Source organism: uncultured Thiohalocapsa sp. (assembly GCF_913063425.1).
Classification (GTDB): domain Bacteria; phylum Pseudomonadota; class Gammaproteobacteria; order Chromatiales; family Chromatiaceae; genus Thiohalocapsa.
This window is the reverse complement of the sequence record NZ_CAJXYK010000023.1, coordinates 1-88,532: the sequence shown is the minus strand read 5'-3', so window position 1 is coordinate 88,532 and position 88,532 is coordinate 1. Positions and strand designations below refer to the sequence as shown.

The 88,532-nt window shown below is 66.3% G+C and carries 68 protein-coding genes and 2 pseudogenes; 33 read left to right on the top strand and 37 right to left on the bottom strand.

Annotated features, from left to right (window positions below):
* Positions 1-508: 508 nt before the first annotated feature.
* The 8 genes from QZ607_RS13980 to QZ607_RS13945 all read right to left on the bottom strand — a co-directional run bounded on the left by QZ607_RS13980 (position 509) and on the right by QZ607_RS13945 (position 10,494).
* Complete coding sequence (locus QZ607_RS13980; RefSeq protein WP_295883693.1) at positions 509-1,441, bottom strand: primase-helicase family protein; 933 nt, start codon at positions 1,439-1,441, stop codon at positions 509-511.
* Positions 1,390-2,280, bottom strand: a complete 891-nt coding sequence (locus QZ607_RS13975; RefSeq protein WP_295883691.1) for a hypothetical protein — start codon at positions 2,278-2,280, stop codon at positions 1,390-1,392. Before QZ607_RS13975 ends, QZ607_RS13980 begins: the two co-directional genes overlap by 52 nt.
* A gap of 288 nt (positions 2,281-2,568) precedes the next feature.
* The gene (locus tag QZ607_RS13970; protein ID WP_295883689.1) at positions 2,569-2,880 is read right to left on the bottom strand and encodes a hypothetical protein; all 312 of its coding nucleotides are present in this window, start codon (positions 2,878-2,880) and stop codon (positions 2,569-2,571) included.
* Between the two features lie 19 nt (positions 2,881-2,899).
* Entirely contained in the window at positions 2,900-3,871 is a 972-nt protein-coding gene (locus tag QZ607_RS13965; RefSeq protein ID WP_295883688.1) for an Rpn family recombination-promoting nuclease/putative transposase, read from the bottom strand.
* Between the two features lie 244 nt (positions 3,872-4,115).
* The gene (locus QZ607_RS13960) at positions 4,116-7,178 is read right to left on the bottom strand and encodes an efflux RND transporter permease subunit (RefSeq protein ID WP_295883685.1); all 3,063 of its coding nucleotides are present in this window, start codon (positions 7,176-7,178) and stop codon (positions 4,116-4,118) included.
* Positions 7,175-8,383: an efflux RND transporter periplasmic adaptor subunit gene (locus QZ607_RS13955; RefSeq protein WP_295883683.1), complete on the bottom strand. Its 1,209-nt coding sequence runs from the start codon at positions 8,381-8,383 to the stop codon at positions 7,175-7,177. The genes QZ607_RS13960 and QZ607_RS13955 overlap by 4 nt, the downstream gene beginning before the upstream one ends.
* 184 nt (positions 8,384-8,567) lie before the next feature.
* Entirely contained in the window at positions 8,568-9,767 is a 1,200-nt protein-coding gene (locus QZ607_RS13950; RefSeq protein WP_295883681.1) for a glycerophosphodiester phosphodiesterase family protein, read from the bottom strand.
* A 235-nt stretch (positions 9,768-10,002) separates the two neighbouring features.
* Positions 10,003-10,494 carry a hypothetical protein gene (locus tag QZ607_RS13945; RefSeq protein ID WP_295883679.1) on the bottom strand — a complete coding sequence of 164 codons (492 nt, stop codon included), beginning with the start codon at positions 10,492-10,494 and terminating at the stop codon, positions 10,003-10,005.
* 243 nt (positions 10,495-10,737) lie between these two features.
* On the opposite strand from QZ607_RS13945, the gene QZ607_RS13940 reads away from it, so the two are divergent.
* Positions 10,738-11,847: a toxic anion resistance protein gene (locus tag QZ607_RS13940; protein ID WP_295883677.1), complete on the top strand. Its 1,110-nt coding sequence runs from the start codon at positions 10,738-10,740 to the stop codon at positions 11,845-11,847.
* A 119-nt stretch (positions 11,848-11,966) separates the two neighbouring features.
* Here the strand turns inward: QZ607_RS13940 and QZ607_RS13935 are convergent, their stop codons facing one another.
* The 12 genes from QZ607_RS13935 to QZ607_RS13880 all read right to left on the bottom strand — a co-directional run bounded on the left by QZ607_RS13935 (position 11,967) and on the right by QZ607_RS13880 (position 24,730).
* Positions 11,967-12,539 (bottom strand): Uma2 family endonuclease, encoded by a 573-nt coding sequence (locus tag QZ607_RS13935; RefSeq protein ID WP_295883676.1) that lies wholly within the window; start codon positions 12,537-12,539, stop codon positions 11,967-11,969.
* A 258-nt stretch (positions 12,540-12,797) separates the two neighbouring features.
* The gene (gene lpdA, locus QZ607_RS13930; protein ID WP_295883674.1) at positions 12,798-14,231 is read right to left on the bottom strand and encodes a dihydrolipoyl dehydrogenase; all 1,434 of its coding nucleotides are present in this window, start codon (positions 14,229-14,231) and stop codon (positions 12,798-12,800) included.
* A gap of 103 nt (positions 14,232-14,334) precedes the next feature.
* Positions 14,335-14,772 carry a type II toxin-antitoxin system VapC family toxin gene (locus tag QZ607_RS13925; protein WP_295883672.1) on the bottom strand — a complete coding sequence of 146 codons (438 nt, stop codon included), beginning with the start codon at positions 14,770-14,772 and terminating at the stop codon, positions 14,335-14,337.
* Positions 14,769-15,122, bottom strand: a complete 354-nt coding sequence (locus QZ607_RS13920; protein WP_295883670.1) for a CopG family transcriptional regulator — start codon at positions 15,120-15,122, stop codon at positions 14,769-14,771. The genes QZ607_RS13925 and QZ607_RS13920 overlap by 4 nt, the downstream gene beginning before the upstream one ends.
* Positions 15,123-15,228: 106 nt before the next feature.
* Entirely contained in the window at positions 15,229-15,828 is a 600-nt protein-coding gene (locus QZ607_RS13915; protein ID WP_295883668.1) for a hypothetical protein, read from the bottom strand.
* A 313-nt stretch (positions 15,829-16,141) separates the two neighbouring features.
* Positions 16,142-16,630 (bottom strand): DUF29 domain-containing protein, encoded by a 489-nt coding sequence (locus tag QZ607_RS13910; RefSeq protein WP_295883666.1) that lies wholly within the window; start codon positions 16,628-16,630, stop codon positions 16,142-16,144.
* A gap of 84 nt (positions 16,631-16,714) precedes the next feature.
* Positions 16,715-18,442 (bottom strand): dihydrolipoyllysine-residue acetyltransferase, encoded by a 1,728-nt coding sequence (aceF, locus tag QZ607_RS13905; RefSeq protein ID WP_295883664.1) that lies wholly within the window; start codon positions 18,440-18,442, stop codon positions 16,715-16,717.
* Positions 18,443-18,506: 64 nt separating this feature from the next.
* Positions 18,507-21,161, bottom strand: coding sequence for a pyruvate dehydrogenase (acetyl-transferring), homodimeric type (gene aceE, locus QZ607_RS13900; protein ID WP_295883662.1), 2,655 nt, complete (start codon positions 21,159-21,161; stop codon positions 18,507-18,509).
* Between the two features lie 440 nt (positions 21,162-21,601).
* The gene (locus tag QZ607_RS13895) at positions 21,602-22,426 is read right to left on the bottom strand and encodes a hypothetical protein (RefSeq protein ID WP_295883659.1); all 825 of its coding nucleotides are present in this window, start codon (positions 22,424-22,426) and stop codon (positions 21,602-21,604) included.
* Between the two features lie 443 nt (positions 22,427-22,869).
* A complete protein-coding gene (locus QZ607_RS13890) occupies positions 22,870-23,460 on the bottom strand; it encodes a CDP-alcohol phosphatidyltransferase family protein (protein ID WP_295883658.1) in 591 nt (196 codons plus the stop codon).
* Positions 23,457-24,209 carry an endonuclease/exonuclease/phosphatase family protein gene (locus tag QZ607_RS13885; RefSeq protein WP_295883656.1) on the bottom strand — a complete coding sequence of 251 codons (753 nt, stop codon included), beginning with the start codon at positions 24,207-24,209 and terminating at the stop codon, positions 23,457-23,459. The genes QZ607_RS13890 and QZ607_RS13885 overlap by 4 nt, the downstream gene beginning before the upstream one ends.
* 47 nt (positions 24,210-24,256) lie before the next feature.
* Complete coding sequence (locus tag QZ607_RS13880; protein ID WP_295883654.1) at positions 24,257-24,730, bottom strand: CDP-archaeol synthase; 474 nt, start codon at positions 24,728-24,730, stop codon at positions 24,257-24,259.
* 472 nt (positions 24,731-25,202) lie between these two features.
* Here QZ607_RS13880 and crcB point away from each other — a divergent pair, with 472 nt between their 5' ends.
* The 3 genes from crcB (at position 25,203) to serS (ending at position 27,516) form a co-directional block, all read left to right on the top strand.
* Positions 25,203-25,577, top strand: coding sequence for a fluoride efflux transporter CrcB (crcB, locus tag QZ607_RS13875; RefSeq protein ID WP_295883651.1), 375 nt, complete (start codon positions 25,203-25,205; stop codon positions 25,575-25,577).
* Positions 25,574-25,981 (top strand): DUF190 domain-containing protein, encoded by a 408-nt coding sequence (locus QZ607_RS13870; RefSeq protein WP_295883648.1) that lies wholly within the window; start codon positions 25,574-25,576, stop codon positions 25,979-25,981. The genes crcB and QZ607_RS13870 overlap by 4 nt, the downstream gene beginning before the upstream one ends.
* A 233-nt stretch (positions 25,982-26,214) precedes the next feature.
* Entirely contained in the window at positions 26,215-27,516 is a 1,302-nt protein-coding gene (gene serS / locus QZ607_RS13865) for a serine--tRNA ligase (protein WP_295883646.1), read from the top strand.
* 114 nt (positions 27,517-27,630) lie between these two features.
* On the opposite strand, the gene QZ607_RS13860 is transcribed toward serS, so the two are convergent.
* From QZ607_RS13860 to QZ607_RS13845, 4 genes are all read right to left on the bottom strand, one after another.
* Positions 27,631-27,795, bottom strand: coding sequence for a hypothetical protein (locus tag QZ607_RS13860; RefSeq protein ID WP_295883643.1), 165 nt, complete (start codon positions 27,793-27,795; stop codon positions 27,631-27,633).
* A gap of 118 nt (positions 27,796-27,913) precedes the next feature.
* Complete coding sequence (locus tag QZ607_RS13855) at positions 27,914-28,546, bottom strand: V-type ATP synthase subunit D (protein ID WP_295883642.1); 633 nt, start codon at positions 28,544-28,546, stop codon at positions 27,914-27,916.
* A 188-nt stretch (positions 28,547-28,734) separates the two neighbouring features.
* On the bottom strand, positions 28,735-30,192 hold the full coding sequence (locus QZ607_RS13850) for a deoxyribodipyrimidine photo-lyase (protein WP_295883640.1): 1,458 nt from the start codon (positions 30,190-30,192) through the stop codon (positions 28,735-28,737).
* 229 nt (positions 30,193-30,421) lie between these two features.
* Positions 30,422-31,282, bottom strand: coding sequence for a hypothetical protein (locus QZ607_RS13845; RefSeq protein WP_295883638.1), 861 nt, complete (start codon positions 31,280-31,282; stop codon positions 30,422-30,424).
* 283 nt (positions 31,283-31,565) lie between these two features.
* Between QZ607_RS13845 and QZ607_RS13840 the strand changes: the two genes are divergently transcribed.
* Positions 31,566-32,066 carry an N-acetyltransferase gene (locus QZ607_RS13840; RefSeq protein ID WP_295883637.1) on the top strand — a complete coding sequence of 167 codons (501 nt, stop codon included), beginning with the start codon at positions 31,566-31,568 and terminating at the stop codon, positions 32,064-32,066.
* An 80-nt stretch (positions 32,067-32,146) separates the two neighbouring features.
* Here QZ607_RS13840 and QZ607_RS13835 read toward each other — a convergent pair whose 3' ends face one another.
* On the bottom strand, positions 32,147-33,079 hold the full coding sequence (locus QZ607_RS13835; protein WP_295883636.1) for a histone deacetylase family protein: 933 nt from the start codon (positions 33,077-33,079) through the stop codon (positions 32,147-32,149).
* A gap of 242 nt (positions 33,080-33,321) precedes the next feature.
* Between QZ607_RS13835 and QZ607_RS13830 the strand changes: the two genes are divergently transcribed.
* Positions 33,322-36,003 (top strand): GNAT family N-acetyltransferase, encoded by a 2,682-nt coding sequence (locus QZ607_RS13830; protein ID WP_295883635.1) that lies wholly within the window; start codon positions 33,322-33,324, stop codon positions 36,001-36,003.
* A 95-nt stretch (positions 36,004-36,098) separates the two neighbouring features.
* On the opposite strand, the gene QZ607_RS13825 is transcribed toward QZ607_RS13830, so the two are convergent.
* Genes QZ607_RS13825 through QZ607_RS13810 form a run of 4 tightly spaced genes read right to left on the bottom strand, consistent with a single transcriptional unit; the run spans position 36,099 to position 41,604 of the window.
* Entirely contained in the window at positions 36,099-37,388 is a 1,290-nt protein-coding gene (locus QZ607_RS13825) for a hypothetical protein (RefSeq protein ID WP_295883633.1), read from the bottom strand.
* 6 nt (positions 37,389-37,394) lie between these two features.
* A complete protein-coding gene (locus QZ607_RS13820) occupies positions 37,395-38,570 on the bottom strand; it encodes a DnaJ domain-containing protein (protein WP_295883631.1) in 1,176 nt (391 codons plus the stop codon).
* Positions 38,571-38,594: 24 nt separating this feature from the next.
* Positions 38,595-40,958: a polysaccharide biosynthesis tyrosine autokinase gene (locus QZ607_RS13815; RefSeq protein ID WP_295883629.1), complete on the bottom strand. Its 2,364-nt coding sequence runs from the start codon at positions 40,956-40,958 to the stop codon at positions 38,595-38,597.
* A 4-nt stretch (positions 40,959-40,962) separates the two neighbouring features.
* A complete protein-coding gene (locus QZ607_RS13810; protein WP_295883627.1) occupies positions 40,963-41,604 on the bottom strand; it encodes a polysaccharide biosynthesis/export family protein in 642 nt (213 codons plus the stop codon).
* Between the two features lie 686 nt (positions 41,605-42,290).
* Between QZ607_RS13810 and QZ607_RS13805 the strand changes: the two genes are divergently transcribed.
* Together QZ607_RS13805 and QZ607_RS13800 are read left to right on the top strand one after the other, a co-directional pair.
* The gene (locus tag QZ607_RS13805) at positions 42,291-43,115 is read left to right on the top strand and encodes a CpsB/CapC family capsule biosynthesis tyrosine phosphatase (protein ID WP_295883624.1); all 825 of its coding nucleotides are present in this window, start codon (positions 42,291-42,293) and stop codon (positions 43,113-43,115) included.
* A gap of 305 nt (positions 43,116-43,420) precedes the next feature.
* Positions 43,421-44,947, top strand: coding sequence for an O-antigen ligase (locus tag QZ607_RS13800; protein WP_295883622.1), 1,527 nt, complete (start codon positions 43,421-43,423; stop codon positions 44,945-44,947).
* 533 nt (positions 44,948-45,480) lie between these two features.
* Here the strand turns inward: QZ607_RS13800 and QZ607_RS13795 are convergent.
* Positions 45,481-46,383 carry a polysaccharide biosynthesis C-terminal domain-containing protein gene (locus QZ607_RS13795; RefSeq protein ID WP_295883620.1) on the bottom strand — a complete coding sequence of 301 codons (903 nt, stop codon included), beginning with the start codon at positions 46,381-46,383 and terminating at the stop codon, positions 45,481-45,483.
* A gap of 176 nt (positions 46,384-46,559) precedes the next feature.
* A pseudogene (locus tag QZ607_RS13790) lies at positions 46,560-46,943 on the bottom strand (oligosaccharide flippase family protein); the annotation flags it as partial.
* A 548-nt stretch (positions 46,944-47,491) separates the two neighbouring features.
* Between QZ607_RS13790 and QZ607_RS13785 the strand changes: the two are divergent.
* From QZ607_RS13785 to xrtD, 20 genes are all read left to right on the top strand, one after another.
* The gene (locus QZ607_RS13785) at positions 47,492-48,025 is read left to right on the top strand and encodes an NUDIX hydrolase (protein ID WP_295883618.1); all 534 of its coding nucleotides are present in this window, start codon (positions 47,492-47,494) and stop codon (positions 48,023-48,025) included.
* 8 nt (positions 48,026-48,033) lie between these two features.
* Positions 48,034-48,660 carry a phosphoadenosine phosphosulfate reductase family protein gene (locus tag QZ607_RS13780; RefSeq protein WP_295883616.1) on the top strand — a complete coding sequence of 209 codons (627 nt, stop codon included), beginning with the start codon at positions 48,034-48,036 and terminating at the stop codon, positions 48,658-48,660.
* 111 nt (positions 48,661-48,771) lie between these two features.
* A complete protein-coding gene (locus tag QZ607_RS13775) occupies positions 48,772-50,025 on the top strand; it encodes an NAD-dependent epimerase/dehydratase family protein (RefSeq protein ID WP_295883614.1) in 1,254 nt (417 codons plus the stop codon).
* Positions 50,026-50,384: 359 nt separating this feature from the next.
* Positions 50,385-50,630: a coiled-coil domain-containing protein gene (locus QZ607_RS13770; RefSeq protein WP_295883612.1), complete on the top strand. Its 246-nt coding sequence runs from the start codon at positions 50,385-50,387 to the stop codon at positions 50,628-50,630.
* Between the two features lie 451 nt (positions 50,631-51,081).
* The gene (locus QZ607_RS13765) at positions 51,082-52,101 is read left to right on the top strand and encodes an NAD-dependent epimerase/dehydratase family protein (protein ID WP_295883610.1); all 1,020 of its coding nucleotides are present in this window, start codon (positions 51,082-51,084) and stop codon (positions 52,099-52,101) included.
* A gap of 389 nt (positions 52,102-52,490) precedes the next feature.
* Positions 52,491-53,741, top strand: a complete 1,251-nt coding sequence (locus tag QZ607_RS13760) for a hypothetical protein (protein ID WP_295883609.1) — start codon at positions 52,491-52,493, stop codon at positions 53,739-53,741.
* Positions 53,742-53,751: 10 nt separating this feature from the next.
* Positions 53,752-54,648 carry a sulfotransferase gene (locus QZ607_RS13755; RefSeq protein WP_295883606.1) on the top strand — a complete coding sequence of 299 codons (897 nt, stop codon included), beginning with the start codon at positions 53,752-53,754 and terminating at the stop codon, positions 54,646-54,648.
* Positions 54,649-54,787: 139 nt separating this feature from the next.
* Positions 54,788-56,209: a hypothetical protein gene (locus QZ607_RS13750; protein WP_295883604.1), complete on the top strand. Its 1,422-nt coding sequence runs from the start codon at positions 54,788-54,790 to the stop codon at positions 56,207-56,209.
* A 283-nt stretch (positions 56,210-56,492) separates the two neighbouring features.
* Positions 56,493-57,605: a glycosyltransferase family 4 protein gene (locus tag QZ607_RS13745; protein ID WP_295883601.1), complete on the top strand. Its 1,113-nt coding sequence runs from the start codon at positions 56,493-56,495 to the stop codon at positions 57,603-57,605.
* A 73-nt stretch (positions 57,606-57,678) separates the two neighbouring features.
* The gene (locus QZ607_RS13740) at positions 57,679-58,797 is read left to right on the top strand and encodes a glycosyltransferase family 4 protein (protein ID WP_295883599.1); all 1,119 of its coding nucleotides are present in this window, start codon (positions 57,679-57,681) and stop codon (positions 58,795-58,797) included.
* A 20-nt stretch (positions 58,798-58,817) separates the two neighbouring features.
* Positions 58,818-59,687 (top strand): FkbM family methyltransferase, encoded by an 870-nt coding sequence (locus QZ607_RS13735; protein WP_295883597.1) that lies wholly within the window; start codon positions 58,818-58,820, stop codon positions 59,685-59,687.
* Positions 59,688-59,725: 38 nt separating this feature from the next.
* Complete coding sequence (locus QZ607_RS13730) at positions 59,726-60,922, top strand: glycosyltransferase (RefSeq protein ID WP_295883596.1); 1,197 nt, start codon at positions 59,726-59,728, stop codon at positions 60,920-60,922.
* 726 nt (positions 60,923-61,648) lie between these two features.
* The gene (locus QZ607_RS13725) at positions 61,649-62,032 is read left to right on the top strand and encodes a transposase (RefSeq protein ID WP_295883594.1); all 384 of its coding nucleotides are present in this window, start codon (positions 61,649-61,651) and stop codon (positions 62,030-62,032) included.
* Entirely contained in the window at positions 62,029-62,451 is a 423-nt protein-coding gene (locus QZ607_RS13720) for a hypothetical protein (RefSeq protein WP_295883592.1), read from the top strand. The genes QZ607_RS13725 and QZ607_RS13720 overlap by 4 nt, the downstream gene beginning before the upstream one ends.
* Positions 62,452-63,093: a transposase gene (locus tag QZ607_RS13715; RefSeq protein ID WP_367268195.1), complete on the top strand. Its 642-nt coding sequence runs from the start codon at positions 62,452-62,454 to the stop codon at positions 63,091-63,093.
* Positions 63,094-63,622: 529 nt separating this feature from the next.
* Entirely contained in the window at positions 63,623-64,225 is a 603-nt protein-coding gene (locus tag QZ607_RS13710) for a transposase (protein ID WP_367268194.1), read from the top strand.
* A gap of 337 nt (positions 64,226-64,562) precedes the next feature.
* Positions 64,563-66,059, top strand: coding sequence for an alginate lyase family protein (locus QZ607_RS13705; protein WP_295883590.1), 1,497 nt, complete (start codon positions 64,563-64,565; stop codon positions 66,057-66,059).
* Between the two features lie 60 nt (positions 66,060-66,119).
* Positions 66,120-67,382, top strand: a complete 1,263-nt coding sequence (locus tag QZ607_RS13700) for a glycosyltransferase family 4 protein (RefSeq protein ID WP_295883587.1) — start codon at positions 66,120-66,122, stop codon at positions 67,380-67,382.
* Positions 67,383-67,688: 306 nt separating this feature from the next.
* On the top strand, positions 67,689-69,236 hold the full coding sequence (locus QZ607_RS13695; RefSeq protein WP_295883696.1) for an ATP-binding protein: 1,548 nt from the start codon (positions 67,689-67,691) through the stop codon (positions 69,234-69,236).
* 242 nt (positions 69,237-69,478) lie between these two features.
* Complete coding sequence (gene xrtD / locus QZ607_RS13690; RefSeq protein ID WP_295883585.1) at positions 69,479-71,047, top strand: VPLPA-CTERM-specific exosortase XrtD; 1,569 nt, start codon at positions 69,479-69,481, stop codon at positions 71,045-71,047.
* A 561-nt stretch (positions 71,048-71,608) separates the two neighbouring features.
* Here xrtD and QZ607_RS13685 read toward each other — a convergent pair.
* The 5 genes from QZ607_RS13685 to QZ607_RS13665 form a co-directional block, all read right to left on the bottom strand.
* The gene (locus tag QZ607_RS13685) at positions 71,609-73,468 is read right to left on the bottom strand and encodes a PKD domain-containing protein (RefSeq protein WP_295883582.1); all 1,860 of its coding nucleotides are present in this window, start codon (positions 73,466-73,468) and stop codon (positions 71,609-71,611) included.
* Positions 73,469-73,965: 497 nt separating this feature from the next.
* Positions 73,966-75,900, bottom strand: coding sequence for a PKD domain-containing protein (locus QZ607_RS13680; protein ID WP_295883579.1), 1,935 nt, complete (start codon positions 75,898-75,900; stop codon positions 73,966-73,968).
* A 767-nt stretch (positions 75,901-76,667) separates the two neighbouring features.
* On the bottom strand, positions 76,668-78,797 hold the full coding sequence (locus tag QZ607_RS13675) for a PhoX family phosphatase (RefSeq protein WP_295883578.1): 2,130 nt from the start codon (positions 78,795-78,797) through the stop codon (positions 76,668-76,670).
* Positions 78,798-79,087: 290 nt separating this feature from the next.
* On the bottom strand, positions 79,088-81,028 hold the full coding sequence (locus QZ607_RS13670; RefSeq protein ID WP_295883577.1) for a glycine betaine ABC transporter substrate-binding protein: 1,941 nt from the start codon (positions 81,026-81,028) through the stop codon (positions 79,088-79,090).
* Positions 81,025-82,566 carry a BCCT family transporter gene (locus tag QZ607_RS13665; RefSeq protein ID WP_295883575.1) on the bottom strand — a complete coding sequence of 514 codons (1,542 nt, stop codon included), beginning with the start codon at positions 82,564-82,566 and terminating at the stop codon, positions 81,025-81,027. Before QZ607_RS13665 ends, QZ607_RS13670 begins: the two co-directional genes overlap by 4 nt.
* Before the next feature lie 325 nt (positions 82,567-82,891).
* Between QZ607_RS13665 and ndk the strand changes: the two genes are divergently transcribed.
* Together ndk and QZ607_RS13655 are read left to right on the top strand one after the other, a co-directional pair.
* On the top strand, positions 82,892-83,341 hold the full coding sequence (gene ndk / locus QZ607_RS13660; RefSeq protein WP_295883573.1) for a nucleoside-diphosphate kinase: 450 nt from the start codon (positions 82,892-82,894) through the stop codon (positions 83,339-83,341).
* A gap of 198 nt (positions 83,342-83,539) precedes the next feature.
* Positions 83,540-84,529 (top strand): DUF2333 family protein, encoded by a 990-nt coding sequence (locus QZ607_RS13655; RefSeq protein WP_295883571.1) that lies wholly within the window; start codon positions 83,540-83,542, stop codon positions 84,527-84,529.
* Positions 84,530-85,053: 524 nt separating this feature from the next.
* Here QZ607_RS13655 and QZ607_RS13650 read toward each other — a convergent pair.
* Positions 85,054-85,635, bottom strand: coding sequence for a MarR family winged helix-turn-helix transcriptional regulator (locus QZ607_RS13650; protein ID WP_295883568.1), 582 nt, complete (start codon positions 85,633-85,635; stop codon positions 85,054-85,056).
* A 421-nt stretch (positions 85,636-86,056) separates the two neighbouring features.
* Here QZ607_RS13650 and QZ607_RS13645 point away from each other — a divergent pair, with 421 nt between their 5' ends.
* From QZ607_RS13645 to QZ607_RS13635, 3 genes and pseudogenes are all read left to right on the top strand, one after another.
* Positions 86,057-86,881 carry a class I SAM-dependent methyltransferase gene (locus QZ607_RS13645; RefSeq protein WP_295883566.1) on the top strand — a complete coding sequence of 275 codons (825 nt, stop codon included), beginning with the start codon at positions 86,057-86,059 and terminating at the stop codon, positions 86,879-86,881.
* A 1-nt stretch (position 86,882) separates the two neighbouring features.
* A complete protein-coding gene (locus QZ607_RS13640; protein ID WP_295883565.1) occupies positions 86,883-87,746 on the top strand; it encodes a cyclopropane-fatty-acyl-phospholipid synthase family protein in 864 nt (287 codons plus the stop codon).
* Between the two features lie 485 nt (positions 87,747-88,231).
* Positions 88,232-88,532: pseudogene (locus QZ607_RS13635) on the top strand (hypothetical protein); the annotation flags it as partial.

Here is an 88,532-nt window from a genome sequence, read left to right as displayed (position 1 = left end):
GTCTCGGACATGCGTCGATAACATGCGCCCGTGGCCCGGGTACTCGGCGAGCAGCACCAGCGACGCATCGGCAAGATTCATTGGGAGACTGGACATGGGTTCAGCTCCGATCAGTGAGACGGTGCCTGATAGGGCGTTCGCGCCCCTCCCACGCGATTCCAGGCACTTGCGGCTTAGACAGACGGCGCGTTCGTGATGCTGGCAGAGGAACGCGCTGCTTCGGAGGGTGGGGTCCCTGTCGACCAGATGGGACCCAGCAGAACCAACCCACCCCCTTCTCCGCTCCAGCCACCCAGCCTGGATGCGCGCGAAAGGAGACGAAAAATCAGCCAAGCGCAGCCGCCATCATCCGCTTGAGACCGGGAACAGCCCCGGCTCCAGAATGACGACGGCAGCGCTCAGCCAAACAGCCCCGCCACAGGCCGGCAGGCTCGGGCGGGGCTGAGCCGCGGCTTAGGCCGCATCCTCCGGCTCGCTGGTCAGCAGCGGGCGACGCACCGCCGGCGGCTCATCGGGCAATGGGCCTTGCGTGAACCCCGGCTGCGCCTCCGCTTCCAGCAGCGCGCGCCATGCGGCGATCTGCTCCGGCTCCGCGTGCCACTGGCCACCGAAGCCGCGCTGGGACGGTGCGCGGCATGGCGTCGGCACCGAGCGGGCGTTGCTCGACGAAGTACGCTAGGTCGCCATAACGGAAGGCATGGGCAACCTCTTCGATGGCGGTCTGCGTGATCGCCTGCAACAGCCGTTTCGCCGGTGTGTCCAGCGCACTGCCGGCCAGGCTGCGGTCCGCCGGGCGCGAGCGCAGGTAGTCCGCGAACGCGGGCAATTCCTTCGCGATACGCTGCGCCAGCTCGGCACCGTCCTCACCGGGGTCCAGCAGCTTGGCCTCCTGCCGCGGACAGACGGTGCAGCGCCGGTCGTTGGCCTCGATGCGCATCGAGTTGGGCTGGTTGGACGCCAGGATCAGGTTCAAGTGGTTGTCCAGGTTGCGCAGGTCCTGCCGCATGGCGCGCAGCTCGATGCGCGGCTCGGTGATCCAGCGCTTGAGCCGGGCGATGAGCTTGAGCATCTGCCGCACCTGGTCGGTGTCCACCTCGTCCACGAACAGCACGATGGTCTCCGCGGCAAAGCCGTTGAACTGCTCCTCCAGGTTGCCGAGGCCGACCGCGCGACAGTACGCATCCCCGATCAGGGGCCGGATGATGTCGTTGAACAGCATGCCCTTGCCCGTGCCGGTGGTGCCTTGCAGTATCCACGCGCTGCCGGCTGGTAAGGCCGGTGACGAGGCAGGCGAGGCGCAGCGAGACGGGCTGCCGCGGCTGCCCGAGTGCTTCTTGGGCGATGTGCAGGGTCCGGATCGATACTGGCATGCTAAGCGGGTGGTGGCGGTTACCGGAACACGTCTTCGATGCTCTCGGCCCTGAGCACCCGCCGGGACCACCGCAGCAGGGATTCCGGGTTGGCTGCTTCGACCTGTGCGCGGACTTGCTCGGGAACCGGGCCGAACTTGTCTTCCAGTAGAAGCAGCAACATCGCTGCTTCGCCAAGCTGGATGCCTCTCCGCTCACCGATGCGTTCGCCTTCTTCTCGCATGCGGGTGGTCAATGACTGCATGGTCTTGGTCTCCTCGGGATAGTCGCGTTCGTACTGCTCGCGCTCGGCGTCGGTCAGGTTGGCGTAGATGTCGACGAAGTCGGCATACTTCAGCCGTTTCTCGGGATCGGGCTCCAACTGCACGAGCCCGCGCAGCGCCAAGGCGTAGACGGCGACGCGCTCGCTGGGAGCGTAGCGCATGTTGGGGAGGTTGACGCGGGCGACGATGTTGTCGCTGTCGCGCCACGCCTCCCAGGGCAGGTCGGGGAGGGCGCAGGCGAGGTAGCGGAAGGTAAGGAAGTCGTAGCGGTCCCCGCCCAAGGTCAGCGACGCCGCCGGGTCTCCGTCGCGCAGGAAGATGGCCACCGGCACCACGCGGTCGGTCTCGAACAGCTCGGCGAGGTCCAAGCAGTAGTGCGCCAGGCGGTGGATCGAGAACTTGGACGTGTCCGTCTCCTCCTCCAGCACGAACAGCAAGGCCGTGCGGCGGCCGTCCGGCCACTCGACCAGCAACGGCGTGTCAAGCTCGCGGAAGCGGTCGCCGAGCCGGTCTTTGAGCTGCTCCTCGCGGATGGGGATGATGCGGACGCTCTGGTCCACATGCGCGGCCTCGTCGGCGGCGAAGAACTGCACCGCTTGGTGCGGGTAGTCGACGATCAGGTTCTTGAAGTTCTGGTCGTGGCTCATCGGTGTCCTTGCGTCTCGGCGCGGCTTGGGGGGCGAGTATACGAAGGAGCCATGAGCGGGGACAGGGCATCCGCCGCCGCCCTGCAAGCCTGGGCGCGTGCTCGCCCGATCGCCCGCGGCAGAGCGCCGGCACAGGTTGACACCGCCGGAGCAGTGTCGCCGGCAGGGAGGGGTTACGGCCCGCCGAGCGGCGGATGCGCTGCGCTTATCCGTCCTACGCCAGAGACCTGCGTCGGGGCTGGAGCTCGCACCCACGGGGAGCTGGCCCCACCGGCGGCTGGCAGAGGCTCACGCCCGTGCCGCCGCGCTCGCCGCCAGCTCATGCCGCGTCTGCCGGGGGGCCAGCAGCACGTAAATGCCGGGCACGATGAACAGCGTGATGGGTGATTCCGGGTTGGCTGCTTCGACCCGTGCGCGGACTTGCTCGGCAACCGGGCCGCGCCAATTTTCCAGGAGCACCGAGAGCCTGCGCGCCTCGCTGGGCTGAATGCCTCTGCGCGCGCCGATCTGCTTGCCTTCTTCGCGGATTCGTAAAGACCAAGATCGCATGGTTTTAGGCGCTTCGGGCTCAGCGCGCTTGCGGCCAACGCCGCCCCGCAACCCAAGTGCCTCGTCGCCGTCAGTGCAGCAGCGCGTCCAGGGACTCGGCGACGAGGATGCGATCAAGCCACTCCAACAGGGTGTCACTGTCGGCGGCGAGCACGCGCTCGCGCACGCTGTCGCTGGGCGGGCCGAACTTGCGCTCGATCAGACGCAGCAGCGCGGTTGCTTCGCCGAGGCGTTGGCCTTGATCGAGACCCTGACTGATGCCCTGGTTGATGCCCTGCTCGATGTAGCGGTCGATGAAGGTCTGCATGATCGGCTCTCCGGTAGAGGTCTGTTGCAGCAGTGTTCGGACGGTGGGCTCGTCGACACGTTGCGTGCCCTGGACAAAATAGCGCAGCAGGGATTCCAGCACTTGGACCGCGGTGTCGCGGTCTTCGATCTGCTCGATGAGCGCCAGCAGCTCGCGCAGCCGCTCGACGGGTTGGGCGTCGAAGACCCAGCGCATGGCAAGCTGCACCAGCCGCGTCAGCACCCGGCCTTTGATCTCGGCATCAGTGGGGCCGGACAAATCCACCAGCCGGTAGCCGAAGCTCGGCACGAAGGGCGCCAGGCTGTCCGGCAACGGCTTGACCAGGTCTTGGAATGCCGCGGGCGCCCGCCAGGGCCGGTCGCCGTGGTAAATCACCAGCGGGAAGACCGGCGGCAGGTGCCGGGCCTTGGGATGCTGTTCTCGGTACTGCTCGCCCTCGGCGGCGATGTAGCGCAGGAGCTGGAGCGCCGTCCAGTGCTCGGCCCAGCTTTTATGCTCGAACAACAGATAAACGTTCAGGGCTTCGCCGCGATAGCCGACCCGGTAGACCAGGTCCGAGTAGGCCGTGCGCAGGTCGCTTGCGACGTAGGTGTCCTTGCTGATCATCAGCGTCGTCAGGTCCAGCTGCGCAAGCAACGCCGCCAGGAGCTGGCAGCGCAGGAAGTCGCGGGCGACCTCTGGGCGGGTGAAGCTCTCGCGGAAGAAGGTGTCGTGGGGCGAGGCGATGCTATCCATGGCGGGGGAGCATAGCGCGGGGTTGAATCGTTGGCGATACCCGGGCTGGCCGGTCCGATTTCCAGTCCCGCGGACCGACACGCGCTCGCCGGGGGGCGGGCGAGTCGGCGCGCTCAGATCGGTGTCTCGTGGACTGCGGGCCTGAACCGGGCATCCACCGCATCAGTCCGTCGATCAGTGTCATCAGCCTTGTTGGCCGGCAGTGGGTGGACCTGGCCCCGAGGCGGACCGCCGGCTCCGCCGCTCAGGCCCGCGCCGCCGCCGCGGCCTCGGTCTGCTGCTGCGTCTGCTTGGACGCCACCAGCACGTACATGCCGGGCACGATGAACAGCGTGAAGAGCGTGCCGATGCCGAGCCCCGTGGTGATGACCAGGCCGATGTCGAAGCGGCTGACGGCGCCTGGGCCGCTGGCCGTCAGCAGCGGGATCATGGCCACCAGCATGGAGACCGTCGTCATCAGGATGGGCCGCAGGCGAATCATCGCCGCCTTGACCACGGCGTCGCGCTTGTCGAGGCCCTCGCGCTCGCGCAGCTGGTTGGAGAACTCGACAATGAGGATGCCGTTCTTGGCAATGAGGCCGATGAGGGTGATCAGGCCGACCTGGGTGTAGATGTTCACGGTCGCAAAGCCAAGGAACAGAAACGCCATGGCGCCGGCGATGCTGAGCGGCACGGACATCAGGATCACGAACGGGTCCCGCCAGCTCTCGAACTGGGCCGCCAGCACGAGATAGATCACCAGGATGGACAGGAAGAAGGTGATCTCCAGCGCCGCGCCTTCCTGTTTGAACTGGCGCGACTCGCCCTTGTAGTCGAAGCGCACGTTGCGTGGGGCCACCTCCTGCGCGGTGGTCTCCAGGTAGTCGAGGGCCTCGCCCAGCGACGTCAGCATGACGCCGGAGAGGGTGACGGCGTTCAGCTGCTGGAACTGCACCCGCTTGGACGGCACGACCTCTTTGCGCACGCTCACCAGCGTGGACAGTGGCACCAGCTCGCCGGAAGCCGTGGCGATCTGGTAGTCCTGGATCTTCTCCAGGTCATTGCGGGCGGCGTCCGGCACCTGCGGGATCACCTGGTAGCTGCGCCCGGCCAGGCTGAACCAGTTGACATAGTCCTGGTTCAGCATCGACGCCAGCGACTGCCCCAGCTGACGCATGCTGATGCCGAGGTCGCCGGCCAGGTCCCGGTCCACCTCGATGATGGTGCGCGGGCGGGTCAGCTTGATGTCCTTGCTCAGGAACATGAATTTGCCGCTCTGCATGGCGCGGCCGACGATGGCGTCCGCATAGTCGGCCAGCTCCTCCACCGGCGCGTCGGAGACCAGCACGAACTCCACCGGGATGCCCTGGCCGGGGGAGGGCAGGCTCGGGCGCGGGAAGGCCACGGCGTCGAAGCCGGCGATGCCGCCCAGCATACCCTGGAGCTGCGGCTGCACATCCATCTGGGAGCGCTCGCGCTGTGAGGGCTGCGGCATCTTGAAGCCGCCGAAGGTGGTGCTGGTGTCGCCCATGAAGCCCGCGATGATGAAGCTCTCCTGGTACTCCGGCACCTGCTCGAAGGTGCGCTGGAGCTGCTCCACGTAGCGCTTGTTGTAGTCCACGGTGGCAGTCTGCGGCGCCGTGGCCATGAAGAACAGGATGCTCTGGTCCTCCGTCGGCGCCAGCTCCTTCTCCGAGAAGCTGTACATGGCCCAGATGCTCGCGATGACCACCAGGGCCACCAGCACAGTGCTGCTCGGATACCTGATCCACCAGCGCAGCGTGCGTGCATACAGCCTGGCGAGCCCGTCGAAGAAGTGCTCGACGTTCTGCTCGAAGTGCCCCTGCTGACCCGCCGGGCGCAGCACCCGGGCGGAGATCATGGGCGAGAGGGTCAGCGCCACGACACCCGAAATCAGCACCGCCGCCGCCAGGGTGAAGGCGAACTCCACGAACAGCGAGCCCACCAGCCCGCCCATGAAGCCGATGGGTGCATAGACGGCCACCAGGGTCGTGGTCATGGCGACGATGGGCAGCGCCAGCTCCCGGGCGGCGTCCATGGCCGCCTGCATACGGGGCTTGCCCATCTCGATGTGCCGGTGGACGTTCTCCACCACCACGATGGCGTCGTCCACCACCAGCCCGATGGCCAGCACCAGCGCCAGCAGCGTCAGCAGGTTGATGGAGAAGCCCATCAGCAGCATCAGGAAGGCCGCACCGACGATGGCGAGCGGCACCGTCACCGAGGGCACGATGGCCGCGCGCACGGACCCGAGCGACAGGAAGATCACGAACAGCACGATGAGCACCGCCTCGGCGAGGGTCTTGAACACCTCGTCGATGGACTCCTCGATGAACTCGCTGGCGTCGTAGGGGATGTGCGCCTGAAGCCCTTCCGGGAACTGGGCCTTGAGCTCCGGCAGGGCCTCGTGCACGCGCTCGGCGACGTCGAGCGGGTTGGCGCCCGGGGTCGGCTCGATGCCGATGAAGATGGCCGGAATGCCCTTGTAGAGCGTCGCCGAGTCATAGTCCTGGGAGCCGAGCTCCACCTCCGCGATGTCGCGCAGGCGCACCAGGGCGCTTGCGTCGGCGCGGATCACCAGGTCGCGGAAGTCCTCGACGTCACTGACATCCGTGTTGGTGGCCAGGTCCACCTGCACCATGTCGCCGCGCAGGTTGCCGACGCCGGCGAGATAATTGTTGGCGGACAGCACCTCGGCGACATCGGCGCCGCTGATGCCGAGCGCGGCCATGCGGTCCGGGTCCAGCCAGACGCGCATGGCATAGGTCTGGTTGCCGAAGATCTCCGCCTTGGCCACGCCCTCCAGCGCCTGAAGCTGCGGCTGCACCACGCGCAGCAGGTAGTCCGTGATCTGCGGCAGCCCCAGCTCCTCGCTGTAGAAGGCGAGGTACATGAGCGCGGTGGCATCGCCGGTGGTGGAGGTGATCACCGGGTTCTGGGCCGCCTCCGGCAGTACATTGAGGCGGCTTGCGACTTTGGCCTGGATCTCCGCGATGGCGGCATTCGGGTCATAGTTGAGGCGCAGGGTCGCCTCGATGGTGGACATGCCCTGGGTGCTGGTGGAGGTCAGGTAATCGATGCCGTCCGCCTCGGCCACCGCCTGCTGCAGGGGCGTCGTGATGAAGCCCTGCACCAGATCGCTGCCGGCGCCGGGATAGGCGGTGGAGACGGTCACCACGGTGTTGCGGGTCTCGGGGTACTGGCGCACCTCAAGCCCCAGGAACGACCTGAGCCCCAGGATGAAGATCAACAGGCTCACGACGCTCGCCAGCACCGGCCGGCGGACGAAGATGTCGGTGAAGCTCATGAGCCGTCGCCAGCCTCTGCGGGAGACTGCGCCGGCGCCAGCGCGGCCTGATCCAGCTCGCCCGGTGCCATCCCGGCGTCCTGCACGATCTGCACCTCGGCGCCGTTGCGCAGCTTCTGGTGCCCCGCCAGCACCACGCGGTCGCCCGCGGCGAGGCCGTCGGTGACCTCCACCAGGTCATCGCGCACGGCACCGGTGGTGATCTGCTTGCGGGTCACCACGAGCTTGGGCGCGGTGTCGGACGCCGCCGGGCTTGTGTCTGCCCCCGGCTCCGCCGTGGTCTCGCTGTCCGCCGGCTGCTCCTGGATCAGGAACACCGAGTCGCCGTAGGTGTTGAAGGACACGGCCCGACGCGGAATCGCCAGCACCCGCTCGCGCACCGGCAGCAGGGTGGCCACCTTGGCGAACATGCCGGGCCGCAGCCGCCCCTCGGGGTTCGGCAGCTGCGCGCGCACCTGCACGTTGCGGGTACCCTGGTCCACGGTGGGGCTGATGGCCTGGATGCGGCCGGTGAAGACCTGGTCCGGGTAGGCCGCCACGCGCACTTCCACCGCCTGGTCTTCGGTGAGCTTGGCCAGGTGGCGCTCCGGCAGCTTGTAGTCCACGAATACGGGGTCCAGCGCCTCCAGCGCCACGATGCCGGAGCCCTCCGGCAGATACTGGCCGATGTCGATCCGGCGGATGCCGAGCACGCCGTCGAAGGGTGCGCGGATGGTCTTCTTGTCGATGAGCGCCCGCTTGGCGGCCACCGCGGCCCGGGCCCGGGACAGCTCGGCCTGGATCTGATCCACGTCACCCTGGGAGACCGCGCGGTCGCGCAGCAGCTTGGTGTTGCGCTCGATCTGCAGCTGCGCCAGCTCCAGCGACGCCTGAAGCCCCTTCAGGTCCGCCTCGTCCACGGTGGTGTCCAGCTGCACCAGCGGCTGGCCGGCGCGCACCCGGTCGCCGGACTCGAAGCGGATGGTCTCCACCTGCCCCGGCACCTCATTGTTGACCATGACGCCCTGCACCGCGCGTACGTTACCGACGGCATCCAGCTGCGGCTGCCAGCGCTGCGTCTCCACGCGCACCTCGGATACGGACGACGGCGGCATGGGCGCCGAGAACTGGGCGATCTGGGCCGTCACCTGCTCGTATTTCATATAGGCGAGGCCGCCCACGAGCGCGGCGAGAATCACAAAAACCAGCAGGAGGCGGAGGAACATGGAGACCCCGTGGACGATCGGCGGCGATGCGGTCGGCAGAAGATGCGGCTGCCCGCCGCCAAGACCGAGTTAAACGCGTGTTTGTTTGCAAAGGGTGCAGTATAGCGGGTCGGGGCGGCACCCGCGCTGGGCTCGCGCAATGTCGGGCACGTCCGGGCGCGGTATTCGCGGCGGCAGGCGTTGCTTACGGTGCTGTGGCCTGGTGCGCCCGAACGGCCGCCCTGGCCGCCGCCGGGTCGTCGCTGAAGAGGCCGTCCACGCCCGCGGCCAGCAGTTGCGTCAGCTCGTCGCGGAAGGACTGGGGGGCACCCGCCGCGCTGAGCGCCAGAAACGGCTCTTCCGGGCGCAGCGTGTAGGGGTGCACCGCCAGACCCGCGGCATGGGCCATGCGCACCAGCGGGGTCTGCTCGCCGGTGAGCTGCTGGGTGATCTCGGCGCGACCGTCGTCATCGCCGTCCGCGGGGTCGGGGAGCTGCCGGCGCGGAAAGATCAGGAGCTTCCAGGGGCCGATGGCGTCTGCGTAGCCGGCGATGGCCGCCGCGCCCTCGGCGCTGGCGAGTGCGCCATAGCCGGCCTCCCAGCCGCCACCCCGGCGGATGACGCTCGCGAGCTGCATGCCGTAGATCGCGTCCAGGTCGTCGCCGTTGCGGGCGTGGTACACCAGGTCGAAGGGCCGGGAGAAGCCCCCGCCGCCGGCGTTGACGAAGCGGTTGGTGACATCGCCGATGAGCTGCACCAGCGGGATCGCCAGCCCGTGCTGGGGCAGGGTCTCGCGCTTCAGTGCCAGCAGCGACGCGGGCTCGAAGGACTGGATGTAGACCCGTGCGGGGTCGGTGAAGTCCAGCCGCCTGAGCTCCGCCACCAGCATGGCGCCCAGGTCCATGCCGATGGGACGGCCGTCCAGGTGGCGTCCGGTGTGCCGGAAATAGGTGGGGTGCTTGATCTCCGGATAGATGCCGACCCGGCGGCCCGTGTCCCGCTCGGCGTCGCGCACCAGCTGGATGATCTCTGCCAGGGTCGGGATGCCGAAGTGCCCGTCGAAGGCGCTGTTGGCGGGCCGGATGTCGGGGATGCGCTCGCGGGTGCGGAGGGCGGCAAGCTCTGCGAGGGTGAAATCCTCGGTGAACCAGTCGGTGACCGGCTCGCCGTCGATGGTCTTGGTGGTGCGCCGATCCGCGAAGTCCTTGCGCGCCGCCACGTCCGTGGTGTCGGAGAGGGCGTTTTCGTGGCGGGCGACAAGCACGCCGTCGCGGGTCGGCACCAGATCCGGCTCAATGAAGTCCGCCCCCTGCTCGATGGCGAGCTGGTAGGCGGCAAGGGTGTGCTCGGGGCGGTAGGCGCTGGCGCCGCGGTGGGCGATGACGATGGGTGGGCGGCTCGGCATGGCGGGCGGCTGTGCTTGGGCGCCGGGAAGGGGTTGATCGGCTGTCGGTGCGGGGCCGGCGGCGGTCGCCAGGGCCGAGGTCAGGGCCAGGATCAAGGCCAGGATCAGGGCCAAGATCGGGGCCGGGGTTGGGGCCGAGCTTGGCGCCGAGCTGGGGGCCGAGCTTGAGGCCGAGCTGGGGGCCGAGCTGGGGGCCGAGCTGGGGGCAAGGGCGCGCCGCTGCAGCACCTCAAGCTCACTGCGTGACGGCCTTGCGCGCCATGTCGCCGGCCTGCTCGACGAGGTGCCGGCCCTGCTTCAGCATGGCCTGCTTCACGGCCTCCGCCAGCGCCGGGCGGCTCAGTGTCTCGCCGGTAATGACCACCCGCTCCGGGGAGGTGGCATAGGCGTTGAGCGGATTCGCGAGCTGATCGGCGGTGTCCTCCACCGCATCGTGCGCATAGAAGCAGGTGGCGCGGCCGGGGCTCTCGCCGACCTGATAGGCGAGCCGGACTTCGGCGCCCTGATAGCCGCGGGTGCGCACGTCCGCGGGCTCGAACACCGGCTCTGCACCGGTGCGCACCGCCACGATGTCCTTGCAGAGCGTCACCCGCACGTCCTCGCCCGCACCGGAGCAGCCCAGGGCCAGCAGCGTCGCCAGCAAAATTGCGACGGTGATCGCGGGCCGCAGGCAGCGTCCAGCGCCTGTGCTGGGCTTGGCGGTGCGCAGACGGGATTGGGTGGACATGGTCGAGGTTGCTCCGGCGTCGTTGGACGGTGGCGCAGTATCGCACGCCGGCAAGAGCGACGGCGCCTGCGCGCTCCGGCGCGGCTGTCGGCGCCGGGGCCGCGCAGCCGCCTGCCCACGGGCGCGCCACACCGCGCCCGTGTGGGAGAATTCGCAGGGTATCGAACAGACCCACTGCGGAGAAAAGCCACCATGAGCGAGCCGTCTTCAGACCCTAAGGCGTCGCAAGCGACTCCGACCGCCGTGCATGAGACCGCGGCGTTGCCGGCCAACGAGATCGTCGCGCTGGATGCCGCGCCGCCGGCGGAGCAGCAGCAGATCAAGGGCCTGCTGGCGGAGCTGGACCTCACGGACGCAAGCTCCGTCATGCACTTCGGCGCCAAGGCCCAGCAGCAGCTCACCGAGGTGTCGGACCAGATGCTGGAGGGTGTGCGCAGCAAGGACACTGGCGCCGCCGGCGCCACGCTGAGCCAGATGGTGGGCACGCTGCGCGGCTTCGACGTGGAGGCCCTGGACCCGAACGCGAAGAAGGGCTTCTTCGCCCGCCTCTTCGGTGCCGGCAAGCCCATCATGAAGTTCCTTCAGGAGTACGAGGAGGTGCGCGATCACATCGAGCGCATCACCATCGATCTTGAGCGGCACAAGACCCGGCTGCTCACGGACGTCACCAGCCTGGACCGGCTCTACGATGCCAACCTGAATTACTTCCGCGAGCTGGAGCACTACATCGCCGCCGGCGACGCCAAGCTGAAGGAGCTGGACCAGGAGACCATCCCCAGGCTTGCCGCAGAGGTGGAGCAGGCCAACGACATGGTGCAGGCCCAGAACCTGCGCGACCTGCGCGGCGCCCGGGACGATCTGGAGCGCCGCGTGCACGACCTGCGCCTCACCCGCCAGGTGGCCATGCAGGCACTGCCCAGCATCCGCCTGGTGCAGGAGAACGACAAGGGGCTCATCAACAAGATCAACTCGACACTGGTGAACACCGTGCCCCTGTGGCGCCAGCAGCTGGCCCAGGCCATCACCATCTACCGCTCCGGGCGCGCCGCCGAGACCGTCCGGGCTGCGACGGACCTCACCAACGAGCTGCTGCGCGCCAACGCCGAGAACCTGAAGACCGCCAACGCCGAGGCGCGCAGGCAGATCGAGCGCGGCGTGTTCGACATCGAGACCGTCAAGCAGGCCAACCAGGCGCTCATCGAGACCATCGAGGAGAGCCTGGCCATCGCCGACGAGGGCAAGCGGGCCCGCGCCGCGGCCGCCGCGGAGCTGGTGCAGATGGAAACTGACCTGCGCAAATCGCTGGCGGCGGCGAGCGCGGCGACGGCGGGGGAGGGGCGAGCTGGGCGTTGATGCTCGACACTCGGGCGTCTGGGGTGGTCTTGCGCGCTGACGCCGCTGGCGTGGCGTCGAGCCGTGCCGGCGGCGGGCCGAGTGGAGCTCGGCGGCCCCAGGTCGGTGGTGCCCGCGACTCAGCCGAAGAGGCCGCGGAGGTCGAGCGCGCAGTCGGGGAGCGCCGCCGGCGCCACGCCGTTGAGATCGGTCGCCTCGACAGCCGTGCGATAGCCGTCCGCCGCAGGCTCGCGGTACAGGGTGAGCTTGCCGGCAGGGATGTCCACGAGCCAGGACTCGAGGATGCCGGCGGCGGCGTACAACGGCAGCTTCTTCTCGCGGTCGTAGCGGACTGAGGATTCTGCCACTTCCACCAGCAGCAGGATGTCGTCGGGGGCGGGGTAGGCAGTGCTGTAGAAGTCCTCGCGCGGGCGCAGCAGTGCGATGTCCGGCTGGGGCAGGGAGAAATCGCCGATCTTGACGGGATTCTGGATAGACAGAATTACCCGTTCGCCGAGTCGACGGCTGAACAGGTTGGCGACGCGGTTTACCGCACCGGAGTGGGGCAGTCCGATCGGCGGCATATCCACAATCTCCCCATCGATCAGCTCCACCCGGTCGTCCTCGGTGAGGATGCCGGTCTCACCCATGCGCAGGTATTCATCCACGCTGAAGCGGTAGCGGTGATAGAGGTCTTCGGCGGTGGTGGACATGCGAAGTCTCCATGCGTCGGGCATGCGCCGCCGGGCGCGGCAATCACCAACAGTCTAGCGTGCTGAAGCCGCGGGCGCGGCGTCGAGCCGCGTCGGCGGTGGGCCGAGTGAAACTCGGCGCCCCCAGGGGAGCGCCCGCTGGGCCGCGCGGCGCGCGAAGTGGTGCGGGACAGCGGGCTTCCTATAGGCTGATCCTCAGTCCTCAGTCCTCAGTCCTCAGTCCCCAGTCCTCAGTCCTCAGTCCTCAGTCCTCAGTCCTCAGGCCCTCTTTTTGGGCGGCAGCAGGTCCGTAATGGACCCGTGCGCCATCTCGGCGGCGAGCCCGATGGTCTCGTTCAGCGTCGGATGCGGGTGGATGCTCATGCCGATGTCTTCCATGTCCGCGCCCATTTCCAGTGCCAGCACGGTCTCGCCGATGAGCTCGCCGGCGTTGGGGCCGACGATGCCGGCGCCGACGATGCGCTTGGTCTCCGGGTCGAACAGGAGCTTGGTGAGGCCCTCGTCGCGGTGGATGCCGAGCGCCCGGCCGCTGGCGGCCCAGGGGAAGACGCCTTTCTCCACCTCGATGCCCTGGGCCTTGGCCTCGTGCTCGGTGAGGCCCATCCAGGCCACTTCCGGGTCCGTGTAGGCCACGGACGGGATGGTGAGCGGGTCGAACAGCGCCGGCTCGCCGGCGATGACCTCCGCCGCCACCTTGGCCTCGTGCGTTGCCTTGTGCGCGAGCATGGGGCCGCCGACGACGTCGCCGATGGCGAAGATGTTCGGCACATTGGTGCGCATGTGCTGGTCGGTCTTGATGAAGCCGTGCTCGTCCACCCTGACGCCGGCGGCCTCGGCGTTGATGAGCTTGCCGTTGGGGCGCCGGCCGATGGCCACCAGCACCTTGTCGTAGGTGTCCTCGCCCGGCGACTTGCCCTCGAATTCCACCTTGATGCCCTCCCCGGTGGCTTCCATGCGCGAGACCTTGGTCTCGAGGAAGATCTTGTTGTAGCGCTTCTTGATGACCTTCTGGAAGGCGCGGACCAGATCCAGGTCGGCGCCGGGCATCAGCTGGTCCTTGAGCTCCACCACGTCGATCCTGCTGCCGAGGGCCGCGTAGACGCTCGCCATTTCCAGGCCGATGATGCCGCCGCCGACCACGAGCATCCGCTCGGGAATGCCGTCGATCTCAAGCGCATCGGTGGAGTCCATGACCCGCGGGTCGTCGTGCGGGAAGCCCGGAATGCGGATGGGCGCGGAGCCCGCGGCGATGATGCAGTTGTCGAAGGTCACCGTCACCTTGCCCTCCCGGCTGTCCACGCCGATGCGGTTCGGCCCCTCGAAGCGCCCGGTGCCCGTGACCACCTCCACGCCACGCTGCTTGGCCATGCCGGACAGGCCCGTGGTGAGCTTCTTGACTACCTTGTCCTTGCCCGCGCGCATCCTGTCCAGGTCGATCTCGGGCGGCGCGAAGGTCACGCCCATGGCGCCCATGCCCTTGGTCTCTTCGATGATGGCGGCCGTGTGCAGCAGCGCCTTGGACGGGATGCAGCCGACGTTCAGGCACACGCCGCCCAGGGTCGGAAAGCGCTCGATGAGCACCACCCGCAGGCCCAGGTCTGCGGCGCGGAAGGCCGCCGTGTAGCCGCCGGGGCCGGCGCCGAGCACGGCGACCTGGGCGGTGAGCTCTTTGACGGAGGGGGAGTCGGTCATGGACTTGCCTCTGGCGTGCGGGGGTTGTCTGGTGCTTGTCTGCCGTCGTCGAGTCAGCAGGATGGCGGCAGGCAGCTTTCACATAAGAAGAGGTCTAATCGGCTCAGGAGTTGTTGGCGATTGGATTGCGCCAGCGAAGGCCGGGGAACCGCGCGAAATCGCGGTCAGTGGAGTGCAGCTCGGCCTGGTGCTCGATGGCGAGGGCCGCCAGATGCGCATCCGTGATCAGGTCTGCACCGGCAGAGCCGGCTCTGAGCAGGTCGGCGAGCACATCGAGGTGCCCCGGCCCGGGCAGGATGATGCGCGCATTCGGGCGGGCGAGCCAGGCTTTGCAGTGCTGGACCGCCTCAGCGGCGGGCATGGGGACCTCAACCACGCGACGGTTCGACATCAGCCGCACGAAGCCCAGCAAGACCACCCATGGGAGCCCCACGGGTCGCGTCGCCGACAGGCTGGCCTCCCACCAACGCTTGGCGCCCGCATGGCCGGGAGCGTCTTCGTTGTAGGCATAAATCAGCAGGTTGAGGTCCGGGATGATCATCCGCGGCCGCTCCCGCCATCGCTCCCGGCTGCGTCGACGCCCCCAATGGTGTCGCCGTCCGAGTCCCCGTTGGTAAGCCCGGCGGCGACTCGATGGTCTGTGCCGATGAATCGCTCGGTTTCGAGCTCGTCGGCGAGCTGGTTTAGCTTCATGGGGTCAATGCCCGGTCGAAAGCCGCGCGGTGCGGAGATCACCCGAAAGGGCTCGGCGGCCGCGCGCGGCTGCTCGCCGGCGCTGAGTCCGCGCCGCAGCGTTTCGTTGACCAGTACCTTGAAGCTGATGCCGCGCTGATGTGCCAGGTCCTTCAGCGCCTGGATGAGATCGTCGTCGATGGTGAGCGTCGTGCGCATGACGGGCATCCTAGTGCTCACTCAAGCAAGCATCAAGATGCCGCGCCCCCGGCAATGTTTGCCGGGGCGCACGCACGCGCTCGCGGATCGCGGCGCCCGCGGGCGACTAAACCCGAACCCCGCAGCTCCCGAGCTGCCGGCGCACGATGGGGTCCGTGCGGTTCTTCGACGTCGCCGCCTTCATGAACACCACCACCCGGTCGATGTCCCGGATGACGCCGAGGAGCGTCTGCGGGTCCGGCCAGCGGTCTTTCAACGACTCGAAGGCCATGTCCATCAGTGCCTCGTCGGCGCGGGAGATGCCGACGGCATAGGCGGTCGCGCAGGCGAGGCCCGGATGGCGGTGGTGGATGCGCCCGGCGAAGCGCCGCCAGGACGCCACCCAGCCGTCCCATTCGGGCTCAGACAGGCTCGCCTTGCTGCTGCGCAGGAAAAGAACGGTCTTCACCAGCTCGTCCTGCCAGTGCCATTCGGGCAGCCCCGCCTTCGCCCGCAGCCGGTCGATGACCTTGCCGTGGTACACCCGGCAGTGCCCGCACTGGTAGTAGAGCGCCAGCGCATAGGCGATGTACTCCCGCTCCAGCTCGCCGAGCGTGAAGGGGTCTGACTCCCCGGGGGAGCCCGAGAAGGTGTGTGCATGCAGCTCGTTCAGCACATCATTGAACGGCTGCCCCTGGATGGACTCGCGTACGGCTCGCCCGGTCATTTTTCGCACCTCGTACAGCGCCGGTGGAAATTCAGTATCAGGCGATATTCTGGAGCTTCGCCGACGCCTGGGCTATGTCCCGGGTCAGGTAAGGCCACAGTGGCCGGGAGCGTCGACCCGGCAGCGCGCGGGAGCGCCGACATCCCGTCGACCGCGTCCGCGCCGGGCTCGGCGCCCTGCGCGGGCGCTTGGGGCAGCGCACACCCCCGGCATGATCGGTTAGACCCAGGCTTCTGCCCGCACGCCGCCTGCGCGGCATCGAGCCGCGCGGGCAGCGAGCCGGCTGAAAGCCGGTGCTCCCGGAAGGGCCGTTTCAGCCGCCCGACTGACTCGACTCGGCCTGCGGGAAGAAATCGGGATCCAGGATCTGCGGTTGCGTGTACGGGCAGGCCGCGGGAAAGGTCTCCGCGGACAGCTGCGACTCCCGCGCCGCGAGCTCCAGGGCTTGGGGGTACGCCTTGGCGACGGCTGTCGGTAGATGACGCTTCAGACCCGGGTGATCTTCGAGCAGGTAGCGGAGGGCAAGCCGGTGTTCGATCAGGGTGTTGCGCCAACTTTTGCCCTCGAATTCGGCCCAGCGCGCCGAGAGCCGCCGGTACTGGAACTGCCATTTCAGGAGATGGGCGAGGAGGATGCGCAGCCGGTTCACCAGCTCCTGGCGTTGACTCTTGCCCATGTCGCCCAGCTCCTCCACCAAGTGCTCGACGTCGAGCTCCGAGAAGCGCCCCTGACGGAGCAGCTCAGCGGTCTTCTCGGCCCAGGCCGAATAATCCCGGTCATAGAGATCGCTCAGTGCGCTCATTTGGACGCCTCCGCGGATTTGCGGCCGGAAGATTGATGCATGACACCTCCCTCGCTGACCCAAAGTGCAGGAGGGGGCAGCCCCCTACAACAACAACCGCCGAATATCCCCAAGCAGGCTCGCCAGCAGCGTGGTGAAGCGCACGCCGTCGGCACCGTCGACGACGCGGTGGTCGTAGGACAGCGACAGCGGCAGCATCAGCCGCGGCGCGAACTCGGCCCCGTTCCAGACGGGCTTCATCTCGGAGCGTGAGACGCCGAGGATGGCCACCTCCGGGGCGTTGATGATGGGCGTGAAGGCGGTGCCGCCGATGCCGCCGAGGCTGGAGATGGTGAAGGTGCCGCCCTGCATGTCGCCGGGCAGCAGCTTGCCGTCACGGGCCTTGCCGCTCAGGTCCATGAGCTCGCGGGCGATGTCGAGCAGACCCTTCTTGTCCACGTCCCGCAGCACCGGCACCACCAGGCCGTTCGGCGTGTCCACGGCGACGCCGATGTGGGTGTAGTGCTTCATCACCAGGCGCTCGCCGTCGGCGCTGAGCGATGCCTTGACGATGGGCATCTGCGACAGCGCGCCGGCGACGGCCTTGAGTAGGAAGGGCATGAAGGTGAGCTTGACGCCGGCCTGCTCCGCCGCCGCCTTCTGCTCCTTGCGGAAGGTCTCCAGCTCCGTGATGTCCGCTTCGTCGAACTGGGTGACATGGGGGACCGACAGCCAGGCCCGGTGCAGGTGCGGACCGCTGATCTTCTTGATCCGCGGCAACGGCTGGGTCTCCACCGGGCCGAACTTGCCGAAGTCCACCTCCGGCGCCGTCGGCAGCTGGAAGGGCAGGGCGCCTGCGGGAGTCGGCGGTGCGCCGGCGGACAACGCCTGTTTGACGAAGGCCTGGACGTCCTCCTTCAGGATGCGGTTCTTGCGCCCGCTGCCCTTCACGCGCGTCAGGTCCACGCCGAGCTCGCGGGCGAAGCGGCGCACTGCGGGGCTTGCGTGGGGCGTGCGGCCGGGGGCGTAAGCCTGCATGTCCGACGGGCGCGGCAGCACCGGGGCCTTGCGGCGCTCGGACTCGCCGGGCAGCGGGCCGGCGGCGGGCGGGGCTGCCGATGCCTCCGGCTTCGGCGCTGCCGCCGGTGCCTGGGCGACTTCGGCCTCCTCGGCGGAGCTGTCCGGCTCACTGTCGCCCGGCACCCGCTCGGCGCTGCCCTGGAGCGTCAGCAGCAGGTCGCCCTGGTTGATCTGGTCGCCCACCTTGACGCTCACGGACGCCACTTCGCCCGCGGCGGGCGAGGGGATCTCCATGGTGGCCTTGTCGGACTCCAGGGTCAGGATGGACTGGTCCACGGCCACCTGGTCGCCTGGGGCCACCAGCACCTCGATGACGGGGATGTCGGTGAAGTCGCCGATATCCGGCAGGTGCACGGGGATGGATTCGGCGGCAGCCGGCGCCGGCGCTGGCGCGGCTGCGGCGGGGCCTGCGGGCGGCGGGGCGTCCGGCTGCGGGGATTGCGCCTGCGGCGCCGCGGGCTCCGCCGGTGTCTCCGCCTGGGCCGGCGCTGCCGGGGCAGGGGCCGCGCCGCTGCCGGTCTCCACCGTCATCAGCAGGGCATCCTTGCTCACCTTGTCCCCGACACTGACCTTGACCTCCTTGACGGTGCCGCCGACGGGCGCCGGGATCTCCATGGTCGCCTTGTCGCTTTCCAGCGTCAGGATCGACTGCTCGGGCTCGACGGTATCGCCCGGCGCCACCAGCACCTCGATGACCTCCACCTCGGCAAAGTCGCCGATGTCCGGCAGCAGGACGTTCTCTAGGCTTGCCACGGTGTTCTCTCCTGGATGCGGTTCGTGCTCTGGCGAGTCGCGTTGATCGCAAACAACACCGTGGTCATACGGTCACCGGGTTCGGCTTCTCGGGGTCGATGCGGTACTTCTCGATGGCCTCGCGCACGCGCCCGGGGGTGATCTCGCCCTCGTCCGCCAGGGCCTTGAGCGCGGCGACGGCGATGTACCAGCGGTTCACCTCGAAGAACTTGCGCAGCTGGCTGCGCATGTCGCTGCGCCCATAGCCGTCTGTGCCCAAGGTGAAATACCGGCGCGGCAGGTAGGGCCGGATCTGGTCCGCATAGGTGCGCATGTAGTCGGTGGCGGCGACGATGGGGCCTTCGGTCTCGCCCAGCTGCTCGGCCACATAGGGCAGCCGCGGCGACTCGTCCGGGTGGAGCATGTTCCAGCGCTCGGCGTCGATACCGTCGCGGCGCAGCTCGTTGAAGCTGGTGGCGGACCAGACGTCGGCGGCGACGTCGAAGTCCCGCTGCAGCAGCTCCGCGGCGGCGATGACCTCGCGCAGGATGGTGCCGCTGCCCAAAAGCTGCACCCGGTGCTTGCCGTTCGCCGCCTGGCTGAAGCGGTACAGCCCGCGGCGGATGCCGTCCGCGGCACCCTCCGGCATGGCCGGCATCGGGTAGTTCTCGTTCATGACGGTGATGTAGTAGAAGCAGTTCTCCCGCTCCTGGTACATCCGCCGCATGCCGTCCTGCACGATGACGGCCAGCTCGTAGGCGAAGGCCGGGTCGTAGCTGACGCAGTTGGGAATGGTGGAGGCGACGATCTGGCTGTGGCCGTCCTGGTGCTGGAGGCCCTCGCCCGCGAGCGTGGTGCGCCCGGCGGTGCCGCCGAGCAGAAAGCCCCGTGCCTGCATGTCGCCGGCGGCCCAGATGAGATCCCCCACGCGCTGAAAGCCGAACATGGAGTAGTAGATGTAGAAGGGGATCATCGCCTGGCCATGGTTGGCGTAGGCCGTGGCGGCGGCGATCCAGGACGACATGGCGCCGGCCTCGTTGATGCCCTCCTGCAGGACCTGGCCGTTCTTCTCCTCGCGGTAGTACATCACCTGGTCGGAGTCCACCGGCTCGTACAGCTGGCCCACGTGGGAGTAGATGCCGAGCTGGCGGAACATGCCCTCCATGCCGAAGGTGCGCGCCTCGTCCGGCACGATGGGCACCACGAATCTGCCGATGGATTTGTCGCGGATGATCATGGTGAGCAGGCGCACCATGGCCATGGTGGTGGACATCTCCCGCTCGCCGCTCGCCTCCAGCAGCTGCCTGAAGGCGTCGAGATCCGGGATGGGCAGCGGTTGGAAGTCCGCCTTGCGCGCCGGCAGCGGCCCGCCCAGGGCCTCGCGGCGCGCGTGCAGGTACTGCATCTCCGGGCTGTCCGCCGGTGGCTTGTAGAAGGGTGCGGCGCCGATCTGGTCGTCCGAGATCGGGATGTTGAAGCGGTCGCGGAAGGCCTTGAGTGCCGCCTCGCCCATCTTCTTCTGCGAGTGGGTGATGTTCATGCCCTCGCCGGCGATGCCCATGCCGTAGCCCTTGACCGTTTTGGCCAGGATCACCGTCGGCTGGCCCTGGTGACGCATGGCGGCGGCGTAGGCGGCGAAGACCTTGGCCGGGTCGTGGCCACCGCGGTTCAGGCGCCAGATGTCCTCGTCGGTCATGTTGGCGACCATCTCGGCGAGCTCCGGGTATTTACCGAAGAAGTGCTCGCGGGTGTATGCGCCGCCCTTGGCCTTGTAGGCCTGGTAGTCGCCGTCCACGCACTCTTCCATGCGCTTGAGCAGCAGGCCCTTGTTGTCGCGGGCCAGCAGGGGGTCCCAGTAGCTGCCCCAGATGACCTTGATGACGTTCCAGCCGGCGCCGCGGAACACGGCCTCCAGCTCCTGGATGATCTTGCCGTTGCCGCGCACGGGGCCGTCCAGGCGCTGCAGGTTGCAGTTGACCACGAACACCAGGTTATCCAGCCGCTCCCGCGCCGCGAGCGAGATGGCGCCCAGGGACTCGGGCTCGTCCATCTCGCCGTCGCCGAGGAAGGCCCAGACCTTGCGGCCCTCGGTGTTCACCACGCCGCGGTCGGCGAGATAGCGCATGAAGCGCGCCTGGTAGATGGCCATGATGGGGCCTAAGCCCATGGACACCGTCGGGAACTGCCAGAAGCCCGGCATCAGCCAGGGATGTGGATAGGAGGACAGCCCAGGCCCGTCCACCTCCTGGCGGAAGCCGTACAGCTCCTCTTCGCTGAGCCGGCCCTCAAGGTAGGCGCGGGCATAGATACCGGGCGCGGAGTGGCCCTGGATGAACACCAGGTCGCCGCCGAAGTCTTTGTTCGCGGCGCGGAAGAAGTGGTTCAGCCCGACATCGTAGAGCGTGGCGCTGGATGCGAAAGACGAGATGTGCCCGCCGAGCTCTGTCGACAGCCGGTTCGCCTGCACCACCATGGCCATGGCGTTCCAGCGAATGAAGGACCTGATCCGCCGCTCCATGGCGCGGTCCCCGGGGAAGCGCTCCTGCTTCTGCACCGGGATGGTGTTGAGGTAGGCCGTGTTGGCGCTGAAGGGCAGGTAGGCCCCGGAGCGGCGCGCCTTGTCGATGAGGCGCTCCAGCAGGTAGTGGGCGCGCTCGGTGCCCTCGTGCTCCAGCACGGCCTCGAGGGCGTCGAGCCATTCCTGGGTCTCTTGGGGGTCGATGTCGGGCTTGTTGGCCATGGACCTTCCTGTGCGGTGGGAAGCGGTGCTGGCGCGGGCTCGGCGCAGATGCTCCGGCGCCGTGCGGTCCGCTGCGGCGGCCGGCGCCGTTGCACCTGAGGGAGCGCTTGCGCCAAGCGCGCACGCTAACCCAGGGCTGGAATATTGGCAAATACTGATCATTGGCGGGGCGAATGATCGCCCGGCGCCGGACGGCCCGCCGCAGCGGCTGCCCGCCCGCATTGTGCCGAAAGCGGCGGGCGCCGGACACAAAAAACCCCCGGCCAGCGGCAGCCGACCGGGGGTTTCGGGTGCGTGCTTTGTGGCACGCCCCGCAGCGGCGGGGCGGCTTGGTGCACGCTTGCTGCACCCATCGCACAGGTGGGCGCACAGGTGGGCGCGCGCGGCGGCGGGCTCCGGGCCGCGGGCGCCTGTAGCGGGTCCGAGCCCGCAGGCGGTACTCAGCTGGCCGGCGCCTCAGCAGGCGTGTCGGCAGCCGGCTGCTCGGCGGGCGCGCGCTCGGCGCCGGCCGGCATGGGCACCGGCGCGAAGCCCGCGGGCCGCGGTGCGCTGCGATAGGCCGCCGCGGCCGCCCGGCGCTGCTCGGCGAGGGCCTCCATGGCGGCGCGGCGCTCGGCGGCGCGCTGCTGCATCTGCGCGCGGTAGGCCGCAAGCTCGGCCTGGCGGGTCTCACGCTCCGCCGTGGCGGCCTCAGCCGACGGGGCGGCGGCGCTCGGGGCGGGCATCGGCGGCAGCTCCGGCAGCTCGACGCTCGGCAGCTCAGGCGCCGCCGGCATCTCCGGCATGCCCAGGTGCTCAGGCATGCGCGGCATCTGCGGCATGGCCGGCGGCTGCGGGCGCTCACCGAAGGCAGGCAGCTCCGGCATGGCGGGCGGCTCGGGGCGCTCGAAGCCCGCGATCTCCGGCAGCTCGGGGCGCTCGCCGAAGGCCGGCAGCTCGGGCATGGTGGGCGGCTCGGGGCGCTCGAAGGCCGGCATCTCGGGCGGCTGCGGGCGCGCACCGAAGGTCGCGGGCGGCGCGAACCGCTCGAAGTAGGCCCGCTGCCGCTCCATCATGGCCTCAAGAGCCTTGCCCTGCCGCTCCGCGAGCGCGCGCTGGCGCTCGGCCATCGCCTCGAACTGTTCTGGTGTCATCGGTGCGTGCAGGGGCGCGGCGGGGCCATGGGCGCCGTAGGGGGCATAGCCGGGGGCCATCCACTGGGCGGCGGCGGTGGCGGTGGCCGCGGCGAAGGCGACGGCGGAGATGGAGAGGGCAAGCGTCTTCATGGTTCACACCTTAAGCGTCTCGCAGCCGCAGCGCCCCGGCGCGGTGAGTGCGCCATCGTGCCGCGGGCTGTCTGGGGTTTTCCGGGTCGGCAAGGGTCGATCTGATCTATCGCTGGTCCGCGTGACACCGACAGGCGTCATGCGATGCGGACAGGCGGCATTATATAAGCAAATGCTGAAATAGCAATTGAATCAGTGCGACGGCTCTCATCGGCCGATAGGGATTGGCTATGCAGGGGGCCGAGGCTGAGGGCTGAGGGCTGAGGGCTGAGGGCTGAGGGCTGAGGGCTGAGGGCTGAGGGCTGAGGATGCACTGGTGCTCCAATGCAGTCGTGTCGAGGCCGCACCGGGTACGCCGACTTCAGTCGGCAGCCTGGGGCAGGCGAACTTCAGTCCGCGACTGGCAAGCGATCGCGAGGCATCGGATTTTTCCCAGCGCTGGACTAGTCGTGCGCGTCGTCCTGATGACGGCGCGTGCGCAGTACCTCCAGCAGGCTGCTGACGTTGGAGCGCTCCTCGGCGAGCAGCAGCGTGATGACGACCTCCTCCAGTGCCGCCAGCACCGCGAGCACGGCGGCGATGCGAAACGGCCAGGCGGCCAGGTCCAGCAGCAGCAGGAACAGCCCCGCCGCCGTCGCCGCCACGGCCAGCTTCACCAGCCGGGTGTGATAGCTGGTGAAGCGGCGGAAGCGCACCAGGCCCACCAGCGCGGGGACGACGAAGCTCGCCACCACGGCACCGAAGGCCAGGCCCTCCCGGCGCACCAGCTCCGGCCAGAGCAGGAGCATGGACACGGCCACGGCGGCATAGACCGCCACATCGGCCCAGGAATCCAGCATGGCCCCGAAGCGGCTGGCCTGTCCCGTCAGACGGGCCAGGGTGCCGTCGATGGCGTCCGTGAAGAAGGCGACGGCGAGCAGCCACAGGAAGGCCTCACGGTGCCCCTGGAGCGCCAGCAGCAGCAGCACCGGCGCCGCCACCAGCCGGGAGGCGCTGAGCAGGTTCGGCAGCCGCCAGCGGTGCAGGTCTCTCACAGCCGGAACCAGGCCTGCAGGGGCGTGTGGTCGGACAATCGGTGCCAGGGGGCCAGCCCCAGGCGCTCCGCCCGCAGCGGCGTGACGCCGCGGCTGTAGATGCGGTCCATGGGCAGTACCGGCGCCACTGCGGGCCAGGTGCGGGCGTGGCGGCCATGCAGTCGGCGAAAGACCTCGCTGAGGCCGAGCTCGGCGTTGAAGTCGCGCTCGGCGCGCCCCGACCAATCATTGAAGTCGCCGGCGACGATCAGCGGCTCGTCGTGGGGCACATGCGCCTCGATGCGTGCGCACAGACGCTGGATCTGCGGCCGCCGCTCGGCGCCGAAGAAGCCGAAGTGCACGCAGACCACATGCAGGCGCTCGTGCGCACCCGGCACCTGGATCACGCCGTGCAGCAGGCTGCGGCTGGCGGCGAAGGGATAGGGCGAGACACCGATGTTCTCCCAGACCCGGAACGGATAGCGGCTCAGGATGGCGTTGCCGTGGTGGCCCTGGTCGTAGATGGCATTGCGGCCATAGGCGTGGTGTGGCCAGACGGTGTCGGCGAGGAACTCGAACTGCGGATACTCCGGCCACTCGTGCAGGCGCCGGGCATGGGCGGCGTGCTCGCCCAGCGCCTCCTGCAGGAACACCAGGTCCGCGCCCGTGCCCGCCAGGGCGTCACGCATGCGGTGCAGCACGAACTGCCGCCCGCTCATGCTGAAGCCCTTGTGGATGTTGTAGGTCAGGATGCTGAATGCGCGGGTCATGGGTATCGTCGGCCCCGTCCGGGGGCTGCGCCGGCTGTGCGGGCCATCTACCAGGGCCGGCGCCGGAGACGCAGGCGATAGAGCAGCCGCGAGGCAAGGCTGTGCACCAGGGTGAACAGCATAACCAACAGCAGCACGTCCATGCCGGTGAGATTCAGCGGGGCCATAAGCGCCAGCGCAGGCAGCAGCGCCTCGGGCAGCGTGTCCAGCAGGCGGGCGCGACTGCCGGGGCTGAGTCCCAGGCGGCGCTTGGCGAAGCTGCTCAGCAGGTCGCCGGCCATGGCCAGGCCGCCGGCGGCGAGGCCGAGCAGCGGCGGAAGCCCGAGCAGCGGTGCCAGGGCCATGCCGGCGACGAGCGCGACGCCGATGCCGCGCCAGGTCTTGGTGGCGCCGAAGAGCCGCCGGCCGTCCGCCAGCCGCAGGCCCAGATCCACGGGCGCCGCCCAGCGGTTACGGCAGAGCTGCCGCAGCAGCAGCGGTGCGCCGTTGGCGGCGAGAATCAGCAGCAGCAGCGGCCACACGGCGCCGGATGGCGCCGTGAGGCGCTGGGCTTGGGTTGTGAGGTCGGTTCGGGGCGCAACTGGGGGTTCTGCGGTCGGCGGCTGTGCCGGGCTGTCGGGGATGCCCTGTGGTTTTTCGGGTGACGGCATCAAGCTTCATTGGGCGGCCCGCGACAATCCCGGACAGCCTGATCCGCGCATGGGTCTGCGCCCCAGCACAGCTGCGCCGAAGGGACGCCAGCGCGTCCTGCGCACTGCGAAGCCCGCCTCCGCGTCGGAATGGGCGTCGGAATCAGCGTCGGAATCGGTATCGGTGTCGGTATCGGGATCGGAATCGATCCCGATTGTTCGCCACACTTCGGCGCCGCTGTTCTGGGAACCGATGCAACGCGGCAGCCGGGTGCAGGCCGAGCCGCCTGGGTCCTGTCGGCTTGTTGTGCTCCCGCCCGGCTGGCTTACAATCCGCCCCTGATCCAACACCGGGGGTGCACCCTTGCTGCAGGTCCTGGCCATCGCGGGCGGTGGCGCGCTCGGTGCGCTGGCGCGGTTCTTCGTCTCCACCGGCGTGTACCGCCTGCTGGGGCGGGACTTCCCCTGGGGCACGCTGAGCGTCAATGTGCTCGGGTCCTTCGCCATGGGGCTGTTGTTCGTGCTGCTGCTGGAGCGCAGTCTGCTCGCGGCGGAGCTGCGGGCGGCGATTCTCATCGGCTTTCTCGGCTCCTTCACCACCTTCTCCACCTTCTCGCTGGAGACCTTGACGCTGGTGGAGCAGGGGGAGATGCTGCGGGCCCTGCTCAACATTGCCGCGAGCGTGCTGGTCTGCATCGCCGCCTGCTGGGCCGGCATCCTCGCCGCGAGGGCCCTATGACCGAGCCGCAATCCGACACCGCCGCCGACGCCGCTGCAGACGACGAGGCGCCGTACGCCGCCACCCCGTCTTCCGCCAAGCCGTTTTCGGCCACCATGGTACGGGTGTATCTCAGCGAGTCGGATCACGAGCTGAAGCCGCTGCTCAAGTGCCTGCACGATGAGCTTCGGGTGTGCGGTGCCACGGTGACGCGCGGCGTGGCCGGCTTCGGCGCCTCCGGGGTGGTGCACGGCACCGGCCTGGTGGACCTGTCGTCGGACCTGCCGCTGGTGCTGGAGTTCTTTGACCGCCCCGAGCGTGCACGCGCCGCCATCGAGCGCATCAAGGACTTCGTCGAGCCGGGGCACGTGGTGTCCTGGGGGGTCGAGGTCGAGGGCAACCATCGCCGGCGCCGGCGCTCATGATGCGCGGGCCGCGCCGTGGCCTGGATGGCATCAGATCCGCTGCCCCCGGCAGACTTTGGTGCCAAGCGTCGCGTCGCGCTGAGGCCGGCCCCGAGCAATCGACACGGCGCGGCGCGCTGACAACGGGCCACTGACAGGCGCCCTCGCCGGGGCGGTGGCACAGACGCCGGCACCCTGAGCCGAGCGGCGGTCGCCGCGGCGTGGCGAGCCGACACACACAACGAGACCGAACCATGCTGGACCCGAAACTGCTGCGCTCCGACCTGGAGCACGTCGCCGCTCAGCTCGCCCGCCGCGGTATGACCGTTGACACCGCACGCATCCAGGCGCTGGAGGCCCGCCGCAAGGACGTGCAGACCGAGGTACAGGAGCTCCAGAGCCTGCGCAACACCCGCTCCAAGGCCATCGGCAAGGCCAAGGCGGCGGGGGAGGACATCGAGCCGCTCAAGGCGGAGGTGGCCGGACTCGGCGACCGGCTGAAGGCGCTGGACGCGGAGCTCGGCGAGCTGCAGGCCGAGCTGCGGGACATGGCCCTCGGCCTGCCCAACATCCCGGACCCGAGCGTACCCGACGGCGCCGATGAGGACGCCAACCGCGAGGAGCGCCGCTGGGGCGAGCCGCCGGCGCTCGACTTCACGCCCAAAGATCACGTGGACCTCGGCGTGCCCGCCGGCTGGATGGACTTCGACGCCGCCGCCAAGCTCACCTCGGCCCGTTTCGTGGTGCTGAGCGGGCCGCTCGCCAGGCTGCACCGGGCGCTGATCCAGCTCATGCTGGATGTCCACACCACCGAGCACGGGTACACGGAGACCTATGTGCCCTATCTGGTCAATGCCGACAGCCTGACCGGCACGGGGCAGCTGCCCAAGTTCGCTGCCGACCTGTTCCGCATCCCCGCCGCGACCGCCGAAGAGGACGCCGGGGGCCGGGATTTCTACCTCATCCCCACCGCCGAGGTGCCGGTGACCAATCTGGTGCGGGACGTCATCGTCGACGCCAAGGACATGCCCCGGAAATGGGTGGCCCACACGCCCTGCTTCCGCAGCGAGGCGGGCTCCTACGGCAAGGACACCCGCGGCATGATCCGCCAGCACCAGTTCGAGAAGGTGGAGCTGGTGCAGGCGGTGCGCCCGGGTGAATCTTTTCAGGCACTGGAGGCCCTCACCGGCCACGCCGAGACCATCCTCCAGCGCCTGGGGCTGCCCTACCGGGTGGTGACCCTCTGCACGGGCGATCTCGGCTTCTCCGCCGTCAAGACCTACGACCTGGAGGTCTGGCTGCCGGGGCAGCAGCGCTACCGGGAGATCTCCTCCTGCTCAAACTTCGGCGACTTTCAGGCGCGGCGGCTTCAGGCCCGCTGGCGCAACCCCGAGACCAACAAGCCCGAGCTGGTGCACACGCTGAACGGCTCGGGCCTCGCCGTAGGCCGTACCCTGGTGGCGGTGCTGGAGAATTATCAATACGCCGACGGCAGCATCCGCGTGCCGGAAGCGCTGGTGCCCTACATGGGCGGGCTGGAGGTGCTGCAGCCCTGACGCCCGTGGGAGCGGCATTCCTGCCGCGACGCCGTTGTGGCAGCGGCATCCTTGCCGCGACTCACTCAGCCGGGCTGTCGCGGCCAGAGGGGCGCTCCCACAGGGCCAATCTCTTCAGTCGTCGCCGGCCTTGGTCTCTGCCTTCGGGGCGGCCTGCTCTGTCTTGGCTTCCCGCTCCGCCTTGAGCCGCTTCAGCTTGTTCTGCTGGGAGACGTAGAACCAGACGACGGCGCCGATGATGACGAGGAATTCGAGGCCCTTCAGGGAGCTTGAGTCCATGGTCTTGATCCTCCGGGTGGTTGGTCGGGTGGCGACGGTGGCGTTGCCGCACGCACCGCGCAATGACGGCGGCGCGCCGCCGCATCAACCCGTTGGGGCATTGTCGGCCGCCCCGGGCTCAGCCGGCCGCCGCCTGCTGGCGCTCGCGCAGTACCTTGACCTGGAACAGGGTATTGCGCTCTTCTTCTTCCAGGGCCGACTGGATGAAGTGGATGGTGCGCCGGTAGAGCGGAATGATGTTGTACTTGAGCGCGTTGACGCGCTTCTGCGCCTTGCGCTGCTCTTCCATGAGCCGGTGCAGGGCGATCTCCACTTCGCCCAGGCGCGCCAGCACCACGGCGGCGTCGGCGAGACGCTCACGGGTGTTGTCGAAGCTCGCGTCGCTGCCGAGCAGCCCCACCGGCTCGATGGGGCGGCGCTCGGCCGTGACCGCCGGGTATTCGACGCCCAGGGAGCGCCGCGGCAGGATCTCCACACTGAGCGCCGCCGGGGCCCCCAGGGCGGCCTGATGCAGGCCCCGGCTGCCCATGCGCAGGTGGGTGATGCCGAGGCAGCGGTAGGCCTCGTCCAGTGCCTGGCGGCTCTCTTCGCGCAGGCGGCGGTATTCGCCGATGCGCTCGTAGACGAGGCGCGTCAGGAGCTCGCGCTTGCGCTCCAGCAGGTCGTGGCCCTCTTCGAGGAACTTGACCTGTTTCTTGAGCGTCAGCAGCGTGTTCTTGGTGGGCGGGACCTTGAGGACTTGCTGGGCCATGGGCGTACGGCGGCGGATTGGTCGGCTGAAGGGCCAGTCCTTATGTAAGGACGGGCAGGGCAACGGGTGCAGGGTACCGCGCCTTGCGCCCGCCGGCGATGGCCGCCGTCAACGCGACGCCGGGTTCGGGCGGCGCCGGCAGATTGCTGAGCTGCCGGACAGGCATCCGTGAGCGGCGGCGGCCCGGCTCAGGCGGGGCGCTTGATCTGCTCGAAGGCCGCCAGCGCCTCCTCACGCGAGGTCTTCAGGTCCACCACCGGCGCCGGGTAGTCGTCGCCGAGCCGCACACCGAGGGCGTCCAGCTCCGCGGGCCTGGCGGCCCAGGGCTGGTGGACCAGCTTGTTCGGCAGGGCCTCAAGCTCCGGACACCAGCGGCGCACATAGGCGCCGTCGGCATCGAAGCGCTCGCCCTGGCGCACCGGATTGAAGATGCGGAAGTAGGGCGCCGCGTCGGCACCGCTGCCGGCCGCCCACTGCCAGCCCTGGGTGTTGCTGCCGAGGTCGGCGTCCACCAGCGTGTCCCAGAACCAGCGGGCGCCGTGCTGCCAGGGCAGGCGCAGGTTCTTGGTGAGGAAGGAAGCCACCACCATCCGCACCCGGTTGTGCATCCAGCCGCTGTGCCAGAGCTGGCGCATGCCGGCATCGACGATGGGGATACCGGTGCGCCCCTGCTGCCAGGCGGTGAGCAGGGCGTCGTCGTCATCGCGGCGCCAGGGGAAATCCGCGAACTTGGGGTCCAGCGGCTGCATTGGGGTCTCGGGAAAGTGATACAGCATCTGCATGCTGAACTCCCGCCAGCCGAGCTCGCGCACGAAATGGCCGGCACCGCCGGCGGTGATGTCCGCAACCGCATCGCGCACCGCCGCCAGCACCTGCCGCGGGCCGAGCTCGCCCCAGTGCAGGTGCGGCGACAGGCCGGAGGTGCCGGCCTCGGCGGGGAGCTCGCGGCCTTGCGTGTACTGCTGCATGGCGCCGTCGAGAAAGCTGCGCAGGCGTGTGTCGGCGCCGGCGCTGCCGGGCCGCCAGGTGTCGGCGAGGCCCTGATCCCAGCGGATGCGGGGCAGGAGCTCCAGGGCATCGATGGGCAGGCTCTCCAGCGCCGTCGGCGGTGCCGGCAGGCTCGCAGGTGCCGGGCAGGGGGGCGGCACCTGCGCGAGTCGTGGCTCGCAGCGCCGCCAGTAGGGGCTGAACACGCGGTAGGGCTCCCCGGCACCGGTCTTGAGTGTCCAGGGCTCGAAGAGCATGGCAGCGTTGTGGCTCTCGCAGTGGATCCCTTCGGCGCGCAGGGCCGTCTTGACGGCGGTGTCCCGGGCGATGGTGGCGGGCTCGTAGAGCCGGTTCCAATGGCATTCGCCGGCACCGGTGGCCTCGATGAGTCGGCGCAGGGTGGACAATGACTCGCCCTGCGCCACGATGAGCCGGGAGCCGGTGGCGGCGAGCTCCGCGGCCAGCGCCGTCAGGCTGTGGTGCAGCCACCAGCGCGCGGCGCCGCCCGGCTGCCAGGGGGCCTCCTCGTCGGGTGCGTGGATGTACACGGGGAGCACCCGCTCACAGCGTTCCAGGGCGGTGGTGAGGGCGGGGTTGTCGGCGAGGCGGAGATCACGGCGAAGCCAGACGATGGCCGTGCTGGGCACAGATGGCGGCATGGGCTTGGTGGTGGAGCGTGGCTGGTGGCGGCCGGCGCACTGCCGGCGGCTTGGACTCGCGGCGGCTCGGACTCGAACAGGCCGGGGCGTCCGCCTGCTGGGATGCGGCAGACGGATTGCGCCGCCGCTCAGGTGGGGTAGGTCGGGGCGCGCGGCCCCGAGCCAAGCCGCGCCGAGCGCCAAGCGGCGCCGAGCGCACAGCCGCGGCGCCGGCCGACCCGGATCGCTCCTAGGTGCAGGCGGCTCGGTGCGCTCGATCGCGCAGGGAGCGTCGCCGCAGTCGCGCGACGAGCGGCATCCCCAGCAGGCCTGCGAGCAGCAGTGCAGCAGTCGCCGGACTCGGCGTGGTGGTGAAGAGCCTGGGTGCCAGCAGAACGTCACCCATTGCGTAGCTGGACGCCGCATCGGTGGAGGCGTCGCCGAGGTAGATGATGCTCGGGGTCCCATGCAGGCCGGGCAGCAGCGCATCGGCGTCGAATCGGCGCAGCGGCCCGCCCATGAGACGTGTGCCGTCGGCCCAGAGGTCGTAACCGTCAGCGGTGACGCTGAGCTCGTAGAGGATGCTGCCTGCGATGGTGGCGAACGACGCGAGCTCTGCGGGTCCATCGTGGTCGGCGCCCTGGGCCCAGATGGCGTCATCCCAGAAGTTGAGCTCGACGCCCAAGGCGCGCCGGTCCAGCAGCAACAGCGTGAAGCCGGCGCGGTCGTCGCGCAGGCGCGCTTCGTCCAGCAGTGCCAGCTCGAAGGCCAGGCCGATGTTTTCCCGCGCATCCAGCGCCGGCAGACTCGGATGCTTGGGCTGCCAGGCGGAGGTCGGGTGTGTGGGCGCGAAGCTGTGGGTGGAGAAGCCGGCGAAGGCGCCAGGATCGTCGCGGGTGTCCACCGCTGTCCCGCTGCCGGTGAGTGTTGGCGTGACACCCGGCGATGCGGCATAGTCGAGCCAGGGCTGTGCCTGGGGCAGCGTCGACTGAGTGCTGTCGTAGAGGACGATCAGCGACGCCTGCGCGGCACCCTGGCCGAAAAGCAGCAGCAAGAGCAGCAAGCGCACAGGGCGCGTCCGGGCGATGAATGCTGCCCACAGGAAATTCATGACAGCAGTCTGCGCGTCGCCGGTGCCGAGTGGATATACGTGTTTCGCCCATCTGTGGATGGGGCAGCGATCCTGCAGTTGATCGGGGATGGGCTGGCAACTGGTGCGGCGCCGTAAACGGTGCGGGCGCTGTCGGCGCCCGCGCGGGCCGGTGTGCGGCGGCAGCCCGCGGCGGTCGCCTGCGGCCAGCGCTGGGTGGAGCACTGGGTGCGGCACTGGGTGGGGCACTGTGTGAGGCCCGCTGCCGGCCGGTTCCGATAAACCCTCGTAAGGACTCTCGCCAGTGACCCAGCAATTTGTCGACATCCGCCGCGCGGACTTGGGCGATCCCGGCGATGCCGCCGCTGTCGTGAGCCTGCTCGACAGCTACGCCGCGGACCCCATGGGCGGCGGCACGCCGTTGCCGGCCGCCACGCGGGCGAGCCTGGCGCCGGCGCTGCGGGATTTCCCAGGGGCCACGGTACTGCTTGCTTGGGTTGCGGCGGTGCCGGTGGGGGTGGCCGTGTGCTTTACGGGCTTCTCCACCTTCCGGGCCCGAGCGCTCACCAATGTGCATGACCTGGCCGTGGACCCGGCCTGGCGTGGGCGCGGCATCGGCACACGGCTGCTGGAGGCGGTGGTCGCTCTGGCCCGTGAGCGCGGCCACTGCAAGGTGACGCTGGAGGTGCGTGAGGACAACGCGGGTGCGATGACCCTCTACCGTCGGCTCGGGTTCGGCCCCGGTGAGAGCGCCGGGCAGCGGGTGCAGTATCTGTTTTTGGAACAGCGCCTCGCCGTCGATTGACCCGCACACTGCGGGGCGCTGCCGGGCCGCTGGGCGGGCCGCGCAGCGATCCTGGGCGCCGGTGTCGGCGGCGGCCGCCGTCAGCCGTGGCCGATCAGCTCATCCAGGTGCACGGCGACGCTGCGCCCGAGGGCGGAGAGGTTGTAGCCGCCTTCCAGACAGGAGACGACGCGCCCGCCGGCATGGCGCTCGGCGAGGTCGTGCAGCTGCTTGGTGACCCAGGCGTAGTCCGGCTCGCGCAGATTGAAGTGCGCCATGTCGTCCTCGGCATGGCCGTCGAAGCCGGCGGAGATCATCACCAGCTGCGGGGCGAAGGCCTCCAGCCGCGGCAGCCAGTGCATCTCGACGGCGCTGCGGAAGGCCGCGCCGTCGGTGCGGGCGGGCAGCGGGATGTTGAGCACATTCGGCGCCCGGCTGTCGGCGCCGGTGCCCGGGTAGAAGGGGTGCTGGAAGCTGGAGCAGAACAGCACCCGCTCGTCGCCGGCGAAGATGTCCTCGGTACCATTGCCGTGGTGGACGTCGAAGTCCACGATGGCAACGCGCTCGATGCCGTGCTCCGCCATGGCATGGGCGGCGCCCACGGCGACGTTGTTGAAAAAACAGAAGCCCATGGCGGCCTTGCGCTCGGCGTGGTGGCCCGGCGGTCGCACGGCGCAGAAGGCGGCGTGATGGCGCTCGCCCATCACCAGGTCCACGGCGTGTGCGGCCGCTCCGGCGGCGCGCAGGGCGGCGTCCAGGGTGCCGTGGTTCATGGCCGTGTCGCCGTCGAGCCACACCAGCACGTCCTCGGCACTGGGGGCGGCGCCGACGACGGCGTCCACGTAGCCCTGGTGGTGCACCCGCAGCAACTGCTCCCGGGTGGCCTTGGGCGCGTCATAATGCGAGACCAGCATCTCCAGTCCCGCGGCAATGAGCCGGTCCGTGATGGCGTGCAGGCGCTCGGGCACCTCCACGTGGTGCGCACCCATCTGGTGCAGCCGGCAGTCTTCGTGGGAGATGAAGGCGAGGTTCATGGTGGCGGCCCCGTGGTGATGCACTCTTGACCCGGACTGCGCACGCGCCCAAAGCCCGGGTCGCGGCTGCCGACGCGCGGCGCCTGTGAGAGGATGTCGGGCGATGCGCGGCGCCCCGGTCCGGCGGTGCTGCGCTGGGCAGGTCGCAGACCGCTGGCTGCTCGGCAGCCGGGAGGCGCCGCGCTCGCCGTCCGTCTGTCACCAAAGCTTAATCCCTTTTGCACCCGGGAGGCCAAGCGTCCATGCGGCTGTCCGATGTCGATCAGTTGTTCCTGCCCGATGCGGTGGCCGTCTTCGGCGCCAGCGAGCGTGAGGGCGCGCTCGGCACCACGGTGTTCCGCAACCTCCTCGCCACGGGCTTCAAAGGCCCCTGTTACGCGATCAATCCCAAGCATGAGCAGGTGCAGGGGCATCCCTGCTGGCCGAATCTGGCGGCCCTGGACAAGCACATTGACCTGGCGCTCATCGCCACGCCCGCCGAGACGGTGCCGAGCATCCTGGACCAGTGCGGCGGCTATGGCGTGCGGGCAGCCGTGGTGCACTCGGCGGGCTTCGCCGAGAAGGACGAGCGCGGCGGGGTGCTGCAGGAGCGCATGGTGGAGGCGGCGCGACGCAACCGCATCCGCGTGCTGGGACCGAATTGCCTGGGCGTGATGCGCCCGTCCAACGGGCTGAATGCGGCCTTCGGCCCGACGCTGGTGCGCGATGGGCGCGTGGCGCTGGTGTCTCAGTCCGGGGCCGTGTGCAGCGCCATGGTGGATTGGGCCGGGCCGCGCCGGTTGGGCTACTCGGCTGTGGTCTCCCTGGGGGCGGGCGCGGACGTGGACTTCGGCGACGTGCTGGATTACCTCGCGCTGGATCCCAAGACCCAGAGCATTCTGCTCTACGTGGAGGGCATTCGCGATGCCCGCCGCTTCATGAGCGCTCTGCGCGCGGCGGCGCGCCTGAAGCCGGTGGTGGTGGTGAAGAGCGGGCGGCACCCGGCCGGCTCCCGTGCGGCCCTGTCGCATACCGGGGCCTGGGTCGGCTCGTCCCAGGTCTTCTCTGCGGCCATGGAGCGCAGCGGTGCGGTACAGGTGGAGCGTCTGTGGCAGCTCTTCGCCGCGGCACAGGTGTTCGGTACCGGGCGCAGGCTCGCCGGCAACCGCATCGCCATCATCACCAACGGCGGCGGCCCGGGCGTGCTGGCGGCGGATCGGGCGGTGGAGCGTGGGCTCAGGCTCGCCACCTTCGGCGACGCCACCCGGGCAGCCCTGGAGCAGGCGCTGCCCAGGCATTGGTCCCACAACAATCCGGTGGACGTCATCGGCGATGCCGGCGAGGGCCGCTACCGCGCGGCGCTGGACGCCTGCCTGAAGGACGAGAACGTCGATGGCGTGCTGGTGCTGCTGGCGCCGCTGGCGGACTGCGGTGATCCCACCGCGAGTGCGGAGGAGGTCATTGCCGCGGCCAAGCAGACGCGCAAGCCGGTGCTGACCTGCTGGATGGGGCAGTCGAGCGTCGCGGACGCGCACGGCCTGTTCTCGGAGGCGGGGGTGCCGCACTTCGAGTCGCCGGAGGTGGCGGTGGACGCCATGTCCTACCTCGCCGAGCAGACCCGCAACCAGAAGCTGCTGGTGCAGTCGCCCGGCCCGCTGTCGCAGCAGAGCGCACCGGACGTGGAGGGTGCGCGGCTCATCATCGAGGGCGTCATGGCCGAAGGGCGCAAGACGCTGGGCGCCATCGAGGCCAAAGCGGTGCTCTCGGCCTTTCGCATCCCCACCACCCAGGCGGTGATGACCCGCAGCCCGAACGAGGCGCTGATGGCGGCGGAGGCCCTGGGATTCCCGGTGGTCCTGAAGATCAACTCGCCGGACCTCGAGCACAAATCCGACGTGGATGGCGTGCGCCTGAACCTGAGCGATGCTCAAACCATTCGCCGCGCCTACTCGGAGCTCACCGAGCGTGCCGCCAAGCTGCGCCCGGATGCGCACATCGAGGGTGTCACCGTGGAGCACATGGTGCCGGCGCGTGCCGCCCGGGAGCTGATGGTGGGTGTGTCGCGGGACCCGGTGTTCGGGCCTGTCATCAGCTTCGGCGCCGGCGGTACGGACATGGAGCTGATGCTGGACCGTGCGCTGGGGCTGCCGCCGCTGAATACGTTCATCATTCAGACCATGATCGCCCACACCCGGGTGGCGCGCCTGATGGAGGCCTACAGCAACAAGCCGCCCATGAATCGCCAGGCCCTGGCGCGCATTCTGCAACGCGTGTCCGAGATGGTCTGTGAGGTGCCGGAGATCATGTCCATGGAGATCAATCCGCTCATCGGCAACGATCTCGAAGTCATCGCCGTGGATGCCCGCATCCGGGTCGAGTACCGCCCGCCGCAGCAGTCGCTGTACGGACACATGGCCATCCACCCCTATCCGCAGCATCTGATCGAGCGGGTGCCGCTGCCGGACGGCACGGACCTGACCATCCGCCCCATCCGGCCCGAGGACGCCGAGATGGAGCAGGCCTTCGTCCGCGGGCTGTCGGAGCAGACCAAGTACTTCCGCTTCATGCAGGCCATCAAGGAGCTCTCGCCCGAGATGCTGGTGCGCTTCACCCAGATCGACTATGACCGGGAGATGGCGCTCATCGGCGTCGTGCAGGAGAACGGGCGGGAGCTGCAGGTGGGTGTCGCCCGCTACATGACCCGCCCCGGCGGCGAAAGCTGTGAGTTCGCCATCGTGGTCGCCGACGGTGTGCGCAGTCGCGGCATCGGTGCCCGGCTGATGAGCTCGCTGATGAGCAATGCCAGGGCCCGGGGCCTGCGCATCATGGAGGGGGAAGTCCTCTCCGCCAACACGCGCATGCTGGCGCTGGTGAAGTCACTCGGCTTTCGCATCGAGACGGACCCGCACGACACCAGCATCAAGCTGGTGACCAAGGTGCTTTGAGACGACAACCAGCCTGACACAGGGGCCGAGGACCATCCGGCAGAAGCGTGCCCGGCGCGGCAGGGATGCCGCTCCCACAGCCGAGCCGGGCGGGCTCAGGGCTCGCGCAGCGCCTCGGCGCGGGCGGCGGCATCGAGCCCCTCGGTGCGCTCGATGCGCAGATTGTCGAACCAGAGCAGTCCGTCGAAATCGAGCTCGAAGGCGTGTCGGCCCGCAGACACCAGGCGCAGGTCCTGGGTCTCGCAGCCGCTGTCGGGGACGGCGAAGTCGAAGGAGAAGTCCTCCCACTCGGAGCGGCCGAGAAAGATCTTGCTCTGCCCGAGCACCTCGCGGCTGTCGCCAAGACAGGCAAGGCGCCAGCGGACACCGCCCTCGGTCTTGAGTCCATCCACCCGGGCCACGCCCATGAGGCGATAGGTGCCGGGCTGAAGGAACAAGCGCTGCGCGAGGTGGTGGAAGCGCCCCTCGTAGTTGTTGAACCGCACCATCAGGGACTGGGAGCCCTTGCTGCCCAATGTGCGTAGAGGGCGAATGTTGAGCTGCTGGTGCGTTCTTGTTCGCCAGCCGAAGCCCGAGTTGCGCAACGGCAGCTCGAAACCGCCGTTGAACAGCAGCCCCAGCTCTTCGCGGGCCTCCCGCTCCAGGGTGTTCAGCCAGGACAGGTAGGCCTCGGCCGGGTAGTTGTCCCGCAGCAGGCGGTTCTGGTATGCGACGCGCTCTGCTTCACTGACGGTGGCACCATCCGTTTCCCGCCGCAGCGCCATGAGACCGCGTACGACCTCGGTGCTGTCGGCGCGTGCTGCGGCGTAGCTGAAGAAGCCCGGCCACCACGGGGGAGCCTGCGCCACAATGGGCTGCAGCAGAGCCCGGCTGGCTGGATTTTCCGCGAGCTGCAGAATGACGGGAAAGCTTTGCCTTCTGATGCGGCGATCCGCGGTCATGGCCTTGCTGAGATGCTGCAACGCGGTGGGCGTATCGCCGCGTTGGTCCCAGTACAGCGCGATGCGCTGCTGAATGCTTGGGTTGGCCGGTTGTAGGCGGTCTGCGCTGCGTATCAGTGCGTCGGCATTTTCACTGCGGTTGGCTTCCGCGTCCAGCGCGGCGATGGCGAGCAGGGGACGGGCATCGGTGGGATTGGCGGCATAGGCACGCACGAACAGCGCGCGAGCGCTGTCGCTGTCGTCCTCCAGAATGTCAACGCCTTTTGTATACAGCGCCAGAGGGTGATCTGGCGCCCAAGTCATTACCTGCTCCAGCGCATTCGGATCCCCCGGCATGCGATCAGCGTAGTGACCGGCCAGGCCTGCTGTGAGGATGCGCCATGCGACCAACGCCGCGAACAGGAGCAGCAGCGCCCGCCACAGGGTCAAGATCATACGGGACACGGTTTGTCAGTCTTCCTGGATGCGAAAACGGCGGACCCGGTAATCAGCGTCCGTCGGCACCAGCTCCAAGTCCACAGAGCCATGAACCTCCCGCGTTGCTCCGTTGGGGCCTTCTCTGGCGACAATGATGCGGCCGCTGCCGTTGATGCGCCCGTCGGGGCTGCTTCGCCAAGCCATGTCTTGGAACGTGAGCCAAAGCTTGCGTCGGCTTTGGGCTGGACGGTCGGCTTCCTTTGAACTCAGGTCGTCGGAATGGCGGAGAGCCGTCCATGATGCCTCCACGAAGAGCGCCGCCAACTGCGCCCTGTCTCCACGGCGGAAAGCGATCTGCAGCTCGTTTGCAATGCGTCGCCCGATCAGGGCGGCCCTGCGGTCGATATCGGCATTGTTCGTGGGAGCGTGGGAGGATGCAGGCGCGTCTGCTGCAACGGGGCGCTGTACTGCGGCCTGGCTTTGCGTCGTACGGGTGGTGCCGGTGCCCTGTAGGTAGTAGGGGCGCGGCGGCGCGGCGGTCATGGCCAGCGGGCCGTTTGCCCGCAGCGATCGCGGCCCTTCGGCCTGCCAGAGCAGGATGACGATCCCGCCCAGCAGCAGACCGAGGACGCCGATGCTGCCGCTCCAGAGCCAGGGATTTGCGGCGAAACCGGTCCGCGCGGGTGCTTCGCCCATCTCCAGAGGGACCCAGTGGTGTCCGTAGAAATCGCGCGGATCGCTGGAACGTATGCGACGCTTGCGCCCTGGATGCGTGCGGTCGTAGCACGCCCGCTGCTCAGGGGCGGCCAAGACGTGATAAGCCGCATTGAGCCGCCTTGAGCAGGCGATATCGGCCGCCGTCGCCTCGGGCAACCGATCGGGATGGAAGAGCTTGATCAGGCACAGGTAGTGCCCTCGGATGAGCGAGGGTGTTGCCCGCGGCGACACGCCGAGCGCGCGGTAGTGGTCGGCGCCTGGATCGAGCAGCACATGGCGGGCGAAGAACCTGACTGCGGCCTCAAGCTCGCTCGGTGAGCAGTCGAGCGCCCGGGCCGTCGCGTCGATGTGCAACGGCGCAAGCGCCGAGCACAGCGCCGAGAACTGCTCGCCAAAGCCCCGTGGCAGTGGAAAGGAGATGTCCGCGAGGTGTCTGTAGGCGAGAGGGGTACGATAATAGTCGAGCGCCAGCTCGACCAACGGCGGGATCATGGCGGCGAAGGGTCACGTCAGGGCTCAGGCATCGACCTGCTCAGGCGATTGTGCATCACGGCCTTTGCCACCGTAGCTGTACAGATAGTTGTAACTGTAGCCGTACCCGTAGCCATAGCCATAGCCGTAACCATAGCCTTTTCCGGACCGGCCGACTTTGGTGAGCACGGCTCCAATGATGCGCGCGTTCGCCTGCTGGAGCCGGCGCACGGCGCCGTCGATGTCGTGCTTGCGGGTCGTTCCCGGCTCGGCGACGAAGATCGACGCGCGGGAGAGGTTGGCCAACACCAGTGCGTCTGCAAGGCCGATCACCGGCGGGCCATCGATGATGACGTGGTCGAAGCGCTCCACCGCCAGGCTCAGCAGGTCCGCCATCTTGGGGGTGGACAGCAGCTCCACCGGGTTGGGAGGCAGTGGACCGCTGGTGATGACGAAGAGATTCTTCACCATGCTCGCCTGCGCGATCTCTGCCGGATCAGCATTGCCGGCCAAGTGATTGGTCAGGCCCTGCGCATTCGGCAGCGAAAACGAACGGTGCAGGGATGGGTTGCGCAGATCGCAGTCGACCAACAGCACCTTGCCGCCGGCTTGAGCAAAGGCGATGGCGGTGCTCACCGCAGTGGTCGTCTTGCCCTCGGTGGGGCTTGCGCTGGTGAAGTGGAGGATCTTCGGCGCCCCTTCTGAAGTGGAGAACAGGAGCGAAGTGCGCAGCGAGCGCACAGCCTCCGCCACCGCGCTCTTGGGATCGCGGAACGCAATCAAAGGCACTTCTGCGTCGCTCAGGCCATGTTGGCGCGCCGACGCATAGGGCACCAAGCTCAACACGGGTGCGCCGACACGTCGCTCAACGTCGTCGGTCGCCTTGATGCTGTCGTCCAGCATTTCCAGCAGGAAGGCCAGGCCCACGCCGGCGAAGAGGCCCAGGGCGATGGCAATGGCGAGGTTCTTGGTGAGGCTCGGCTTGTAGGGCGCCAGCGGAGTCTGCGCCGCATCGACCACCGATACATTGTTCTCGCCCACACCGGCGGCGACGCCGACCTCCTTCATGCGTTGAAGCAGCCCGTCGTAGAGCTCGCGGTTGGTCTCCACCTCCCGGCGCAGGGTCTCGTAGTCGGTGCTGCGATCCTGAAGTGCCAACGCCTCGTCCTTCAGCTCACGCAGGCGCTGCCGGACGGACTGCTCCTTACGCAGGTCTGCCTCGTATTCGGCCTTGACCGAGGCTGCGATGGCAGCGGTCTCCCGGGCGACTTCCTCGCGCAGCTCGTCGATCTGGCGCTGGAGGCGCTGCATCTTGGGATACCCGGGCTTGTAGACTTGGAGGTTCTGCTCATACTCGGCTTGCAGGTTGCTGAGGCGGGTCTTCAGGGACTGAATGACCTCGCTGTCCAGCACGCCCGGTGCACCGCCATCGCTCGCTTCCTGGAACTCCAGCCATGCCGCCTCCGCCGCGAACCGCTCCGCCTCGGCCTTGACGAGGGTCTCGTTCATGGTTCGCAGCTTGTTCAGAACGATTTCGAGGCGGTCATCGAGGTTGACGATTTCTCTTTCCCTTGCATAGGCGACGAAGCGCTGCTCCGACTCCTCCAATGTCACTCGCATCTGTTCCAGCTGGTCCTGAAGGAACTCCTTTGCATAGGAAGAGGCGTCATAACGCCGCTCCAGGTTCATGCTGATGAAGTTCGCCGCGATGGCGTTGGCGACCGCTGCCGCTTCCTCCGGACTGGGGCTCTCAAAGGACACGCGCACCAGCCGAGAGTCAGGCACCGGGGAAATGGTCAAACTGTTGAGAAAGAGGTTCTCTTCCGCAATGCGCTCAGCAGCCGCGGGGTCCACCGGCTCGGCGGACGCCTGGGACTGCGTGCCCCCGGTCAGGTTTACGACGACGCCCTTAATGGCGGCCTTGACCCCGCTGGCGAACGACGGCTCTTCAGGTTGCTCGTTCTCGCTGGGCCCGAGACCCACCTGATCGATGACGCGCCGGGCGAGGGTGCGGCTGCGCAGCAGCTCGTACTGCGTGGAATAGAACTCCTGGTCGCCGAACCAGCTCCGCTCTTCTGAGGATACGCTGCCGTACTCGACGACCTTGTTTGCGGTGCGGTCGATCTGCAGGAGCGCGGTGCTCCTGTAGATGGGCGTTGCGTTGAATGTCGCGACGAGCGCGAGCACCGTTGCGAGGACCACCACCAGCAGGATCGTCGCCCGCCGGCGCATGAGCAGGCGCCAGTATTCGCGCAGATCGATGATGTCTGCATCGGGCTGGTCCGTTGCGGACCCGGTGGGATAGCCCAAATCCGGCGGTCTGGCACCGTCCCAGTACGCAAGTTGGTTGCCCGCCGCGTTCGGGGGCGCCGCTGTTGGGACGGGCGGGCGATCGTTCATCGCAGACATGCTGTCAGTAGAGAAGCGGATTGAAGTTTACGAAACCGCGCAGCGTGTCTCTGACATCCTCCAGGAAGACGCGGGAGCCCGACTTCGGCACCACGATCTTGTCGTTTGCGGCGAGCAGGGGGTCCCGCAGCTCGCCTCGCTGAACCTTCTTCAGATCGACGACGTAGGCGCTGACGCCGGAATTCGATGGCTTCGCCCTGAACACAATGACCTGCTCGTCTTTGGCGCGTCTGGTGGTGCCGCCCGCCAAGGCAATCCCTTCGAGAAGGGTGGTCCGGCCGCGGATTGGGAACACCCCGGGCTTGTTGACTTCGCCGCCGATGGCGACCTCCAGGTCCGCATACTCCGAGACGAAGACGTTGACCTGCGGGTCCTGTAAGTAGTCCTTCGCCAGCGCTGCTGCGATACGCTGCTCTGCCTCGGCGGCGGTAAGACCGGCAACAGACACCGCACCCACCAGCGGCAGTGCGATGGCGCCGCCGTCGCCCACGCGCTCTGTGCTGCCAAGCTCCTCCGCTTGGAAGACCTGAATTTCGAGGACATCCCCGGCGGTGATGCGGTGATTGGTGTCCACAGTCGGGTCGCTCGGAACGCCGACCATCGCTGGCACCAGTTGCTGCGCCGACGCCTGGGCGGTTGCCTCCACCGTTCTTGGTCCGCTCCCCGGCAATGGCTGGGCGTTAGGGATCGCCGGGTCTCCCGCACAGCCGGAGAGGAGAACAGCGCCGACTGCGAGCCAAGCGACGGAGTGCACTGTGTACGTCATCGGTCAGTTCCAAGCCCAACGAAAACCTGGGGATGATGCCGGACGGCCGCTGTACTGGCAACATGCGCAGCCGGCCTGCAAGCGGGAGCCGGAGAGAGACCCGACGACCGGTCGTTCAAGCCGCGGAAGGGTTGATCGCAACCGGTGCGCGGCTCAACGGTCGGAGCGGCAGATGGGGCAACAACGGCCATCATCGCTCGAAATCGCGGCTTTGCAGTCCCATCTCGGGCCCAGGCGAGGACGCGCCGACGCCGCTTCGTTCCTGCTGTGCCACGCGCGCAGGTCAGGCCCATGTGCCAGGCGGAACAAGCCCAGCGAGGCCAAGTTTCGCCGCCGGTGCAGGCTTCTGGATGACAGTACTGCCATGATCCGGCCGGATGCCCCAAGCGTGCGACCGTTCGCCACTGGCGATGTTCAGACTGTGTCCAGGCATGGATCTCGAGCCTGCATCCAGCCACCGCGTCGCTTGCCGCAGAAGTCAGCGGATCGGCGCTTGGGCGTATGACTTGGGATTTGGGCCTGTGTGCGGACTCCGTTGACCACCCTAAGCTCTGGGAGACTGTCCCGTGATCGACCTGCACTGCCACATGCTGCCCGGCATCGACGACGGTGCGCATGACCTCGCGACCGCGCTGGCGATGGCCCGTGTCGCGGCGGATGACGGCATCGAAGTGACCGCATGTACGCCGCACATCTATCCGGGCCTGTACGAGAACGCCACAGACAACATCAGCGCCGCGGTCGACGCCTTCCGCAGCGCGGTGGCGGAGGCCGGCATCCCCTTGGAGCTGACGTTCGGAGCAGACATTCAGATCGTCCCCGAGCTCCTTGCCGGTCTGCGCCGCGGAACGCACCCGACGCTGCACGGCTCCAGGTACTTCCTGTTCGAGCCGCCCCACCATACGGTTCCTGTGCGCTTCGCCGAGACCCTGTTCGACACCATGGCTGCCGGCTACACCCCGGTCATCACCCATCCCGAGCGGCTCACGTGGCTGGACGATGACCACTACGGCTGGTTCGTGGACGCGGTCGCGGATGGTGCCTGGATTCAACTCACAGCGGGCGCCGTGACCGGCGACTTCGGTCGCCGGGCGCGCTACTGGAGCGAGCGGATGTTGGACGACGGCATTGTGCACATCCTGGCCACGGACTCGCATGATCCCGCACATCGCCCGCCCATCCTCTCCGCAGGCCGCGATGCTGCCGCGCATTGGGTTGGCCCTGAGGAGGCTAAGCGCATGGTGGATGAACGGCCGCGGGCTGTGCTCGCAGATCAGCCCGCCAACAGCATCGTCCCGCCGCCGGCAGGGCGCGCAGGAGCCCCGATCGGTCGGCCGCAGCGGCGCCGAGGCTGGCTCAGCCGCCTGTTCGCCGGTGAGGACGAGGCGTGAACTGCCCCGAGCGAGGCGACCGCCGCCCGCGCACCTGCGGCAGCCACCAAGCGCCTTCGCCCCGGCGACCCATAAGCCGTGGGCGCCACAATTCCGCCGGAAACCGCTGCAACCATTGAGCGCTCGCGGATACAATCACCCACCGAACATGAGCCCCCGCAAGGAAGCAGCGGCGCGTCAGCACCGTGAGCCCGAGCCTCCGGGGCTGAAGCCATACAGGCGCCATCGGCCGAGAGCGCGCGTAAGCTGAGATGTCCCGCAGCCCGCTCGCGCCCGCGCGCAGTGATTCTTGGAGATCGCCGACCGTGCCAGCCAGCCCTCCCTCAAGCGGGCAGGACAGCGCAGCCCAGGCGGGCATTGCGTTTACCCTGCTGTTGGCCATCATGGCGTTCACGCCCCTTTTTCGGGCGGGCGCGACGCCGCTCGCCGCGCTCGTCAGCCAACTGTTGGGGCTGGCGCTTGTGAGCGCCACGCTGTGGTCGCCGCACCGCATCAAGATCGACCGGCTGCAGGCGGCGACGCTCGTGATGCTGGTCGTACTGCCCGCCCTGTACCTGCTGCCGCTTCCGGCGGTGGTCGCAGATTGGCTCCCCGGGCGAGATCTCTACCGGGAGGCGAGCGGCTACCTGCCGACGCTCCCGGACGCGCACAGCGCCACATTGGCCGTGATCCCCAGCGCGGCGACCAGCGCCGTGCTTTCCCTGGTCCTGCCCGTCAGCGTCTTCCTCGGCGTGCGCGTCCTCCGGCACCAACAACTGGAGGCCCTGGTCGGCTTACTCATCGTCGTCGCTTCGCTGCAGGCGCTGCTGGGTCTCCTGCAGTACGGCACAGGCCAGGGCGGCGGCACGCCGCTTGCCGTGGAGGGGTCGCACCGCCTGTCCGCTGTCGGCACCTACGCCAACCGCAACCACTTGGCTGGTCTCATCGAGATGGTCTTGCCCATCACGCTGGCCCTCCTGTTCTACGCGCTGAGCCGCCTACAGTCGCGCGAGCACAAGGGCAACGCCATCAAGCGCAGCGTCATCAAGCTCGGCTCGCGATCCGGCACCAGCGTCATCCTGTATGCCGCCATTGCACTGCTTCTGATCGTCGGCGTTGTTTTTACCCGGTCGCGCACCGGTATCGCGCTGACCATCCTCGGCATTCTGCTCACGACCGGGGTATTTGCCCGGCAGATCGGCCGCAAGAGCGCACTGGGTCCTGCCGGGGTCATCCTTGTTCTCGCGTTGGCGGCGGGGGTCAGCATTGGACTGGCGCCGGTGCTGGATCGGTTCTCGGCCACCGGGCTGGAAAGCGATGCCCGGTGGCAGATCTTCAACGACACCATGATCGGCATCGGCGCGATGTTTCCGGTCGGCGCCGGCCCAGGTGCCTTTCCCTTCGCGTTTCCGGCGTATCAGTCGCTCGATTTGGGTTGGGCCTTCATCAACCGTGCTCACAATGACTACCTTGAGTGGATGTTCGACCTGGGTGCCGCCGGCTTGCTGCTCACAGCCCTGGTCCTGCTGATCTACCTGTGGCAATGGGGCCGCATCCTGCGTACCGGGGGTGAGACCAGACTTCGCTCTATTCAGATCGGCTGCGGCATCGGCGTGCTTCTCCTCGGGATTCATGAGCTTGTGGACTACAACCTCTACACGCCGGCCAACCAGCTTGTGTTCGCCTTTGCGCTCTCGGTCTTCCTGTACCCGCCTGAGCGTTTGCTGGCCACGGCCGCGCGTTCGCATCGCCGAACGCGTCGGACACCGGACCTGCTCCCCCGAGCGCAACCCGAGCCAATGTCGTCTGGGCCACCGTCTGACCAGATCGAGAACCCGTTCCTGAGCCGGTGAGTGTAAGAATGACAGGCGGATGCGGCCCTGCACTGCTTCGGGCTCAATCATTCCGGTACCTCGGTTCACAAGGGCAGGGTCGAAAGCACTGTCTAACCGGTCGCGAGGCGCCAGCTTCGATACGAGGGTCCACGTACGGATTGAGATGCGGCGCTGTGCCCTGGGCGCGAAGCTCCAGCTTCGCGAGCCCAGTGCGGAATCTCTCCTTCGCGAGTCCGAAAGAACGCTGTCACGACACGCGCAACCAGAAACCAAGACGCGTTGCCCAGCAGTGCCAAAGCGGCGCACACCGCTCAGCGGCAAGGGCAGGGCGCTTGAGGTACCTCCACGCTCGTGAAGCAAAGCTGCGCAAAACGCTCCGCAGGAAAGCCTCCGCTTTTGCGGATGCAGCAAGGCCTGCGCATTGCCCATGACACTGTGACCGTCCGCGGTGCTTGCAGAAACCTGTCAACGTGCGCAGGGTAAGGCTTGGCGACAGACTTCGATTTGCGCTGGCGGCGTCCGCGTGACTGGGGCGGGCGATTGGTCAGGACCTATGCGGTGCGGATTGGAAAGGCCATGGTCTCGATCTGAATGCGCTGCCACACGGCGCGCCGCAGCAGCAGATTCCAGATGATGAAGGTGCAGGCGGTGGCGGCGGCAGCGCCCACCAGGCTAAACGGCGGGATGAGCACAAAGTTCAGGACGAGGTTGGCCAGGGCGGCGATGGCAACGCCCCGCAGGGTGTCGCGCTCGTGGCCGGTCATATTGAGCAGGACGCCGACCGAGCCCATACCGGCCTTGACCAGCTGGCCCAGCGACAGCAGCATCAGCGCCGTCTGGCCGCGCGTGTACCCCGGCCCAAAGGCCAAGCCAAGGATCGCTTCCCCGAAGAAGACGAAGACGAGCACCAGGGGCAGGGCCAGCGCAAGTATGGCGCGTGCGCTCTGCGTGACCAGGCGCTGCAGTCGGCGATGATCACCCTCGACGTGGAGCCGGGCGACGTAAGGCATGATCACCACATTGACGGCCTGCAGTCCGAAGGGGATCAGCATCGCCGCCTGCACGGCGACCTTGTAGACGCCGACGTCGTCGGACGGGCGGAACAGGCCAAGGACCAGGATGTCCGCTTGCGCATTGATCACCTGCAGGCCGGCAGTGAGCGCCAGCGGGATAATCGAGCCCAGCCAGGCCCGCGTTTCATATGCTGGCTGCGGCAGCTGAGTCCGCGGGCGGGAGCGCATCAAGTAAAGCACCCCGGCGCCCGCCGCGAAGGTCAGGATATGCAGGGCGGTCACCACCGGCGTCAGCGGTTGGATGGGATAGAGGGCCAGCGCGAAGAAGACCAGCGCATACTCCAACCGCGGGCGCCGGGCGAGCGGGCGCGGCCGCAGCAGCCCCAGCATCGCGGCGCCGACCGCGAAGGCCAGTGCGGCGGCCAGGGCGTGCAGGGCCATCGCCATCGCCGGCGTGAACGGCTGGGTCGGGAACAGCGCCAACGCCGCAAAGACCAGCAGCACGAGCAGCCCGGGCGCAGGATCTGCTCCGGCAGCGGCGCGGCAACGACGTGGCGCAGGCCGCGCAGCGCGGCACTGCGCAGGTTGCCGAGGGCGATGAGGGGGATCAGCGCGAAGCCGGCGATGAGCGTGTGAATGATCGGCTGGCTGATGTGCTCGTAAAAGGTCCAAACCACCGCGAGGCCGAGCAGAGCGATGCCGCCCGAGGACGCCCAGACCAGGAGGTTGCTCCACCGCCAGAGCCCGCGCATCCGGCCCCAGTGCTCGCCGACCTGGGCGCGCGCCGTCTCACGAGTGACCAATGGCGGCAGGCCGAGCTGGGTCGGCACGGCGAGGATGGTGACGATGGCGAGCACCAGTGCGTACACTCCGTAGCCGTCAGGGCCGAGCACGCGCGCCAGCTGCACCGCCACCGCGAACTGCAGGCCGACGCTGCCCAACTTGATCGCCAAGCTGCCGGCGCCGCCGCGAAGCAGCCGGGCGCGGAGGCTGACTGTCATGATGGTGTCTTGCTCGGCTGCGAGCGGGATAACATTCGCGTTGAGGCGTCTGCGCTGGTGAAAGCAGCCGGGTGGCGGGGGGGCACGGGTAGAGGTCTCGCTTGATCGACGCCCCGGCCGTCGCCTGGAACGGCTGGGCTTAGCGCGTTAACATTATAAACGCCGTTAGTGGCGGACTGCGAGGGAAAGGAGCACCTTCAACTCGATCCACTAGCGGCCCCCGGTTGTCAACGCTGGGGTTTGACTGGTTGCGAAGCGCCAGCTTCGCGACCCCAACGCTGAAGCGCTGCTTCGTGAACCTGAAAGAATGCCGCCACGACAAACGCGGTCAGACACCCCAACACGCCGCCCGCCCGTGCCACATCCCCATAACGCCGCAGGACCCGGTAAACTTGGGACCCTTGAAATCGCTGTGCCCCCGCGATTAAAAACTCGAGTAGACTACGGCGCTTCGGAGAACGCCGACTGTGCGCTACAGGCGCGCATGCAGCGGAAATCCCAAGCCCCTGAGGCTCTACCCCTCGCCTCCAAAACCAGCCCGCGCCGCCATGACTGACTGGAAACGCCTGTCGGAATGCGTCCGTGTCACCTCGCAATGGGTCACGCTCATCGGCGAGCGCTGGCTCTGCGACAAGGGCAAAGAACTCGAATACTGGCGTGTCGAGAAGGCCGACTCGGTGATCGTCCTGCCGCTGCAGGCCGGACACATCTTCTGCGTCGCACCGACCTTTCGGCCCGGCATCGGCCGTGCCACGCTCGACCTCCCCGGCGGGCGGCTGCCGGCCGACAAGGCCCCGCACGAGGTCGTCCCTTTCCTGCTGCAGCGGGAGCTCGGCATCGCCCCCGAGGCCATCCGCCGCACCGAGCCGCTGAACGACGCCAAATGGATCGTCAACAGCGCATTCTCCAACCAAGGCCTCTGGGCCTTTGTCGCCGAGATCGACCCGGCCTTCGCGATACCCCAAGCCATGGTCGGCGCCAAAGCAGCGGCCGATGTCGCCGGCATCGCCGCCTTGCTCGCGCAGCTCGACTGCCTGCAATGCCGCGCCGTGCTGCACGAGTGGCAGCAGCGCGCGCTCTAGGCCAGCCGATGGTCGATCATCAGTCACTCACGCCCGTCGAGCGTATCCGCAACGCCTACGCGCGCTTCGGCGGCCAGGTGATCCTGACCACGTCCGGCGGCGAAACCTCCGCCGCCATGCCGCATCTGGTCGCCGCCGCCCTCGGCAGCCGGGACTTCCCGCTGGTGTTTGTCGATCATGGCTTCTACACCTCCGCCACCTATCGGATGATCGACTACTTTCGCGACGCCGGCTACCGCCTCAAGGTCTACCGCAGCGAGCTGACCCCGGGCGAGATCGAGCGCGACTACTCCGGCTGGTGCGACCCGCGCAGCCCGCTCTTCTCCGCCGTGGTGCGCAAAATCAAGCACGCTCCCTTGAACCGCGCCTTCGCGGAGCTGCAACCTAAGGCCTGGATTCGCGGTATCATGCGCCACGAGACTCCGGAACGGCAGGCGGCCCAGCTGGTGCAGTACAAAAACGGCATTTACCAGGTGCACCCCATCCTGGACTGGTCCCGCGACACCATGCTGGGCTATCTTAGCGTGCACGCCTTGCCGATCAACGAGGATCACTGGGATCCCACCAAGGGTCGCGATCAGCGCGGCGAATGCCTCATCGGCGACAATTGCGGCGTCAAGGCCGCAGACCAATGACCAGCAGGGCGACAGCAACCCCCAACCTCCACCCAGTTCTGCAGTGCCGCGCGGCCCGGCAACACTGCGCGCCGCATGCCCAGCCCAAAGGCCACAACGCGTAAAGGTCCCATGTCTGATTCCAAAAAGATCATTGTCCTCGGTGGCGACGGCTTCTGCGGCTGGCCCACCTCGTTGCACCTCTCTGCGCTCGGGCACGACGTCGTCATCGTCGACAACCTGTCCCGCCGCAACATCGACAACGAGCTGGAGGCAGAAAGCCTCACGCCGATCAAGCCCATGGGTGTGCGCACCCAGGCCTGGAAGGAGCTTACCGGCCGCAACATCGAGTTCTACAACTTCGACGTCAGCCGCAACTACGTCCGCCTGCTGGATCTGTTGATGGACTATCAGCCGGACGCCGTCATCCACTTCGCCGAGCAGCGCGCCGCGCCGTACTCGATGAAGAGCTCATTCCACAAGCGCTACACCGTCGACAACAACCTCAACGCCACGCACAACCTGCTCGCCGCCATCGTCGAGGCCGGGCTCGATACCCACGTGGTGCACCTCGGCACCATGGGCGTTTACGGGTACGGCACCGCCGGCATGAAGATCCCGGAGGGCTACCTCAAGGTTCACCTCAAGACCGACGACGGCGAGATGGTCGAAAAAGAGGTGCTCTATCCGGTCAACCCGGGCAGCGTCTACCACATGACCAAGACGCAGGATCAGCTCTTTTTCGCGTACTACAACAAGAACGATAAGGTGCGCGTAACCGACCTGCACCAGGGCATCGTCTGGGGCACCCAGACCGCCGAGACCAAGCAGGACGAGCGCCTGATCAACCGCTTCGACTACGACGGCGACTACGGCACCGTGCTCAACCGCTTCCTGATGCAAGCCGCCGTGGATTTTCCGCTCACCGTGCACGGCACCGGCGGTCAGACCCGCGCTTTCATCCACATCCAGGACATGGTCCGCTGTATCCAGATTGCCGTGGAGCACCCACCCGAAAAGGGCGACAAGGTGCAGATCTTCAACCAGATGACCGAGACGCACCGCGTGCGCGACCTCGCCAAACTGGTTGCCGACATGACCGGCGCCGACATCAGCTTCGTCTCCAACCCGCGCCAAGAGGACGACGAGAACGACCTCTTTGTCGCCAACGACAAATTCCTGAGTCACGGCCTCAAGCCCATTACCCTTGAGGGCGGCCTAATGGAAGAGGTGACCGACATCGCCCGCAAATACGCCGGGCGCTGCGACCGCACCAAGATCCCCTGTGAGTCCTACTGGAACACGAACCGTCGCGAGAGTGCCCACGCTGCCGATGCCGCCGAGCAGCACGACCCGGTGCAGATCCGTGAGGCGAAGCATAAGTAACGCCAACGTTTCGCCCCGTCTGCCGCCGACGAGGGGGCCAGCGTAAGAGGCAGAGCCAGAAGGCGCATCGCCGCGGGCGGAAGGGGTTGGCGAGAAGGCGGACTTTTCGGGGTCATGAGCCCTCGCAGAAACTTGTTTTGGGGCTAGCGTCGCGGCATCATGTGGGTTGAGGGCGCCCGTTTAGCAAACTGCCTCGATCACAACTCCGACCACTCGGGCAGGCGCAGGGCGTAGGGTGGACAAGCGAAGCGTAGTCCACCAGCTTACCGACGGTCTAGCGTCGCGGCATCTTGTGTGCTGAGGGCGGCCGTTTAGCAAACATTTAGCAAACGGGGGAGAACTATAAGATCGCCTCCAATATGGCCAGTGTCACGTTCCATACTCACAAGGTCGTCCGCCGACTCCGCGAAGCCGGTTTCCAAGAGAATCAGGCGGAGGCTCTCATTGAGGCCCTTCGCTTCGCTCTTGAATATTCGGAGCTCGTTACCCGCAAGGATTTGCAGATCGAGCTCGCGCCGATCAAAAGCGACCTGACGGTAGTCAAGTGGATGCTGGGCCTCCTGCTTGGAGGCGTTGCCGCCCTAGTGCTGAAGAGCTTTTTTTGACATGACCAACCGCCGGAAGTATGGCAACGGCATCCCCGCCACGAGTTCCAGACCGTCAAGCAGCACCAGTCGCGGCAAGAATGCCGCCACCACACAGGCAGCCGCCGGTTGCGGCGTGGCACCGGCCAGTGCGATTCGCATCAACGCTGCGCATTCTAGCCGGAGTAGGGCGCTTGACAGCACTTCACCCTCGAACGAAAAGTTCTGTAAAGTCCGGGGGGTTTATACGCCGGCGGACCTGCGTCCCAAGGGGCAATGCCGCGAGCGATCTGGAGCACGGGACACCGCAAATGCCAAGCCGTATACTCTCCCGTGTCAGGCTGACCAGCACAGCTCCTGCCGGGATGCATGCACGTAACCGCGCAACGGACACGCTGCCCGGTAGTTGCTGGGGCGACTGGTGACAGTGACAAAAGGAGGCGAAGTCATCCAGAGAGACTAACACCCACATTTGAAGAAGACGACCGACGCGACAGCGCGCCGAATCCCACGTGGCCCCATCATGATGACCGATACGCCCTCTGCAAAACACATCCTCGTCACCGGCGGCTGCGGCTTCATCGGTGCCAACCTGGTGCCGATGCTGGAGTCCTCCGGCTACGCCGTTCGCGTGCTCGACAATCTCTCCAAGGGCAGCACCGATTACCTTGAGGGCTCCACCGCAGACATCCGCATTGGCGATATCCGCGACCGAGCTGCCGTTGCCGCAGCCCTCGAGGGCATTGACGCCGTGATCCACCTCGCCGCATACGGCTCCGTGGTCGAATCCGTTGCGGACCCGGAAGACAACTTCGACGTCAACGCCCGCGGCACCTTCGTGATGCTGGACGAAACCCGCAAGGCAGGGATCTCGCAGTTCATCTTCGCATCCACCGGCGGCGCCCTGATCGGCAACGCCGAGCCACCGGTCGACGAAACATCCCTGCCCCGCCCCATCTCGCCCTACGGGTCGAGTAAGCTCTGCGGCGAGGCCTACTGCAGCTCCTTCGCCGCTGCTTACGGTATGAGCATCACCGCCCTACGATTCGCGAACGTCATCGGCCTCTGGAGCTGGCACAAAAAGGGCGCCGTCACTACTTTCGCAAAGGCCATCCTTGAAGACCGCCCGATCATCATCTACGGCGATGGCTCGGCCACCCGGGACTTCCTCATGGCGGACGACCTCTGCGACGGAATCCGACGCGGTCTGACAGCGAACCTACCCGGCTTCAACGTCTTCCACTTGGCGTCCGGGCGCGAGGTCTCCGTCGCCGAGCTGGCCCGTATTATGTGCGAAACGGCCGGCAAACCGGACCACCTGATAGAGCGCAAAGACAAGCGCGCCGGCGAGGTGGAGCGGAACTTCGCGTCCTTCGAATCCGCGCGCACGTCGTTGGGGTTCTCGCCTGCTTATCGGCTTGAAGAGGCCTTGGCAGAAACATGGCGGTGGATGGCGAACGAGGGTGCCGCCGACCCATCCGGCAAAGCCTAACCAGCCTTCGTCTCACCACCGTCAACCCAACGCGCAACCGACGCGACCTCGCTCGCAAATTGTTGTTCTCTCGCCAGCCGGACAGGGGTTTCCTTGGACCCCAGCCAAAACAGGCACAAGCTGTGTCCTAGCCGAGTGAACCCGAAACCACAACCACCGAGCCGATTCAGAAAGCCGTAACGTATGCCTGTGAATCCCTGCGGGAAGACTGCCGGCTCGCTCCGAAGCGAAATCCTGCTATGTCTTGCCAGATAAGCGCGTTAAAGAGCCGGCTGGCGAGGGGCCTCGGGGCGCAGGGTTTCGGCCAGTTGGTCCAGATAGTTGTGCGCTTGGGCGAAGTGCCGCTCTTGCTCGGGGCCTGGGGACCGCAGGGTTATGGTGAGTGGCTCATGGTCTCGACAATCCCAGCCTACCTGCTCCTGGCTGATGGCGGATTTGCAGGCGCCGCACGCCGCAAGATGAGCATGTTGGCGGGCGCGGAAGACAAGACCGGTGTAAGGCGTGTCTTCCAGAGCGCCTGGATGCTTCTCCTGTTCGTCTCTCTCGCCCTTATTGCCCTCGTGCCGGCCGCTGTCTACAGTGTAAACTTGAGTGAACTTCTCTCATTCAAGGAGATTGGGAACGATTCATTTCGTATCGTAGCGGTCTTTCTGCTGCTGTACGTCCTGGTGGGCTTCCAGATCGGGTTGCTCACGGCGAACTTCTGGATCGTTTCTCGCTATCCGACCGCCCTCTTTCTAACGGGACTGACCGCCCTTATCGAGTTCCTACTCCTGCTGTTCATCGTGCTGAACGGGGGCGGCTATGTCGCGGCTGCCGCGGCAATGCTCATCGGAAGGTGTTTCGGTTTCCTGTGCTTACTCACTGTCCTGCTCCTGCATGGTATCAGGCCGCGGTACGGCATCCGATACGCAGAAATCGCCGAAATCCGCCGGTTGTTCAAGCCATCTGTCTCCAGCATGGCGTTCCCCCTGGGAAATGCCCTGAACGTCCAGGGCACCCGAATAGTGGTGGGCCTGGTGCTTGGTCCGCCGATCCTTGCGCTTGTGGCTGCGGTTACCACCCTTTCGCGCCTAATCTCTAAGGTGCGGGTAGCTGTAAACCAAGTCCTCTTGCCCGAACTGAGCCGCATCTACGGCAGTACAGACGCGGCCCTCTTTCGGCGTCTGTTGTTGCGGGCCAGCCAGGTCGTACTCTGGATGTCGTTGTTCGCGGCCCTGCTCATACTCTTCGCCGGTGAAGCAATTTTTCACGTTTGGACCAACGCGCAGTTAGATCTAGATGCTCCGTTGTTCTATTTGCTGCTCATTGCTTCGGTCATCAACGCCACCTGGTTTACCTCTTTGGCGCCTCTGATCGCGACGAACCAGCACATGACCGCGGCGGCATACTATGTAACGATCTACGGTTTCGGCTCGCTCGGCTTGACGTACATTCTCGCGACCACCATCGGAATTTCCGGTGTGGGTTGGTCGGCCGTTCTCACGGAACTGATCGCGGGGTCGGTCATCTTGACCCTATCCCTACGTTTTTCTGGCCTGAATCTCGTCACTTGGGCACGGTCGGTCGGCCAACCGCCCTTTTTCTTGGTCTCCGAGGTGCGACGCTTTCTTCACGTTCGTCCGGCCGGTGTCAGGTAGACCGTAAGGAATGAGCAGAAAACCAGACTTCTTCATCGTCGGGGGGCCAAAGTGTGGCACCACCGCCCTCGCGAGGTACTTATCGGAACATTGGGACATCAGGTTCTCGAGCGACAAAGAACCGAATTACTTCTGCAAGGATATCGCCCCCGTTCGTTCGTCAAGAATAGACTCGGATCAGGCATATCTGAATCGGTTTTTTCCTGGAATCGAAGATGCAAGGGAAAAGGCCATCGGTGAGGCGTCCGTCTGGAATCTCTATTCGACCCATGCGGCGAAGAGAATTCTCCGCTTCAACCCGGATGCACGCTTTATCGTCATGATTCGCAATCCCGCGGATATGGCCTTCTCGCTCTATTCCATGTTGAGCTTTCAAGGACAAGAGGACCAGCCGACCTTCAGAAACGCTTGGGAACTGCAGGACATCCGGAGGCGGAGCGGCATCAATCCGCCCGGTAACTGGTCCGACATCAGTGTGTTGTTGTACAAGGACGTGTGCAGTCTCGGCAGTCAACTTGAACGGCTCTACGACACGGTTCCACCGGACCGGGTTCTGGTCCTGTCGCAGGACGACATGAGGGAGAACACAAAGCGAGTTTATCAGCGAGCCCTTGGTTTTCTAGGGGTGTCGGACGATCTGCGAGCGACCTTCCCGAGAACTAATGAAGGACGAAAGCTCAAGAACTCCTTCATCGTGAAAATCGCGCGTACACGGACTGCGATAGCGGCCGCGAAATCCCTGAAGCAGACCCTTGGTATTAAGACACTAAGCTTCGGACGACCTGACCTGGTGATGTCGAGTGAGACACGAGCATTTCTGAGCCGAGAGTTCGCGCATGAGATATCCAAGTTGGAGAACCTTCTCGGCTGGAACTTGAGCGCGTGGAAACCGACAGCGCCAAGTTGATCGACTGCGCGCTCAACTTGCCATGCTGCAAGGCTTGCGCGGTGTGCAGAGAGATCGGCGCTCGAATGGAGCGGGGCGTACACGGAAGGCTTTCGCATCTTCGAAAGGGTAGTAAATGAGAACGGGTAGTAAATGACGCATGTCCACGGTCTTCGGCACTTTTCCGATCACACAGGAACTCGCGCGCCGCGACGTCAGGCGTCGGCGCCTGGTCGCGCTGGTGTTCGTGATCTACGGCTTGCTGATTTTCGAGGGCGCAATCCGCAAGTGGGTGCTGCCGGAGGCGGGGCAGGCGCTGTTTTTCATCCGCGTCCCGTTTACGCTGCTTTTGTATTGGCTTGCGTTCTACTACCGGCGCTGGCCGCGCACGGTACCGCCGCTTTTTTTTGTTTACATCGTCATGGCTGCTTCGATCTTCCTGCTACCCGTTCAGTTTTTTGTGGGGGAGTACAGCGAGCGCCACATCATGCTCGCCGCGTACGGCTGGATCATGTACTTCTTTTACATCCCGCTCGCCTTCCTCATAGGTGAACAGTTTCGGCGCGAGGACCTGGATCAGATAATACGCTTTACACTTTGGCTGGCAGTAGCCGCTGCGCCGCTGGTCCTCCTTCAGTTCTTCGCACCGAAAGACAGTGTCTTAAACCTGGGCTCAGGCCTGTCCGAGGATACGCAGTTCAAGAACCTCGGCGCCGCTTTAGGATACGTGCGACCAACCGGTTTCTTTACTGCCACGAAGGGACAGGTGCTGTTCGTCGCGAGCGCCGCAGCCTTCGTCGTCGTTTCCTTGATACAGTCTTGGCGGTTGCGGGCTACCGGCCCGCGGCTAGTCTGGACCAGTGCCATCGCTGTTTTCGCGATGCTTGCTGTTAGCGGCAGCCGGGGGATGTTTGCGAGCGTCGCGGTCATTCTGGGCGCAACCGCCTTCGCCGGACTCCTGACTGGGCAGCGCAGCATCGCCTTCAAGGCCGGTGTTATTCCTTTTCTGCTCGTGGTTGCCGCGGCGATTCTTTGGCCGATTTTTTTGCCGGAGGGGTTCGAGGTCTTCATGGCTCGGTGGCAAGGAGCCTGGGAAAGCGAAACCCACGTATTCGAGTACGGGTTTTTTGGCAGGGTGCTCTGGGGGTTTTACGCGTTTGTGTTCCATCTATCCGACACGCCGATACAGGGTTACCTCCTCGGCATTGGCGGCAACGCTGCACAGCAGCTTTCCTGGGTTCAGTTACCACCTGCGTTCTACGCTTGGCAAGGATACGGTGGGTGGTCTGAGGACTCTTGGAGCCGGCACATCATCGACTTAGGCATTTTGATGGGCATTGTGACAATCCTCGGCCGTATCGCGCTTTCCGCCTGGCTCGCGCTCACGACCCTGCGCGCCACGCTCCAAACGGGAGACGTGCTGCCCTTCGCCCTGTGCGGATTCATTTTCCTTCAGATTCTCTATGGGCAGATCCAGGGCCAGGGGACACTCAACGGATATGTCTGGATCTTTCTCGGATTCTGCCTCGCGGCCGCCAAAACCGCTACCGGTCGCACAGGCCCGGGCGCGCCCAGCGGTTGATTGCTGGCGCAGCAATTCAATAGCATGACCCATCATCCCCCCCCGGCGCAAACTGCACACGCGCGCGGCAGGAATGCCATGCCCTGAGCGAGCCTATTTTATGATTCTTGCGGTGAACACGTCCTCCAATGCGATGAACCACATAGCCGCCGGTTTGGCCAGAGCGGGGCTGTTATCCAAGTATGTGCGTCCTTACGCGAACATGGACAGAGTCTGGGAGCGACGAGTTTCCCAGCTCCCCGTTCTGGGCCGAACGTATAAGCGTACGGTCGGAAGACGTACCATGCCCGAACCATTGACCCTCGTGAATATCCGCGAGTCGGGCCGGATCCCGGACTTCCTGATGGCAGCGCATCAGCGATTCCCCGCCAGGCTTGGCGCACACAAGTCAATACGCCAATCGCTGATGCATGCCCGCACGGCGTCCGTCGCACATGCCGCCGTGAAAGCATTTACCGGCGAGCGCGCGGTGGTCTCCAGCTGGGGCACAGCCGAGCCAGTGTTCCGCCTTGCCCAGGCGCGCGGCGCACTCTGTGTCCTCAGCTATCCGCTCGCACATCATCGATTCACACGCCGAGTGCTGGCGGAGGAGTCTGAGCTACATCCGGAGTTGGCCGACACGTTGACCGGCCACGACCGTCCTCCTTGGCTGCAAGAACGCTTCGATGCGGAAATCGATATGGCAGATTACATCCTTGTCGGTTCCACCTTCGTCCAAGAATCCTTTATTTCGGAGGGAATACCGAGCGAGAAGCTTGTCGTGATTCCCTATGGCGCCGATACAGGTCTATTCTCTCCCGCGGAACCGAGCACCAGGAAGACAAGCGACTTTCGACTTTTGTTCGTTGGCCAAATCGGCCAGCGTAAGGGAATCTCGTATCTGTTCGAGGCGGTAGATAAGATCGCGGGCCCGGGCATATCGCTCACGCTTGTCGGTGAGATCCAGGGAGATGGAACGGCTTTCGAGCCCTACCGCCACTTGTTCCGCCACGTGCGGCAATTGCCCCGACCGGAACTCCGGGTGATTTATCAACAGTCGGATGTCTTTGTCTTTCCAACGATCGTTGAAGGGATGCCATTGGTCGTACTCGAAGCAATGGCAAGCGGACTCCCCGTCGTCACGACCCCGAACGGTCCCGGAGATATTGTGCGGGATGGCATAGACGGCTTTCTTGTTCCGCCGCGAGACGCGGACGCAATTGCGACCCGAGTGAATTGGCTCAGGCAGGATACCGAGATGAGGTATGAAATGGGTCGCAACGCCCGCAATCGAGCGCAATCCTTTACCTGGAACTCCTATGGTCAACGTGTCGTAGCGCATCTAAAGACCTGGCTCCGCGACCTTGAACAGGAAGATTGCAACAGCGCTGGGACCAGTCGTGGCCATGCCAGCTAGGAATAGGGGCTGTGGACCGAAACGAAGGAGTGATTCGGAGCATGGTAGATCGACTGTTACCAGGAAGCCTTTCGTGGTCTATTGGAACAATATTCCGTCTCCCTATATGGTTGAGCGATTCAATGCCGTCGAGGCTCGTGGCGCTTTCGAATTCGAAGCGTGGTTCAACGACCGCACAGAAACAGACCGAAGCTGGGAGGTCAAAGAATCCGACTGGCGGTTTCGGTACCGCTACTTGCCAAGGACAATGCTTCTTGGACGAATACAACACTGGCCATGGCTCTTGTTCGGCCGTAGGCCCGATGTCCTTTTCAGTCTACACGCCCAACCGGCATTCGTAGTCGGTTGGGCTATCGCAAAGCTCCGCGGTGCCAAAACCGGCTTTCGGGTACTTAAAACTTTTGATCGTTGGGTTCCCAGGCATCCAGGCAAAGAGTGGCTCAAGAGATTCCTGTTCCATCACGTGGATGCAGTGGAGACACCTGGTCCGGACGGTAGGCAGTATGCGATGTCTTATGGCACGCCGCCGGAGCGTGTGTTTTTCGCAACCCATACCGTCTGTCGCCCATTTTTCGAGTCCGGTGATTTCCGCCTCCAAGCGAAACGTGAGCAGGTCAGATCCGCGCTTGGTCTCTTCGGGCCGACATTCATTTACGTCGGACGGCTCTGGTGGGGTAAAGGTGTTCGGGTTCTGCTGGAGGCCTTCGAGCGCGTGCAGCGGGAAGCGACGCATGAGGTGAGTCTCCTCTTGGTTGGCGATGGCGCCGAAGAAGGTTACCTCAAGCGCGTTTGCAAAGAACGCGGCATACGCAACGTCGTATTCGCTGGTTACAAGCAAAAGCGCGAACTACCGAGGTACTATGCCGTGTCCGACGTGTTTGTCTTTCCGACGCTAGGCGATCCTTACGGCTTAGTCGTAGACGAGGCCATGGCGTTTTCACTTCCTGTCATCAGCACCAGCGCAGCCGGTGAGATCCGAGTGCGCATTCAAGACGGTGTGAATGGCTACATCGTGCCGCCGGAGGACAGCGCGGCTTTGGCGACCCGGATGCTCGAACTTGGGGAGAATCTTGATCTGCGCCTGCGAATGGGCAAAGTTTCCTCAGAAAGAATACGCGATCACACCCCAGAACAATGGGCGGAGGATTTCGAGGAAATCGTGAACACCCTACTTGAGCGAGAAAGTCAATGAGATTGGGTGCCCCCTGGCACATGCTGCTCCACTACCTCAACCATCCGATGGGTCGTTTGGACCGTGCCGGAACGATGGCGCGAATCCTTCGCTGGCAGCTCGGAAGTCGGATGCTCAAGGCGCCGGCCATCATGCCCTATGTGGATGACCTGCGCCTGGTTGTCGAAACCGGCATGCACGGCGCAACCGGCAATGCCTATGTGGGCTTGATGGAGTTCAACGATATGGCCTTTGTGGCGCACCTTCTGCGTGAGGATGACGTTTTTCTGGATATCGGTGCCAACGTTGGGACCTACAGTCTGCTTGCCGCGAGCAGGGGAGCGCGGGTCATCGCAATGGAGCCGGTACCGGGAAGCTATGAGGCTCTGCTCGACAATGTGAACCTCAACCGCCTTCAAGCGCGGATAGACGCCAGGAATCTCGGCGTCGGCGGCAAGCGCGGCAAACTTGAGTTCTCCACATCCGGCGGGCCAACCAACCATGTGGTTCCCGCTGGAGCACCCGTTGAGGGCACGATCGCTGCTGCAGTCGACACGCTTGATCGGATAGCGGAGTACACGCCGCCCACGATGATCAAGATCGACGTCGAGGGATTCGAAGCCGCGGTCATAGAAGGCGCGACCGCAACCCTCTCCCAAGCCTCCCTCCTGGCGCTCTTGATCGAACTCAACGGCCTTGGTGCTCGCTACGGATACAATGATTCGGAGATCCACTTGAATCTTGTGTCACGGGGATTTCATCCCGTAAGTTACGATCCTTTCCAGCGACGCACAACGCGTCTTGACCACCACAATCCAAAGGTAAACACGCTTTACCTCCGGCGATCATCCGAAGTCGACATCAGACTGAAGGAAGCGCATCCCATTCTTTGGCGAAACGTTTCAATCTGAGTCCGGGACGCTGGAGCATTCTTGCGGCGACGTCTACGGTGAAGATCTTGCACGTCATTTCCACAATGGCGGATCGCTATGGGGGTCCTGTCACTGTTTTGCGCTCGCTTGCGCAAGAGCAGGTAAGGAGAGGACACGAGGTTACGATCTGCGCGACCAATCTGGACTACCCGAAGGGCATCCTAGATGTCGCGACGCACGAGGCAGTGTGTGAGAACGGAGTCGCTATCTGGCACCACAAACTGCATTTTCGGCCGCTACATTTGTCCGTAGCGTTAGGAAAATGGCTACTGACCTACGTCGCCGAGTACGATGTAATGCATGTGCATGGATTGTATCGCTTTCCCCCGACGTTCGCTGCCGCTGTTGCGCGGCAGAAGGGGGTGCCGTATTTGATCAAGCCGCATGGATCGCTTGATCCGTACATGTACAAGCAGAGCGGCTGCAGTGTACCGCTCAAGCGGCTTTATGAGCGCCTTTTCGACTTCCGAAACCTCAATCACGCCGGGGCGATACACTACACAACAGACGAGGAGGCGGCGCGGGCAGCATTTCTGGGGTTACGTGCTCCAAAGGTTGTGGTTCGCTCCGGTGTCGACTGGGAGGAGTATGTGTCGTTGCCGCGGCGAGGTCTCTTCCGTGACCAACTGGGCCTGCGGCCAGATCAACCGCTGATCCTGTTCCTCGGCCGACTCAACTTCAAGAAAGGGCTGGACTTGTTGATTCCGGCGTTTGGGCAAGTACTCCGCTCACTGCCCGATGCGTGCTTGGCGATCGTCGGGCCGGACAACGAGGGCTTTGGCGCCAAGGTGCGGCAATGGTGCATCGACAATGGCGTTGAGCAGCAAGTTGCCTTCGTCGACCACATCCCGCCGAAAAAGACACGCCAGGCGTACGCGGACGCGGACGTCTTTGCCCTGACTTCATACACAGAAAACACCGGGATGACGGTGGTCGAGGCCATGGCCTGCGGGTGTCCCGTGGTAATCTCGGATCAGGTGAACATTTGGCCGGTGGTCGACGAAGCGGGTGCTGGTGTCGTGATTCCTCTGGAACTCAATAAGATCAGTGACGCCTTGCTGCGCGTTCTAAGGGATCGGCAAGCCGCTGCCCGAATGGGCGCTGCTGGCCGCGCAGCGGCGAAGGAACAGTTTTCTTGGGAGAACATCGTCGACGAGCTCGATCGGGTCTACGAAGCGCTGGCGCGGGGCGAGCCTCCGGTGGATGCGGCGTAAGCGCAGCCGTTCTGAGCGCTGGGATGAAAATGAGCAGCGCCTCCATAGGATGATCGCTATTGCCTAGCGGCGTTTGAAGATCCTCGATTGAAGCGTCGCGATGAAGCAAGCCTGCCGTTGGTGACCGTGGATAAGGCTGGAAAGTCAGTTTACGGGGGTTCTCGGTTTCCCCGTCGTGACGCTTGGCCTGCTCAGGGCGCGATAAGAGAGCGCCCCAACGGTCGGGCTGGATGTCAGCCTCAAAGGAAAGATCGTTCACGATTGCCGTTGCCGTATTCGACCAGTGCATGCGGAGCATGTTTGTTGCCCCCGCGGCGTCCGAGTAGACGACCCCGAAGTCGCCCGGGTAGGTTGTGCCCGGTTTGGGCGTCCAACCATCCAGCGCGGCAAGAGGCACGGCGGCCCTTAACACGTAGTGGGCTCTGCCGCGCCGGATGGCGATCGTTGCGTCTTCGATAACTCTTACGCGGTCGATACGCGTGGTCTTGACCGAAGTGAACTCCACGGAGTCGGAGAGGCCTGGACGTCGGTAGTCGTAAAGGACGGCGACGGGGTTGCCGCGGTATATGCTGAAGAGGAGCCGGATGTCGCCTGGGGCGGGTCGGTTGTGTTCACTTTTTTCACGCTGGGTCTCTCGCCCCTCCCTACGTGTCAACCTCAAGGCCGACAGTCGCCTTCCGGATTCTTGTATAAAGAATCCCAGGGCCAGCCGAGGAGGCACCAAGCGTGAGCGAGTCCACCGAAGTCCTGACCGAGCCGAAGCTGGAGCGACGCACCCGGCGACGGTTCTCCGCTGCCGAGAAGCAACGCCTGCTGGCCGAGGCCGATGCCTTACCGCATGGCGAGCAAGGCGCCTGGCTGCGGCGCAACGGCCTGTATGCCGCACAGCTCAGCCAGTGGCGCAAGGCGCTCGCCGAGCAGGGCACGCAGGGCCTGGAGCCCAAGCGCGGCGGGCGCCAACCGGCCGACCCGCGGGATCGCGAGATCGAGCGCTTGCGTCGCGAGAACGCCCGCCTGGAGCGTCGCGCGCAGGTGGCCGAGGATCTGGTCGCGCTCCAAAAAAAACTCTCGGACCTGCTCGAACAGGTCCGCAGCGAGCCCGCGCCATGAGCGCGCTCGCCGAACGCCCGGCGCATGTGCCGCGCAGTCGCGCCTGCGCGGCGCTGGGGCTCTCGCGCACCGGCACCTATCCGCGCGCGCGTCGGCGCCGCAGCGAGCCTCAGACGGCGGCGGTGCAGCCGCGTGCGCTGAGTGAGCCGGAGCGCCAACAGATCCGCGATCTGGCCCACAGTGATGAGTACCGCGACGCGAGCCTGCCCGTCATCCACGCCACGGAGCTCAACGCCGGGTGGATCATCGCCTCCCTGTCCACGTTCTACCGCGTCCTGCGCGCCGACGGCGAGGCCCGCGAGCGCCGTGCGCAACGCGCGCCCGGCAAGCATGCGGTGCCGCACCTCCTCGCCGACCGACCGCATGCCTGCTGGAGCTGGGACATCTCCAAGCTGCCGACGCTCGAGCCACGCCGCTGACTGAACCTGTACCTGATCCTCGATCTGTACAGCCGCTACGTCATCGCCTGGATGATCAGCGCCAAGGAGAACGGCGCGCTGGCCCAGCACCTGTTCCAGCACGCCCTGACCCACTACGACATCCGCGGCGGCCAGCTCACGGTGCATCAGGACCGCGGGGCGCCGATGATCGCCGAGACCTACCGCGACCTGCTCGCCGCCTTCGGCGTCGAGCCCAGCTATTCGCGCCCGCGCGTGAGCAACGACAACGCTGTCAGCGAGTCGATGTTCAAGACGCTGAAGTACAGCCCCGGCTATCCGGGCCGCTTCGCCGACCTCGACGACGCCCGCAGGTGGATGACCGGATTCATCGAGCACTACCAACGACGCCCGCACGAGGGCATTGCCTTCTACACCCCGGCCGACGTCTTCCACGGCCGCATCGAGCCGATCTACGACCGCCGCCAGGGCGCACTCGACGCCCACTTCGCCGCCCACCCCGAGCGCTACCCCAACGGCGTGCCCAAGGCAAAGCGACCGCCCGCGGTCATGGCGATCAACCCCCAGGACGGCCTCGCAGCCCTCGGCGAGATCGGCGCCACAGCCCCACCTGAACCCATCAGCGCCACGCCCGTCAGCCTGCCGAGCGGTGAGCCGACTTGAACACGATGTACGCCAACGCGTTCCGGCGGTCCTGTGACTTGCGCCACCCCGGCCATCCTTGGGAGGGAGGGAGCGAGCACCCTCTTGCCACCTGGGTGCTGTTCCCAGCACAGACCTTGGCCCGGTGGCCATCCTCGGTCGGTCGGTCGCTTCGCACGCAGCCCATCGCCCGGAGCCGCGGGCCGTGTCAAGGCGCAGCGCCCGCAGCGCAGCGCGGGCGCTGCGCCTTGACACGGGTCGCGGCGGAGGGAGACTGGGCGGAGTGCGAAGTGGCCGAGCGACCGCGCTGCCGCGCGTCTCGCCCGTCATCGACTCCGCCCCCCACCAGCAGCGAGCACGCGCCATATCGAACTAGCAATCACACCGGCGAGTGTCGGAAACAGGTTGACATGTTCCGCACCGCACCCGCGGCTGGATCAACACGCCGCGCGATGACCAGTTCGACGAGAAGTGCCAGGATGTCTGCGAGACGTACCGGCTGGCGCCGGAACGCGCCGCCGCCGGCATCGAGACACGCAGCATTGACGAGATGACCGGCGTGCAGGCGCTCGAGCGCAGCGCGGCGAGCTTGCCCATGCGCCCCGGCCTGATCGAGCGGCGCGAGTTCGAGTACATCCGCCATGGCACCCTGACCCTGATCGCCGCCTTCGATGTCGTCACCGGCAAGGTCAGCTACCACCTCGGCCCGACCCGCACCGAGCAGGACTTCGCGCAGTGGTTGGCCGACATGCTGGCACAGCGCAGTGCCGACACACCGTGGCACCTGATCATGGACAACCTCAACATCCACTGCTCGGAAGCGGTGGTGCGCCTCGTCGCCGACGCCTGCGGGCTCGACATCGACCTCGGCATCAAGGGCAAGCGCGGCATCCTCAAATCCATGGCCACGCGCGAGCGCTTCCTGCGCGATCCCAGCCACCGCATCGTCTGCCACTTCACGCCCAAGCATGCGTCCTGGCTCAACCAGATCGAGATGTGGTTCTCCATCCTCGCGCGCAAAGTCATCCGCCGCGGGAATTTCCGCTCCCTCGACGACCTGCATCAGAAGCTCACCTCGTTCATCGATACCTTCAACGAGACGTTGGCCAAGCCGTTTCGCTGGACCTACACAGGCAAGCCGCTGGCGGCGTGAATTGTTACATGGCCTCGGCATTTTCACAGCGCGGCACTAGGCATCCTGCGGCCGAGTCGATGAGGACTGTGGCTTCTACGCACGTGGAGGCGACGGAGCTTCTGTGGTCAAGGGCCGGATAGGCGCGCGATCGGTTTACGATGTCTTTGATGTGAAAGCGCTCCGAGGGTTTTATACGGCATTTCATACGATCCGGTACATGCGGCCCGGGCAGATTGCGTGGTACGTGCTGCGGCGGGGGCTCGGGGTTGGGGGAGGCGCTATCCGGCGGGGGCCGCTTTGGGTGCGGGGCATCGCGAGCCGTACAGCGTTCATCGAGCCAGAGACTGGGCAAGACTTGGTTGAGGGCGTTGCGTTTCTGAATCGGTTTCGCGCCTTTGGCGCCGGCCCGATGGACTGGCGGGCGGCGGCGATGCCAAAGCTTTGGCGCTACAACCTGCATTACTTCGACTACCTGCATTGGCCGGGGGTGAGCGAGGGCCGCAAGGCGGAGCTGATCGCGAGTTGGATCGCTGAGAACCCGCCCGGGACGCCGGATGCGTGGGAGCCTTATACAGTGTCGCTGCGCATCGCGAACTGGGTAAGACTCTTCATGCAGCCCAAGTGGCGAGAGCAGGTCGCCCAGGGCTGGCTTGACAGCCTGGCGGATCAGGCGGCCTGGCTGGCGCGGAATCTGGAGTACCACATCCTCGCCAATCACTACTTGAAGAACGGCAAGGCACTCCTGTTCGCCGGACTCTTCTTCCGGGGGCGTGACGCGGATGGATGGCTCCAGTTGGGCAGCCGGATCCTTCGGGAGCAGATCCGCGAGCAGTTCCTGCCCGATGGGGGGCACTATGAGTTGAGCCCCATGTATCACGCTCTCTGCCTGGAGGACTTGCTCGATGTCTGGAACCTGGCCCAGGGCTCTGAGCCGGGGCTGGACCAGGAGCTGCGTAGGGAGATCGAGGGCACAGCGTGGCGGGCGCTGGATTTTTTGGCTGCGATCCTGATGCCCAATGGGGACATTCCGTTGTTCAACGACTCTGCCGTTGGGATCGCCCCTACGCCCGCGGCGCTGTTCGGCTATGCCGAGCGGCTCTTCCGCTATGAGCGGCCTGACGACCTGCCACGCGCATTGATCGACTCCGGCTATTTCCGGTTGGGCGACGGGCCCGATCGGATGATCATCGATTGCGGGCCGGTGAGCCCGTCCTACCAGCCGGGCCACACCCACTGCGACGTGTTGAGCTACGAGCTGGCGCTCGATGGCCGACCGATCGTCGTCGACACCGGTGTCTACGACTATGAGCCAAGCGCCGAGCGCGCCTTGAGCCGCAGCACCCGGGCGCACAACACGGTGGGCGTCGACGGTGCAGAACAGTCGGAGATTTGGGGGGTGTTCCGCGTGGCGCGGCGGGCGCGGCCCTGTCTCGCCGAACTCGCGCCGCATACTGGCCAGGGTGTCCGGTTCGTCGGAGAGCTGGAGGGCTTTCCGTTGGTCACCGGATGTATCCGCCACCGGCGCGAGGTGATTTATGAGCCGCCGGCGGCCTGGCGCGTTGAGGATCGCGTCTCGGGCTCCGGGCGCCACGACGTGGACTCCTGGATACACCTACACCCCGATTGGTCGGCCGAGATCAAAGGCGGGTCGATAGTGGTTGCGGACCGTGCGGGCACGGTGATTGCGGTGATTGACCCGCAGCCCGGCGTCGCTGTTTGTATAGAGGCGGGACAGTACTTTCCGTACTTCGGGACGAAGTTGCTCAAACAGGTCGTTCGTTTGAGTGTGCGCGGCCCGCTGCCCATAGCGCTTGGCTACGCGATCCGAAAGGCCGGCGCGGCGGCGGTCTGAGAGCCTTGCTGGGTCAATAATCAATCAGGGAGGTCAGTAGGTACGATGCGGATCTTGTTCTTGTCCCATTACTTTCCGCCCGAGGTCAATGCCCCGGCGTCGCGTACCTATGAGCATTGCGTCGAATGGGTACGCTCCGGTCATGAGGTGACGGTGGTGACCTGTGCGCCGAATCATCCTCGCGGGGTGCTTTACGAGGGGTACCGGAACCGATGGTTTCAGACCGAGGAGATGGACGGCATTCACGTCATTCGCCTGTGGACCTACCTCTCGGCCAACGAGGGCTTCTTGCGGCGGACGCTGAATTATGTCTCCTATATGTTCGCCGCGATTGTGGCGACGCCGCGACTCCCCAAGCCGGACATCGTGATCTCGACCTCGCCGCAGTTCTTCAATGGCCTCGCCGGCTGGTTCGTCAGTCGCCTCAAGCGCGTGCCCTGGGCGCTGGAGATCCGCGATCTTTGGCCGGAATCCATCGTCACCGTCGGGGCGATCAAGAATCCGCTGATCATCCGGGCATTGGAGCGGCTGGAGCTGTTCGCCTATCACAACGCGGATGTGATCGTCCCGGTGACCGATGCCTTCAAGCGGTACATGATTGGCAAGGGGATCGACGCGCGCAAGATGTCGGTGCTGAAGAACGGCGTGAATCTGCGGCTGTTCCAGGAGCGCGACCCGGCGACACCGGAGGCGCAGGCGTTGGCGCGGCAGTTGGGTGCAGAAGGTCGGTTTATCGCGGCCTATGTCGGCACGCACGGGATGGCGCACCACTTGGAGACGATCCTGGAAGCGGCCGCCCTCATGGACAACGACGACATCCTGTTCGTCATGGTCGGCGATGGCGCCGAGCGGGACAGGCTGGCGGCCAAGCGCTCCGAGATGGGACTCAACAACGTCGTGATGCTGGACCAGCTGCCGAAGGCAAGCATGCCGGCGCTGTGGTCTCTGACCGACGTGAGCCTTGTGCTGCTGAAGAAGTCGGACCTGTTCAAGACCGTGATCCCGTCCAAGATCTTCGAGAGCATGGCGATGCGGGTGCCGATCATCCTGGGTGTCGAGGGTGAGGCACAGACGATTATCGAACAGGCGGGGGCGGGCATCTGCATCGAACCGGAGAACGCGGAACGGCTCGCCGAGAGTGTTCGAATGCTCTACGAGGATGGCGCCCTCGCCCAACGGCTGGGCGGGAGCGGCCGGAGGTACGTGCAGCAGCATTTCGACCGGGCAGTGCTGGCCGACCGCTATCAGAGGGTGCTTTTGGACACGATCGCGCTTGCAAGAACCCGGACCCAGTCGGGGGGAGTCGGGACTGCCGGCCATTGAACACCGGCGGTGCTCTATGCCCTGGTGGCGGGGAGTCTCTGACTGGTCGGTCCACGAGGTTAGTCAGGCAATGTCTCTCGGTCGCCCTCTCAGCGAGACTGAATCCTGACCGGCCAGTGCTGGCTGTCATGGGCGCTCACGGCGGGCGCCAAAGACCGGGGGTCGGAGTCCGCTCACCGTCTGGATGAAGCGCCCCTGTCCCGTGGTGCCGCTGGAGGAGACGATCTCCGTGGACGCGGTCGTGGCAGCGGTTCCGCTACACTTGCCTGAACCACTGAGAACCACTGAAGTGCAGCACCGAGTACAATCATGCCCCGCCGCCTGCCCATCGGCATCCAGACCTTCCGCGAGATCCGCGAGGGGGAGTACTACTATGTCGACAAGACCGGCTTTGCGCTGCGTCTGATTGAGGAGGGCAAGTACTACTTTCTCTCCCGCCCCCGGCGCTTCGGCAAGTCGCTGTTCCTGGACACCCTCGCGGAGCTCTTTGCCGGCAACGAGGCCTTGTTCCGAGGGCTTGCGGCGCACGGGCGGTGGGACTGGGGGCGGCGCTTCCCGGTAGTCCGGCTGAGTTTTGCCGAGGGGGTGCTGCGCTCGCGTGCCGATCTCGACCAGCGGATCGGGGAGGTGCTGGCGGACAACGAGGCCAGGCTCAACGTGGCGAGCCCACACCGCAGCCTGCCGGGACGCTTCCAAGGGCTCATTGCCGCTGCCCACGCCGCCCATGGCGAGCGGGTGGTCGTGCTGGTGGACGAATACGACAAACCGATCCTCGATAACCTCACAGATCCCGACACGGCGCGAGCGCTGCGCGACGGGCTGCGGAACCTCTACTCGGTGATCAAGGGTGCCGATGCCCACATCCGCTTTGCCTTCCTCACCGGCGTGAGCAAGTTCAGCAAGGTCAGCCTGTTCTCGGGGCTGAACAATCTCCGAGACATCACCGTCTCGCGTGAGTATTCCGTGCTCTGTGGCTACACCGAGGCGGACCTGGACACCGTCTTTGCCCCAGAGCTCGAGGGGCTTGATCGCGAGCAGATCCGCGCCTGGTACAACGGCTACAACTGGACCGGCGAGGCGGTCTACAACCCGTTCGATGTCCTGCTGCTGTTTCAGGAGCGGCAGTTTCGCGCCTGGTGGTTCGAGACGGCGACGCCGACCTTCGTGGTCGATATGCTCACGCAGCGGCGGGTGTGGCTGCCCCAGCTCGGGCAGTTGCGTGCCGACGCCGAGCTGCTGTCGGCGTTTGACGTCGGGCGCATCAGCACCGAGGCACTGCTGTGGCAGACCGGCTACCTCACCATCGCCGAAGAGGAGGAGTGCTTCGGCGAGTACCGCTACCGCCTGCGCTTCCCCAACCGGGAGGTCTACCAGAGCCTCAGCAACAGCCTGCTGAAGGCCTGGACACCCAACGGTCAGGAGACGCTCGGCCATAAGGCGCGGCTTGGCGAGCTGCTGCTGGCCAACGACTTTGCCGGCCTGGAGCAGCTGTTCACCGCCTTCTTCGCCAGTATCCCGACCGACTGGTACCGCAATAATCCCATCGCCGAGTACGAGGGCTACTATGCGAGCGTCTTCTATGCCTACTTCGCGAGCCTGGGTCTGGACCTGACGCCGGAGGAGAGCAGCAACGCCGGACGGCTCGACCTGGCGCTGCGGTTCAACGGGCATGTGTATCTGTTCGAGTTCAAGGTGGTGGAGCTCGCCCCCGAGGGACGGGCGCTGGAGCAGATCAAGGCGCGCGGCTACGCCGAGCGCTACCGTGCCGGCGGGGAGCCGATCCACCTGATCGGCGTGGAGTTCAGCCGCGAGCGGCGCAGTGTGGTGGGGTTTGAAGTGGAGACTCAGGGGTGACGTGGGCTCCGGGCTGGGTTAGGAACAGCTTGTCAATCCCCGGCGCAACGCCGTTTCGTCTCAGCCCTCTGGCTTCGCCGTCCTTGCGGCCTGCTCAACGACCCATACCCTCAATGCTGCTGTGGTAAGCGTCTTGGGTTGGTCGTCAAAGGCGCGTACGCCTTTGTTTGTGCGCTCATCCGTGTTCAAGGCGAGCTTTATTTCATCAGTGTGCGTGCAACGCGCAGCGAGGCCTGAAGAATATGTCCCAGCAAACGGTCGTATGGAAGCATGAATATTGGCAACTGATGCTCGTCCCCGTTTTGGCGGTCCTGGCCTACCTGACGTTTCGTGACGGCCTCCAGCATATGGCTACATCATGGAACGCTGACGAGTACAGCCATGGCTTTATGCTGCCGTTTGTCGCGCTCTTTCTGGTATGGCAACGAGCTGCGACGCTGCGTCAGATGCCGTTCACTGGATCATGGTGGGGGGTTGCGCTGGCGGCATTCGGTCTCTTCGCTTTCTTGGCAGGGGAGCTTGGAACAATTTATACGGTGGTGCAGTATGGGTTCTTGGTTACCTTAGGGGGACTGTTGCTCGCATTTCTAGGGTGGCGCGCTTTCACTGTCATATTGCCGGCCTATCTGTTGCTGTTCTTTATGGTGCCATTGCCGGATTTTCTGTACCACAATCTATCGGCACAACTCCAGTTGATTTCCTCGGAGCTGGGTGTATGGCTCATCCGGCTGTTCGGGATCAGTGTGTTCCTCGAGGGAAATGTGATCGACCTTGGGAACTATCAGCTTCAGGTGGTGGACGCTTGCAGCGGGCTGCGCTATCTGTTTCCGTTGACTGCGCTGGGCTTTATTGCCGCGGTGATTTTCAAGGGCGCGCTTTGGAAGAAGGTGGTGCTGTTCCTTTCGACCATCCCCATCACAATCCTGATGAACAGCTTTCGGATCGGGGTGATCGGGGTGCTGGTCGAATACTGGGGCATCGAGATGGCTGAGGGATTTTTGCACGACTTCGAGGGTTGGATCATCTTCATGGCCTGCGGTGCGCTGCTTGTGCTGGAGATGTGGGGGTTGTCCCGTGTTGGAAAGGATCGCCGGTCACTGATGGATGCATTTTCGCTCGAAGGTCCCGGTCCGCTGCCTGCAGGGGCGGAGCGCCGATATAGAAACATTCCGCGCTCGTTTGTTGCAGCGTCCTTGCTGCTGTGCTCCGGTGCGGTCGTGGCGTCTGTGCTGCCGAGTCGTGCCGAGGTGATTCCAGACCGGCGGGACTTTCTGTTCTTTCCCACCGAGGTAGGGGGCTGGACAGGTACGAAGACGCATATGGGGCAGAAGTATCTTGATGCCCTCAAGCTGGACGACTATCTGCTTGCGGATTTCCGGGATCCCCTCGCTGGATCGGTGAACCTGTATGTGGCGTACTACGCGACGCAACGCAAAGGCGCATCCGTGCACTCGCCGAAGACGTGCCTCCCGGGGGGTGGCTGGCGGCTGCAGGAGTTCTCGCAGCGCAGGCTGGAAGGCGTGTCTATCGCAGGTCAGCCGTTAAGAGTCAATCGTGCGCTGATCCAGCTCGGCGAAGAGCGACAACTTGTCTATTACTGGTTTCAGCAGCGGGGACGGTTGATGACGAACGAGTATGCGGTGAAATGGTTCCTGTTCTGGGACGCCTTGCTCAAGAACCGGACAGACGGGGCGTTGGTGCGACTTACAACATCAGTCGGCATCGGTGAGGATGCGGTCGCGGCTGATGCTGTGTTGGAGTTGTTTGCACGGTCCACCGCCGGGTCGTTGGAACCGTACATTCCTCGGTGAGGTCGTCCGCTGCGTTAACAGGCTGGACGAGTGACGAGTGCACGGCGGCGAGAAAGATAGCTCGCGCAGAGACGCAAAGTCGCAGAGAAGAAGGGAGATCACGCAGGTAGAGCGGAAGCCGCCAAGCCTTGCCGGGCTCGGCGTTGACTATCGTCCCGGCGGCGTTCGCTCACATCGACCATGGTCGAGCCCGCCAGCACCCGTCAGCATGCGCCCGTGATCTGCCGCGGGGGCGGGACACAATCACCCGTGCCACAGAGCCACGGAGAGCGTCCGGAAGCAGTCCCGGTCTCCGTGGGTCACTGCCTCTGTGTGAGCCCGTTCGACGGCGACGCGGTGCAGGCCGCTTGGCCGGGAGGATGATCAGTGCCTCGGGTGCATTCTCGCTTCTGCCCTTTGCTCCTCTGCTTCTGTGCGCGCGCCTTATCCTGCGGCGGAAGAGGTTTGTCCTCGCCTTGGCGTGCGCCTGCTCTCACGCGGCGTCTACGGGAGCGAGCACATGATTGCGGGGCCGCAGCTTGCGGCAAGCAGATGACCTCAAGCGCTTACTCCCCAGACGTATTAGGGGTCAGCAGTGTCGGTGTGACCAATGGCGAGGTAGCCCACCGCTTCCGTGGTGTGGCGGGTCTCGGAATCGCGTGACTGTTCCTCGTCCACCCAGATGGAGACGGAGTCCCGGGTTTTGTGGTTCCATCGGAGGTTAGCGGTGTCTCCTCCGTCCCTCGTCTGCATGTCCGCGAGCAGGACAGGGAGCTCAGCGAACTGGCTTTGTCCGTCTGCACATGTGGTAGAGAAGTCGATTGCAGACGGCGTGTGGGTCCTGTCGTCGGCGGTCGCCCCGACTGCGTAGGGCATGCCGTCGATCTTGCCGCAGCCGGGTTCCCAGGCCAGGTAGGTCACCGTCTCAGAGGGATGGGCGCCTTTGTTGGCTTCTTCCCGCTGCAATTGGGCTTCGAAGCCGGCGACATCGATACCCCGGAGGCGCGTTGTGATGGGGGCCGGATCGTTGACGGTCGTCACGCTGCTCAGTACCACTGGTGGTGTGGAAAACTCAGCTTCGAACAGCACCAGCTCGGCCGTGCTGTCGTTGTCAACCTCGGTTCGTCCCGCCTCGAGCAGGGTCCCGCCAGGCAACTGATGAACGCCGCGTTCCAATACGACATAGCCAACAGTCTCGTTCGCGTGCCAGCCATCGAGATAGTCCCATTCCTGTAGCCAGACCCAAAAGCCATCGTCGTCGAGGGACTCGATTCTTGCAGTGACAGGCTGTCCGCCGTTGGTGCTGGCGGGGCCAAGAATGATGATCGGGTCCTGGAACGTCCTGGTGAAGTCGACACGCTGCGGCCTGTGGTTCAGGGTGAGCTGGCCAGCCTCGATTCGGAGCTCGGACGGGAGTATTTCAACGTAGTCCGGGCGCGTCAGTGTGTCGTTTCCACCGGGGCCTGTGACTGTGAGCTCGACGTCGAAGGTCCCGGGATCGTTATAGGTGTGGACCGGGTCCCGCGCGGCGCTCGTCGCGCCGTCGCCGAAGTTCCAATGATAGGTGGTGATGTCTCCGGTGGAGGCGTCCGAGAAGTGAACCGCAAACGGGGCTGGGCCGAATGTCGTGCCGGCGGTGAAGTCGGCGGTGGGCGGAGACGGCAATACGCTGACGAGGTCCGGCTTGGTCTCGTTGGAGCTGCCTCCCGGGCCTGTCACTGTGAGATCGACGGTGTAGACACCTGCGTCACGGTAGGCATGCACCGCGGTTTGACCCGTGCTGGTGTTGCCGTCGCCGAAATCCCAGCCGTAGGTGTCTACCGCGCCGGCCGAGCTGTCCTTGAAGGTCACAATGAGCGGGGCTGGGCCAGTGCTGCTGCTTGCCGTGAAGTCGGCGATCGGCGGTGCATGGGAGACGACGATCGCAGCAGGCCTGGTTGCTCTGGAGGTACCCCCGGGGCCGGTGACATCGAGGCTGATCGTGTACGTCCCAGGAGACGCATAAGTATGGGAGGGCGATCGTTGCGAGCTGCTGCCGCCGTCGCCAAAGTCCCAGGCGTATGCCTCGATCACCCCGGTGGAGGCATCAGTGAATGCCACGTCCAGGGGCGCAACGCCGGTGGCTCCAGCGATTGTGAACGCTGCGCTGGGCGTTGCGTATGTGATGGTCGTCGCTATTTCCTCGGAAAATTCACTGCAAAGCGTCTCGTCCAGGTTGCAGGCCTTGACCGCGAAGTGGTAAGTGGCGCCTTCGTCCAGTCCGTCGACAGTAAGTCTTGTGGAGGGGGATTGTCTCGCCTCGTCGTAGACGCCAGCCTCCTTCCCGATGTATACCGAATAGGAGGCAACGCGTGGGTCATTGACCGCGTCCCATTCGAGGGTGACTTCGGCACTCGGCGCGAGTTTCGGAAACAGGATACACGCGGCGAGGGCCAGAGCCACTGTCGAGGGTTTCGTGCACACCACCACAGGCTTCGAAGTGTTGCAGAAGTCGCACCACGCAGAGAGTCCAGGGGTCATGTCTCTTGCTGTCCCGCGAATTTCCGTCCCGCATGGCGAGCTGTGCGCCGCCAGGAAGATCAGAAACCGCTTTCAGTCAACTAAGGGAAACGCTTAGTGAAGGGCAGGGTAATGCATTGACTCTGAATATGTGTGACCCTTGTTGCATCTTCGGATCAACAGTTCGAAGCCGCGCCGCGTCAGGCGGCCAGGGACGCCTGGCCAGTGAAGGCGTGTCAGACGCTGAGGGGCAAGCACGCTACGAGGACGAAGCGCCTCATGCGAGCCTTCGGCTGTGTTTCGCGAGCGTGGTGAAGATGGCGTCTGCGCTGCAGCCGATGCTTCGATCATCGGCAAGCCGCGCCGCGCAGTCGTGACGAGTTGCTACGCCAGAACAGCGCTGGCGGGCGAGTGGGCAGGGTCGTGACAGGTGGTCGCGGTCAGGGACCAGCGGCAGTGGTGGGTTCAATCACGAGATACCCTAAGCCTTCCGTTGTGTGGGATATCTCCGAGTCGGCAGATGTCTCTTCGTCGATCCAAACGGAGACGGATGCGGGGGTCTTGTGCAGCCATCGCACATTCGCAGTGTCCGGACCGTCGGTGGTTTGCATGTCGGTGAGTAGGGTGGGCGGCTCAGCGAACTGCCCGTGCGCGGCAGGACAGGCATCGGAAAACACGAGCGTAGATGGGGAGTGTGTCCTGTCGTCAGCGGTGGTGCCGACCTTGAACAGCAGGCCGTTGACCTCGCCGCAGGATGGCTCCCATGCAAGGTAATTCACCGCTTCCGCGGGGGGCGATACGGTGCTGGCCTCCTCTGCCTGTAAACGCGCTTGAAAGCCGGCGATATCGATGTCTCGGAGACGGGTCGTGACGGCGTTTGTGCCGTTCACTGTTGCGACGCTGGCGAGCACGACAGGTGAAGACGAGAACGGCGCGTCGAAGAGGCCCAGTTCCCAACTTTCATCACCGTCGGCGACGGTCTGGCCGGCTTCTATCCAGGTGCCGTCAGGCAGCTGGTGGACGCCGCGCTCGAGGACAACGTACCCGACGAGCTCGGCGGTGTGGGTGCCGTTCAAATAGTCCCATTCCTGCAGGTGGACCCAAAAACCGTCAACGTCCACGCTGTCGAGCCGCACTGTCACAGGGTCCCCACCGGTCCCTTCGGCAGGACCGAGAATGACAATCGGATCGGCGAACTGCTGAGCGAAGTCGACATGCTGCAGCTCGTGGGTCAGGGTGAGCTCACCGGCCTCGATCTTGAGCTCCGGCTGCAGGACTTCGACGAGCCCTGGCTGCACGAGGGTGTCGCTGCCGCCTGGACCCGTTACGGTCAGCGCGACGTCAAAGATGCCGGGATCTTCGTAGGTGTACGTTGGACTCGACTCGGCGCTGCTTGAGCCATCTCCAAAATGCCAGACGTAGCTCGTGATCAGGCCCTGCGACGCGTCGGAGAATTGGACAGTGAGTGGTGCCGCGCCGGTGGTGGACGCAGCCGCGAACGCCGCAGCAGGGGCGGGCGGTGCTACGCTCAGCAGATCGGACTTGGTCTTGGTCGCGATGCCGCCGGGGCCTGTCACTTCCAGCACGACGGTATAGAGACCTGGCTGGTTATAGGTGTGCACTGCGGTTTGGCCGCTGCTGGTGCCGCCGTCGCCGAAGTCCCAGCGATAGCTGTCCACCACGCCTATCGATCGGTCCTGGAACGTGACGAGCAGCGGGGCGACGCCATTGGCTGTGCTTTCTGTGAAGTCGGCTGTGGGCGGAGCATGGGAGACGACGACCGCATCCTGCTTGATGGTGGATGAGGCTCCCCCCGGGCCGGTCACGGCCAGTGTCACGGTGTAGGTGCCCGGAGTGGGATAGGTGTGCACGGGGGAGCGTTGCGTGCTGGTATTGCCGTCGCCGAAATCCCAGGCGTAGGTGTCGACGGCACCGGTGGAGGCGTCAGAGAAGGTGACCGTCAGGGGCGCGATACCACTCTGTGCGCCAGCGGTGAAGTCTGCCTCCGGCGGTCGGTAGGCGATGGTGGTGGAGATCTCCTCGGAGAATGCACTGCAGAGCGTGCCGTCCTGATTGCAGGCCTTGGCCGCGAAGTAATAGGTGACGCCTTCATCCAGCGCGGAGACGGTTGCAGTGGTCGAGGTGGACGCTTGCACCTGGTCGTACTCGGTGCTGGTCTTGCCGTAGTGCAGCTCGTAGTAAGCGACGCGGTCGTCAGCCACTGGATCCCATGCCAGGGTGAGCTCGGCGCTTGTCGCGAGGGCGGGAACCAGGGTGGCCACCGCCAGTGCGACATACCTCGCCTGTTCGCAGCGACGCGACGTGGCGTGCTCAGCGACATAGACGCGCTTTGGACGCGGCGGTCTGTAAGACATGGCTTCGATTTGTGGCTGAATGAGCGAGCGCACCGCCGGGGCCGTCGTGGGAGACGTTGGCGGCTATGGGGCAGTATCCACAATAGATACTGCGAGCCCGCAAGGTGGGAAGGATTTCACGGATATGGAGTTGGCGGTGTCGCGGCGGGAGGGCTGGTCAGCCAAGCCGAGGCTATGGCAGATCACGGCTCCGGGCCGTAGTAAACGTGCTTTGATGGGGCAGTGCAACCGCAACCAGCTGGTCAGAGCCGCTCGGCCGCCATTGCGGTGGCTGCTGACCAAAGGTTGCCGGGGCGCGGGCTCAGCGGTTGTTGAAGACAGGGCGCACAATGTACGCGGCGATGGCCACCAGGCTGACGATTGCGGCCGGGTTGGTTGGGGGAATTGGGGTGCGGCATGGGCTGCACACGGCGTCGACGCTGATGGTCCCGAACAGCCGGGGCAGGAGCGCGATCTCGCCGTCGTTGGGGCGTCGATGCGGGCGAAGTCCATTGGGCTTGATCGGATCATCTTCCGGTCGCCCGATGTATAGCCGGGGCCGCCATGGAAGTTTCCGGAGTCCTGCTGCGTCAATTTTCTCAGGATTCAGGTCGTGCCGACTTTGCGGTCGTTGTGGCGTTGCGTGAAGTCTGCGCGCTCGGCAGACGTTGCAGCTCGGCAGGGTGATTTCCCCGGCGAGGCTCGGCTCGGGGTGGATGCCGTGACGCCGTGTGCCCGGCGTTGAGCCGGGCACGCGGCGGGCGGGCTGAAAGCCGGTGGCCCCGGGGTCAGCCGCCGATGACGCCGCCGTCGTTGCGGGTGATGGCGAGCACGCTCGGGCGCGGTGGGATGCCGTCTGCGAAGTCCGGCCAGCGCGTGGCGGGGTCCTCGAAGGTGGATTTGCGCTCGAAGCCCGGGTAGGCCTCGGTGCCGTCGGCGCCTGGGTGCTGCACGGCGACGAACAGCGTGCGCCCGTCCGGCGTGAAGCGGGGGCCGCACATCTCGGCGCCCACCGGCACACGGAAGAAGCAGCGGGCGGTGCCGCGGCCGGGGCCTTCGGTCTCCAGTGCATAGATGCCGTCGGCGCCGCCGGAGGTGACGGGCCAGCCACCGCCCTGGTCGGTGGCGACCCAGAGCCGCCCGGACGGATCCACGGCGCAGTTGTCCGGGCAGGCGAACCAGCCGTCCGCGCTGGTGGCCGGGTTCCAGTGCGCGGCGACGGCTGGGTCGGTGGGGTCGCCGGCGCGCACCAGCAGATCCCAGGTGGCGGTATCGGCGGCGTGGTCGCCGTCCTGCGGGGTGATCTCCAGCACCTGACCCCAGAGATTGCCGGTGCGCGGGTTGGCGGGGTCCGTATCCGGATAGCCGTCCTTGCCCCGGTTCTTGTTGTTCGTGAGGCTGACGTAGACCTTGCCGGTGAGCGGATTGGGCTCGACGTCCTCGGGGCGGTCCATGGGCGTGGCCCCAAGCAGGGTGGCGGCGCGGCGGGTCTCGATGAGCACGTCGGCCTGGGAGTCGAAGCCGTTGGCCGCCGTGAGCGGGCCGTGCCCATGCACCAGCGGCAGCCATTGCAGGCCGCCGTCGTCCCCAAGCCTGGCGACGAAGAGGGTGCCCTGATCCAGCAGGTCGCGGTTGGCGGCGCGGGCCGCGGCGATGCGCCGGCGCATGTCCTGTTTGCGAAAGTGCACCTGTCCACCCGCGTCGATGCGTCCGACATAGGACGCCTCGGCGGGGGCTGACGCGGGGTTGGGGAGGGGCGTGACGGTGCCGGCGGTGACGAATTTGTACAGGAACTCGAAGCGCTGGTCGTCGCCGGAGTAGATCACGAGCCGGCCGTCGCCGTTGACGATGCACTCGGCGCCCTCGTGCTTGAAGCGCCCCAGCGCCGTGCGCTTAACGGGCATGGCCTGCGGGTCGAAGGGGTCCACCTCCACCACCCAGCCGAAGCGGTTGGCCTCGTTGGGCTCGGCGTTCAGGTCGAAGCGCCGGTGGTGCCTGGCCCAGGCGTAGCGGGCGGCGGGCATGCCGCAGCGGGCGTAGTTGCGCTGCTCCGGGTGGCCGTCCAGGCTGCCCGCGAAGTACAGGTGGAAGTTCTCCTCCGCCATCAGATAGGTGCCCCAGGGCGTGATGCCGCCGGCGCAGTTGTTGAGCGTGCCGATGACGCGGGTGCCGGTGGGGTCCGCTCGGGTGCGCAGCCGTGGGTGGCCGGCGGCGGGGCCGCTCAGGCGAATGGGCGTGGTGAGGGCCTCGATGCGCCGGTTGAAGCGGCTGCCCGGCACCAGATGCCATTGGCCGCCGGCCTTGTGGATCTCGACGATGGAGCCGCCGTGGGCGGCGAGCTCCGTGTCCACCATGGCGCCGGTCAGGGCGGCGGCGGGGTCCTCGGCGTCGGCGAGGCCGGGGAACATGAGCCCGGTGTTGGTGTATTCGTGGTTGACGCACAGCAGCCCGTGCTCGCTGTTGCTGGAGCCGAGCGGCAGCGGGATGTAGCCGATGAAGTCGTTGTTGTAGCCGAATTGGCGGCGCTGGGCGGCGGCGTTCGGGCGCTGCGGGTCGAAGGGCGGGGCGCCGGGCAGCAGCGGGTCGCCCCAGCGGATCAGCACTTGTGCACTGTAGCCGGGGGCCACGTGGTGGGTGGCGTCGACGCCGCGGGGGATCTCCGGGAAATCGAAGCGGGTGGGGTCGTCCGGCGACGACGATGCAGGCCCCAGCGGTTCGGCGGTGGCGGCGGCAGCAGTGCCCGCGGCGAGTCCTGCCAGCGGACCGGCGGCCAGGGCGCCGAGCGCTCCGCGCAGCAGGTCGCGGCGGCCGAAGCGGCGCTGGATCAGGTCGTCCAGGCTCGGCTCAGTGGCCGGATTGACGGGGATGTCATCCGGATCAGCGACTGGATCGAGCTTGGCGTGGTCGAGGGTGGACACGGTAAGGGCCTCCGGGAGCCGGCGCCCATGCGGCGGCGGCTGGCTGCTCAGCATAGACGCCGCAGTCTAACCAACCCGCCGGCTGCGACGGTTGCAGAACAATGACAGCTCGCCGGGCGCTGTGGGAGCGGCATCCTTGCCGCGACGAACTGCTGCCGATGCGCTGGAAGACGTCGCGGCCAGAGGCCGCTCCCACGGGCGGCACTGGGCTGTGGGAGCGGCATCCTTGCCGCGACGGATGCTGCCGATGCGCTGGAAGTCATCGCGGCCGGAGGCCGCTCCCACGGGGCTCAGTCGTCCGCCGGTTGCTCGCCGCCGCGCAGCTCCGGATTGGCCGGCAGCGGGCGCAGGTAGAGGAGCACCATCACCACCAGAAAGGCCAGGGCCACCCCGTTCAGCAGCGCCGAGAAGACGTCTGCCGTGAAGCGCTGCTTGGTGGGCGGTGTGTCCGGCGTCAGCCCGGGGGAGGCCGGCAGCAGCGGGTCCACGGTCTCCGGCGTGTCCAGGGCCAGGGACAGGCGCAGCGCCGTGTCGAAGGGCAGGCGTTGGGGCAGCCGGGTGAAGACGCCGGGTACGAAGGCGGGACCGGACTCGCGCAGCGCGTCGTCCTCGCGCTTCGGTATGCGGGTGGCCAGGACCGCTTGGCTGGAGACGGTATTCAGGGTTTCCTCCACCGTCGGATAGCTCCCCGCGGGGATGCGCGCCGGGCGCAGGAAGGGGTAGCGCAGCGCCAGGTTGGCCCCGGCGAGGCGCGTCATATCCACCAGCGTGAAGCGCGGGTCTTCCAGGAGCTTGGCGATGCCGGCATGCCCCTCCTCGACCATGCCCACCAGGGCGTCCAGCTCGCCCTCGGCGAGTCGTTCACCGGCTTGGGCGGGGTTGCGGATCTGCACCACCTCCACCTGCTCCAGCAGGCCGGCGGCGTCGAGCAGCATCCAAGCCGTCTTCCAGCTGCCGCTGCCCTTGGTGCCGGTGCCGACACGCTCCCAAGCAAGGGGGTCGGTCGCGTCGTCACGGGCGATGATATGGGCGAGCCGGCTGCCCGCCGCCCCCACGGCCTCGATGTCCTGTATCCGCGTGATGCTGCCTTCGGGGCCGATGTCGAAGAGCTCCTCGGCGCCGAGCAGGCCGAAGCGGGCGCTGCCGTCGCGCACCGCGTCCGCCGGCACGGGCTGCTCGGTCACCTGAAGCCGCCGGGCGGGCATGACCTCGTGGATGGCCTCGGCGGCGCGGATGGGCAGGTAGCCCATGTCCGACAGTGGCGATACCGCCAGTGTGACCGTGCCGCGGGGCTCGCGGGCGACGGGCGCCTCCGGCAGCAGACCCAGCTCTTCGAGGTGGCGCTTGGCGACGTCGCGATAGTCCTCGCCGTTGCGCTCCACGCGGGCGTTCAGGCTGCGCATGTCGTCGCTGCTGATGCGCCCGGCGAGCTTATTCCAGGCGGCTTCGAGCTGTGGATGCCGTTGCAGGATTGCTTCGCGGACCAGGGGCGCCGGCCGATAGATGGAGTAGAACCCCAGATCGTCCTCCAGCGCCACGATGCCGTAGTCGTCGAGCCGGGCATCGGTCATGAAGACCTCGGCGGCGTTCACCTGCTGTTCGGCCAGTGCGTTGTAGATGGCGTTGCGGTCGCCCACCGGGAAGAGCGCCACCTGGCCCAGCCTGAGCCCATAGCGCCGGGCCAGCGCGTAGAGACCGTCCACCGGTCGGGCGAGGTAGCCCTCATCCGCTGCGAAGCTGATGGCGCCGGGAAGGGCCGCGAGGTCGGAGATGGTGGTGACATCATCGCGGAGCGCCAGGTCCCGGCGGATGGCCACAGCGAAGCCGTCCTCGACACCGAAGGGCTCCAGCCAGCGCAGCCCCAGCGGCGTCACCAGCTCGCGCACCGCCGTCGTCGCCGTGCGCGGGTCGCGGATGCGCGGCACGCCGCTGAGGCTGAGCAGGCTGCCGTCGTACTCCGGATAGGCGTCCAGCACGCCGCGCTGGATGGCCTGCAGGCTCTTGCGGTTGTCGCCGTAGGGGATCGCGCGCTCCACGCGCACGCCGGCGTCTTCGGCGAGCAGGGCCATCATTTCGGCGAGGAGCTTTTGCTCGGTGAAGTCCTGGGAGCCGATGCGCACGGGCTTGAGGTGCTCGCCGCAGCCGCCGAGCAGCAGGGCGAGCGTCAGCAGCGCAAGCAGTGCCGGTGTTTTGAGCAAGATGCCGATGCGTCCGTTGCCAAGCGCGCTCATGCCGGCTGCTCCTGTGCGCGCTTGCCCACGGGCTCCTCCCGCAGCGCGCGCAGGAAGGACACGATCTGCAGGACCAGGATCACGGTGAAGGGCACGGCGCCGAAGGCCGCCATGGCCTTGGCCACCTCGACGCTGCCCGACAGCAGGATGGCCAGCGTCAGCAGGGAGATGGTTGCACCCCAGGCGAGCTTGAGCGCCGTCTTGGGGTTCAGCGTGCCTTCGGACGTCATCATGCTGATGACGAAGGTGCCGGAGTCCGCGCTGGTGACGAGGAACAGAAAGATCAGCACGATGGCCATGCTCGCGAGCAGGATGCCCGCGGGCATGTAGTCCAGGAAGGCGAACAGCGCCTTGGCCACGTCCTCCGTCACGAGTGCCGCAAGGCCGCCGCTGCCGTTCAGCTCCACCCAGATGCCGGTGCTGCCGAGCGCGGCGAACCAGAACAGGGAGAAGATGCTCGGCACCACGATGACGCCGAGGCAGAACTCGCGGATGGTGCGCCCGCGGCTGATGCGGGCGATGAAGATGCCGACGAAGGGTCCCCAGGCCACCCACCAGATGAGATACGTCAGGGTCCAGTTGTTGGTCCAGTCCATTTGGTTCTCGTAGGAGAGCAGCCGGAAGGCGTAGGCCGGCAGGGCCGAGAAGTAGTCGCCGATGCCGTTGACGAAGGCCTCCATGATGTACGCCGTCGGGCCGAACACCAGCACCACCGCCAGCAGGACCATCACCAGCAGCATGTTCAGGTTGCTCAGCAGTTTCATGCCTTTGTCCAGCCCCGACGAGGTGGAGATCATGAAGGCCGCCGCCATCAGCGCCAGGATGAAGACACTGAGCGCCGTGGTGGGCTGAAGGCCGAAGACCTCGGTGACGCCGGCGCGCACCTGCAGCACCCCCATCACCAGTGAGCCGGCCAGGCCGAAGACCACCGCGAACACTGCAATCACATCGGAGACGATGCCGAGGTTGCGCGTGGCCGCAGACGGCGGCAGCGTGGCGCGCATGGGTGTGGAGATCATGCCCGGCATGCCGCGGCGGAAGATGAAGTAGGCCAGCACCAGGGCGCAGACGCCGTAGATGGACCAGGCGTGCAGGCCCCAGTGCAGGTTGGTGAGCACCATGGCCAGGCGCGCCGAGGCGGCTGTCTGCCCCTGCGCATCGCCGGGCGGGTGGGCGAAGTGGGTCACGGGCTCGGCGACGCCCCAGAACACCAGCCCCGCACCCATGCCGCCGGCGAAGAGCATGGCGATCCATGACGAAGTGGTGAAATCCGGGCGCGCGTCGTCGGGCCCGAGGCGGATCTTGCCGTAGGGGCTGAGCGCGAGCGCGGCGGCGAGCACGATGAAGCCGCTGCACAGCGCCAGGTAGAACCAGCCGACGCTCTCCAGCACGAAGTTCATGAGTCCGACGGAGACGGACGTCATGCTGTCCGGCGAGACCAGCCCCCAGACGCCGAAGGCGAGCACCAAGATGAAGGAAATGACCACGACGGTGCGTGGGTTGCGGGGCTTTGCCGCCGCAGCTGGGTTGGAAGACAAGCCGACTCCTGACTGGGGTTGGGACACTGGTACTGAAACCTGCCCCCATTGCAACAGCTTCCAACGCGGCGCGGCAGTCCCGGTTTGAGCAATCAGTCAGCGCGCGTGCAGCAGAGCCCGCGTTGGTCGACGGCACGGGGCGGCGCGCAGCCGCTCGCCACGGCGACAGGGCCTTGTGTGGATTTGCCGGAGACCGCGCTTGCCGCGACAGGCGCTTCCGCGACGGCTATCATCCGGGCCGCCCGCGGATACATCCGCGCAGCACACCATTCGCGTCCCTGCCTGTCCGCCCGACAGGCCCACCCTTATCAATCAGGAGCAGCCCATGGAACAGACCTTCGTCATGGTGAAGCCCGACGGCGTCCAGCGCGGCCTCGTCGGCGAGATCGTCGCACGCCTGGAACGCCGCGGCCTGAAGCTCGTCGGCGCCAAGTTCATGCAGGTGTCGCAGGAGCACGCCGCCGAGCACTACGCCGAGCTCAAGGACAAGCCCTTCTACCCCGGCCTCATCGACTACATCACCAGCGCCCCGGTGCTGGCCATGGCCTGGGAGGGCAGGAACGCCGTCGCCGCCGTGCGTCAGACACTCGGCGCCACCAAACCGTCCGAGGCCGCCCCCGGCAGCATCCGCCACGACTATGGCATGGACGTGGGCCGCAACCTCGCGCACGGCTCCGACTCACCCGAGAACGGCGCCCGCGAGGTCGCGCTCTGGTTCAAGCCCGAGGAGCTGGTGAGCTGGGAGCGCGCCACGGACGCCTGGATCTTCGAGTGATCCGCCGCCCCAGGTCCGAAAAAAATCCGGCCCAAGAACTCGGGGACAAAACTGGGGACAAAACTCGGGGACGGTGTATTTAACTTGCCCCGAGCGCCGCCACTGTGTCGGGCCGCAGCGACCGTGGCGCGGCTCCGGCAGCGCGAAGCCGGGCGACGCAGACCCCGATGTCACCGAAACACCCATGGAGATCATGTCATGGCAGAAGCAAACAAGAGTCCGATCAAGCGGATACTCACGTGGCTCACCAAGCAGACCGTACTCTGGTCGGGCCTCATCATCGGCATCCCCGTGCTCATCGCAGCACTCTGGATCGGCATTCTGTTTTGGATCTGGGACACCCCCGAGATCAACCAGGACTTCCAGGACCCGGCCAACGCAGAGCTTGATCGCGCCAAGAAGGGTGCACTGCTGGCGGAGGCCATCACTTACCAGTTCCGGCGTCGCCTGAACGACCAGGGCAGCTGGGTCCCGAACGACCTGATCATCTTCTTCGACCGCAACGCCGCCTGTGCCGCCGGCATCAAGGGCGAGCCCGGCGGCATCTGGTACGTCACCACGGAGATCTTCGAGGTCTTCGCCGACCGCACCGCGCGCATCGGCGGCTCCTCGCAAGACGACCCGCGGCTCACCAACGCCGCCAAGAAGTTCAACTATGACCCGCGGCGCTGGGGCATCTCCTGGCTCGGTGGTGCCGACTCCGGGCACGAGTATGACCTCGGCTTCAGGGATTTCGACGCCTATGTCAGCGACCTGCGCGCCGGTGACGCCGTGAGCAACGTGCGCCCGGACGATCTTGCAGCCCTGCTCACCGAGCTCGGCGGTCAGAACGGGGCCATGGACAAGATCTACTCGCGCCTGAACGACGCCGACAAGGTGCCGGCCAAGGAGCGCCGCCAGCGGGTGTACTCGGCCATCTGCGCGTCGGCGGTGTCGGCGGATACCCTCGCGGTCATCCGCTCCGCCTACGGCACCGACTTCGAAGAGGATGCGCTGGTGGCGCTGGACGAGGCCATCGACGAGCTGTATCGGGTCTCGCAGCTGTATCCGCCCATCGTCCTGAACGGCGCCGACGACAGCCTCTGGCTGGTCAACCACGCCCGCAACATCGCGGCCATGATGTCGCAGACCTTCGACCCGATCCTCGACGCGGCCCGCTCGCTGCCCGGTGGTGAGGTCGCCCGCTGACGCCTCGGCACGCTCTCCACCGCCTGATCGTCACGGCGCTCCCGCGCCGTGACATAGCCCAAACCGCGTCAGCGGCGCGCCGCCGGCGGCGCAAAGGTCGCAGGATGAGCCACGCTCGCAAGCGCTGGTGCGGCGCCGCTGCAAACCCGAGCCCCGGCGATGATTTGCCGGCGGCGGACTCAAGTCCGTGTGCCCAGGGCCGGCGGCCAAAAAATGGGGACGGTATACTTAATCGTTCAACCCTGCGCGACGGTGCGCAGGCCTGGCCCTGGGCACTGAGTGCGGATTCGAGCACAAGGGGTACGACCTTTTTCAGCGACGAAAGACGCGAAACGCGCGAAACGGCGGCCCAGCAGCGCCTAGGGCCGGCCTTTTTCGCGCTTTTCGCGTGTTTCCTAGTTCCTCTGCGGCACGACGCGGAGTCGGCGAGGACGACATAACGGGTTTGGTTGTTCTTGAACCCTTCCTTGTCTCCCTACACGCAGCTTCCACCCCACGCAGCCGGCCCGGGCATCGAGGCCCGGCTACGCCGCATCCCCTTCATCGCCGGCGCCGTCCGCCGGCGCTTCCGCCGCATCCTCCACGGTACCGGCCGCGAGCACGGGCGCCGCGTCGATCCGCTCGGCGTCCATGAGTGCGGCGATGCGCTGAAGCGAGGCCAGGAGCAGCGTCTGCTCCCAATCCGCCAGCTTGGCGAAGCGCGCGGCGAAGGCGTCCTGCAGCAGCGGTGGGGCGCGGCGCAGCGTCTGCGCGGCCTCGGGTGTGGCGCGCACCAGCACCCGGCGGCGGTCGGTCTCGCTGCGGGTGCGTGCCACCAGGCCGCGCCGCTCCAGGCGGTTCACGATATCCGTGATGGTGGCGTGGCTCAGGTTGACCCGCTGCGCGACGCCGCCCACCGGCAGCTCGCCGGCGGCGACGATCTCCTTCAGCACCAGGGCTTGGGGGGCCGTGAGGCCGTGGCTGCGCACCAGCGCCCGCGAGTGTAGGTCCACGGCACGGATCACCCGGCGCAGGGCCACCAGCACCTCATCGGTGCGGTCGGTGTCGCGTCGCCCGCCGCCGCCCTCGGGCAGCGGGTCCTGCTGGGGCTGTAATATTTCGCTCACAAAATAATCCCGGTCATTGTGCGTGATAGCCGAAAAGCAGCAAGTGCCTGTAAAGCTTGACGAAGAATAGCGGAAACAGGCGAGGTTACGGGTGTTGTGGGCCACATGGGGCTTGCACTCATTAGGGTACTAAGTAGTATGCTGTGCAATCTCAACCCGGCGGCGGCCGTGTGTTCCATGCGCTGTACGCCGCACATCCCCGGGCATTGCCCGGCCCGCACCGCACGGCCTGCGCGTCGACCCCGGTGTGAGCCGTGGCCCGCCGCGAACGGCCGGACGCTTCCGCCGCGTCCCAGGCCATCGGATATTCAAGCCCGCCGGCGCCAAGGCCTGTGTCGGCAAACGGCGCCGGCATGAGGCGCCGGCATACGAGGGCGCGGCGCCCGGCCATCCGCCAATCGACACCGAGAGGACGAGCCACATGCAACCGCCGCTTCGGACCGAGATCCCCAAACACCAGGACTACGGCGATGATCCACTCGCCGTGCGCGAATCGGAAAAATATCAGGAAGAGTATGTCGAGTCCTTCGTCGACAAGTGGGACGAGCTCATCGACTGGGACGGCCGCGCCGCCGCCGAGGGCCAGTTCTTCATCCAGCAGCTGCGCGAGCGCGGCGCGCAGAAGGTATTGGACGTCGCCACCGGCACCGGCTACCACTCGGTGCAGCTGCTCAAGGCCGGCTTCGAGGTCACCAGCGCCGACGGCAGCCCGGTGATGCTCGCCAAGGCCTTCGAGAACGCCCGCCGCCAGGGTCACATCCTGCGCACCATCCACGCCGACTGGCGCTGGCTGAACCGCAGCGTGCACGACCTCTACGACGCCGTGATCTGCCTCGGCAACTCCTTCACGCACCTGCATGACGACAATGATCGGCGCAAGGCGCTGGCGGAGTTCTATGCCACGCTGAAGCACGACGGCATCCTGATCCTGGACCAGCGTAACTACGACGCCCTGCTGGACCACCAGGTGCAGCCCACCCACAACTACTACTACTGCGGCGACAACGTCCGCGCCGAGCCGGAGCACGTGGACGAGAGCCTGGCGCGGTTCAAGTACAGCTTCCAGGACGGCTCTGAGTTCCACCTCAACATGTTCCCGCTGCGCAAGCGCTATGTGCAGGGGCTGATGCGCGAGGTGGGCTTCCAGCGCGTGGATACCTATGGCGACTTCCAGGAGACCTACCGCGAAGCGGAGCCGGACTTCTTCATCCACGTCGCCGAGAAAGAATACCGGGAGGTGTCCTGACATGAGTGCCCAAACGAGCCCAGCCCAGAGCTACTCGGACGTCGTCCAGACCGCCCGCGATTACTACAACAGCGAGGACGCCGATAATTTCTACTTCCACGTCTGGGGCGGCGAGGACATCCACATCGGCTTGTATGAAGGCCCTGAGGACGCCATCAAGGACGCCTCCGAGCGCACCGTCGCCTTCATGGCCGATCGCATCAAGGACAAGCTCACCGGTCCCGATGCGCGGCTGGTGGACCTGGGCGCCGGCTACGGCGGCGCCGCCCGCTGGCTCGCCAAGCGCTTCGGCTGCCGGGTGCTGGCGCTGAACCTGAGCGAGGCCGAGAACGAGCGCGACCGCCAGATGAACCGCGAGCAGGGCGTGGATCAGCTCATCGAGGTCGTGGACGGCAGCTTCGAGCAGGTGCCGGCCGAGAACGGCAGCTTCGACGCCGCCTGGTCCCAGGATGCGATTCTGCATTCCGGCCATCGGGACAAGGTGATGGGCGAGGTGGACCGGGTGCTGAAGCCCGGCGGCGAATTCGTCTTCACCGACCCCATGCAGGCCGACGACTGCCCCGAGGGTGTGCTGCAGCCGGTGCTGGACCGCATCCATCTCTCCAGCCTGGGCTCCTTTGCGTTCTATCGCGAGCAGGCCCGGCGCCTTGGCTGGGAGGAAGTCGAGATCGTCGACATGACCCACCAGCTGGTGAATCACTACGGCCGTGTCGCCGCCGTGCTCCGGGCCGAGCGCGAGTCCCTCGCCGGCAAGGTCTCGGATGCCTACATCGACCGCATGCTCCAGGGCCTGCAGCACTGGGTGGATGCCGGCAGCAACGGCTATCTCGCCTGGGGCGTGATGCACTTCCGCAAGCCGGCCTGACGCATCCGTCGGGCGCTTCGTCTTACCAGAGCCGGCTGAGCCGGCGCCCAGTCGGTCGCCCAGCCGGGCGCCGCGCCGGCTGGGGCGCCGGGCCGGGGCCGCAATGGCTCCGGCGTCGCGCCCGGTTGCAGTCCCCACCCCGATCCAGATCGCCATCTCGAGCCTCAGTCCTCTTGTCGTGAGTGCACGGCCCGGGGTGGCTGGCACCCCGTCCGTTTGAAAGCGGTGCGGGCACACTGAGGCATGTCGCCGGCCGGGGCCGAGCACAGTGGCGTCGTCCAGGGCGCCCGCGGGTGGTGCTGCACAGCGCGGCAGCCGTATACATCCGGCTCCATCCGGGCGGCGGCTGCGCGGCAGCATCGTCACCCCGGGGCTGCACGCCACCGCACGTCCACCAAGCCGGCGTTTCGGCTGGAAAGCCTTTGCGCAGCGCGAAGTGCGCCGTCCAATGTCCGTTTTGCGCATCGGACTTTGGAGTGTGTGCCATGGGCTGGCTCGGATGGCTGCTGGAGGCCCTCCTGATCTGCGGGCTCGTGCTGTTGGCGCTGTTGTCTCTGCACCTTGCCACCCTCACCGCCCTGCGGCTGCTGCTGCCGCCGCGGGCCCGGCCCACCTCCCTGCCGGCCGACACCGACCTGCCCACCGTGCTGGTCCAGCTGCCCCTTTACAACGAGGGCGCGCTGGTGGCGTCGGCGCTGGCCGGCATCACCCTAAAAAGAGCAGTTGAACCCCTCGGCCGGCGAATTTCGCAGGCCGATGCAGCGCACAGGGCGTGCTCGCGCAGCC

Excerpts from the sequence above, each read along its gene's own strand:
- QZ607_RS13975 (WP_295883691.1), bottom strand. The coding sequence starts at position 2,280 with ATGAGCCACGACCAGAACTTCAAGAACCTGATCGTCGACTACCCGCAC.
- QZ607_RS13965 (WP_295883688.1), bottom strand. The coding sequence starts at position 3,871 with ATGGATAGCATCGCCTCGCCCCACGACACCTTCTTCCGCGAGAGCTTC.
- QZ607_RS13960 (WP_295883685.1), bottom strand. The coding sequence starts at position 7,178 with ATGAGCTTCACCGACATCTTCGTCCGCCGGCCGGTGCTGGCGAGCGTC.
- QZ607_RS13955 (WP_295883683.1), bottom strand. The coding sequence starts at position 8,383 with ATGTTCCTCCGCCTCCTGCTGGTTTTTGTGATTCTCGCCGCGCTCGTG.
- QZ607_RS13950 (WP_295883681.1), bottom strand. The coding sequence starts at position 9,767 with ATGCCGAGCCGCCCACCCATCGTCATCGCCCACCGCGGCGCCAGCGCC.
- QZ607_RS13945 (WP_295883679.1), bottom strand. The coding sequence starts at position 10,494 with ATGTCCACCCAATCCCGTCTGCGCACCGCCAAGCCCAGCACAGGCGCT.
- QZ607_RS13935 (WP_295883676.1), bottom strand. The coding sequence starts at position 12,539 with ATGTCCACCACCGCCGAAGACCTCTATCACCGCTACCGCTTCAGCGTG.
- lpdA (WP_295883674.1), bottom strand. The coding sequence starts at position 14,231 with ATGACCGACTCCCCCTCCGTCAAAGAGCTCACCGCCCAGGTCGCCGTG.
- QZ607_RS13925 (WP_295883672.1), bottom strand. The coding sequence starts at position 14,772 with ATGATCATCCCGGACCTCAACCTGCTGATTTATGCCTACAACGAAGAC.
- QZ607_RS13920 (WP_295883670.1), bottom strand. The coding sequence starts at position 15,122 with ATGCGCACGACGCTCACCATCGACGACGATCTCATCCAGGCGCTGAAG.
- QZ607_RS13915 (WP_295883668.1), bottom strand. The coding sequence starts at position 15,828 with ATGACCGGGCGAGCCGTACGCGAGTCCATCCAGGGGCAGCCGTTCAAT.
- QZ607_RS13910 (WP_295883666.1), bottom strand. The coding sequence starts at position 16,630 with ATGAGCGCACTGAGCGATCTCTATGACCGGGATTATTCGGCCTGGGCC.
- aceE (WP_295883662.1), bottom strand. The coding sequence starts at position 21,161 with ATGGCCAACAAGCCCGACATCGACCCCCAAGAGACCCAGGAATGGCTC.
- QZ607_RS13895 (WP_295883659.1), bottom strand. The coding sequence starts at position 22,426 with ATGAAGACGCTTGCCCTCTCCATCTCCGCCGTCGCCTTCGCCGCGGCC.
- QZ607_RS13885 (WP_295883656.1), bottom strand. The coding sequence starts at position 24,209 with ATGACCCGCGCATTCAGCATCCTGACCTACAACATCCACAAGGGCTTC.
- QZ607_RS13870 (WP_295883648.1), top strand. The coding sequence starts at position 25,574 with ATGACCGAGCCGCAATCCGACACCGCCGCCGACGCCGCTGCAGACGAC.
- serS (WP_295883646.1), top strand. The coding sequence starts at position 26,215 with ATGCTGGACCCGAAACTGCTGCGCTCCGACCTGGAGCACGTCGCCGCT.
- QZ607_RS13860 (WP_295883643.1), bottom strand. The coding sequence starts at position 27,795 with ATGGACTCAAGCTCCCTGAAGGGCCTCGAATTCCTCGTCATCATCGGC.
- QZ607_RS13855 (WP_295883642.1), bottom strand. The coding sequence starts at position 28,546 with ATGGCCCAGCAAGTCCTCAAGGTCCCGCCCACCAAGAACACGCTGCTG.
- QZ607_RS13850 (WP_295883640.1), bottom strand. The coding sequence starts at position 30,192 with ATGCCGCCATCTGTGCCCAGCACGGCCATCGTCTGGCTTCGCCGTGAT.
- QZ607_RS13845 (WP_295883638.1), bottom strand. The coding sequence starts at position 31,282 with ATGAATTTCCTGTGGGCAGCATTCATCGCCCGGACGCGCCCTGTGCGC.
- QZ607_RS13835 (WP_295883636.1), bottom strand. The coding sequence starts at position 33,079 with ATGAACCTCGCCTTCATCTCCCACGAAGACTGCCGGCTGCACCAGATG.
- QZ607_RS13830 (WP_295883635.1), top strand. The coding sequence starts at position 33,322 with ATGCGGCTGTCCGATGTCGATCAGTTGTTCCTGCCCGATGCGGTGGCC.
- QZ607_RS13820 (WP_295883631.1), bottom strand. The coding sequence starts at position 38,570 with ATGATCCCGCCGTTGGTCGAGCTGGCGCTCGACTATTATCGTACCCCT.
- QZ607_RS13815 (WP_295883629.1), bottom strand. The coding sequence starts at position 40,958 with ATGTCTGCGATGAACGATCGCCCGCCCGTCCCAACAGCGGCGCCCCCG.
- QZ607_RS13795 (WP_295883620.1), bottom strand. The coding sequence starts at position 46,383 with ATGGCCCTGCACGCCCTGGCCGCCGCACTGGCCTTCGCGGTCGGCGCC.
- QZ607_RS13785 (WP_295883618.1), top strand. The coding sequence starts at position 47,492 with ATGACTGACTGGAAACGCCTGTCGGAATGCGTCCGTGTCACCTCGCAA.
- QZ607_RS13780 (WP_295883616.1), top strand. The coding sequence starts at position 48,034 with ATGGTCGATCATCAGTCACTCACGCCCGTCGAGCGTATCCGCAACGCC.
- QZ607_RS13775 (WP_295883614.1), top strand. The coding sequence starts at position 48,772 with ATGTCTGATTCCAAAAAGATCATTGTCCTCGGTGGCGACGGCTTCTGC.
- QZ607_RS13770 (WP_295883612.1), top strand. The coding sequence starts at position 50,385 with ATGGCCAGTGTCACGTTCCATACTCACAAGGTCGTCCGCCGACTCCGC.
- QZ607_RS13760 (WP_295883609.1), top strand. The coding sequence starts at position 52,491 with ATGGTCTCGACAATCCCAGCCTACCTGCTCCTGGCTGATGGCGGATTT.
- QZ607_RS13755 (WP_295883606.1), top strand. The coding sequence starts at position 53,752 with ATGAGCAGAAAACCAGACTTCTTCATCGTCGGGGGGCCAAAGTGTGGC.
- QZ607_RS13750 (WP_295883604.1), top strand. The coding sequence starts at position 54,788 with ATGTCCACGGTCTTCGGCACTTTTCCGATCACACAGGAACTCGCGCGC.
- QZ607_RS13745 (WP_295883601.1), top strand. The coding sequence starts at position 56,493 with ATGCCCGAACCATTGACCCTCGTGAATATCCGCGAGTCGGGCCGGATC.
- QZ607_RS13735 (WP_295883597.1), top strand. The coding sequence starts at position 58,818 with ATGCTGCTCCACTACCTCAACCATCCGATGGGTCGTTTGGACCGTGCC.
- QZ607_RS13720 (WP_295883592.1), top strand. The coding sequence starts at position 62,029 with ATGAGCGCGCTCGCCGAACGCCCGGCGCATGTGCCGCGCAGTCGCGCC.
- QZ607_RS13710 (WP_367268194.1), top strand. The coding sequence starts at position 63,623 with ATGACCGGCGTGCAGGCGCTCGAGCGCAGCGCGGCGAGCTTGCCCATG.
- xrtD (WP_295883585.1), top strand. The coding sequence starts at position 69,479 with ATGTCCCAGCAAACGGTCGTATGGAAGCATGAATATTGGCAACTGATG.
- QZ607_RS13680 (WP_295883579.1), bottom strand. The coding sequence starts at position 75,900 with ATGTCTTACAGACCGCCGCGTCCAAAGCGCGTCTATGTCGCTGAGCAC.
- QZ607_RS13670 (WP_295883577.1), bottom strand. The coding sequence starts at position 81,028 with ATGAGCGCGCTTGGCAACGGACGCATCGGCATCTTGCTCAAAACACCG.
- ndk (WP_295883573.1), top strand. The coding sequence starts at position 82,892 with ATGGAACAGACCTTCGTCATGGTGAAGCCCGACGGCGTCCAGCGCGGC.
- QZ607_RS13655 (WP_295883571.1), top strand. The coding sequence starts at position 83,540 with ATGGCAGAAGCAAACAAGAGTCCGATCAAGCGGATACTCACGTGGCTC.
- QZ607_RS13645 (WP_295883566.1), top strand. The coding sequence starts at position 86,057 with ATGCAACCGCCGCTTCGGACCGAGATCCCCAAACACCAGGACTACGGC.
- QZ607_RS13640 (WP_295883565.1), top strand. The coding sequence starts at position 86,883 with ATGAGTGCCCAAACGAGCCCAGCCCAGAGCTACTCGGACGTCGTCCAG.